The organism is Pseudoruminococcus massiliensis (assembly GCF_900291955.1).
GTDB classification, from domain to species: Bacteria; Bacillota; Clostridia; order Oscillospirales; family Acutalibacteraceae; genus Pseudoruminococcus; species Pseudoruminococcus massiliensis.
In genome coordinates this window covers 1-115,343 of record NZ_OLMR01000004.1, presented here as the reverse complement: position 1 = coordinate 115,343, position 115,343 = coordinate 1, and the positions used below count along the sequence as shown (strand labels likewise).

At 38.1% G+C, this 115,343-nt stretch carries 96 protein-coding genes, 2 tRNA genes, 1 rRNA gene, 1 pseudogene and 1 riboswitch (1 of these 101 running past the window's edge); of the genes and pseudogenes, 25 read left to right on the top strand and 75 right to left on the bottom strand.

Going from position 1 to position 115,343, the window contains the following annotated elements:
- The 7 genes from C9914_RS07280 to zapA all read right to left on the bottom strand — a co-directional run.
- Positions 1–1,594 carry the 5' portion of a penicillin-binding transpeptidase domain-containing protein gene (locus C9914_RS07280; RefSeq protein WP_106764452.1) on the bottom strand. It extends 467 nt beyond the left edge of the window, so the window shows 1,594 of its 2,061 coding nt (coding positions 1–1,594); its start codon is at positions 1,592–1,594; its stop codon lies beyond the left edge, outside the window.
- A 127-nt stretch (positions 1,595–1,721) separates the two neighbouring features.
- Positions 1,722–2,228, bottom strand: a complete 507-nt coding sequence (gene mreD, locus C9914_RS07275; protein WP_022264426.1) for a rod shape-determining protein MreD — start codon at positions 2,226–2,228, stop codon at positions 1,722–1,724.
- Positions 2,229–2,242: 14 nt separating this feature from the next.
- Positions 2,243–3,127 (bottom strand): rod shape-determining protein MreC, encoded by an 885-nt coding sequence (gene mreC / locus C9914_RS07270; RefSeq protein ID WP_106764449.1) that lies wholly within the window; start codon positions 3,125–3,127, stop codon positions 2,243–2,245.
- A gap of 33 nt (positions 3,128–3,160) precedes the next feature.
- Positions 3,161–4,171, bottom strand: a complete 1,011-nt coding sequence (locus C9914_RS07265; protein WP_022264428.1) for a rod shape-determining protein — start codon at positions 4,169–4,171, stop codon at positions 3,161–3,163.
- A gap of 312 nt (positions 4,172–4,483) precedes the next feature.
- Positions 4,484–4,930, bottom strand: a complete 447-nt coding sequence (dut, locus tag C9914_RS07260) for a dUTP diphosphatase (RefSeq protein ID WP_106764447.1) — start codon at positions 4,928–4,930, stop codon at positions 4,484–4,486.
- A gap of 42 nt (positions 4,931–4,972) precedes the next feature.
- Positions 4,973–7,090 carry a U32 family peptidase gene (locus tag C9914_RS07255; protein WP_242972077.1) on the bottom strand — a complete coding sequence of 706 codons (2,118 nt, stop codon included), beginning with the start codon at positions 7,088–7,090 and terminating at the stop codon, positions 4,973–4,975.
- Positions 7,038–7,565 carry a cell division protein ZapA gene (gene zapA, locus C9914_RS07250; RefSeq protein ID WP_158707363.1) on the bottom strand — a complete coding sequence of 176 codons (528 nt, stop codon included), beginning with the start codon at positions 7,563–7,565 and terminating at the stop codon, positions 7,038–7,040. Before zapA ends, C9914_RS07255 begins: the two co-directional genes overlap by 53 nt.
- Positions 7,566–7,991: 426 nt before the next feature.
- Here zapA and C9914_RS07245 point away from each other — a divergent pair, with 426 nt between their 5' ends.
- The 5 genes from C9914_RS07245 to pdxR all read left to right on the top strand — a co-directional run bounded on the left by C9914_RS07245 (position 7,992) and on the right by pdxR (position 16,378).
- On the top strand, positions 7,992–10,397 hold the full coding sequence (locus C9914_RS07245) for a glycogen/starch/alpha-glucan phosphorylase (RefSeq protein ID WP_106764509.1): 2,406 nt from the start codon (positions 7,992–7,994) through the stop codon (positions 10,395–10,397).
- A 518-nt stretch (positions 10,398–10,915) separates the two neighbouring features.
- Positions 10,916–11,503 (top strand): sugar O-acetyltransferase, encoded by a 588-nt coding sequence (locus C9914_RS07240; protein ID WP_022264436.1) that lies wholly within the window; start codon positions 10,916–10,918, stop codon positions 11,501–11,503.
- Between the two features lie 137 nt (positions 11,504–11,640).
- Positions 11,641–13,038 (top strand): MATE family efflux transporter, encoded by a 1,398-nt coding sequence (locus C9914_RS07235; RefSeq protein WP_106764444.1) that lies wholly within the window; start codon positions 11,641–11,643, stop codon positions 13,036–13,038.
- A gap of 227 nt (positions 13,039–13,265) precedes the next feature.
- The gene (locus C9914_RS07230; protein WP_106764442.1) at positions 13,266–14,960 is read left to right on the top strand and encodes a MutS-related protein; all 1,695 of its coding nucleotides are present in this window, start codon (positions 13,266–13,268) and stop codon (positions 14,958–14,960) included.
- Between the two features lie 32 nt (positions 14,961–14,992).
- Positions 14,993–16,378 (top strand): MocR-like pyridoxine biosynthesis transcription factor PdxR, encoded by a 1,386-nt coding sequence (pdxR, locus tag C9914_RS07225; RefSeq protein ID WP_106764440.1) that lies wholly within the window; start codon positions 14,993–14,995, stop codon positions 16,376–16,378.
- Positions 16,379–16,478: 100 nt separating this feature from the next.
- Here the strand turns inward: pdxR and C9914_RS11510 are convergent, their stop codons facing one another.
- The 17 genes from C9914_RS11510 to C9914_RS07150 form a co-directional block, all read right to left on the bottom strand.
- Positions 16,479–16,622: a hypothetical protein gene (locus C9914_RS11510; protein WP_158707362.1), complete on the bottom strand. Its 144-nt coding sequence runs from the start codon at positions 16,620–16,622 to the stop codon at positions 16,479–16,481.
- 25 nt (positions 16,623–16,647) lie between these two features.
- A complete protein-coding gene (locus C9914_RS07220) occupies positions 16,648–17,130 on the bottom strand; it encodes a putative phage tail protein (RefSeq protein ID WP_158707361.1) in 483 nt (160 codons plus the stop codon).
- An 11-nt stretch (positions 17,131–17,141) separates the two neighbouring features.
- On the bottom strand, positions 17,142–18,203 hold the full coding sequence (locus C9914_RS07215) for a baseplate J/gp47 family protein (protein ID WP_158707360.1): 1,062 nt from the start codon (positions 18,201–18,203) through the stop codon (positions 17,142–17,144).
- A 1-nt stretch (position 18,204) separates the two neighbouring features.
- Positions 18,205–18,534, bottom strand: a complete 330-nt coding sequence (locus tag C9914_RS07210) for a GPW/gp25 family protein (protein WP_106764436.1) — start codon at positions 18,532–18,534, stop codon at positions 18,205–18,207.
- Between the two features lie 14 nt (positions 18,535–18,548).
- Positions 18,549–18,914, bottom strand: coding sequence for a hypothetical protein (locus C9914_RS07205; protein WP_022264443.1), 366 nt, complete (start codon positions 18,912–18,914; stop codon positions 18,549–18,551).
- Between the two features lie 18 nt (positions 18,915–18,932).
- On the bottom strand, positions 18,933–19,853 hold the full coding sequence (locus tag C9914_RS07200) for a hypothetical protein (protein ID WP_158707359.1): 921 nt from the start codon (positions 19,851–19,853) through the stop codon (positions 18,933–18,935).
- Positions 19,850–20,374, bottom strand: coding sequence for a LysM peptidoglycan-binding domain-containing protein (locus C9914_RS07195; protein ID WP_106764432.1), 525 nt, complete (start codon positions 20,372–20,374; stop codon positions 19,850–19,852). The genes C9914_RS07200 and C9914_RS07195 overlap by 4 nt, the downstream gene beginning before the upstream one ends.
- Positions 20,367–20,510 (bottom strand): hypothetical protein, encoded by a 144-nt coding sequence (locus C9914_RS11505; protein WP_158707358.1) that lies wholly within the window; start codon positions 20,508–20,510, stop codon positions 20,367–20,369. The genes C9914_RS07195 and C9914_RS11505 overlap by 8 nt, the downstream gene beginning before the upstream one ends.
- Complete coding sequence (locus C9914_RS07190; protein ID WP_106764431.1) at positions 20,510–20,887, bottom strand: hypothetical protein; 378 nt, start codon at positions 20,885–20,887, stop codon at positions 20,510–20,512. Before C9914_RS07190 ends, C9914_RS11505 begins: the two co-directional genes overlap by 1 nt.
- Positions 20,888–21,331, bottom strand: a complete 444-nt coding sequence (locus C9914_RS07185; protein WP_106764429.1) for a hypothetical protein — start codon at positions 21,329–21,331, stop codon at positions 20,888–20,890.
- 12 nt (positions 21,332–21,343) lie between these two features.
- The gene (locus tag C9914_RS07180; RefSeq protein WP_106764428.1) at positions 21,344–21,658 is read right to left on the bottom strand and encodes a hypothetical protein; all 315 of its coding nucleotides are present in this window, start codon (positions 21,656–21,658) and stop codon (positions 21,344–21,346) included.
- A complete protein-coding gene (locus C9914_RS07175) occupies positions 21,655–22,020 on the bottom strand; it encodes a hypothetical protein (protein ID WP_106764426.1) in 366 nt (121 codons plus the stop codon). The genes C9914_RS07180 and C9914_RS07175 overlap by 4 nt, the downstream gene beginning before the upstream one ends.
- Positions 22,021–22,044: 24 nt before the next feature.
- The gene (locus C9914_RS07170; protein ID WP_106764424.1) at positions 22,045–23,052 is read right to left on the bottom strand and encodes a phage major capsid protein; all 1,008 of its coding nucleotides are present in this window, start codon (positions 23,050–23,052) and stop codon (positions 22,045–22,047) included.
- 107 nt (positions 23,053–23,159) lie between these two features.
- Positions 23,160–24,095 (bottom strand): hypothetical protein, encoded by a 936-nt coding sequence (locus tag C9914_RS07165; RefSeq protein WP_106764422.1) that lies wholly within the window; start codon positions 24,093–24,095, stop codon positions 23,160–23,162.
- Complete coding sequence (locus C9914_RS07160) at positions 24,088–25,245, bottom strand: phage portal protein (protein WP_106764420.1); 1,158 nt, start codon at positions 25,243–25,245, stop codon at positions 24,088–24,090. Before C9914_RS07160 ends, C9914_RS07165 begins: the two co-directional genes overlap by 8 nt.
- A gap of 10 nt (positions 25,246–25,255) precedes the next feature.
- Complete coding sequence (locus tag C9914_RS07155; RefSeq protein ID WP_106764418.1) at positions 25,256–26,506, bottom strand: PBSX family phage terminase large subunit; 1,251 nt, start codon at positions 26,504–26,506, stop codon at positions 25,256–25,258.
- Positions 26,493–26,969, bottom strand: a complete 477-nt coding sequence (locus C9914_RS07150) for a terminase small subunit (protein WP_106764416.1) — start codon at positions 26,967–26,969, stop codon at positions 26,493–26,495. Before C9914_RS07150 ends, C9914_RS07155 begins: the two co-directional genes overlap by 14 nt.
- Positions 26,970–27,290: 321 nt before the next feature.
- A riboswitch (FMN riboswitch) is annotated at positions 27,291–27,411 on the top strand.
- Positions 27,412–27,507: 96 nt separating this feature from the next.
- Between C9914_RS07150 and ribD the strand changes: the two genes are divergently transcribed.
- The 4 genes from ribD (at position 27,508) to ribH (ending at position 31,368) form a co-directional block, all read left to right on the top strand.
- Positions 27,508–28,602 carry a bifunctional diaminohydroxyphosphoribosylaminopyrimidine deaminase/5-amino-6-(5-phosphoribosylamino)uracil reductase RibD gene (ribD, locus tag C9914_RS07145; protein ID WP_106764414.1) on the top strand — a complete coding sequence of 365 codons (1,095 nt, stop codon included), beginning with the start codon at positions 27,508–27,510 and terminating at the stop codon, positions 28,600–28,602.
- Complete coding sequence (locus tag C9914_RS07140; protein WP_106764412.1) at positions 28,602–29,225, top strand: riboflavin synthase; 624 nt, start codon at positions 28,602–28,604, stop codon at positions 29,223–29,225. Before ribD ends, C9914_RS07140 begins: the two co-directional genes overlap by 1 nt.
- A 463-nt stretch (positions 29,226–29,688) precedes the next feature.
- Complete coding sequence (locus tag C9914_RS07135; protein ID WP_106764410.1) at positions 29,689–30,903, top strand: bifunctional 3,4-dihydroxy-2-butanone-4-phosphate synthase/GTP cyclohydrolase II; 1,215 nt, start codon at positions 29,689–29,691, stop codon at positions 30,901–30,903.
- Between the two features lie 3 nt (positions 30,904–30,906).
- Complete coding sequence (gene ribH / locus C9914_RS07130; RefSeq protein ID WP_022264459.1) at positions 30,907–31,368, top strand: 6,7-dimethyl-8-ribityllumazine synthase; 462 nt, start codon at positions 30,907–30,909, stop codon at positions 31,366–31,368.
- Positions 31,369–31,417: 49 nt separating this feature from the next.
- Here the strand turns inward: ribH and uvrC are convergent, their stop codons facing one another.
- From uvrC to C9914_RS07060, 14 genes are all read right to left on the bottom strand, one after another.
- A complete protein-coding gene (uvrC, locus tag C9914_RS07125; RefSeq protein WP_106764408.1) occupies positions 31,418–33,253 on the bottom strand; it encodes an excinuclease ABC subunit UvrC in 1,836 nt (611 codons plus the stop codon).
- Positions 33,254–33,525: 272 nt separating this feature from the next.
- Entirely contained in the window at positions 33,526–33,789 is a 264-nt protein-coding gene (locus C9914_RS07120) for an HPr family phosphocarrier protein (RefSeq protein ID WP_106764406.1), read from the bottom strand.
- Between the two features lie 553 nt (positions 33,790–34,342).
- Complete coding sequence (gene trmD / locus C9914_RS07115) at positions 34,343–35,116, bottom strand: tRNA (guanosine(37)-N1)-methyltransferase TrmD (protein WP_022264531.1); 774 nt, start codon at positions 35,114–35,116, stop codon at positions 34,343–34,345.
- A complete protein-coding gene (gene rimM, locus C9914_RS07110; protein ID WP_106764404.1) occupies positions 35,106–35,615 on the bottom strand; it encodes a ribosome maturation factor RimM in 510 nt (169 codons plus the stop codon). Before rimM ends, trmD begins: the two co-directional genes overlap by 11 nt.
- A 28-nt stretch (positions 35,616–35,643) precedes the next feature.
- A complete protein-coding gene (locus tag C9914_RS07105; protein WP_106764402.1) occupies positions 35,644–36,606 on the bottom strand; it encodes a DUF6270 domain-containing protein in 963 nt (320 codons plus the stop codon).
- A gap of 218 nt (positions 36,607–36,824) precedes the next feature.
- Complete coding sequence (locus tag C9914_RS07100) at positions 36,825–38,039, bottom strand: LL-diaminopimelate aminotransferase (protein WP_106764401.1); 1,215 nt, start codon at positions 38,037–38,039, stop codon at positions 36,825–36,827.
- 266 nt (positions 38,040–38,305) lie between these two features.
- Positions 38,306–38,866, bottom strand: coding sequence for a heavy metal-binding domain-containing protein (locus tag C9914_RS07095; protein ID WP_106764399.1), 561 nt, complete (start codon positions 38,864–38,866; stop codon positions 38,306–38,308).
- A complete protein-coding gene (locus tag C9914_RS07090) occupies positions 38,863–40,473 on the bottom strand; it encodes a CTP synthase (protein WP_106764397.1) in 1,611 nt (536 codons plus the stop codon). The genes C9914_RS07095 and C9914_RS07090 overlap by 4 nt, the downstream gene beginning before the upstream one ends.
- Entirely contained in the window at positions 40,470–44,519 is a 4,050-nt protein-coding gene (gene carB, locus C9914_RS07085; protein WP_106764396.1) for a carbamoyl-phosphate synthase large subunit, read from the bottom strand. Before carB ends, C9914_RS07090 begins: the two co-directional genes overlap by 4 nt.
- Before the next feature lies 1 nt (position 44,520).
- Entirely contained in the window at positions 44,521–45,600 is a 1,080-nt protein-coding gene (locus C9914_RS07080) for a carbamoyl phosphate synthase small subunit (RefSeq protein ID WP_022264525.1), read from the bottom strand.
- 111 nt (positions 45,601–45,711) lie between these two features.
- Positions 45,712–46,281 (bottom strand): ANTAR domain-containing response regulator, encoded by a 570-nt coding sequence (locus C9914_RS07075; protein WP_022264524.1) that lies wholly within the window; start codon positions 46,279–46,281, stop codon positions 45,712–45,714.
- 69 nt (positions 46,282–46,350) lie between these two features.
- Positions 46,351–47,637: a glutamine synthetase family protein gene (locus C9914_RS07070; RefSeq protein ID WP_242972076.1), complete on the bottom strand. Its 1,287-nt coding sequence runs from the start codon at positions 47,635–47,637 to the stop codon at positions 46,351–46,353.
- A 632-nt stretch (positions 47,638–48,269) separates the two neighbouring features.
- Positions 48,270–48,620 (bottom strand): hypothetical protein, encoded by a 351-nt coding sequence (locus tag C9914_RS07065; RefSeq protein ID WP_106764392.1) that lies wholly within the window; start codon positions 48,618–48,620, stop codon positions 48,270–48,272.
- 15 nt (positions 48,621–48,635) lie between these two features.
- A complete protein-coding gene (locus C9914_RS07060) occupies positions 48,636–49,136 on the bottom strand; it encodes a GNAT family N-acetyltransferase (RefSeq protein ID WP_158707357.1) in 501 nt (166 codons plus the stop codon).
- Positions 49,137–49,449: 313 nt separating this feature from the next.
- Here C9914_RS07060 and C9914_RS07055 point away from each other — a divergent pair, with 313 nt between their 5' ends.
- A complete protein-coding gene (locus C9914_RS07055; protein ID WP_106764389.1) occupies positions 49,450–50,610 on the top strand; it encodes a cation diffusion facilitator family transporter in 1,161 nt (386 codons plus the stop codon).
- Between the two features lie 881 nt (positions 50,611–51,491).
- On the opposite strand, the gene dnaJ is transcribed toward C9914_RS07055, so the two are convergent.
- From dnaJ to hrcA, 4 genes are all read right to left on the bottom strand, one after another.
- Positions 51,492–52,640, bottom strand: coding sequence for a molecular chaperone DnaJ (dnaJ, locus tag C9914_RS07050; RefSeq protein WP_106764388.1), 1,149 nt, complete (start codon positions 52,638–52,640; stop codon positions 51,492–51,494).
- Between the two features lie 317 nt (positions 52,641–52,957).
- The gene (dnaK, locus tag C9914_RS07045) at positions 52,958–54,805 is read right to left on the bottom strand and encodes a molecular chaperone DnaK (RefSeq protein ID WP_022264518.1); all 1,848 of its coding nucleotides are present in this window, start codon (positions 54,803–54,805) and stop codon (positions 52,958–52,960) included.
- Between the two features lie 194 nt (positions 54,806–54,999).
- Positions 55,000–55,581 (bottom strand): nucleotide exchange factor GrpE, encoded by a 582-nt coding sequence (grpE, locus tag C9914_RS07040; protein WP_158707356.1) that lies wholly within the window; start codon positions 55,579–55,581, stop codon positions 55,000–55,002.
- 14 nt (positions 55,582–55,595) lie between these two features.
- Positions 55,596–56,624: a heat-inducible transcriptional repressor HrcA gene (gene hrcA, locus C9914_RS07035; RefSeq protein WP_022264516.1), complete on the bottom strand. Its 1,029-nt coding sequence runs from the start codon at positions 56,622–56,624 to the stop codon at positions 55,596–55,598.
- Positions 56,625–56,991: 367 nt separating this feature from the next.
- Here hrcA and C9914_RS07030 point away from each other — a divergent pair, with 367 nt between their 5' ends.
- A complete protein-coding gene (locus C9914_RS07030) occupies positions 56,992–58,602 on the top strand; it encodes an ABC-F family ATP-binding cassette domain-containing protein (protein ID WP_022264515.1) in 1,611 nt (536 codons plus the stop codon).
- A 377-nt stretch (positions 58,603–58,979) separates the two neighbouring features.
- Here the strand turns inward: C9914_RS07030 and C9914_RS07025 are convergent, their stop codons facing one another.
- The 4 genes from C9914_RS07025 to C9914_RS07010 form a co-directional block, all read right to left on the bottom strand.
- Entirely contained in the window at positions 58,980–59,225 is a 246-nt protein-coding gene (locus C9914_RS07025) for an acyl carrier protein (RefSeq protein WP_106764385.1), read from the bottom strand.
- Positions 59,226–59,257: 32 nt separating this feature from the next.
- Positions 59,258–61,042, bottom strand: coding sequence for an HAD-IIIC family phosphatase (locus tag C9914_RS07020; protein WP_106764383.1), 1,785 nt, complete (start codon positions 61,040–61,042; stop codon positions 59,258–59,260).
- A gap of 109 nt (positions 61,043–61,151) precedes the next feature.
- Positions 61,152–62,597, bottom strand: coding sequence for a DHHW family protein (locus C9914_RS07015; protein ID WP_106764381.1), 1,446 nt, complete (start codon positions 62,595–62,597; stop codon positions 61,152–61,154).
- Between the two features lie 40 nt (positions 62,598–62,637).
- Positions 62,638–64,059 carry an MBOAT family O-acyltransferase gene (locus C9914_RS07010; RefSeq protein WP_022264511.1) on the bottom strand — a complete coding sequence of 474 codons (1,422 nt, stop codon included), beginning with the start codon at positions 64,057–64,059 and terminating at the stop codon, positions 62,638–62,640.
- A 328-nt stretch (positions 64,060–64,387) separates the two neighbouring features.
- Between C9914_RS07010 and C9914_RS07005 the strand changes: the two genes are divergently transcribed.
- Positions 64,388–66,193, top strand: a complete 1,806-nt coding sequence (locus C9914_RS07005; protein WP_242972080.1) for an NPCBM/NEW2 domain-containing protein — start codon at positions 64,388–64,390, stop codon at positions 66,191–66,193.
- Positions 66,194–66,290: 97 nt separating this feature from the next.
- Here the strand turns inward: C9914_RS07005 and C9914_RS07000 are convergent, their stop codons facing one another.
- Positions 66,291–68,009, bottom strand: a complete 1,719-nt coding sequence (locus tag C9914_RS07000) for a leucine-rich repeat protein (protein ID WP_106764377.1) — start codon at positions 68,007–68,009, stop codon at positions 66,291–66,293.
- A gap of 200 nt (positions 68,010–68,209) precedes the next feature.
- Between C9914_RS07000 and C9914_RS06995 the strand changes: the two genes are divergently transcribed.
- From C9914_RS06995 to pdxT, 3 genes are all read left to right on the top strand, one after another.
- On the top strand, positions 68,210–68,494 hold the full coding sequence (locus tag C9914_RS06995) for a helix-turn-helix domain-containing protein (RefSeq protein WP_022264508.1): 285 nt from the start codon (positions 68,210–68,212) through the stop codon (positions 68,492–68,494).
- 179 nt (positions 68,495–68,673) lie between these two features.
- Positions 68,674–69,543 carry a pyridoxal 5'-phosphate synthase lyase subunit PdxS gene (gene pdxS, locus C9914_RS06990; protein ID WP_022264507.1) on the top strand — a complete coding sequence of 290 codons (870 nt, stop codon included), beginning with the start codon at positions 68,674–68,676 and terminating at the stop codon, positions 69,541–69,543.
- Entirely contained in the window at positions 69,543–70,106 is a 564-nt protein-coding gene (pdxT, locus tag C9914_RS06985) for a pyridoxal 5'-phosphate synthase glutaminase subunit PdxT (protein ID WP_106764374.1), read from the top strand. Before pdxS ends, pdxT begins: the two co-directional genes overlap by 1 nt.
- A 39-nt stretch (positions 70,107–70,145) precedes the next feature.
- On the opposite strand, the gene C9914_RS06980 is transcribed toward pdxT, so the two are convergent.
- Both C9914_RS06980 and C9914_RS06975 read right to left on the bottom strand, forming a co-directional pair.
- Complete coding sequence (locus C9914_RS06980) at positions 70,146–70,640, bottom strand: hypothetical protein (RefSeq protein ID WP_106764372.1); 495 nt, start codon at positions 70,638–70,640, stop codon at positions 70,146–70,148.
- A gap of 16 nt (positions 70,641–70,656) precedes the next feature.
- Positions 70,657–71,238, bottom strand: a complete 582-nt coding sequence (locus C9914_RS06975) for a hypothetical protein (RefSeq protein ID WP_106764371.1) — start codon at positions 71,236–71,238, stop codon at positions 70,657–70,659.
- 236 nt (positions 71,239–71,474) lie between these two features.
- Here C9914_RS06975 and C9914_RS06970 point away from each other — a divergent pair, with 236 nt between their 5' ends.
- A complete protein-coding gene (locus tag C9914_RS06970; protein WP_158707354.1) occupies positions 71,475–71,741 on the top strand; it encodes a hypothetical protein in 267 nt (88 codons plus the stop codon).
- A 48-nt stretch (positions 71,742–71,789) separates the two neighbouring features.
- On the opposite strand, the gene C9914_RS06965 is transcribed toward C9914_RS06970, so the two are convergent.
- From C9914_RS06965 to C9914_RS06955, 3 genes are all read right to left on the bottom strand, one after another.
- Positions 71,790–72,488: a CBS domain-containing protein gene (locus C9914_RS06965; RefSeq protein ID WP_106764367.1), complete on the bottom strand. Its 699-nt coding sequence runs from the start codon at positions 72,486–72,488 to the stop codon at positions 71,790–71,792.
- A 189-nt stretch (positions 72,489–72,677) separates the two neighbouring features.
- Positions 72,678–73,163 carry a deoxycytidylate deaminase gene (locus C9914_RS06960; RefSeq protein WP_106764366.1) on the bottom strand — a complete coding sequence of 162 codons (486 nt, stop codon included), beginning with the start codon at positions 73,161–73,163 and terminating at the stop codon, positions 72,678–72,680.
- A gap of 47 nt (positions 73,164–73,210) precedes the next feature.
- On the bottom strand, positions 73,211–73,903 hold the full coding sequence (locus tag C9914_RS06955; protein WP_022264501.1) for a metallophosphoesterase family protein: 693 nt from the start codon (positions 73,901–73,903) through the stop codon (positions 73,211–73,213).
- A gap of 133 nt (positions 73,904–74,036) precedes the next feature.
- On the opposite strand from C9914_RS06955, the gene C9914_RS06950 reads away from it, so the two are divergent.
- Positions 74,037–75,368, top strand: coding sequence for a D-alanyl-D-alanine carboxypeptidase family protein (locus C9914_RS06950; RefSeq protein WP_106764364.1), 1,332 nt, complete (start codon positions 74,037–74,039; stop codon positions 75,366–75,368).
- Between the two features lie 562 nt (positions 75,369–75,930).
- Here the strand turns inward: C9914_RS06950 and C9914_RS06945 are convergent.
- Together C9914_RS06945 and C9914_RS11500 are read right to left on the bottom strand one after the other, a co-directional pair.
- Entirely contained in the window at positions 75,931–78,303 is a 2,373-nt protein-coding gene (locus tag C9914_RS06945; RefSeq protein ID WP_106764362.1) for a starch-binding protein, read from the bottom strand.
- A gap of 162 nt (positions 78,304–78,465) precedes the next feature.
- Positions 78,466–78,627, bottom strand: a complete 162-nt coding sequence (locus C9914_RS11500; protein WP_181013445.1) for a hypothetical protein — start codon at positions 78,625–78,627, stop codon at positions 78,466–78,468.
- Between the two features lie 275 nt (positions 78,628–78,902).
- Here C9914_RS11500 and C9914_RS06940 point away from each other — a divergent pair, with 275 nt between their 5' ends.
- A complete protein-coding gene (locus C9914_RS06940) occupies positions 78,903–79,097 on the top strand; it encodes a ribbon-helix-helix protein, CopG family (RefSeq protein ID WP_106764360.1) in 195 nt (64 codons plus the stop codon).
- 31 nt (positions 79,098–79,128) lie between these two features.
- Here C9914_RS06940 and C9914_RS06935 read toward each other — a convergent pair whose 3' ends face one another.
- From C9914_RS06935 to C9914_RS06920, 4 genes are all read right to left on the bottom strand, one after another.
- Positions 79,129–79,935 carry a prolipoprotein diacylglyceryl transferase gene (locus tag C9914_RS06935; RefSeq protein ID WP_106764359.1) on the bottom strand — a complete coding sequence of 269 codons (807 nt, stop codon included), beginning with the start codon at positions 79,933–79,935 and terminating at the stop codon, positions 79,129–79,131.
- Between the two features lie 118 nt (positions 79,936–80,053).
- The gene (locus C9914_RS11495) at positions 80,054–80,494 is read right to left on the bottom strand and encodes a DUF4190 domain-containing protein (protein WP_022264495.1); all 441 of its coding nucleotides are present in this window, start codon (positions 80,492–80,494) and stop codon (positions 80,054–80,056) included.
- A 136-nt stretch (positions 80,495–80,630) separates the two neighbouring features.
- A complete protein-coding gene (locus tag C9914_RS06925; RefSeq protein WP_106764356.1) occupies positions 80,631–81,926 on the bottom strand; it encodes a hypothetical protein in 1,296 nt (431 codons plus the stop codon).
- A 142-nt stretch (positions 81,927–82,068) separates the two neighbouring features.
- On the bottom strand, positions 82,069–83,439 hold the full coding sequence (locus tag C9914_RS06920) for a citrate/2-methylcitrate synthase (RefSeq protein ID WP_106764354.1): 1,371 nt from the start codon (positions 83,437–83,439) through the stop codon (positions 82,069–82,071).
- Between the two features lie 305 nt (positions 83,440–83,744).
- Here C9914_RS06920 and spoIID point away from each other — a divergent pair, with 305 nt between their 5' ends.
- Together spoIID and C9914_RS06910 are read left to right on the top strand one after the other, a co-directional pair.
- On the top strand, positions 83,745–84,857 hold the full coding sequence (gene spoIID, locus C9914_RS06915; RefSeq protein WP_106764352.1) for a stage II sporulation protein D: 1,113 nt from the start codon (positions 83,745–83,747) through the stop codon (positions 84,855–84,857).
- 175 nt (positions 84,858–85,032) lie between these two features.
- Positions 85,033–87,057: an elongation factor G gene (locus C9914_RS06910; RefSeq protein ID WP_022264491.1), complete on the top strand. Its 2,025-nt coding sequence runs from the start codon at positions 85,033–85,035 to the stop codon at positions 87,055–87,057.
- A 661-nt stretch (positions 87,058–87,718) separates the two neighbouring features.
- Here the strand turns inward: C9914_RS06910 and C9914_RS06905 are convergent.
- The 11 genes from C9914_RS06905 to murD all read right to left on the bottom strand — a co-directional run bounded on the left by C9914_RS06905 (position 87,719) and on the right by murD (position 99,746).
- Positions 87,719–89,398 (bottom strand): glutamine--tRNA ligase/YqeY domain fusion protein, encoded by a 1,680-nt coding sequence (locus C9914_RS06905; RefSeq protein WP_106764351.1) that lies wholly within the window; start codon positions 89,396–89,398, stop codon positions 87,719–87,721.
- Between the two features lie 272 nt (positions 89,399–89,670).
- Positions 89,671–91,119, bottom strand: a complete 1,449-nt coding sequence (gltX, locus tag C9914_RS06900; RefSeq protein WP_106764349.1) for a glutamate--tRNA ligase — start codon at positions 91,117–91,119, stop codon at positions 89,671–89,673.
- A gap of 437 nt (positions 91,120–91,556) precedes the next feature.
- The gene (locus tag C9914_RS06895) at positions 91,557–91,871 is read right to left on the bottom strand and encodes a hypothetical protein (RefSeq protein ID WP_106764347.1); all 315 of its coding nucleotides are present in this window, start codon (positions 91,869–91,871) and stop codon (positions 91,557–91,559) included.
- Positions 91,872–91,890: 19 nt separating this feature from the next.
- Positions 91,891–92,364: a tRNA adenosine(34) deaminase TadA gene (gene tadA, locus C9914_RS06890; RefSeq protein WP_242972075.1), complete on the bottom strand. Its 474-nt coding sequence runs from the start codon at positions 92,362–92,364 to the stop codon at positions 91,891–91,893.
- A gap of 18 nt (positions 92,365–92,382) precedes the next feature.
- Entirely contained in the window at positions 92,383–93,204 is an 822-nt protein-coding gene (locus tag C9914_RS06885) for a CPBP family intramembrane glutamic endopeptidase (RefSeq protein WP_106764345.1), read from the bottom strand.
- Positions 93,201–94,484 (bottom strand): methionine gamma-lyase family protein, encoded by a 1,284-nt coding sequence (locus C9914_RS06880; RefSeq protein ID WP_106764343.1) that lies wholly within the window; start codon positions 94,482–94,484, stop codon positions 93,201–93,203. The genes C9914_RS06885 and C9914_RS06880 overlap by 4 nt, the downstream gene beginning before the upstream one ends.
- Before the next feature lie 94 nt (positions 94,485–94,578).
- Entirely contained in the window at positions 94,579–95,292 is a 714-nt protein-coding gene (locus C9914_RS06875; protein WP_106764341.1) for a GNAT family N-acetyltransferase, read from the bottom strand.
- Positions 95,276–96,307, bottom strand: coding sequence for a M42 family metallopeptidase (locus tag C9914_RS06870; protein ID WP_022264484.1), 1,032 nt, complete (start codon positions 96,305–96,307; stop codon positions 95,276–95,278). Before C9914_RS06870 ends, C9914_RS06875 begins: the two co-directional genes overlap by 17 nt.
- The gene (locus tag C9914_RS06865; RefSeq protein ID WP_106764339.1) at positions 96,307–97,329 is read right to left on the bottom strand and encodes a M20/M25/M40 family metallo-hydrolase; all 1,023 of its coding nucleotides are present in this window, start codon (positions 97,327–97,329) and stop codon (positions 96,307–96,309) included. Before C9914_RS06865 ends, C9914_RS06870 begins: the two co-directional genes overlap by 1 nt.
- A 47-nt stretch (positions 97,330–97,376) precedes the next feature.
- Positions 97,377–98,339: an alpha/beta fold hydrolase gene (locus C9914_RS06860; RefSeq protein WP_106764337.1), complete on the bottom strand. Its 963-nt coding sequence runs from the start codon at positions 98,337–98,339 to the stop codon at positions 97,377–97,379.
- 15 nt (positions 98,340–98,354) lie between these two features.
- Positions 98,355–99,746 (bottom strand): UDP-N-acetylmuramoyl-L-alanine--D-glutamate ligase, encoded by a 1,392-nt coding sequence (gene murD / locus C9914_RS06855; protein ID WP_106764336.1) that lies wholly within the window; start codon positions 99,744–99,746, stop codon positions 98,355–98,357.
- A 670-nt stretch (positions 99,747–100,416) separates the two neighbouring features.
- Between murD and C9914_RS12025 the strand changes: the two are divergent.
- From C9914_RS12025 to C9914_RS06840, 4 genes and pseudogenes are all read left to right on the top strand, one after another.
- A pseudogene (locus tag C9914_RS12025) lies at positions 100,417–100,908 on the top strand (hypothetical protein); the annotation flags it as partial.
- Positions 100,900–101,970, top strand: coding sequence for an ABC transporter substrate-binding protein/permease (locus C9914_RS06850; RefSeq protein WP_408003191.1), 1,071 nt, complete (start codon positions 100,900–100,902; stop codon positions 101,968–101,970). The pseudogene C9914_RS12025 and the gene C9914_RS06850, both read left to right, overlap by 9 nt.
- Positions 101,954–102,709 (top strand): amino acid ABC transporter ATP-binding protein, encoded by a 756-nt coding sequence (locus tag C9914_RS06845; RefSeq protein WP_408003190.1) that lies wholly within the window; start codon positions 101,954–101,956, stop codon positions 102,707–102,709. Before C9914_RS06850 ends, C9914_RS06845 begins: the two co-directional genes overlap by 17 nt.
- Positions 102,710–103,474: 765 nt before the next feature.
- Positions 103,475–103,562, top strand: a tRNA-Leu gene (locus C9914_RS06840).
- Positions 103,563–103,787: 225 nt separating this feature from the next.
- Here the strand turns inward: C9914_RS06840 and gap are convergent.
- A complete protein-coding gene (gene gap, locus C9914_RS06835; protein ID WP_106764334.1) occupies positions 103,788–104,825 on the bottom strand; it encodes a type I glyceraldehyde-3-phosphate dehydrogenase in 1,038 nt (345 codons plus the stop codon).
- A 345-nt stretch (positions 104,826–105,170) separates the two neighbouring features.
- Between gap and C9914_RS06830 the strand changes: the two genes are divergently transcribed.
- Positions 105,171–105,247: transfer RNA gene (locus tag C9914_RS06830), tRNA-Met, on the top strand.
- A 252-nt stretch (positions 105,248–105,499) separates the two neighbouring features.
- Here C9914_RS06830 and C9914_RS06825 read toward each other — a convergent pair.
- The 5 genes from C9914_RS06825 to C9914_RS06805 form a co-directional block, all read right to left on the bottom strand.
- On the bottom strand, positions 105,500–106,732 hold the full coding sequence (locus C9914_RS06825; protein WP_106764332.1) for an HlyD family efflux transporter periplasmic adaptor subunit: 1,233 nt from the start codon (positions 106,730–106,732) through the stop codon (positions 105,500–105,502).
- A 3-nt stretch (positions 106,733–106,735) separates the two neighbouring features.
- Positions 106,736–108,853: a type I secretion system permease/ATPase gene (locus C9914_RS06820; RefSeq protein WP_106764331.1), complete on the bottom strand. Its 2,118-nt coding sequence runs from the start codon at positions 108,851–108,853 to the stop codon at positions 106,736–106,738.
- 89 nt (positions 108,854–108,942) lie between these two features.
- A complete protein-coding gene (locus C9914_RS11910; RefSeq protein WP_456238921.1) occupies positions 108,943–113,946 on the bottom strand; it encodes a calcium-binding protein in 5,004 nt (1,667 codons plus the stop codon).
- Positions 113,947–114,121: 175 nt separating this feature from the next.
- Positions 114,122–114,880, bottom strand: coding sequence for a hypothetical protein (locus C9914_RS06810; protein ID WP_106764327.1), 759 nt, complete (start codon positions 114,878–114,880; stop codon positions 114,122–114,124).
- Positions 114,881–115,264: 384 nt separating this feature from the next.
- Positions 115,265–115,343 (bottom strand): 23S ribosomal RNA (locus C9914_RS06805); the annotation flags it as partial.

The window sequence follows — 115,343 nt, the reverse complement described above, 5'->3', positions numbered from 1 at the left end:
TAAGCGTATCCGATTGACCTATTGCCGCCTGAACTGTATTTCCTGGATACCATTCACTGCCCCAGCTTTTGCTATTTTCAGGACCAGCTATTGCACCACTTGTTTCTTCGCCCTCTCCAAGCTCTACACCTGTCGGACTTCCAAAGCCAACACGCTTAGCATAGCTTTCTATGCTTTCAATTCCGAGCCTTCTGCCTAAATCATTAAAGAAGTAGTTGCACGAAACTGCAATAGCCTTTGTAACATTGATTGAGCCATGAACACCCATACAATTAATTCTTAAACCATCGTAATAGTCATATGTGCCTGTGCAGGTAATATCTGTACCTTTATTTATAGCTTTTTCTTCAAGAGCCGCAGAGGCAACAAGTGGCTTAAATGTAGAACCCGGTGTAAATGCACTCTGAAAAGCACGATTTATAAGCGGGTCGCCTTTTGTTGTGGCAATTTTAGAATAATCCTCCCAATATTTTGAAAGGTCATATGTTGGATATGTTGCCGCACATATAACGGAAAAATCCTTCACATCAAGCATAACAACTGAGCCAGAAATACAGTCCTCGCCAGAATGTTTTGTTCCTGCCTGTTTTGCAAGGTCCTGCGCCTCTTTGGTAGCTTCTTTAAGAGCTTTTTGTGCAAGTAATTGATACTTAGTATCTATTGTAAGATAAACAGTATTACCTGGCTCAGCATTTTTAGTTTCAACAACATCAAGAACATTGCCATTTGAGGAGGCACGAATCATTTTACTTCCCGATTTGCCACGAAGCTGGTTTTCATACGATTTTTCTATTCCGAATTTTCCGATTTTATCATTGAGAGAATAGCCATCATCTGATTTTTCCTTATATTCCTCGCTTGAAATAGCACCATAAGCACCAACTATCTGTGCGGCGGCTGTACCATTCGGATTTGTTCTGATAGTTGAGCTTCTGACATCAACACCTGCTATATCCTGAAAATTTTCCGAAACAATCGCCATAGTATCAGCACTTATTTTTTCTGCAAAAGTATAAGGAGTAGATTTGCTGTAACCCATTTTTTTCATATTATAGCGAACGCTTATAATATTTCTCTGTTCCTTTTTGGAATACCCATCACACTTATAGCTTTCATTAAGCTTACTCATACATTCCTCAGCAGTGGAATAGGTATTCATATTAAGGTTATCCTTGCTTTTGAGTTCAGCAATTTCGTCCTCCATATCATCTGCAAACTTGTAACTATCACCCTCCATAATAATCGGCAAAGCATCAACCCATTTCTCACCGCATTTTTCCATAAGAAGAATCAATGCAAGAATTGTGTCATTAAGCTTGTCATCTTCCATATAGAGCTTATCTATAACCACCTGATAGCCTGTACTATTGATAGCTAAGCCCACTCCATTAACATCAAGAATTTCTCCTCTAAGAGCCTCGGTTTCAACCGTATAGCTTGTAGATGTTTTTGAAATCTCGTCATACCTGTCACCATTTATAAGCTGCCAATCTGCAAGCCTTGCAGTAAACATTCCAAAGATAATAAGTAAAACAATTAAAAGAAACGCAGTACGCCCATGCTGGTGCTTTTTTTCTGTTTTTTGTTCTTCCATAATAACTGCATTCCCCCTTTTAAACTATCTGTCGATTAACTGTGTTTAGTTATGAAAATTTATTGTTATTTAGTTAGCAAATATTGAACGGACGAACGCAGTTTGCCCATTCAATTAACATATAAATTTACAAGCTCACTCTCAAAGCAAGAACCCTATTGACATAATAAGCTATTGGAGTAAGAGCTACTGTATAGAGTATTCTTGAAAGATAATGACTTACGAAAAAATATCCATTGTTGCCATATCCACACATAACATAGAAAAATAGGAAATGCAGTGATAATGCCATTGCTACCACTATAAACGAAATTGCCATTGCAACGGATAGTCTTGTGCGAATAAGCTCACTTGTAAGATAGCTTATAAAATAACAGCACAATGTCATAATTATCGCAAAAAAGCCGATAACTCCACCATTGCTTATGTCGGTAAGAAGTCCACCAGCAAGTCCAAACCAAAGAGCAGTCAATTTTGGTTCAAACATAGATATAGTCAAAACTACAGGAATTATAAGGCTTGGTTTTCCACCGAAAAGCTCAGGAATAAAATTTGGTATTCCCTGAATAACAAAAAGCACCAAAAGCTCTGTTGAATATATGATATATCTAAATATTCTGAATCTTCTTTCCACGAAAATTCCCCCGATTATTGTTTTGATGCTGTACTTTCTTGTTTACTGCTTTCTTTTGAGCTTTCAGACTTAGAAATAGTACCTTTTCCGAGATAATTGGTTATAATCGCAACTAAACTTACTTCTTGTATATTCTCATATGGCTTGATTATTGCCATAGGTTGACTATCATATTCGTCAAGCTTGATTTCCTTAATTTCTCCGATACGAATTTTTTCTGGAAAAATTCCACCAAGCCCCGAGGTGACAATAATATCCCCCTCCTGCATTGTATGTTGTGCAGGAATTTTAGTCATAAGAGAGAGGTTATCGTCTGAATATTTCGATGAGCCTGTAACAATTCCACTATCACTTGTGCGTGAATTAAGCACTCCCACCTGAATATCTGGTGAAAGTATGGTTCTTACCTTACAGGTAGTCGCATCAACCTCACAAACCATTCCAACAAGACCGTTTTCGGTTACAACAGGGTCGTGAAGCTCCACACCATCAATAGTCCCCTTATCTATATAAAAGCCATAAAAATTCTCATTAGGGTCACGCCTTATAACTGTTGCAGGAAGTATATCGTAATCGGGATTTTCTTCCTTTAAATTATAATATTTTTTAAGCTGTTCATTTTGTCCTTTAATGTCATAATAATCAACAAGCATATCACGAAGCTTACGATTTTCAGCTTCAAGAGAATTGACCTCCTCTTGAAGCTCATCAGCGGATTTTTGTGTATCTTTGGCAGAATCCACCGCATTTACCGTAGCTTTCTGCATAGGCATTGTAAAAAGATTTACAATATATGTTCCGAAAGAACTATTTCCTGCTGTAACTATGACAAGTATAAGTAAAACAGAAATAGCCCCAAGCAAAATCTTGAAGCTTTTCCCTGAAAATAAATTTTTCATAAAATGGTCACCCAATTAAGCTTAGTAAGCCATTTATTTCTTTTTCATAAAGAAGTTGCCGTCAATATTCATCTCAAGTCTTTTGCCTGTACCCTCGGCAACACAATCAAGCGGTCTTTCTGCAACATGAACGGGCATATTTGTTTCCTGAGCGACAAGAAAATCCAAACCACGAAGTAAAGCTCCACCACCAGTAAGCATAATTCCATGGTCGATAATATCTGCTGAAAGCTCTGGCGGAGTTTTCTCTAATGTACTTCTTATAGCCTCTACTATAACAGAAAGTGGGTCTGCAAGGGCATCTCTTACTTCTGCTGCACTGATTACAACATTTTTCGGCAAGCCGTCAACAAGGTTTCTGCCCTTAATCTGCATATCTCCCTCGCCCTCATAAGGATAAGCCGAACCAATTTTTATTTTTATCTCCTCAGCAGTTCTTTCGCCGATAAGAAGATTATATTTCTTTTTAACATACTGAATTATTGATTCATCAAATTTATCTCCAGCAACTCTTACAGAGCAGGCTGTAACAATATCTCCAAGTGAAATCATAGCGACTTCAGATGTACCGCCACCAATATCAACCACAAGACTTCCTGTTGGTTCAAATACTGGTAAGCCTGCACCAATAGCAGCCGCCATAGGTTCTTCTATAAGCTTTACATCTCCGGCACCAGCCTGTCTTGCAGTATCCTCAACAGCTCTGCGTTCTACATCAGTAACACCTGACGGAATACAAACAATAACCTTTGGCTTGCTAAAAATAGAGGGCTTTACAGTTTGTCTGATAAAATGCTTAAGCATAGTCGCTGTAATATCAAAATCCGCAATAACGCCATCTTTAAGCGGACGAACAGCAACGATAGAGCCTGGTGTACGACCAATCATTTCTTTTGCAGCAGCTCCGACAGCTAAGACTGTATCGGTCCTTACATCAACCGCAACAACGCTCGGTTCACGCATAACAATTCCCTTGCCCTTCATAAAAACAAGAGTATTAGCAGTACCGAGGTCAATTCCAATATCCTTAGAAAATAATCCCATATATATTCTCCTTCTCCCTTTGTCCAATTACTGTCTATATGCCAACAAAATATAAATATTTAAAGTAAATTTCAATGAGCGAATATAGTTAGCTCACTTTGTCGTTTTTACATAGGGTTTGACAGTGGAGGCATTCCGTCAGGGAACCCCCTGCGAGGGTTCCCTACGAAAAACATTCCACTGGAATGTTTTTCTACCCTCCTGCGCTTTGTAAAGTATAAAGTATTTCGCTCTCTGCGGAGAGCGACCAAAGGCTCTGCCTTTGGAAACTGCGAGCCTTTGAAAAGGCTCGAGCGAAACTTTTAACTTTTCTCAATGCTTTCCTGTTGAGCCGAAACCGCCTTCACCTCTTGATGTATCGGAAAGTTCATCAGCTACAACAAATTCAGCTGGCTTTACAGGCATAATTACCATCTGTGCTATGCGTTCGCCTGCGGAAATAGTGTAGCTTTCGTTTGAAACATTGCAAAGTCCAACGCAAACCTCTCCACGATAATCGCTATCAACCACACCGACACCGTTTGAGAGTGTTATTCCATGCTTTACACCAAGACCACTTCTCGCAAAAAGAAACGCTGCACAATCTGAGCTTTCAAGCTCTATTGCAAGTCCGGTAGGAATCATTGCAAGACTGCCTGGCTCAATGGTCACAGGCTCATCAATGCAAGCATAAAGGTCGGCTCCTGCTGAACCGATTGTTGCACGCTTAGGCACAACAGCATTTTCTTTTAACTTTTTCACTTTAACAGTATAGCTCATTTTTATTTCTCCAAATCATTTAATTTCATTTCAAAAAAGTTTTCAACTTAAACCCCTATAATATAAACCTCTGGTAAATTCTGCTTTAGGGGCATTTTTTTCAACATAATCCTTAAACTTTCCACTGCTTTCAACAGAGTTTTCAACATTAAAATGCAGAATCTCAAAGTCAACATTCTTTATTTCGCTTTGTCTGTCTGAAAGTATAAGCGGAACGCAATTCAGAATTTCACAGCTTTTCTTATCGCAGATTATCGGAAATTCCTTTCCCTTACGGTCACGGATTATTGGTGGAGTTTTGCAATTTTTACAACCTTTTCCGTCATTCTTCGCAGGGCAATTTCTTGTAAGCATAAGCGGAAGTCTGCCATATGAAATTATTCCTCTTGGAATATTTCCGCCAAGCTTTGCTATTTGTGCAAGAGTTAATTCAAATGAAGCCTCCACATCAAGCATACCAAAGGATTCTGCCCATTCAAGTGCGGCAGTATTCGCAAGATTCAAGCCAAAACCACCGTGAATATCCATTCCCAATTTTTTAGCAAGAGCAACTGCCCCGAGATTTGATGCCAAAACCTCATAAACACCAAGTTTCTGCAAATCTTTCAAGCGATTTTCTATTTCATCTTCTCTGCCAAACATTGCTCTCGGAATCTCAGCCGCAATAGCAAATCCTCTATCCATAAGAGAAATTATTTCGCTATCCGCAAGAAACATTGGAACATAAATAAGTTCACAATCGAGAAATTCATCGGGAATATTTCCATTGCGGAATTTTGCACGAAAAACCATACCCTTTGTATTATGTGTAGCTGACTTTGGAAGATTCGGCATTTCAAATGCAATCGGATTAACTTTCTCACGAATTGCAAGCAAAGCTTGTAGCGTATCTCTACGCATAGCGTTAATAGATTTTGCTGACAAAGTCAAGTCACTATCTATTATACATTCTATCTTATCAATATAGAACGGTGTACCGCCCGTTTTATTCAAATAGCCCTCACAGCGTTCAGCTGAAAGCGGAGTATTTATTGCTGTTTCTGGAATATCACCCACTGTCTCAGCAGAGTTTCCGTCATTATCGCATACAATAAGCTTTGCTGCTTTGCTGTTTTTAACTTCAAGCTTAAACGAAACAGGCACAAGTGGCATTTCATTTTTGTAGCTTGTACGAATTTGTGTAAGCAATTTATTTGTAGCAGAAGTCACATCATCTTTAGAGCGTGTTCCAAACATATCCGGGCCAAGCTTTTCGGTATAATAACCGTCAGTAAAGCCTGAACGAGAAAATACAGCACGAAGTTTTTCAAGAATTTCTTCATCAACAAAGCCTTTGTCTAAGCTTTGTCTGCAAGCCGATACCGCCGCCGCAACATATTCAGGACGCTTCATTCTACCCTCAATCTTAAATGAAGTAACACCAATTTCGTGAAGTTCTCTAAGATTGCTTATCAAAGAAAGGTCTTTCAGGCTTAAATCGTGACCGTTGCCACCTGCATTAAAAGGAAGTCGGCATGGTTGCGCACACAAACCACGATTTCCACTTCTGCCACCCAACATCGCACTCATATAGCATTGCCCTGAAACGCTCATACATAACGCACCATGAACAAAAACTTCTAACTCTATCGGGCAATTCATACTTTTCAGTTTATCAGCAATTTCTTTAATCTCAGTCTTAGATAATTCTCTTGCAAGAACAACACGCTCAAAGCCCATATCATAGAGCATTTTTGCCGCCTCTGCGGTATGTACAGACATCTGTGTTGAGGCGTGGAGAGTCATATTCGGTGCAGCTTTTCTTATAAGTGAAACCAATCCCATATCCTGAATAATTATAGCGTCAATGCCTATTTCGCAGGCGTATTTTATAAGATTAAGAGCTGATTCTATTTCATCATCGTGAATAAGTGTATTGCAAGCAAGATGAACTGCAACATTTCTTGCGTGACAATACTTTACTGCCTCAAGCAGCTGTTCACGGTTGAAGTTTCCAGCATTACCTCTTGCACTAAAAATATCCGCTCCAAGATAAACCGCATTTGCTCCCATTCTTACAGCAGGATATATAACCTCAAGACTTCCAGCGGGAGCAAGAAGCTCTGTTTTAAGCATTGTCATCTGAGGAATTTTCTGCTGTATCGTCAGCAGAATTGCCAAAGAAGCTCATAATATCCTCTGCGGCTTCCTCTCGGCTTTCTGTTGTTATAAGTCTTTTTCCTCGGCGAGATGAACGCCTTACAGGAGCGGAAAGTGGTTCTGATGTTTCGTGCGATTTTTTAGAATCCTTATCAGCCAAACGCTGTCTTAAAGTTTCAATTTCCGAGCGAAGCTTTTCTGTTTCTTTTCGGGCATCATCAGCCTCTTCACGAGCCTTTTGTGCCTCCTCAAGATATTCATTGAGTTGATTTTTCATATTTTCTGTTTGGTCAGCAAGCTTTTTAGAGAGGTCGCAAAACTCCAATGCTGTTAAAATAGCAATATTAGAAATTGACACTCTCGGATTTGTTTCCAATGTTTGTTTCATTTTTCTATCTACAACAGAAGCAATCTTCTGAGTATATTCCTCATTATCTTCACTTAAAATATTAAACTCTGTACCACAAACTTTTACTTTAATTTTATTTTTTGACATTTCAAATTCCTCCATTTCAATTTATTATTTTGGGGAAAGTCTTACTAAATTATATAATTCTTATGGCGAAATTTTTCAACCGCCTAATCAAATCTATTATAATACATTTTTGTCGAATTATAAAGCTTATAATTAAGAAAATGTCAGAAATTTTTCTTCAATTTTAAAAATCTTTAATTTATAAATTTTCCCGATATAATTAGTATTTTTTATATTTAAATTATCTCATAATATAGCCAATATTTTCATTAAAATTCAAATTCATATATTCACAAATTCATCTCATAAGTATAGCAATTATTAACTAAAAATAATTTTTAAGTAAATTTGACAAATTTTATTGAAATTATACCGAAAATAGTATATAATTATACCTAAGTTATTTTCCACATCATACGCATTATTTTTTGGAGGGATATTATTATGATGAAAAAAACTCTTACACCAAGTGAAGCTCGTGATATGATTGTTTCTAAGCTTTCACACAACTTCGGAGTAATTCCTACCGAAGCTACTGACGAGCATTACTACAAAGCAATTGCTCTCATTCTTAGAGATATGATGAGCCACGAATATGCAACATTTACAAATGCCGCTGAAGCTCAAAATAAAAAGACTGTTTACTATCTCTGTATGGAGTTCCTTATGGGTCGTTCTCTCAAAAATACTCTCTATAACCTTGGTCTTACTGATGTTATGACAAAGGCTTTGCAGGGACTCAATATCAAGATTGAGAATATATATGAGCAAGAGCCTGATGCAGGTCTTGGCAATGGTGGTCTCGGTCGTCTTGCAGCTTGCTTTCTTGATGGTCTTGCAACACAGGATTATCCTGCTATGGGATATTCACTTCGCTATGAATTTGGTATTTTCCGTCAAAAACTCGTTGATGGCTGGCAGACAGAGCTTCCTGACCGTTGGCTTCCAGGCGGACAAGTATGGCTTCAATCTCATCCTGAAAAGAGCGTAAAGGTTCTCTTTGATGGCAGAATCGAAGAAAACTGGGCAGATGGCTACCACAGTGTTAATCATGTTGACGCAACAGCTATTGAGGCTGTTCCTTATGATATGATGGTTGCAGGCTATGGCGGAAAGGGTGTTTCCCGACTAAGACTTTGGGCTGCTAAGTCCAACGATTTCGATATGAAGCTTTTCAATGGTGGCGAATATATTCGTGCTATGGAACAAAACGCTATGGCAGAAGTTATCACAAAGGTTCTTTATCCTGAAGATAACCACGCAGAAGGCAAGAGTCTCAGACTTAATCAGCAGTATTTTCTTGTTTCTGCTACAATTCAGGATATTGTCAGAAGACATCTAAGAATATATGGCACTCTTGATAACTTTCCAGAGCTTGTTGCTATTCACCTTAATGATACACACCCTGTTCTTGCTATTCCTGAACTTATGCGTATACTCCTTGATGAGTGTGGATATTCATGGGATAGTGCATGGGATATTGTTACACGCTCTATTGCATATACAAACCATACAGTTATGGCAGAGGCTCTTGAGTGCTGGCAGGTCGATATGTTTGCAAGAAAGCTCCCAAGAATATATCAGATTATTGAAGAAATCAACAAACGCTTCTGTGCTGAAATGCATGAAAAAGGCATTGATGGCTCACAAATTGCAAGAATGGCTGTTATCAATGACGGCATAGTTAAGATGGCTAACCTTGCTGTTATCGCAGGTCATTCTGTAAATGGTGTTTCTAAGCTCCACAGTGAAATCCTCAAAGAGTCTGTATTCTCAGATTTCTATAAGGTTACACCAGAGAAATTCAAAAATGTTACTAACGGTATTGCTCATAGACGCTGGCTCAATCAGTCTAACCCTGGGCTTTCTAACCTTATCCTTGACCTTATCGGAGATAAGTTTATCACAGACGCTTCCGCTCTTCAGGGACTTATGAAGTATAAGGACGATGAAAGCGTTCTAAAACAACTTGCAAAAATCAAGAAAGCAAATAAGGTAAAAATGGCTGAGTATATACAGACTAATAACGGAATTATTGTTGACCCTGATTCTATCTTTGATGTACAGGTTAAGCGTTTGCACGAGTATAAGCGTCAGCATCTTAATGCTATTCATATTCTTAGCACATACCTTTGGCTCAAAGCAAATCCAAATGCAGAATTTACACCTAAGACTTATATTTTCGGTGCTAAGGCTGCTCCTGGTTACTACTTTGCAAAGCAGATTATTCAGTTTATTGTAGAGCTTGGCAACCGAATCAACAATGACCCTGATGTCAATAAAAAGCTCAAGGTTGTTTATCTTGAAGATTATCGTGTATCTGTTGCAGAAAAGCTCATTCCATCAGCAGAAATCAGTGAACAGATTTCCCTTGCAGGCACAGAGGCCTCTGGCACAAGTAATATGAAGTTTATGATTAACGGTGCTGTTACACTTGGCACACTTGATGGTGCTAATGTAGAAATTCACGAATCTGTCGGCGATGATAACATTATTCTCTTTGGTATGACAACATCTGAAGTTAATGCTCTCAAGCATCGTGGTTATAATCCTCAGGAGTATTATAATAATAGCCGTGAGATTATGGATATTATCAATTACATTGAAAGAGAGTTCAGTGGAAAGTTCCACGATATTGCAGAATCTCTCAGAAATAAGGACCCATATATGGTTCTTGCAGATTTCTCAGATTATTCTATTGCACAGCAAAACGCATCTGCTCTCTATGCTGACCCAATGCACTGGAACCATATGTCGCTTGTCAATATAGCTCAGGCAGGACGCTTTGCAGCTGACCGTTCAATCAGAGATTACGCTAATACAATTTGGAAAGCTACACCAGTTGAGCTTTAATTGATTAAAAAACAAATCATTTTCATTCCTTAAAATAAAACGAGAGGACACTCCGAAAACGAGGTGTCCTCTTTGCTTTTTTAAAATTTATAATTGACGAAAATTATCTAAAATTGTACAATGTAAAAACAGAGTATATCAACACAGATGACGGTCAATCCTGCTCCCAGAAATGGGGGTGTTGCTATGGAAAACTATGTGACATAGTCTGAGCTAATTCAGCTTATCATAGCATTTGCAAATGTTGGAACATTTATTGTTGCAATCATAGCACTTTTTAGCAATAAAAGGAAATAACCGTCCTGCTCCACCAGAACGGTTATTGATTATTATATAAAGCTGTCTAGGAGCGACCGTGTGTTGGTATACTCTCATTGCTTATATTATACATTTATTCATTAAATATGTCAACTAAATCAAAAATTTTATAATTGACTAATTGACGAAAACTACATAAAAAGATATAATAAGCACTAAATTAATACTATAAGATTTTCAATAACGGAGGTTGATTTATTATGACAGAAAAAGAAAAGGCTCAAGCTGGTCTGCTCTATAAAAGTACTGAAGAAGAATTGAAATCTGAACTTATGCGTTGCAAAAACTTATGTGCTGAATATAACAGACTTATGCCATCACAATCAGAAGAAAGAAAAGCTCTCCTTAAAAAAATTCTTGGCAAGACAGGCGAAAATTTCTGGATAGAGCAATCGTTTTGGTGCGATTATGGCTATAATATCGAGATTGGTGAAAATTTCTATTCGAACCATAATCTCGTCATTCTTGACCCAGGCAAGGTCACATTTGGCGATAACTGCTTTGTTGCACCAAACTGTGGCTTTTATACAGCCGGACACGCTCTTGATGCAGAACAAAGAAATGAAGGCTTTGAAATTGCTCTGCCAATTACTGTAGGCAATAATGTATGGATTGGTGGAAGCGTCTGCGTTATGCCTGGTGTTACTATAGGAGATAATACCATTATTGGCGGAGGAAGTGTTGTAACTAAGGATATTCCTTCGGGTGTTATTGCTGCTGGAAATCCTTGTCGTGTAATAAGAAAAATTACCGAAGCTGATAGGAATAAATATAAAAGAAGTTTGTGAAAATTTCGCCTTGACATTCTCAAAAAAATTCTGATATAATTATAGTCGCCGAGTAGCAAGAGCGTAAATCCAGGAATTGGATTTACGCTCTTTTTTTGCAAAAAATTACAAGTTCTGAGAAAGGAAGATTTTAACCTATGGAAAAAACAAAAATGAACAAAATGGAAATTGTTCCAGTCAATAAACTACTCATAACTATGGGTGTACCTATGATTTTATCTATGGTTCTTCAAGCAGTTTATAACATTGTTGATAGTGCTTTCGTATCTAATATGTCACACGATGGTGAGGCGACCCTGAATGCCTTAACCCTTGCATTCCCTGTACAAATGCTTATGGTGGCAATAAGTATTGGTACAGGTGTAGGCACTAATGCACTCTTATCAAAGGCACTTGGTCAGCGTGATAGTGAAAAAGTCAACCGTGTTGCAGGAAATTCATTTTTCCTTGCTATAATAATTTGTGTCGCCTATATAATCTTTGGCTTAACAGGTGTTCGTGCATACATCTGCTCACAAACATCTAATAAACTAATTCAAAATATGGCGATTGACTATCTGAACATTTGTTGTATAATCTCATTTGGCATCGTATTTTTCTCAATTTTCGAGAAACTTCTTCAAGCAACAGGTCGCTCAATGTTTTCAACCATTGCACAGATTTCAGGTGCTATTGTAAATATTGTTCTCGACCCAATAATGATATATGGTTTACTTAGTTTTCCAGAAATGGGTGTAAAGGGTGCTGCATACGCAACTGTTATAGGTCAGTGCGTTTCGTGCATAGTTGCCTTGATTTTCCACATCAAAGTAAATAAGGAAATCTCAAATAAAGCTAAGTATATCAAACCATCGTGGCAGATTATCAAAGAAATTTATGCTATCGGTTTGCCAGCAATAATAGCACAGGCACTTATGTCTGTTATGACCTATGGACTTAATATTATACTTGGCATACTCAGTGAAGCTGCCGTAACTGCATATGGACTTTTCTACAAAATTCAACAATTTATGCTCTTTGCCGCATTCGGATTAAGAGATGCAATCACACCAATTATATCCTTTAATCATGGTATGAAAAGTAAAGAAAGAATACAAGACGGCATCAAATTCGGTATGATTTATACAATTTCAATTATGCTTATCGGAACACTTTTACTTGAGCTTTTCGCAGAACCATTTGCGGAAATATTTGGTCTTTCAGGCGACACAAAATCTCTTTGTTTAAGTGCTATGAGAATAATTTCTGTAAGCTTTGTTTTTGCCGGTGCAAATATTGCCTTTCAAGGAATCTTTCAAGCTCTCGAAAGCGGTACAGAATCCTTAGTTGTATCAATTTTCCGTCAGCTTATATTAGTCTTGCCTGTTGCATGGATATTCGTAGAAATTATCAAAAATTCAAATACAAGCACAGACCTTGTCTGGTATACATTTTTAATCGCTGAGGCAGTCTCAACTGGAATAGCTTGTATATTTATGAAACGAACCTATAATAAAAAGATAAAAGTCTTAACTCCATGTCCTGTACATATTTAAGCTAAAACAAAAATCACAGCTAAGAGCCATAGATAAAGCTAATATCCAAAAGCAATTTTTAAACCTCCTTGTGTTAATTATTACTCATTATAAATCAAAGCATCTTTATTTATATAATTAAACTATTTTTTCCGTCAAATATACCAACTATATTAGCATATTTGACAATTTTTCTTTAAAGTAGTAGAATATTTTATATATAATAAAGTGAAGCGAGTTTGTTAATTATGAAAAAATTTAGCCTTTTATATCCAAATAGCAGTAACTATGAAGCCAAGGTTCTTGACGAAGCCGCTTGCAATGACCTATCATTTGACTTTCTCTTAGATGCTTTAACAAAAGAAAAATCCGAAAAGCAAATCATCAAAAGAATTTTATCACAAATGGTATCTGACGAAAAGGTTATAAAATATCGCATAGATATTTTTGATGACTTGCTACACCACCCCAAAATGTGTGAAACATTAGAAAATCTTTTAACACAGCTAAGCGACCTATGGGAACTAAAGCGTATGCAAAAAGATACGGAGGTTTCAGCAATATGGGGACTTATTAACCGACTTCGTGAAGTAAACGACTATATTCAGTGTATAACTCAAATGAAGCTTGCTATGGACGAAGCCGACCTCAAATCAGATGGTTTAAAAGAGCTTTATGCTATGGTAACAGAAATATATAATGGCAGTGGTTTTCCACAGCTGAAAAAGGATATTGATGAAACCTTTGCAAAGGCACAAAAGCTAAAGAGTGTGACTGTTGGTGTAAATCTTGATAATCTTCTTCGCCCAAAGGAGGCTGGTGTTGTATCATTAAATGATGCCGAATTTACCCATACAGGATTGCTCAAAAATTTTATGAATTTTGCTGCAAAGAAAACCTCTGAAATTCACGAAGGTGTAGAAGTTGAAAGTATGAATTTTCACCCTGCCGCAACAAATAAAAAGACTTCACTAACAGGTATGAGCATAAATAATGTGGCTGAACTTTCTACACTTCAAATTGAATCATCGCTCACAGGCGGCGACCCATTTTCAGCGGCTATGGAAAAATCGGTATCAAATATTCTCAAGAAAATAGTCAAGGATATTCGAGATGTTCTCCGCAAGTATGTCGATATAAGCGGTTATTCTCTGACATCAATTTCGCCTGAGCTTATTTTCTATATTCGCTGGGCATCACTGATACGCAAAATACAAAATCTCAATCTTCCAATCTGCAAGCCACAGGTTCTGCCAACCTCACAGCGTGTTCTGCAAACCGATGGTTTATACAATCTCAAACTTGCCATAAAAGCTGTCAATGGTGAAGATATCGACATAGTAACAAACTCTCTCGATTTTAATGAGGAACACCGTATCTACATTATGACTGGTCCTAATCGTGGCGGAAAAACTACTTTCACACAGGCTATCGGTCTTATGTATCTTCTGGCACAGCACGGAATATTTGTTCCAGCATCAGAATTTTGGTTCAGTCCTTGCGATACGATTTATACACATTTTCCAGCCGATGAAAATAAGACCGTAGACCTTGGCAGACTTGGTGAAGAATCTGTCCGACTTTCTGAGATTATGCAAAATTCAACTGAAAATACACTTGTGCTTATGAACGAAACCCTTGCCACAACCAATGTTGAGGAAGGTGTATATCTTGCGAGAGATATAGTTCGCTTTATGTGTTATATCGGAGTTCGTGCAATCTACAATACACATATGCACGACCTTGCAAGAAATTTAGAGGCTTTTAATTCCGACCCCGAAATACATAGTCGTGTCGAAAGCATTGTTACAGGCATAGAAAACGGACGCAGGTCATTTCATGTACAGGTGCTTCCACCGCAAAATGCCAGCTATGCAAGAGATATTGCAATAAAATATGGCATAACCTTTGAACAGCTAAAGCAGAGCCGAGAATTAAAATAATTTATTAAAACTTATAAAACGGAGATTTCAATATGACCTATGATTTCATTGAACTTGACCGAAACGGAACTATTCCGCTCTATCAACAGCTATATGACAAAATATCCTCCGCAGTTGAAAACGGTAGCCTTACTATCGGTGCAAAGCTCCCTTCAATTCGTAAATTATCAGAAGATTTACATCTCAGCCGTACAACAATAGAATCAGCCTATCAACAGCTATGTATTGAGGGCTATATAAAGAGCCTTCCACAGAGAGGATACTATGTCCAATCTGCCCCTCAGAAAAACACGATAAAAAATACAAGCTCCGTTTTACCAATAAATCGTGAGAGTAAAGACAACATTCTTTATGACCTCGGAAGTGACCTTGCTGACCGAAACGAAACTGATATAAAGCTTTGGCGTTCACATATAAAAGATGTTCTGAAAAAGGAGAATGTCATAGCCTCCTATGGTGACCCACAGGGAGAGCTTGCACTAAGAAATGCCCTTGCACTTTATAGTCATGGAATCAGGGGTGCTGTTACAGACGGAAGTCGTATTCTAATTGGTTCAGGCACGCAATCACTTTTATACATAATTTGCGGACTTATCTCCGAAATAAAGCCACGCACAGCAGCTATGGAGGAGGACGGTTTTCCACTCGCCGAAAGAGTTTTTGCCGATTGTGGATTTTCCATTCATAAGCTTAAAAGCGATAATGACGGAATCATTCCCGAAGAACTTTATAAAAACGGCTCAAGCATATTATTTATAAATCCATCTTGCAATAAAAACGGACAGCCTGTTCGTATGAGCCGTAGAAAAGAACTCCTCAAATGGGCGGAAGAAACCGATTCAATCATCATAGAAGATGACTACAACGGCGAACTAAGATATAGCTCCCGACCATTTCCTGCACTGCAAAGTGCCAATAGTGAGAGAGTAATTTATATAGGTTCATTCTCGAAAATGCTCTTGCCGTCCGTAAGAATAGGCTATGCGGTTTTAACTCCTGAATTGCTCAAAATTTATGAATCAAGAAACGGCTTTTATAATCAGACCTCATCAAAAATTGAACAGCTTGCACTTGCCGAATATATCAAAACAGGCGAACTTGAACGCAGACTTCGCCGTTTGCGTAAGCTATATCGTGAAAAAAGCTCTTTGATTATGCAAGCTCTCGAAACTACTTTTGCAGATTCTGACCTTAAGTTAAAAGCCACACTTCAAGAAACTGCTCTATGTTTTATACTTTCGCTCAATACAAACCGCTCTATGGCGGAAATGCTTTCACTTGCAAAAAATCAAGGTGTCCGACTTTCCGCTCTAAAATCTGACAAAAAAAATACCACCGAGCTTAAATTAGGCTTCGGTGGTATTCCCACAACGGATATTATCAATGCAATAAATGCTTTAAAAAAGGCTTGGTGCTAAAGTAGTGTATTAGAGAAGTTTATTGACGCGGTCGAAGAAACTACCGAGCGGGCGAACACAGTTCGCCCCTACGATTAGCTAACACACCCCCAAAAGACACTTAAAAGTTTTGCTCAAGCTTTTTCAAAAGCTTGCAGATTCCAAAGGCAGAGCCTTTGGTGGGTTTTAAGGGCAACTCCCTTAACATCTCTTTCTCCTCAAGCGGTGGACGAAGTCCGCCACTTATTTCTTCTATCGTTAGCAATTAGCTAACGCTTTGAGAACTCACCCTAAATTGCCACCCCATTAAAAGTCACATACATAATGAGATGTAATGGTGCAAACCTAAGCAATTCAGCCTTCAGAAATTCTTTTTTATCATCAGCAACCTCTGTTAGTATATCAACATAAATCTTACTATCAGCAATATTCTCAGTAATATTACACTCTAAGCCCAAGGATGCAACTTGTTTTTTAAGTGCGTCCTTTCCTATTATGCTCGGATTTATCTGAAGCCTGTTAATAAGCTTATTTCGTCTGATTTCAAGCGTGTCACCATTCATATAGGTTCTTGCCATAGATTCAAGCTGTTCAAGTCCGTAACTCTCTGCTGTCTGCACGAAACATTCACGCAAAAGCACATCAACCTTATCATAAGCAACTTGCAAAGCAACAGCATAAGCCCTTATCTCTGCATCAATAAGACCGCCTTGTTTAATATCATAAATTTCTGTTGCAGAAAGCTTATTCTTTATGGATTCATATGCAGTCACCACAAAACCCCCTATACAACAGTAATGCTGACCGCTCCAAGCGTATAAAGCTTAGTGCAATCGCCATCATATTCTTTAGTCACGCTTGTATCAAAAATATAATTTTTAACACCATCAATATGATAAATAAGCTCTCCAAGCTCGCAGTATTTAACCCCATCGCCAACACAAAGCTTTCTGAAATATTCAGCTATTTCATTCTGAACCTGACTTTTAACATCATCAGCATAATATCCGTCCTTAACAGAAATCGACAGCTTTATTACCACGCCTGTCAAAGTGGCATTTTCAACTGAAACACTAATATTTATACCCTTTTTATCATTCATTTCTTGCTGTAAAGCAGAAACCACCTCATCACTACACTTTGACGCACGACCTGCAATATAAACTCCAACAGTTCCCGTACCTTGAGCAAGTGGCTTTATACCAACAGAATATACACCGTCTACACCTAAGGCAATTCGTCTGTAATATTCCTCGTTATCACCATTTGACGGATTATAATAGCTTTCAGTAATTCTTTCACGCAAAGACTCATCACTTTCTGCTGATGCACCACCGCTGAATATACTTGAGTTATTTACACTGATAGCCTCTGAAAAGTAAGTTACAATAGAAGTAACACGATTCACAGGAATATTATATTCCGAACCGCCATTTTCTGCGTGTGCCTTAACCATAACAAAGCTTTCATTCACAGGCAGAACGGTATCCTCATCAGTAACATATCTCAAACCTCCGTCACTCACCGCACAAACCGTTCCTTTCGGAACAGTAAAAGAATACGAAAGCGGTCTTTCTACATAGAACATTAGCTTTCCGCTTGCCTTTATAGCAGGCTTTCTTTTAAGACCTCGCATTTCTGCGTGTTTGTCGAGATATTCGCCCGTCGCGGTTGTAGGAAACATCTGTCTTTTAAGAAAATCAATACTACTTTCAAGCGAAAAGATTTCCCCTGCAAGAGTTTTCATTCTTATACCTATATCTGATGCATCATCAGGCACATAGCCAGCATTTTTTTCAAATTCAGTTTGCATTCTCTCAAGAATTTCACTATAAGTTTCGCTCATTTTATCCCTCCTCATCTTCAAATGGAATTTCTATCATAAAAGCCCCAAACTCAGAATTAAATTTAGCTTTTAAAGCTCCTTCTTCGATATAAGCTGAAATCAAATCCACATCAAAAAGCTGTGGCAAAGCTTTTCGGATAAGCCTGATAAGCTCGCTATTTTCCGTCTTAGCTGTTATTTCACTTCCAAGCTTTCGGTCATATATAAAACCTCCAAGCTTTGCTTTTAATCTTATATAAATTTGCTGTTTAAGCTCATCAAAACCGCTTATAGGTATCGGCTTTCCAGCGGAATCCTTTTTCAAATCTCCATTTTCAAGCAATAAATCCAAGCATTCCACCTCCACTAAACAGACTTGCCATTTATGGTAACATCTCCACAAATTTCAATCTTTCCATCAGCCATAAGCTTTATAGTAGCCGTACCATTTTTATTTGAGAGAAAAAGCTCACCGGGCAAAGGGCAATCGTTCGGATTAACTCTATCCATAATAGTACCCACGCATACATCACCGCTCTCGGTTTTAAGAACAACCGCATTTTCATCAATCTTCGGCGAAAAGCTTATTCCACTCGGAGCCGCAATAGTCAGATGAGAAACACCGTCCCTGCCAACAGCCGTAATTTCCGAATTATTCGCCGAGGAAATAGCCGCATTTATGCAGTTACTTTTAGCTTGATTTCTCTTTGTAATGTTCTTAGCTATCCACATTCAATATCAAACCTCCATTCAATTACACAATAAATTCAAGATTGTAAGCTCATTGTCGCCGTCAGCCTCATATCTCAGCTTATTTACTCTAAGATTTCCGAGCTTGTAATCGGGCAGGACAATCCAATCCCCGATATTAACAAGCACCCTGCCAGAAATAGTAAGATTCAGCGTATCATAAAGTTCATTAGATTCCTCGATATTCTCGTAACAAGATGCAATTCCAACACCGCCATTATCAACAGCATTGAGATAACGCACCGAATCAACACCAAGTCTTTCGGCATTTTCATTGTTTATAATCATCTCATAACCGTTGCCACGCAAGGTTCTGACACGATATTCCGAAATAAGCTCACAACGCTTTCTAACTCGGCTCAACGAAATAATTTTATGCTCACCCTCATTAGTAAGCACCGTAGTTTCGCCCTCGTTTTCGGAAATATCAATCACACCGTCCTCATTAACTCTCGGATATGTACCAAGAAACTTTCTGCAATATTTTTCAAGAACACTCCATTCGCTCTCACCTTTGGCAATGCTCATACTTCCGCTTTTAGGCTTGTCGTTGCCGATATACTCCTTAAATCCTAAGCGTGAGAAATTTCTCTCCATAAAAAGCTGCATATCAGGCAAGCAACAGCTTTGGGGCATAGCCTCATTATCAAGCAGCAGAGCCGCAAGACTTCTTGCATTGATTTCAAGTATAATTCCACTCTCTGAAATAGTTTCAACCTGCTCATCAACAATTCCACGAAACACGCATTTAGAGCCGTCAAAAACAGCAATTTCAGCATATTCTATTCCATTTATACCAGAAAGAAAAAGCACATCAAGACTATCAGCCGGAACATTCTTTTCACGAATGAGTGTAACACTTTTCGGATTAAAAAAGATATATTCATTCTTCAAAGCGTCTTTCAAAATATATTTCATCAAAGCCTTATCACCTCTCCCGCATCAAAAGCCAAATCAGGACGCATAACATTCGGATTTTTTTCAAGAAGTTCCTCAACCACAATATTGTTATCGTATGAAATATCCCAAAGAGTTTCGCCACCCTTTGCTATATAGCTTTTAGGTGTCTGCACCTCAAAGTGTTTCGCTGAAGTATCCTCGCAAAAAGAAAAGCTGTATTTAATCAAACTATCCGAGGGTTCTTCCAAAAGTTCAAAATTTTGAAAAAACGCATAAAAAGGTTCAATCCCCGGAAGTAAAAGCAAACCCGAACCTCCGCTCAGAAAAAGCTTGCGAATCTCCGCAAACTGCTTTTCGCAATCATAGCCGACAAGCTCACCCTCTCCACTGATTTCACACGCTTTTCTTCCAAAGCTCACAGTATTTTCTGCCTGAAAAGGCACAGAATTTTTAGTAACCCTTGCCCTATGCCTAATCTTAATAACACTTGGATTTGTTGCAAAGCTATATCCCTTATATGACATCTTTTCCAGCTTATTCATCTTGACCTCCATCTAATTGCCTTGGATAGCGTCTTGCTTCTCTCTCAACATTATCCGAAACAGCCTGTGAAAGTACAACTGCTTCTCTCAGCCTGTTCATTTCACTTTCAAGCATTTCATTTATATCACCTTTCATTACGCCATAGCACTCTCCGTTCTTTTCTTAGCAAGAATTTCAACTTTCTCAATAACATTGTTTTTGTCGAGTTTTTCGCTGTGAATATTAAAGTAACAGCCATCAAAAGCAAATGCCTTATTTCCGATAAATATTTCTATTGAAACGCCATCAGAATTAAACAGATTAACATCGAAAGCTTCAAAAACAACACTTTCAAGAATAAGCCTATACTGCTCTCTGCCCTTGATAATTGCAGTTGGTTCAGTCATAAAACACTCGTAAACCTCGTGTAGCTTTCTTTCGGTGATAATCTCACAGCTTTTTGCTGTACAAAGCAATTTTCCACCAAAATTGATTACAGCATTACTACCCTTAAACGCTGAATAAACTGCCATTTAGATTTCCTCCTTAAAGACTTCGGCTAAAGCGTCTTTTCCACCATAACAGCCGCAAATATCAATTTCAGCCTCCGCACAATAAGCATAAGGCTTAGTTGTATATTCACAAGCAAGAAATCTCATATCTCCTATTTCATCAGGAAAAATACTTTTCAGCTTTTTGCATATCCTGCTAAGAACTTCGATAACCTCTCCACTATCACCATTTTCGCAACTATATGCCTTGATATGTATTTTTCGCTTTATGCCTCGACAAAGCTTTTCAGAAAGCAAGCCGTCCTCGTCATCACATTCCGAGAAACCAATCACCGCATAATTATCCCTTACAGGATTTTGTATTTTATTCTGCGAAAAAGCCCCCAAAATTTTGATATTCCAAAGCTCAGTATCTTCTTTCAAAGCATTTTCATACTTTTTGCAATCAACAAAAATACCTCTCACCCCCCGATAAATCTATCTAACAAATTTTTTCAGATAGCATTGTGCATAAAGTCCTATCTTACCAATAGATACCATATGCTTGCTCAAAATCACATAGCTTTCATTACGACACTCTACTTTATCTCCACGCTTTGCGTCAATGACAAGTTCCGTTCCGCATAACATAACAAAACATTCCTCATCAATGCAACCGACTTCCTGACGAATTTTATCCGAGAAATCGCTTTTATCAATAAGTGGATAAATCACCGCAAAATCAACCTTATCATTGATTTTGGTTTCAGCACCTATTCGGCGAAAAATTCTTTCTATCCTGCTTTTTTTCATACAATCCTCCCGAAGATAAAGCCATCATCACGCAGAAAGTCCTTAACTTCAAGCAACACATCTTCCCATACCGCATCAGCATATTTCATACTGTTTTCATTCGTGGAATTAACGCTAATTTCACCGACTTTAAAACCACTACCTTCACCATTTGCAATATTTCGCTGTATATATCTTATAAAGGCAAGAGCAGCGGCAGCCCTGTTAAGGCTGTCACCGCATTCCTCCTCATTTATATCAGATTTAAGTCTTGCCCTTAAAGAACGCACCGCATCTTCGCAAAGGTTTTGATAGTTTCCTCTTTCAGACTCAGAAAGCTCTGCCAGCTTCAAAAATATCGCAATAACCTCATCAATACTCATACAGCACGCACCTCAAAGATAAAATTAAGAAAGCTTCATTGCCTTAGAAGCACTTGCACAAATCTTTCCAAAGCCTGTTGTAATACTTATTGCGGCTCTCTCAAGCTGTCTGTCGATAAGCTTGTCATAGTCAGTAATAACACCACCAGATTCAACAAGTTCAAGTGAGCAGTTCTTGTCAAGACCGATAATAGTATTAGCGTCCATAGACGGAACATGAATAAGCTTTGCACCAAGTGGAGTAATCATACTGCCAGTACCGTGGAAAGTAAGTCCTGCGGAGGCATCTCTCATTTCAGGAAGTGCGAGAAGCTTTTGCATTAAAGCGGTAGGAGCAAGAATAGTATTAAGTTCATACGGAGCAAGTCCTGCCCAAAGGCTTACAAGGTCTGTATAGTTGATGTCACCCGTTGCACTAATAACTGTTGCCGGATTTTTATTTCCGTCACCATTAAGAATAACGCTCACAGCATCCTTGAGCTGTTCTCTTGCAATCTGCATACCAATCTGACTAAGCATAACAGTAAACAAATCAAGACGCTGAAATCTCAAAGCCTCATAAGATGCAGAAAGAATTCTGCCACGCTTATTAAGCGAAATAAGACTGCCCTGTGTCTTAATAACAGTTTCAGGAATAGTCGCAGTTTCCTTAACAATATCAAAAGTAGTCTTGTCATCAGAAGGGTCAGAAGTAATAGAGCGATAGTCCATACCATCAATTCTTGTAGTTGCTGCTACAATATCCGGAATTACATCAGAGCGTTCCATACCGACAGCAACCGCTCTTGAAACATATTCAGGGAATAAAGCCGCAGAATCGGAATTTTCAAAAAACTTTTCAACTCTGTCAGATGACTTGCCGCTGACCTTAATATCAAAACGCTTCAACTGTCGCTGAAAAGCGTCCAAGCCCTCAAGAGCAGTTCCCTTATAATTTTCAGACGGGTCAAGCTCCTCAAGAATATCAGTAAGGCTCTTGCCCTTGTTAGCATACATACCCTTTTCGATTTTAATAGTTTCAAACTTTGCCATAAAAAATTTCCTCCTAAAATTAAAATAAATTTTTTGTTTTATAAGCTTTTAAATCAAATCACTACTTGTAAGGTTTAGTATATTCAACTTAAATTGCGTGTCTGTCCTTAAATGCCTTTATAGGCATTATTCTTTTTGCTTGTAACCTCGTCTTTAACCTTGCCAAGCTGTGGAACACCCTTGCCAAGTCTTGCCGATTTCTTTTCATATACCTGCTTAAATGCTTTAAGTTCAGCAAGCGTCATTTTTTCAGTAACGCTCTTAACAGCCTCCATAGGCAATTCCGGCTCAACAATTGCATAAAGCCTTGTCACATCTGCTTGAAGTTCATTTCGATAAGCCTCACCGTCACGAGCCTTTGCCTTGAGTATATCAAGTTCTTTTACAAGCTCCGCAACCTCGCTTTTACTTAAAACAACATCACCACTTGAACCAAGCTTTTTAAAAATGTCCTCCACTTCGTTTTCCCCTCTCATAAATTCATTAAATGCTTTTATAACACCAGCTGACCTCTGAGCGGGAACAGCCACAAACGACCATTCATAAGCGTCCTTAGGCTTGCTCAAAACCGCATAGCACAGCTTTCCGCCGTAGCTCTTACCCTTAATATGTGAACAGTTCTTAAAGTCCGAACCACATATTGAACAAACACTCTTGCCCATAGAGCAACCAACACTTACTTCCTTTTTGATACCGCTGTCAAGCTCAAGGATAATGTCCTTATTCTTTTCACTAATCGGCATATAAGCTTTGGCAATAAGCCTTTTATACTGCTCTCCATAACTTGTCAACTTTCCGTCAACAGTTTCAACCTTGCAGTCATAAATTCTTGCGGTCTGATTTTCAGCCGTAGGATTGTGGTCAAGAATACCGCTCTTGCCGATATACATTTCTGCTAATTTTTCAAGAGATGTGCTGTCAAAGCACTCAAAATCTCTGTCAATTTCGTTATCGCAAAGCACAACAGAAAATGTATAAACTTCATCAGCCGAAAACCTTCTTTTTGTATATTGATTGATTAAATCAAGTTCCTTGCTATCCATTGATTTCCACCTCGTTTCTCAATTTTATATTTTGAATTTCAACAGCCTCCGCATTAGCGTTGTTAAGTCGAGCCTGTGCAAGCTCGGTTTCGTCTTGAAGATTGATGTTATCCCATTCAATTGTAAAATTGCAGTCGAAACCAATCGTTCTAAGATAAACCCCACAGATTTTTCTGATAGTCGGCTCAAGCAAACGCCTGTAATATTCAAGCTCACTTGTAAGAATATCCGCCTGCTGAGATGCCATTCTTTCCGTTGAACTCCATTGAAGTCCGAGTAAAAACGGCGGAATTGAAAGCTTTGAAACTATCTGCTCCAAAAGCTGTCTTACAGGAATTTCGCTATCGAGAATCTGATTATCCGCACCGATAACCTTTATGCTGACATCGCCTACCGAAACGAAATCCGAGGCTCTGCTGTCACGCATAGTTTCGCTCCAAGCCTTGGCAATCTGTTCGGTTCTTTCCTTTGCAAAGGCTCTGTCATTACTGTCAGTTGGTTTATACGAAACCGCAAATCTCACATTTCCGACTCTCTCCCAGTTTGTACCGACTGTATTAAAAATCGTCAGCAAAATTCCACTTATAAACGGCAAGCCTTTTAAAAGAGAAGTTCCATAAACATTTCCCGGCTTTGGCGAAAGTGTGCAAATAGAAATAAGCTCATCCATATCAATTGGAACATTCCCCTCGATTTCCTTTCTATAAATTCTCACATCAAGAGGATTGTTTCCTCTTTTCAACACAATGTCATCAAGGCTCGCATTATATAAAGCACTTACCTCACAATTTTCAGAAAGCACAACCTCGCCGACAGCCGTACCATAGGTCAAAAGCTGTTCCAAAAAGCACGAAACAAAAATATCAATTCCGACACCCGTACCATTGACATTAACTCTTCTGAGAAACTCCGCAAGCTTAATCTGAGCGTTTTCGTCCTCGCATATAGCCTTAAACCCACCAACAAGACGAACCGTCTTTTTTATTGCAGCGTCAATTACAGGAATAGCCTCTTTCAGCGAATCATAAAGCTTAAATTCACAGCTTGTAAACGGCGAATAACCGCTTAAATCGCTGAATGGGTGTACATTTCTTATTCCGCTTGCCGTCTGAACGGGTGAAAAATTTTCTTTTCGTTTAAAAAGCTTCATACCTCATCACCTACCTTTCTGCGGAAACGGCAAAGAAACCGCCTCCGCTCTTATTCAAGAGCGTTGTCACAAAATACCTCATATCGTCCATAGCGTGGTCATTTTCTTTTATAGGAGCATCACGACCATTGCTATCCCAGCGGTAAAGTCCAAATTCTCGGATTATATCAGTACACGCTCTGCAAATCTTAATTTCGCCCTGTTTTAAAGCTGTCGAAACTCTTCTTATACCGTCAAGGACATTGTTTTCCGCAGGATATACTGCGAATTTTCCCTTTCTTCTGATAAGCTCTATAAAGCTTGCCGCTGATGGGTCAACCGTAATTCTTTCAACATTCCTATCGCCCACTAATTTCAGTAAGCCCTCGTAATGTTCTTCGTCTGTTTTTTGATTACCCTCTCTGCGTGAATCGAAGTAATATTCATCAATTCTGTACCATACAGCACCCTGTCTGCCCCAAAGTCCGAATGAAGCAGGATTCACCGTACCGTAATCACACGAAACGACATATTCATCAAATCCACCCTTAGGTTCATCATAAAAGGCTGTAATATCGCTCATAAAAGGATAAACAAGACCTTCTGCGGCAACCCATTTTCCAAGCACAAAGCGTTCATAAAAAGTTCCCGAATAAAGGCTCTCATAACGCTTAATCATCTCTTTAGAAAGTGACGGATTATCCTGCATAGTAAAATGCAGATATAGGGCATTTTTCTCCTTGCGTTTCTGAATCCATTCTGTATAGAACCAGTGCTTAGGAAATTCAGGATTGCAGTTGAACCAGAATTTCGAGCCTTCAACGGAACATCTCGCAAGAGCCTGTTCAACAAAGGAACGAACCAACAATGCCGCCTCATCAAACATAACCCCCGAAAGTGTCATACCTTGAATCAACGAAGCCGAACCCTCATCACGGCCTCCGAAAAGATAGAAACGATTTTTCTTATCGTGATAGCTTATGTCAACATAATTTGCCGAAACTTTTTCCTCACAGATAAACCCTTGATTTTTAAGCAATGACATCAACGGAACTAAAACATTTCTGCGGACAGAGCGAATAGTTTTTCCGCAGATTGCAAAATCACCGCCGTTAAACCTCGCAAAAGCCCACAATACAAATGAAAGACTCATACAAACTGTTTTTCCACTTCTGACCGCACCATCGCAAATAATAGCGTCATAACCGCTATCCTTGCTCTCTGGATACCACCATGTCAGAAGTTTAAGCTGTTTTTTAGAAAAGCTTTCAATCTTCGCCATAGTCATCAGCCTTTTCTAAAGCCTTCGCACCATTCTTGATTGCATCGAAAAGTGAGCCTTGCTTTTTACTGCTTTCCTTATCGAAATCACCCATTTTTTCAAGTGCTTTAAGCCTGTCAAAAAACTTAATTTCCATTGCACCGTCCTTAGGCTTTTTAATCTCTGCAATATTTGTGAGGTCGAGCTTTTCAATCTCATCATCAGATAGATTTTCGCAATAGAGAAGCTTTATTGCGTCAGTCACCTTCCCTAAAGCAAGCCTTTCATAACCAAGACACGCCCTTGCCTGACTACTTTTAATCATAGTTTCGCAGATAGCGTTAATTTTTTTGCGAATATCCGCTCTGCAAAGAAGATGCGGACCATCTTTCTTTGGATTTTCATATCCCGCAGAATCTGCGGCTCTGACTGCATCACCCCACAGGGCAAAATATTCGCAAAATGTCTTTTCCTTTTCAGACATTCTGTTTCTTATACCCGTTTTTACATCATTCCTTTCATTGAATGTAGAGATATTTTTTATCTGTCAGCACTCCGTCAAATTTACTGTCTTAAAAAAGTACCTCTCACTATACCCGACGAAATCAAAAAAATTTGACCTCAAAAGGTCAAATTTCATAATTTATTTACCATTTATTAACAAAATATTTAATATTAAATAATCGCAATTGATTTATAGTAATGTAATTTTAATATTTTCAAATACCTGCTAAAAACAATTTTTCATTCGCTTTTTTATTACTCTTGCATTTTCTCAACCACTGTGCTATACTTTATCCACAATATAATTCTTCGGGGCGAGGCGAAATTCCTCACCGGCAGTTATAGTCTGCGAAAAGTGCTTGCACTTCCGATTCGGTGAAATTCCGAAACCGACGGTATAGTCCGGATACGAGAAGATTTATCTTTGACAGCATATAGGCTGTCTTAATATCATTGCATAAAAATTGCCCCGTATGATTTTATTTCATACGGGGCTTTTCTGTTTGGTGGGATTTATTATGAATGATGAATTTTATATGCAGCGAGCCATAGAGCTTGCTAAGAGAGGCGAAGGCTTTGTTTCGCCAAATCCTCTTGTCGGAGCAGTTATTGTCAAGGACGGCAAAATCATCGGTGAAGGCTGGCACGAAAGATGCGGTGAACTTCACGCCGAAAGAAACGCCCTTAAAAACTGCAAAGAACCAACTCAAGGCTCTACAATTTATGTCACTCTTGAGCCTTGCTGTCATTATGGCAGAACGCCTCCTTGCACAAAAGCAATTATTGAGGCAAAAATCAGCCGAGTAGTTATCGGTTCTCGTGACCCAAATCCGCTTGTTTCTGGCAAGGGTGCAGAAATTCTGCGTAAGGCTGGAATTGAAGTTATTGAAGACTTTATGCGTGATGAATGTGATAAACTCAATCCGATTTTCTTTAGATATATAACAACCAAATTGCCCTATGTTTCGCTCAAATACGCAATGACAGCCGACGGCAAAATCGCAACATATTCCGGAAAATCGAAATGGATTACAAATGAATTTTCGAGAAATGATGTTCACCGCCTGCGTAAAAAGCATAGAGCCATTATGGTTGGCATAGGTACAGTTCTTGCAGATAATCCTATACTTAATTGCCGAATTGAAAACGGCAGAAACCCAATAAGAATAGTTTGCGATAGCAAGCTAAGAATACCGCTTGATTGCAATATCTGCAAAACCGCAAACGAAATAAGCACACTTGTAGTTTCTGCGATAGAAGATTCAGAAAAGCAAGCCGAGCTTGAAAAAATGGGTGTAAAAACTCTCATACTTCCTGATAAAAATGGAAAAGTCGATTTAAAAAAGCTTATGCAATATCTCGGCGAAAAATCCATTGACAGTGTACTTATCGAAGGTGGCGGAACACTTGCATATAGTGCCTTACAATCGAAAATAGTCAACCACATTTATTCCTATATTGCACCGAAAATTTTCGGTGGAGAAAATGCAAAAACACCAGTTGAAAGCGTTGGTGTAGAAGCTCCTGATGATTGCTTCAAGCTAAAAAGAACCAATGTTCGTGAAATGGGCAGTGATATTCTTATCGAATATGATGTTCTGGAGGTACAGTAATGTTTACAGGAATTATCGAAGAAATTGGCACTATAAGAGAGGTTCGTTCTGGCAAGCTTAAAATTTCCGCATCAACTGTCCTTGAAGGAACAAAGGTCGGCGACAGCATAGCTGTAAACGGTGTCTGCCTAACTGCGACAAGCATTGACGGCAATTCATTCACTGCTGATGTTATGCCCGAAACACTCAGACGCTCAAATCTCGGCGAACTCCACCCAGGCTCTAAGGTCAATCTTGAAAGAGCCGCCGCAGTAGGTTCAAGACTTGGCGGACATATCGTTTCTGGACACATTGACGGCACAGGCAAAATCATCTCTATAAAGCGTGAACAAAATGCCGTATGGGTAACAATCTCTGCAAAAAGCGAAATTCTTGAACTTATTGTCGAAAAAGGTTCTATTGCCATTGACGGCATAAGTCTGACTGTTGCAGAAGTCACAGACGAAAATTTTTCCGTTTCATTGATTCCGCATACAAGTGAGGTTACAACCTTGCTTTCAAAAAGAGTTGGTGAGGTCGTAAACTTAGAAAATGATGTCATAGGAAAATATGTCAAAAAACTTATGGGCAAGAGTGAAAAAAAAGGCATAACACTTGAGTTTCTCGCCGAAAACGGCTTTTAGCGGCGAGCCGCCGCTCCCAAGACGCGTTCAACTTTTTCGTTAAATTATTGTTTGCTATTCGCGTCTAAGCTTTTTTAATTAAAAGTTTTGCTCAAGATGGCGAGCCGCCGCTCCCAAGACGCGTTCAACTTTTTCGTTAAATTATGAATTGCTATTCGCGTCTAAGCTTTTTTAATTAAAAGTTTTGCTCAAGATGGCGAGCCGCCGCTCCCAAGACGCGTTCAACTTTTTCGTTAAATTATTGTTTGCTATTCGCGTCTAAGCTTTTTTAATTAAAAGTTTTGCTCAAGATGGCGAGCCGCCGCTCCCAAGACGCGTTCTACTTTTTCGTTAAATTATGATTTGCTATTCGCATCTAAGCTTTTTAATTAAAAGTTTCGTTTAAGGCGACGAACCGTTGCCCACAAGTCATTACTCGCCAAAAATCGCATAAATAAATATATTTAGTCAAGGAGGTTAATATATGTATAAATTTAATACTATTGAAGAAGCTCTTGAAGACCTTAGAGCAGGCAAAATTATTCTTGTCACAGATGACCCCGATAGAGAAAACGAGGGTGACTTAATCTGTGCCGCAGAATTTGCCACACAAGCAAATGTAAATACTATGGCTACATATGCCAAAGGTTTAATTTGTATGCCTATGAGCAAAGAATATGGCAAAAAGCTCAATCTTCCGCAGATGGTCAGTGAAAACACCGATAACCATTGTACTGCTTTCACCGTTTCTATCGACCACATAGACACAACAACTGGTATTTCTGCCGCAGAGCGTTCATATACAGCTATGAAGTGCGTTGAAGACGGTTCAAAGCCTGAAGATTTCCGCCGTCCAGGACATATGTTTCCGCTTATAGCAAGAGATGGCGGTGTACTCGTCAGAAACGGACACACCGAAGCCACCGTTGACCTTATGCGTCTTGCTGGCTTAAAACAAGTTGGTCTTTGCTGTGAGGTTATGGAAGATGACGGCACAATGATGAGGACAACTAATCTCAAAAAGCTTGCCGAAAAACTCGATATAAAATTCATCACTATCCACGACTTGCAAGATTACTGCCGCCGTCACGAAAAGCATATCATTCGTGAGGCTGTCGCAAAATTACCGACAGAATACGGCGAATTTAAAATTTATGGCTATGTAAATGACATTACAGGCGAACACCATGTAGCACTTGTTAAGGGAGAAATCGGCGATGGCAAAAATCTTCTTTGCCGAGTACATTCCGAGTGTTTAACAGGAGATGTTTTCGGTTCACGCAGATGTGATTGTGGAAAACAGCTCGCAAAAGCTATGGAAGTAATCAACAATGAAGGCAGAGGCATTATACTCTATATGCGACAAGAAGGTCGTGGCATAGGCTTGATTAACAAGCTCAAAGCCTATGAGCTTCAAGAAAATGGCTTTGATACTGTTGAAGCAAATATCAAGCTTGGCTTTGCACCAGACCTCAGAGAATATTGGATAGGTGCTCAGATTCTTGCTGATTTAGGTGCTAAGGAGCTTAGACTTCTCACCAATAATCCGGAAAAGGTTTACGGTCTTGACGGTTTTGGCGTAGAGATAGTCGAAAGAGTTCCAATAGAAATTGCTCCACAAAAGGACGATATTTTCTATCTCAGAACTAAAAAAGAAAAAATGGGACATATTTTCAATGAAAATTTAGAGGAGGAATAAATAATGAAAATTATTGAAGGAAATGTAGTAGCAGAGGGCATTAAGATTGGTATAGTAGCATCAAGATTTAACGAGTTCATCGTTTCTAAGCTTCTCGGCGGAGCAAGAGATGCTCTTGTTCGTCACGGTGTCAACGATGATGATATTACAGCAGCATGGGTTCCAGGTGCATTTGAGATTCCGCTTGCCGCACAAAAAATGGCTGATTCAGGCAAATATGATGCAGTTATTTGCGTAGGTGCAGTTATAAGAGGTTCAACATCTCACTATGATTATGTTTGCAACGAAGTTTCTAAGGGTATTGCTACTGTTGGACTTAACAGCAAAATTCCTGTTCTTTTTGGTATTCTCACAACAGATACAATCGAGCAGGCTATTGAAAGAGCTGGCACAAAGGCTGGCAATAAGGGTTACGATGCCGCAACATCTGCAATCGAAATGGTCAACCTTATGAAACAATTATAATCCTAAAAAGCCAAAACAGGTACTTGCATTAAAGCGAGTACCTGTTTTTTTAATTATCTCTTTTATGAAAATGCTTATAAACCGCCTCAGCGGCAGGTCTTGTCATCGTTGGAACATTCATCAGTTCGTCTATATCAGCATCACTAATACGCTGAATAGTCTTAAAAAATTTCAAAAGAGCCTTAGCACGAGTTTCTCCAATACCATCTATTGAAGTAAGCGAGGAAGTAAAGGATTTTTTCTTACTTGTAGTCCTCATATAGCCAATCGCAAAACGATGCACCTCATCTTGAATAGTGGAAACAAGTGTAAACGCACTTCTTTTTGAGCTTATCGAAATTTCTCCGCCGTCGCCTGTAATGGCTCTTGTACGGTGCTTATCGTCCTTAACCATACCAAAAAGTGGAATGTTACCATAACCAAGCCTTTCAAGAATTGGACGAACTGCACTGACCTGACCTTTACCGCCATCAAGCAATATCAAATCCGGAAGTGTACCAAAGCCTTCCTCACCCTTATGAAGCTCATATTCCTTAAATCTTCTTTCGAGAACCTCCGCCATAGATGCGTAATCATCTTGACCAACAAAGCTTTTTATCTGAAAGCGTCTGTAAGAACTTTTATATGGTTTGCCATTTCTGAAAACAATCATTCCAGCAACATTAAAACTGCCCGAAAGATTAGATATATCGTAAGATTCAATAAATTCAGGAACTTTTTTCAAGCCCAAGAGTTCAGCAAGTTCTCCGAGGGCTGAAGTATCACTGCCCTTGTGACCTCGACTTTGAGCAAGCTTTTCAGCAGCGTTTTTCTTTGCAAGCTCAATAAGTCGCATCTGTTCTCCCTTTTGCGGGATATGAATATGCACCTTGCGACCTGCCAAATCACTTAACCACATTTCTACAAGCTCAACAGATTCAACTTCACCATCAATCATTATCATAGGCGGTATCTTATCACGCATAGAATAATATCTGTTTATAAATTCCGAACGAGCCGTTTCTGGAGAACCAATATCGCTAAGCAAGAAATCTTCCTTGTCAAAAAGCCTGTTTTCGTCAAATCTCAACACAGAAAAACAGGCGTCATTTCCCTCCTGCATAAGTGCGATTATATCCTGTTCAGCAAGCCTTGTAGCCATAACATTCTGTTTATCTGCCATACGCTTGATAGCAGCAATTCTATCCCTAAGCTTTGCTGCAAGTTCAAATTCAAGATTTTCAGAAGCAATTTCCATACGCTTTTCAAGTTCGGAAATAGAGCCAACATTACCATTTTTCAAAAAATTTATTGCACTATCAACCCGTTCACGATAATCGCTTAGAGAAATATTCCCTCTGCAAGGTGCACAACACTGCTTAATATAATAATTCAGACAAGGTCTGCTTTTTCTAAAATCCCTCGGAAAGCATTTATTACAGCTCGGAAGCTTAAAAATCTTTCTCGCCTCATCAACAGCATTTTTAACAAACCACGAACTCGTATAAGGACCTATATAAGTTGCACCATCATCATTTTTCTGCATAACATGAGATATTTTACACCAATCCTCATTGCTTATTCTGATATAACTATAGCCCTTATCGTCCTTTAAAAGAATATTATATTTCGGTTGATGTTGTTTTATAAGGCTACATTCAAGCACAAGAGCCTCAAATTCGCTCGAAGTCAGAATATAATCAAAATCATCAACATTAGAAACCATTCTGCGAACCTTTTCCTGATGATTTCTGTCCGAGCCGAAATACTGACTAACACGATTTTTAAGAGCCTTAGCCTTACCGATATATATTATTTCTCCCGATTTATTTTTCATTATATATACGCCTGGTGAAAGTGGCAGATTCATAGCCTTTTCACGAAGCTGTCTTAATTTTGGATTCATACTATCTCACCAACTTTCAAGGCGGAGTGCCTCCGCCGTCAAGACGCGTTCTACTTTTCTGATAAATTAACTTTTGTTATTCGCGTCTAAGCTTTTTAATTAAAAGCTTTCTTTAAACAAATTAAAAAATTTTTTCAACTAATAGTTTTTATCAAATCCACTTATTTAAATCATACCACAAACCACTGAAAAATAAAATAGTCCAAATTTCACCTCAAAACAAAAAGCACCGCCTAAAAGCGATGCTTTAAAAATCAATAATTTATTTAGAATTATTCAGAGAAACCTGACTGTACGAGTTTCACAAGACTTTCAACAGCAGCTTCTTCATCAGCACCATCAGCCATAACTCTGATAGTTGTTCCACCAACGATACCAAGTGAAAGAACACCAAGAAGGCTCTTAGCATTTACGCGTCTTTCTTCTTTTTCTACCCAAATTGATGACTTAAATTCATTAGCTCTTTGAATGAAGAAAGTGGCAGGTCTTGCGTGAAGTCCAACTTGGTTTTGTACCATAACATCTTTTACGTACATTATAATCTCTCCTTTAACGGTTTTGAGTATGTCCCCTCGTTGTAATTATATTTTTTCTACAACTACAATTATCCATATCCGTATTATAGCACAATTTGGAATATCGTCAACCATTTTTGAGAAATTTGTACTAACATACGATAACGATTAAAAACAAACTGTATTTTATTGTGCAAATTGCAATAAATCGTGGAAAAATTTGCTATATTTTAACATTAAGAATTAACATTTTATGGATTTTTTGCAAATAAATACAATTTTTTGATAACTATATACTATATTTTTTATTTAAAAATCCCCTTGCATATAACTGAATGTAAAATTTCGTATATTTCTTACATATGTCAGTCAACACACATATTGAAATTCATATATTTTGTCAATAGTAATTTTTTAAAAAACTAATCAAAAAATATAAAAATGCAATTATATTCATTTTTAAGAATTTTTCATTAATTATCTTTCTTTTAAGGAATTAAATTTTGCTCTATTTTAGTATTTTACCTTGCTAAAAGAACAAGCATCTATTTGATTTTTGACACAAAAGTGTAACTCATAAACTTGACAGATTTTCATTATCTGTCATAATCTCATTTTTGCTTTTTAGATATTCCTCAAGAAATTTTTTCTCTTTATCTGTCAAATCTGCTTTTTCAATCATATCAGGTCGCTTATCTGCTGTACGAATTATCATTTGTTCTCTACGCCATTTTTCAACATTAGCGTGATGACCACTTAATAGCACATCTGGAACGGCTCTATCTCTCCAAACAGCAGGCTTTGTATATTGTGGATACTCCAAGAGTCCATTATAATGGCTTTCCTCCTCAAAGCATTCATCATCAGAAAGCACACCAGGAGCTAATCTTGAGAGCGAATCCGCAAGAACCAATGCAGGAAGCTCACCGCCAGTAAGAACATAATCTCCAATAGAAATCTGTTCATCAACATATTCATCGAGAACTCTCTCGTCAACACCTTCGTAATGTCCGCAAAGTATACATATATTCTCATACTGCGAAAGCTCAACCAGCTTTTTTTGTGTTAGTGTTTCGCCCTGAGGTGACATATAAATCAAATGCGGACGACTTTCAGTCTTTTTACAAATATCCTCAAAGCAAAGTGCTATTGGTTCTGCCATAAGCAGCATACCCATACCGCCACCATAGGTCGTATCGTCTACACGCTTATGCTTATCAAAGGCATAATCTCTAAGCTGATGACACTCAACATCAATAGCACCTTTTTTTCTTGCTCTGCCGATAATACTTTCCCCCATAACAGTTTCGCACATTTCCGGAAAAAGTGTTATAATATCAATCCTCATCATCAAAAATTCCCTTCATCGGACGAATTGTAAGTATGCCGTCCTCGATATTTCTTTCAACAATAACATCAGGAATAGCTGGAATCAGATACTCTTTTCCGTCCTTAGTAATCTGATATACATCGTTAGCCCCCGTTTTCATTACATCGGTAACCTCGCCATATTCCTCGCCCGTATCGCAATCAATAGTTCTCATACCTATTATATCCTGAACAAAATAAACACCCTTAGGAAGTTTAACATCATCACGATTTATATAAAGAACTCTGCCACGCAATCCATCAGCCTCATTAACATCATTGACACCCTCAAGATGAATAATTGTTATATTCTTATGCGGTCTTGATGAAATAACCTTCAACTCTGTACCATCTTTATAATAAAGCCTCTTAAATTTTGCCAAAAACTCTGCACTATCGCACCAAGGGTCAACTCTTACTTCACCCTTAAGTCCGTGTGTACCAACAATTTTTCCCGCCTCTAAAAACTGATTTTTCATAATCTCTCACACTCCCTGATATTTAAATTTATCTTCCTATTAACTTTTTACACTTTTTATATATCTTTTTCAATTCGCTTTGATTTTTTTGCTTACTTAGATTTATATATGAATCTGCTAAAGCTGAAAAATATTTTCCTGCATAATCCATATTACATTTATCAAATAGTTTTTGAATATGACTTTGTTCTTTTTCAATAGGTAATTTTTTCTGAATACAATCAAAGACTGACAAAGCATAATCATAATATCCCATAGTATAATGCAACGGTGATAATCCCAGCCTATGCCCTGCGTCTGCTACAACATTTTCTGGCATAGGAATTATATGACACCCTTGGAGCATATTTTTCATAAGCTTATAGCATCTTGACATTCTATTATTCTCAATAATATGATAATCAACATCATCAAAGCCAGAAATGCTCCCGCCCTTATCAGCTTTAATCAATGAATTTTTTGCTTCTATTAAAACAATATTTTCCACAGGATACATTGAAAGGATTTTATCAATAAAAAATCTCATTCTTTTTTCTAAGTCCTCATCAGAAATATCCTCAATACTTATCTCACCAACTATCTCAGGAATAATTTTCTGCTTACTAAGATACTTCAAAAAATCTTCTTTTTCAGCAAAACAAGTTTGTTTTTTATCTCCAAGCAGACAAAGATTTCTACGAAACAAGCCCGTATCCAATATTAACCAATCTGTCTTTTTTTGTGCGATATAATCTATACTCTGTTTAGTCAAATCGTGCATAACACATCTTTTTCTGAAACTTGTCGCATACTCAGAAAAATCCAAACTATTATATCTCTCTAAATCTATAGATACGGGACCTTCACACAATGAAATTGGCGAAAAGAAATTAACATACTGAAAAATTCTGTAACCACCATCATTATCATGCGTAAAAAAAATATCTCTTGTAACACAACTCCCCAAAATATTGATTGATGCCTTATAAATATCACTGGTGTTTCTGCTCATAAAACTAAAATCCTTTCATAGAAAGTTCAGAAAGCATAATACGATTATATCTGTAATCCGTATAAAAATCAATATAAAAAAAACTATATTAATGCGAGTTCGATAGAAAAAAGAAAATATACCCAAGATTTAGTATAATGAAAATAAATACCAAATAGTTAAATTAAAAAATCCCGACAGAGCATTTTCAACCTGTCGGGAATAATTTCTTTATCTAATTATAGGCTCTTGATAAGCTCTTTAACTCTTGCCATAGCCTCTATTGTCTTATCTCTGTCGCCGAATGATGTAAGACGGAAATAGCCTTCACCATTTTTGCCAAAGCCTGCACCTGGTGTGCCGACAACATTAGCCTTCTCGAGGAGCAAATCGAAGAAATCCCAAGACTTCATACCATTCGGGCAACGGAGCCAGATATATGGGGAGTTCTTACCACCCGAATACCAAATGCCAAGTTCATCGAGAGTTTCTGCAATGATACGGGCATTTTCTTTGTAGTATTCGAGGTTGATTTTGCACTGCTTCTGACCTTCCTCGGAGAATACAGCAGCAGCACCGCACTGAACAGGGTATGAAACACCGTTGAACTTACTGCCCTCTCGTCTGCCCCAAACCTGTGAAATCTTAACTACTTCGCCATTAGAAGCCTTGAACTCAAGCTCATTCGGGATAACTGTATATCCGCAGCGCATACCTGTGAAGCCTGCTGTCTTAGAGAGTGAGCATATCTCAATAGCACACTTTCTTGCACCCTCTACAGCAAAGATACTTCTCGGAACATCGTCCTCTGTGATGAATGCCTCGTAAGCTGCGTCATAGATGATAACAGCGTCATTTGCGATAGCATAATCAATCCAAGCCTTAAGCTCGCTAGTCTTGAAAGCCGCACCTGTTGGGTTATTCGGAGAGCAGAGGTAGATAATATCAGCGTGAACTGATGGGTCAGGAACTGCGGAGAAACCGTTTTCCTCAGTAGAATCAGCATAGATAACCTTTCTGCCGTTCATAAGGTTAGAATCGACATAAACAGGATATGCTGGATCTGTGATAAGTACAATATTATCATCGCCGAAAATATCGACAATATTTCCGCAATCAGACTTTGCACCGTCGCTTATTCTGATTTCGTCAGTGGCAATATCAACGCCGAAACTTTTATAATAACCAGCAACAGCCTCTTTCAAGAAGTCATAGCCTGTACCGCTGTCTTCATAGCCCTTAAAGGTTTCCTTAACGCCCATTTCGTCAGCACCCTTTTTAACTGCTTCAACAACACAAGGTGCGATAGGCAGGGTAACATCACCGATACCCATACGGATGATTCTATCCTTTTTATCGGGGTTGTTTTTTATGTACTCGTTAATCTTCTTAGCAATATTGATAAAAAGATAATTCTTTTCGAGTTTAAGATAATTTTCATTTAACTTTGGCATTTTACTAACCACCTTTATAATAATTTGTTGTTAAGGGCTTTGCCCTTAAAACCCACCAAAGGCTCCGCCTTTGGAAACCGCAAGCCTTTAAAAAGGCTTGACCTAAACTTTTAATTGTCTTAGAAAAAACTATCAGCTAATCGTAGGGGCGAACTATGTTCGCCCGTTTGGCAGTTTCTTCGACCGCGTCAATTATCTTTTCACGCTCACCACGAGCAAGGTAAATCCAAGCAAGACTTTTAAATGTTGAGGAATTCAACAGCTAATTATTTGATTTCTTTTCTCATTACTGCCGTTCCGTCAACAGAAACAACTATCATATTTGCATCAAGAGTCATTATATTAAATTTGACACCTATAATTGAGTTTGCCCCTGCCTTAACTGCCCTTTTGCACAATGTACTCATAGCCTCCATTTTTGCAGTAGCTATTTTATTTTCCATTTTTTTAGAGTGTGTTCCCCAAGAATCACTTACAGAAGCACTCAATTCTGAAATAAAGCCTGTACCAAGAACATATTCAGATGATACAATCCCGATATAACGATATATGGTACATCCATCAAAATTATAACCTGTTGTAGATAAAAAAGGGAGTTTACTTAAATCAGATATTTCTTGCTCTAATTTATTTTGGTTTTCTTTTCTTTCAACTATAATTTCTTCTATCCTCTGTTTTTCTTCTTCTCTCTTCTTTTTTTCTTCATCTGCACGCTGTTTTTTTTCTTCTTTTGTAACAACACGACCGAGTTCAAAATCGTATTTACATTTAAAACAAGTATTAACATCGTTGCCGAGAAGTTCGTTACAATTCGGGCAAGTTTTCATTTTGCTTCCCTATTCTCTAAAGAAGCCTTGATGAACTCTCTGAATATCGGGTGAGCCTTGTTTGGACGGCTTTTGAACTCTGGGTGATACTGAACACCGATATAGAATTTATTTTCAGGAATCTCAACAGCCTCTACAAGCAAGCCATTAGGAGATGTGCCTGTGAAGACCATACCATTTTCTTCAAATATATCACGATATTTATTGTTGAATTCATAGCGATGTCTGTGTCGCTCTGCAACCTCTGGCTTGCCGTAGGCTCTCTCCATAATGGAATTAGGGTGAACCTTGCAAGGATATGCTCCAAGACGCATTGTTCCGCCGAGTGGGATATTTCCCTGCTGGTCTGGCATAAGGTCGATTACTGGATACTCTGTATCCTTATCAAACTCGCTTGAGTTTGCGTGCTTAAAGCCAAGCTTATGGCGGGCAAACTCTATAACAGCGGTCTGCATACCAAGACAAATGCCGAAATACGGAACATTGTTTTCACGAGCATATTTTGCGGCATTGATTTTGCCCTGAACGCCTCTGTCACCAAAGCCACCGGGAACAAGTATGCCGTCACAATCGCCGAGAAGCTCCTCGACTGTATATTCTGTGACAAGCTCTGCGTCAACCCATTTAATATCTACAACAGCACTATTCTCATAGCCTGCGTGTCTTAATGCCTCAGCAACAGACAAATAAGCGTCGTGAAGCTGAACATACTTACCAACAAGAGCGATTCTGACAGTCTTTGTGCTATTCTTGATTCTTTCGAGCATACTTTCCCACTCGGACATATCGCCGGCTGGAAGACTTATTCCAAGCTCACGGCAGACAATATCGGAGAAATTATTCTTTTCGAGCATCATAGGTGCTTCATAAAGAACAGGGAGAGTTATATTTTCGATAACGCAATCTGGCTTAACATTGCAGAACATTGCTATCTTCTTGAAAATGCTCTCCTCGAGTGGTTCATCGCAACGGAGAACGAGAATATCAGGATTTATTCCAAGTGAACGAAGCTCCTTTGCGGAATGCTGTGCCGGCTTGGACTTATGCTCCTCGCTGCCCTTGATATAAGGTACAAGGCAAACATGAATGAACAAGCTATTCTCAAGACCAACCTCGAGAGAAACCTGTCTAATAGCCTCAAGAAAAGGCTGGCTCTCTATATCGCCGACTGTACCACCGATTTCGGTGATAACAACATCAGCGTCAGAGTGCTTACCGACAGCATAGATAAATTCCTTAATTTCGTTTGTAATATGAGGAATAACCTGAACAGTTTCGCCGAGATATTCGCCGTTACGCTCTTTCTCGAGAACATTTGAATAGACCTTACCTGTGGTAAGATTTGAGAATCTATTTAGGTTTTCATCTATAAAACGCTCATAGTGACCGAGGTCGAGGTCGGTTTCTGCACCGTCCTCTGTAACATAAACCTCGCCGTGCTGATATGGACTCATTGTGCCTGGGTCAACATTTATATACGGGTCGAGCTTCTGTGCGGCAATTTTAAGTCCCCTTGCCTTGAGAAGTCGTCCGAGAGAAGCTGCTGTTATACCCTTGCCAAGTCCCGAAACAACTCCGCCTGTAACGAAAATATACTTTGTCGTCATAGCTCTACTTCTCCTTCAAATACTGTTTCTGCATTACCTGTGAGGAAAACTGTGTCATCTGTATACTTAATAACGAGGTCGCCACCCTTTAGCTTAACTGTGATGTCCTCATTCTTCTTGCAATAGCCATTCTCAACCGCTGCAACTGCAACAGCACAAGCACCTGTACCGCAAGCCCAAGTTTCGCCACTGCCACGCTCCCATACTCTCATACGGATTGTGTTGCTGTCAACTACCTTGACAAACTCTGCGTTTACTCTCTCTGGGAAGAGTGGGCTGTTCTCGAATGCAGGGCCTACCTTTTCTATATCAAGGCTGTCGATATTATCGCAGAATACTACGCAGTGTGGATTACCCATAGAAACGCAGGTGATTTTATATTCAACGCCATCTATAAAGGCTGGCTCATTGATAATCTTTGTTTTAGCCATAGCAACAGGGATATTCTTAGGGTTAAGTTCTGCCTTACCCATATCAACTCTTACTCTGCTCACAAGACCATCTTGCTTATATACTTTAAGCTTCTTGATACCGCTGAGAGTTTCAACTGTTGCAGTATCGCCCTGAACCATACCGTTATCAAAGAGGAACTTTGCAACGCAGCGGATACCGTTTCCGCACATTTTGCCCTCACTGCCATCGAGGTTGAACATACTCATTTTAGCGTCTGCAACATCAGATGGTCCTATAAGAATAACACCGTCACCGCCAATTCCGAAATGTCTGTCGGAAAGTCTTATGCTAAGTCCTTCTGGATTGTTAATCTTCTGGCTGAATGTATCGAAATAGATATAGTCATTACCTATGCCCTGCATCTTTGTGAAATGGAGCTTAACCTTTTCACTTCTCATATCGTTGAGGTTGACAAGCTCTGTGCTTTCTTCAGAATACTTACTCTTGAGGCATTCTGCGAGTGCATTTGCTGTGTCGATAGAAGTAAGGCAAGGAATATTTCTTTCAACTGTCTTACGGCGAATCTTAACGCTATCTCTTGTAGGTATTCTGCCCTTAGAAGATGTAGAGATAACATAGTTAATGATACCACTCTCAATAAGTGTGAGGGTATTTTCCTTAGCGTTCTCGTGAATCTTCGGAACAACAATAGCATCTATGCCGTAATCCTTGATAACTCTTGCAGTACCAACTGTTGAGTAGATTGTAAAGCCGAGGTCTGCATACTTTCTTGCAAGCTGACCGACTTCGTTCTTATCAGCATCTCTTACCGTGATAAATATACCGCCGTGCTTCTTCATCTTGTAGCCTGCTGCGATAAGACCCTTATAAAGAGCCTCCTCAAGCGTATTAGCAACACCGAGAACCTCACCTGTAGATTTCATCTCAGGACCTAAGTGGTTATCAACATTTATAAGCTTCTCGAATGAGAATACAGGCACCTTAACTGCAAAGTAAGGAGCTTTCTTATAAAGACCTGTTCCCCAGCCCATATCTGCAAGCTTTTCGCCGAGCATAGCACGAGTTGCGAGGTCTACCATAGGCACACCTGTAACCTTGCTGATATATGGGATAGTTCTTGAAGAACGAGGGTTGACCTCAATAACATAAAGTCTATCGTGATAGATAAGATACTGAATATTGACAAGTCCCTTTGTTCTGAGAGAAACTGCAAGATTCTTAGAAGTTTCAATGATTGTCTGAGTCATCTCATCGCCAATATTCCAAGCTGGATATACAGCAATAGAGTCACCTGAGTGGATACCTGTTCTCTCAACGTGTTCCATAATACCGGGAATAAGAATATCCTCACCATCGCAGATAGCGTCAATCTCAAGTTCGATACCCATAAGGTATTTATCTATGAGGATAGGGTTCTCGATATTCTGTGCGAGAATAATAGCCATATATTCCTTAATATCGTCATCATTAAAGGCAATAATCATATTCTGACCGCCAAGAACATATGACGGACGCATAAGTACAGGATAGCCGATTTTATTTGCAACCTCAAGAGCCTCGTCTGTTGTCATAACAGTATAGCCCTGAGGACGAGCGACATGGTGCATTTCGAGAAGCTCATCAAAGCGTTCTCTGTCCTCTGCCATATCAATGCTGTCAGCAGATGTTCCGAGGATATTTACGCCGTGGTCGCTGAGATATTTTGTAAGCTTAATAGCTGTCTGACCACCGAAGGCAACAACAACGCCATATGGCTTTTCTGTGTTGATAATGCCCATAACATCTTCATTTGTGAGTGGCTCAAAATAAAGTCTGTCGGCTGTATCGAAGTCAGTAGAAACTGTTTCAGGGTTGTTATTTACGATAACAACATCAAAGCCAGCCTCTTTCAATGCCCATACGCAGTGAACGGAGGCATAGTCAAATTCGATGCCCTGACCGATTCTGATAGGGCCTGAACCAAAAACGATAACTGTTCTTCTGTCGCTGTTCTGCTCCTCGATAAATGCTTCTGCCTCGTTATCCTTATCGAAGGTAGAGTAGAAGTAAGGAGTTTCAGCCTTAAATTCAGCAGCACAGGTATCAACCATCTTATAGACAGGAACGAGTGGGTTTTCAACCTTTTTGCCTGTAATTTTCTCAATAGTTCTGTCGAGGAAGCCGAGATTCTTAGCCTTTACATAAAGCTCTCTGCTCATATTGCCCTTTTCAAGCTCCATTTCACGCTCGCAGTTGATGATATTGAGGAGCTTAGACAAGAACCATTCGTCAATGAGGGTTATCTCGTGGATTTCATCAACAGTAATTCCACGCTTCAATGCCTCATATACGCAGAAAGAACGCTCATCATCGCAAACATGAAGTCTTTCTCTGAGTTCTTCTGTTGTGAGAGCGGCAAACTTAGGGCTATCCATTGTATCGTGACCGATTTCAGCGCCACGAACAGCCTTCATAATAGCCTGCTCAAATGTAGGAGCAATAGCCATAACCTCGCCTGTTGCTTTCATCTGTGTGCCGAGTGTACGCTTTGCATAAACGAATTTATCGAAAGGCCACTTAGGGAACTTAACAACAACATAGTCGAGTGCAGGCTCAAAGCAAGCGTATGTTGTGCCTGTAACGGCATTCTTGATTTCATCAAGAGTATAGCCGATAGCAAGCTTTGCAGCAACCTTAGCAATAGGATAACCTGTTGCCTTAGACGCAAGAGCAGATGAACGGGAAACTCTTGGGTTAACCTCGATAACAGCATATTCAAAGGTTTCAGGGTTAAGAGCGAACTGGCAGTTACAGCCACCCTCTACGCCAAGAGCAGAAATTATATTAAGAGCTGCTGAACGGAGCATCTGATATTCCTTATCAGCAAGAGTTACTGTTGGAGCGATAACGATACTATCGCCTGTATGAACGCCGACAGGGTCGAAGTTTTCCATAGAGCAGACGGTAATTACATTGCCCTTCTTATCACGCATTACCTCATACTCGATTTCCTTCCAGCCTGCGATACACTTTTCAACAAGAACCTGAGTGATAGGAGAAAGCTCAAGTCCATTTGCAGTGATTTCACGAAGTTCGTCCTCGTTATTAACGATACCGCCGCCTGTACCGCCGAGTGTAAATGCAGGACGAATGATAACAGGGTAGCCGATTTCGTTTGCGAAATCGACAGCAGATTCAACATCGTTTACAACTATTGATGGGATAACTGGCTGACCGATTTCCTCCATAGTATCCTTGAACATCTGTCTGTCTTCTGCTTTATCAATAGTTACAGGGTTAGCACCGAGGAGCTTAACACCGTTTTTCTCAAGGAAGCCCTCTTTTGCAAGCTGCATAGAGAGTGTAAGACCTGTCTGTCCGCCGAGAGTGGAAAGAAGGCTGTCTGGCTTTTCTTTCTTGATAATTCTCTTTACTGTCTTGAGGGTAAGAGGCTCGATATAGATTTTATCAGCCATAGCCTTATCCGTCATAATAGTAGCTGGGTTTGAGTTAATGAGGATAACCTCAAGACCTTCCTCTTTAAGAGCACGGCAAGCCTGTGTACCCGCATAGTCAAACTCGGCAGCCTGTCCGATAACGATAGGGCCTGAACCGATAACCATAACTCTCTTTATACTTTTATCCTTTGGCATCTCATTTACCCTCCTTCATCATGTTTATAAATCTATCAAAAAGGAATGATGTATCCTGTGGACCACCGCAAGCCTCTGGGTGGAACTGTACTGAAAATGCTGGCATATCTGTATAGGTTACGCCCTCGCAAGTACCGTCATTTGCGTTAATAAAGCTTTCCTTTGCGTTTGCTGGCAAAGATGAAGCGATAACTGCATAGCCATGGTTCTGGCTTGTGATATAAACTCTGCCTGTGCCGACTTCTACAGCTGGCTGATTTGCACCACGATGACCATACTTTAGCTTTTCAGTCTTAGCACCCTGTGAAAGTGCGAGAACCTGATGTCCGAGGCAGATTCCGAAAGTAGGAATCTTAGCGTCACAAAGCTTTTTAAGCTCGGCAATCATCTCAACATTTTCCTCTGGGTCGCCAGGACCATTAGAGAGCATAATGCCATCAGGATTGAGTGCCTTAATCTGCTCTGCTGTTGTGCTTGCAGGCACGACTGTAACTGTGCAGCCACGCTTTACAAGCTCTCTTCTGATATTATACTTAGCACCGATATCCCAAAGAACGACCTTGAATTTCTCGTCCTCTGCCTGATATGTTTCAAAATCAGAGCAGGTTACAGACTTTACGGCATCAACTATCTTATAAGGCTTGATTTCGTTCTCGATAACATCTTCTGAAACCTTCTCGAAGGATATACGAGCATTCATAACACCATATTCACGAACGATTTTCGTAAGATGTCTGGTATCAATTCCATAAATAGCAGGAATGCCTGCCTCCTTTAAAAAAGTGTCAAGCTGTCCCTCACACCTAAAGTTTGAGGGTTGCTGACACCATTCTCTTACGATATAAGCCTTCAAAGCTGGCTTTTTGCTTTCAAAGTCAGGTTTAATAACCCCATAGTTACCAATAAGTGGGAAAGTCTGGCAGACAATTTGTCCATAGTAGCTTGGGTCGGTAAGTGTTTCAAGATAGCCAGTCATAGCAGTAGTAAAGACAAGCTCTCCTGTGGTTTCGGTTTGGGCTCCGAAAGAATAACCCTCAAAAACATCACCGTTCTCTAAGGTAAGGTATGCCTTTTGTTCCATTCTTTGACCATTCCTTTCGTGTATATATTTAAGCAAAGCAGTTACCCAATTTGCATTAAAAGCATATTTTCTACAATTTTCGAGCCTTTTGGCTCATCTATAAGCTCTCAATCAGTTCTCATAGGTGCTAAGGATTCTCTTTGCGACCTCGACCTTTGTTATTCGCTGGTCCATAGCCTGTCGTTCAAGATACCTGTGCGATTGCGGTTCGCTCATAGAGAGATACTCCATAAGCACATATTTTGCCCTATTGATGGTTCTTATATCCTCAATCTTCTTCTGAAGCTTGATATTTTCTTTGCGAACTCCCTCAAGACGGCGTTTCGTCGCCTCAAGAAGCTTAATTGATTTAAACATCAGATGTTTGCTCAGTGGCTTTGACAAAACGAAAACGCCATAATCCTCTGTTTTAGCCTCTGCCTGTTCCTCAATCTCCGCCTTGACAAGCAAAACAACACTTGCGTGAGTATTTTCGGAAACATATATCGACAGACCGTCGCCGAACTCGTCAGTCAGCGGTGTATTGATAAAGACGAAATCATATTCCTTTTCGAGTAATATTCGCCGAGCCTCCGAACCGCTCCTTACAATGTCGATAGTGGGACTTGAGATTTCACGAAGCAGTCCCGACAAAGAATCGGTACTTTTCTCTGATTTGGACACAAGAAGAACATTGTCCAAGTGCCGACACCCTTTCTATCTATTGTACATAATCCTGATAATTCTATCAAGTATTAAATGAAATATTTCTTATAGAATTTCAAAATACTTGTGGTCTGTTGCAAGCTTTATCTCATCACTTCTCTTAGAAAGCTCAAGCTCTTGTCGCTTATGGCATATATAGCTCTCAAAAAGCTTTTCTGGAATAATTGATTTAATAAATTCGCTTTTCTCTGCAAGATTTATTGCTGATTCGAGCGATGACGGCAAAGCAAGCTTGCTCATTCCGACAGAAGGGGCAGGAAGCTCCTCACGAGCCTCTACACCATCAAGACCTGCGTTAATTATCAACGCAAAGGCAAGATATGGGTTGCAGGCAGGGTCTGGCGAAATAACCTGTAGCTTGGCATTATCACGCTCAGAGGAAATAACTCTTATTATATCCATATTACTTCCGTAAGCCCAGCCAACACTGCCACCTTTGAGGTCGGTATTGAAACGCTTATATGAGTTTTCGATAGGATTAAGGAAAGCAGTAATCTCAGAAATTCTTTTAAGCACACCTGCGATAAAGTAACCAGCTGTTGTATTTAGCTCGCCGTCCTTCTTTTTGAATATGTTATAGCCATATCTTTCAATCATAACATTGATGTGCATACTATTTCCGTTTTTATCATCAAGCGGTTTTGGCATAAATGATGCAAAAAGTCCGTTTGAATTTGCGATGGTCTTAACCATAGCCTTAAACATAGAGAAGTTATCAGCTGCAGTTAGCGAATCAGAATACATAAAATCGATTTCGTTCTGTCCAGGGCCTCTCTCATGATGAGATGAAAGCGGAGTCATCTCCATTTGCTCAAGCGTGAAGCAAATCTGACGGCGGATATTCTCACCCTTATCAAGCGGTGCAATATCGAGATAGCCTGCGTTATCATATGGCAATTTTGTAGGGTTGCCGTCATCATCAGTCTTGAATAAATAGAATTCACATTCAAGGTCGATATTACAGGTCAGACCGACAGATGCTGCTCTTTTCATAGCATTTTTCAGTACCATACGGACATCTGCATCAAAAGGCACACCATTCTGATAAGTTATCGTGCAGAAAAGTCTTACAACCCTGCCGTGCTGTGGTCGCCATGGCAAGACAGCGAGTGTTGCAGGGTCTGGCACAAGTACAAGGTCTGCATCAAAGTTTTCGAAGCCCCCAATAGCAGAAGCATTAAAGGTAACGCCCTTTTTAAAAGCAACGGGAAGCTCATCTGCCATTATCGAAATATTTTTAGTTGTACCAAAAATATCGAAAAACATAAGCCTTACAAACTTAACATCATTTTCCTCGATAAATTGCAGAACTTCTTTTTCAGTATATTTCAAACAAGCCCCTCCTTTTCTCAGAGATTCCGCCATATAAGATAAAGTCCTTATCTCAGCAGAAACCCGAATGAAATCAATGTGTGCATATCCTATTTATTGTATACGCTATCGGTTTATTTGTCAAGATGCGTGTTGCTAACACACTTATCTAATAAACTGCCAATGACCTACCGATTAGTTAGTAATCTTTCCCAAGACACTTAAAGTTTAGGTCAAGCCTTTTTAAAGGATTGCGGTTTCCAAAGGTAGTCACCTACGGCGGAGCCTTTGGTAACTCATTGGTAATTACTTTATTCGCAGCAATAAACTTCCCTTGCAGATGTCGAGTGAGGCTTGCCGAACGATTATGCGTCTTGGGGGCGACGGCTCGCCGCTTAAGGGCGTTGCCCTTAAAACCCATGAGGGACTCCGTCCCTCAACCCTGCAAGCTTTTGAAAAAGCTTGAGCAAAACTTTTATCTGTCTTAGGGAAGTTTATTAGCTAAACGTAGGAGCGGACTTTGTCCTCCCGTCCTTAACCTCAACAACACGCCAGTCGTCACCCATATTATAACATATTTGAGCCTGAATAGCTATTATTTTATTTTCTAAAAACAAAAAAGCCAAACCATCTAAGGTTCGGCTTTGAATAAATTATTTTTCGTCACAGCCACCGACCTCGGCAAACTGCTCATAAATACGATATAACTTTTGAGTATTATTTTCTAATATATAATAGTGACGAATATATGGAATCTCTAAGCACAAAAGCAATAAGGTCAGTGCAAGCGATTGAATAGTCGCATAGAAAAAGCTTACTATTATCATCGACATAAGTAAAAGCGAAAATAATATCGTTATAAGAAGATGTATAAGCCTTTCGTGTTGCCAAAAGCCAATCTCTAACAAAATATCGTGCTTTAATTTTTCTATATCCTCTATCTTAGACCTATCCGCAAGAAGTGCTTCTAAATAAAGCACATAGTTTTTTAACTTCTTGCCCATATAATCACCTTATTTTTATTTTATTTTCTTTTCCATTTCAGCATATTCTGTCTGAAAACCGTTTCCGAGAGTCATAACGCCCTCTTTAAGCTTAACAAAGCCTAAGTGTTTATATGCTATACAAGCAGCCTCATTCTTAACAAGAATATCTACAATAATCTTATTCGCATTAACCGACCGACAAAGCTTTTCAATATGTGCAACAACATATCTTGCTATGCCCTTTTTTCTATATTCCTTGCTAACATAGATTTTATCAAGAATAATTCGTCTGCCTTCATACATTATATCGAAATATCCGCAAAATTCCCCATCACAGAAAATTTCGTAATAATTATGCTTGCGAGTTCTAATTTGCTCAATAACAGAATTAGCTGTTTGATATTCTGCGAGCATATATTTAATATTTTCTTCTCCGATAAGACCTGCATAATAATCATAATAAATTTTCTCTGCAACCTTTGCAAGCTCCGATGCTTGTTTTTGTGTTACAATAGGTGTGAATTGAATCTCCATCTTAACTTTCCTCTCTTTGATTTGAAGCATTAAATTAAGTGATAATTACATTTTTATAGCTACCAACAGAGAAAGCTTAAATAATTATCCCAATGTACTATTTTAAATCATAATCATACCATAATACACTATACTTCCCTAATTATATTATAAATTGGGCAATTTGTCTATATACAATTTTAAAAATAAGACTAATTTCTCTCGAATTTATATATTTAAACCTAAAAACAAAATATCTTCGATGTGATTGTTGATTCTATCCCCTTAATATGATATAATATAAAATTATACAATTAACAAGGTGCGAATGATTATGACAGATTTTTTGATTCGGACTTTTATCAAAGACAGCGAAAATATAAACAATCGTGTAGTTCGGCGTTCATATGGAGCTATGGCAGGAATTGTCGGAATAATATGTAATATAATTCTCTGCATTTCAAAGCTTATTACAGGTATCTTAACAGGTGCTATATCTATAACCGCTGATGCTATAAATAACCTCACAGATGCAGCCTCATCAGTTATAACCCTTGTTGGCTTTAAAATGGCTGGAAAATCCGCCGACCAGGAGCACCCCTATGGTCACGGCAGAATCGAATATATCACAGGTCTGCTTATCTCGCTTGTTATTATGCTTGTCGGAGTTGAACTTTTCCGCTCATCTATTGACACTGCAATAAATCCATCAGAAATCGACTTTAACATTATATCAATCATTGTCTTGATATTCTCTATTTTGGTTAAGCTGTGGATGTCTCTATTCAACAGAAAGCTCAGCAAAAAGCTCAATTCTTCTGCCTTGCACGCAACATCAATAGATTCCCTCAGCGATTGCATAGCAACCTCCTCCGTCATAATCGGAGTTGTTATTGGTATGCTTACAGGTATAAACCTTGATGCCTACATTGGAATAATTGTTGCTTGCTTTGTCATTGTGACTGGCTTTAAGAGTGCTGCAGAATCCCTCAATCCACTTATCGGTGAAGCTCCTGATAGCGAATTTGTTGCTGAAATTGAAAAGACTGTCCTCAATGATGAAAGAGTTCTTGGTTTGCACGATGTTCTCGTGCATAGCTATGGTGCAACACATATAGTTGCTTCACTCCACGCTGAACTTCCTGCTAACATAGACCTTATGACTGCACACAATATTGTTGATGAGCTTGAAGATAAAATTCATACAAAATTCGGCTGTGAAATTACAATTCATGCAGACCCGATTGAAGTTGACCGAAAGATAACCACACCGATATATACAGATGTACTGAAATCCGTAAAAGCTATTGACCAGCTAATTTCCGTCAAGCATTTCCGCGTAACAAAGGGTTATGCGAAAACTTATATTCTTTTTGACTTGAGCTTTCATAATGAAATAGACCCAATATCTCATGCAAAAGCTAAGGAAACTGTTATAAAAACGCTTAAAGAAATGCACCCCGAAATAGAATTTATAGTTGGCGAAAAAGCGTAATCAACGAAAGTTCACTCAAGACAGCGAGCCACAGTTGAAGAAACTACCGCTTAGCTAACCAGCTTCTCTTAGACAATTAAAAGTTTTGCTCAAGGCGGCGAGCCGCCGCTCCCAAGACGCGGTGGCGTGCCGCCACTGTCAAGACGCGGAATCGCTCGACAAGTCTCGCTCGGTGTGAATAAGGGAAGATAGTTGCCGCGATTGAAGAAACTACCGATGAACTACCGCTTAGCTAACCAGCTTCTCTTAGACAATTAAAAGTTTTGCTCAAGCTTTTTCAAAAGCTTGCAGTTTCCAAAGGCGGTGCCTTTGGTGGGTTTTAAGGGCGAAGCCCTTAACCTTTCTTACCCCCTTAGGGGCGAACTAAGTTCGCCCCTAAATTTCTTTTGTCAGCAATATTAGTCAATATCTGCGAACTTTATTCGCCCATTCAGCAGTTTATTACTGATAAAAACAAAACACACAGCTCAGAAAAATAGAGCTGTGTGTTTTTATGTTTAAACTATTAAAATTTCTTTTGATAGCAACATCGGTCAATAAGGGCGGACTTTGTCCGCCCTTTAGGGGCAAAGAATGTTAAGGGCGTTGCCCTTAAAACCCACCAAAGGCTCCGCCTTTGGAAACCGCAAGCTTTTGAAAAAGCTTGAGCAAAACTTTTAATTATCTTAGAAAAGCCTTGTTAGCTAATCGGTAACTCATTGGTAATTACTTCGACCGCGTCAACTATCTTCCCTTATCCACACCGAGCAAGGCAAAGCCGAGCGATTCCGCGTCTTGTCCTGTGCGGTCACGCACCGCGTCAACTATCTTCCCTTATCCACACCGAGCGAGACTTGTCGAGCGATTCCGCGTCTTGGGAGTGGCGGCTCGCCACCGCACACTTAGTCCTCAAAAAGTTCTTTTAGCTTTTCAAAGAAGCCTTTGCGTTTTTGATAATTCTTTTCATCTGCCGCCGCATCAAATTCCTTGATAAGGTCTTTCTGCTTTTGGTTTAGATTCTTAGGAACTTCAATAGTAACCCTTACATATTGGTCACCTCTGCCCCTTGTGTTAAGATGTGGTATACCCTTACCCTTTAGCTTGAAAATATCGCCTGGCTGTGTTCCTTCGTGAACTGAATAAGTAACTTTGCCATCAAGAGTAGGAACTGTAACCTCGTGTCCAAGGGCAGCCTGTGCAAATGTAAGCGGAATTTCGCACCAGACATCGTCACCCTTGCGTTCGTAAATCGGGTGAGGACGAACATTGATATAAACATGAAGGTCACCTGATGGACCACCATTTATACCGCTATTGCCGTGACCACCAACATTAAGAACCTGGTCGTTATTGATACCAGCCGGAATATTAACCGAAACTGTACGCTTTGTACGAACTCTGCCTGTACCAGAACAAGTTCTGCAAGGAGTTTCGATAATCTTTCCTCGTCCCTTACATCTATCACAGCTTCTTGAGGTCTGAATTACGCCAAACGGAGTACGCTGGCTAATCTTAACCTGACCAGAGCCACCACAAGCTGGGCAAGATTTAGGAGAAGTACCCTTTTGAGCACCTGTACCCGAACAATCCTTACAAACCTCTATATTCTGATAAGAAACCTCTTTCTTACAGCCCTTAGCTGCCTCCTCAAAGGAGATAGTAACAGAAACCTCTGTATCTGCTCCTCGCCTTGGAGCATTAGCGGAGCTTTGCGACCTTCCACCGCCAAAACCGCCAAAGAAGCTATTGAATATATCGCCGAGGTCTATATCCTGACCAAACGGACTTCCACCACCTGATGCTGCACCTGCTCCATAGCTTGAGTCAACACCTGCAAAGCCAAAGCGGTCATAGCGAGCACGCTTTTCCTTATCGGAAAGAACCTCATAGGCCTCATTTACTTCCTTAAACTTCATCTCGGCTTCCTTATTATCAGGATTAAGGTCGGGATGATATTTTTTTGCAAGCTTTCTATAAGCTTTTTTTATTTCATCATCAGAAGCACCCTTTTGAATTTCGAGAACTTCGTAATAATCTCTCTTATCTGCCAACGATTATCACCTCAGTAAAAATTAAAGCACAAAACACTGCATATCATTATATAATAATTAAAACTATTTTTCAATCAGTTTCATGGAATATAGTGAACTTTTTGCAGTGGGCGGAGTGCTTCTGTCATAGGATTTATCCGCAGTAATGAACTTTTAACTGGAATATATTAAATCAAATAATCCGATTCAGATATAATTCTTTTACTGCAAATACGGATAAGTATTTCCCCTCATTCAGCACAAGGCGAGCAGAGCATAAAACCGCCCTGCCCGCTCTGCACTAAAATATATTTAAGAGAGGATTTCGTGTAATTGAATTACTTATTGTTATTGTCGTCAACATCTTGATAATCAGCATTGTAAACATTGCCGTTACCGCCGTTGTTGCCAGCAGCGTTGTTGTCGCCTTGTGGAGGAACTGCACCGCTTGCCTCAGCAGCCTTATAAATCTTCTCAGAAACAGCATACATAGCTGTCTTGAGTTCTTCTGATGTAGACTTAATCATATCACCGTTATTCTGTGAGAGAGCTTCCTTAGTTGCAGCAAGCTTCTGATTAAGAGTATCCTTATCAGCCTGCTCGAGCTTATCGCCATTCTCATTGAGGAGCTTTTCTACTGAATATACGAGGTTTTCTGCATCGTTCTTAACATCAATTTCTTCACGACGCTTCTTATCCTCAGCGGCATACTTCTCAGCATCCTTAACAGCTCTGTCGATGTCTTCCTTGCTCATATTTGTGTTAGATGTGATAGTGATATGCTGTTCTCTGCCTGTACCAAGGTCCTTAGCAGAAACATTAACAATACCGTTAGCATCAATATCAAAGCTAACTTCGATTTGTGGAACACCTCTCATAGCAGGTGCGATACCATCGAGCTTGAAAAGACCAAGCTGCTTGTTATCTCTTGCGAACTCACGCTCACCTTGGAGAACATTTACCTCAACCTGTGTCTGGTTATCAGCAGCAGTTGAGAAAATCTGGCTCTTCTTTATAGGAATAGTTGTATTTCTGTCGATAATCTTTGTCATAATTCCGCCTTGTGTTTCAACACCAAGTGAAAGAGGTGTAACATCGAGGAGGAGAAGACCTTCAACATCACCGCCGAGAACACCAGCCTGAAGTGCAGCACCGATAGCAACGCACTCATCAGGGTTAATGCCCTTAAATGGCTCTTTGCCGATAAGTCCCTTAACAGCGTCCTGAACAGCAGGGATTCTTGAAGAACCACCAACCATAAGAACCTTGTCGATTTCGCCAATAGAAAGACCTGAATCAGAGAGTGCTTGACGAACAGGACCCATTGTGCTTTCTACGAGGTCAGCAGTAAGCTCGTTGAACTTTGCTCTTGTAAGAGTGAGGTCAAGGTGCTTAGGTCCTGTTGCATCAGCTGTGATATATGGAAGGTTGATAGCTGTTGAAGTAACGCCAGAAAGCTCAATCTTAGCCTTTTCAGCTGCTTCCTTCAATCTCTGCATAGCCATTTTATCGCTTGAAAGGTCAACGCCTGATTCGCTCTTGAAGCTTGAGATAAGCCAATCAATGACTCTCTTATCGAAGTCATCACCGCCAAGACGGTTGTTACCAGCTGTTGCGAGAACCTCTTGAACGCCGTCGCCCATCTCGATGATAGATACATCGAATGTACCACCGCCGAGGTCATAAACCATAACCTTTTGGTCTGTTTCCTTATCAATGCCATATGAAAGAGCAGCAGCAGTAGGCTCATTGATGATACGCTTAACTTCAAGGCCAGCAATCTTACCTGCGTCCTTAGTTGCCTGACGCTGTGCATCTGTAAAGTAAGCAGGAACTGTAATAACAGCCTGTGTTACTGTATCGCCAAGATATGCTTCTGCATCAGCCTTAAGCTTTTGAAGAATCATAGCTGAAATTTCTTGTGGAGTAAAGCTCTTGCCGTCAATGTTTACTTTATAAGCAGTACCCATTTCTCTCTTGATAGATGAGATTGTTCTGTCTGGGTTTGTGATAGCCTGACGCTTAGCAACCTGACCTACCATTCTTTCACCGTTCTTAGCGAAAGCTACGACAGATGGAGTAGTTCTTGCACCCTCAGCATTAGCGATAACGACTGGTTCGCCGCCTTCGATAACAGCTACACAAGAGTTTGTAGTACCTAAGTCTATACCGATTGTCTTTGCCATAATAAAAAACCCCTTTATGATTTATTTTTTAAATTTTAGTTTGGCGAACTTTGTTCGCCCTTGAAGAAACAAGTGTTGGGCTTCGCCCAAAGGTATTTCGCTCTCTGCGGAGAGCGACCAAAGGCTTTGCCTTTGGAAACTACAAGCTTTTGAAAAAGCTTGAGCAAAACTTTTAACTGTCAATTTGCTACTGACTAACAAACAACTTGAACCATTGCGTGGCGAATGATTTTATCGCCAATTTTATAGCCCTTTTGGAATACTACTGCAATCTGATTTTCTTCAAGCTCTGAATCCTCAACCTGTGCAACAGCATTATGAATTTCAGGATTGAATTCGTCACCTCTTGCACCATATTCCTCAACATTCAGCTTCTTGAGTGAATCCTGCATCTGAGCCATAATCATTGTCATACCCTTAGTATGCTCATCATCAGCACCATTTAATGCTTCAATAGCTCTTTCAAGGCTATCAAGAACAGGAAGTATAGTCTTTATTGCGGCTGCTGTCGCATCATTATAGATGTTTGATTTCTCACGCTCAGTACGCTTTCTGTAATTATCATACTCAGCGGCAGTTCTCATAAAGATTTCCTTCTGCTTATCAAGCTCTTCCTTTAAGCCGTTGATTTCCTCCTCATATTTAGTCTTCTGAGATTTTGAGCCTTTGGAGGATTTCTTCTTTGTTTTTTCATCTTTCTTTTCTGTTTCGGAGGCTTCAGCCTCGTTTACAGTTTCGGAAGTTGTATCTTCCGCAGTCGTATCTTTCTTTGGCAAGATAATTCTCCTCTCTATCCATTAAGAATTCCGCTCAACATTGTTCCCACAGTGTCAGCAAGATATTCTGTATTCGCTATAGTTTTTGAATAATTCATTCTTGTAGGACCTATTACCGCTATCGCACCCGAGCATACATCTGAAACATTATATTTCGATATAATCACGCTCGCCTCCGAAAGCTCAGGTATCTTAGTTTCTTCGCCGATAAGAACCCTTGTAGGCTCATCGCCTTCATTCAACAGCTTTGTAATATCGTTTGTTCGGTTAAGAAAATCGACCGTCTGTCTTGCACTTTCAAAGCTGAACTCTGGCAGGAAAAGCAATTTGCTTTGTCCCTCAAGAGCTATATTCGTAGTTGCGGCATCTTTCGCCGCATCATGAATAGCAATCAGTGCATTCGGAACAATCATAGAAAGCTCACCAAGCGAAATTGCAGCCGACTGTATAAATGCAGGTGTAACATCTACAAGCATTGTACCCTGAAGCTTATCATTCAAGGCATTATCGAAAAGGCTTAGAACCTCGTCATTAACAACAAAATCACATCTGAAAAGCCTTGTTCTTACCATACCTGTTGAGGTTATCAACACAGCCATAGCTGTGTGATTGCCTGTCTGAACGAATTTAATCCGTTTGACATACGCTCTGTCAGCAGGTGGAGATGTTACAACGGCGGCATATCTTGTAATATCCGAAAGAATCTGTGCCGCCTCGCTGAGGAGGTGTTCAGGAGCATCCGAGTGGAGTAAAAGTGAAGCTTTGATAGCTCCTTGTTCTTTCGGGCTTACAGGCTTAACGCTCATAAGCTTATCTACATAAATTCTATAACCAAGATTTGTTGGCACTCTGCCCGAAGATGTATGAGGCTGTGTGAGCAAGCCAAGCTCAGAAAGCTCTGACATATCATTTCGGATTGTTGCGGACGAAACATTGAAATCAAGTCCGTCACAAAGTGTTTTTGAACCAACTGGCTCGCCAGTGCCGATATACGAATCTACAATAGCCTCAAGAATTTTCAGCTTTCTGATTGCAGGCTGCATATCAATCACCTCTTGCACAATTAAGAATTATTTACTTCATTAGCACTCTTGTGCCTTGAGTGCTAATCTATATATAAATTTACCACCATTCCCCTCAAATGTCAACACCTAAATTGTAAACGATTTATAAACGAGGGAATTTTTTGAAAAAAGTTGACAAATCTCTCCAAGACACTTAAAGCTTAGTTCATTCGTTCCTTTAATTAATTTCTACATTCATTACTATTCAGAATAAATAGGTCATAGCATTACACTTATATCTATTTTTGCAAGTGATTTTTCAGTTTTATGCTTTCAATTTATTATGTTTACTGTTATAATAACGAGGTAAATATAGAAAGAATCAAAAATAGGGGGATAATTAAAAATGATAACAGTAAGTAATGTAGCACTCAATTTCAGTGGTACAAATCTTTTTTCTGATGTAAATCTTAAATTTACACCTGGCAACTGCTATGGAATAATCGGTGCTAATGGTGCAGGAAAATCAACCTTTCTAAAAATTCTTTCGGGAGAACTTGAACCGTCTAAAGGCGAAGTAATTATTCCCGAAAATACCCGTATGTCAGTTTTAAAGCAGGACCACTTTGCATTTGATGAGTATACAGTCCTTGACACTGTAATATATGGCAACAAAAAACTATATGATATAATGAAAGAAAAAGATGCTATCTATGCAAAGGCTGATTTCACAGACGAGGACGGTATTCGTGCATCTGAGCTTGAAGCAGAATTTGCCGAGCTTAACGGTTGGGAGGCAGAAAGTGACGCTTCAAAGCTCATTCAGGGCTTAGGACTTTCCGAAGACATTCTTTATGCACAGATGAGCACACTCACAGGTAATGAAAAGGTTAAGACACTTCTTGCACAGGCACTTTTCGGCAATCCTGATATTATACTTCTCGATGAGCCTACAAATAACCTTGATGTTCTTGCGATAAGCTGGCTTGAGGATTTTCTCCTTGATTACGAGGGAACTGTTATAGTTGTATCTCATGACAGACATTTCTTGAATACAGTTTGTACTCATATTGTCGATATAGATTACACAAAGATTAAAATGTATGTTGGCAACTATGAATTTTGGTACGATTCAAGCCAACTCATTCAGCAGATGATTAAACAGCAAAATAAAAAAGCCGAGGAGAAAATCAAGGAATTACAAAGCTTTATCGCACGATTCTCAGCAAATAAATCCAAATCCAAGCAAGCAACCTCTCGTAAGAAGTTGCTCGATAAGCTTACAGTTGAAGAACTTCCTGCATCAAGCCGCCGTTATCCTTATGTAGGCTTTACTCCTGACAGAGAGGTCGGCAAGGAAATCCTCACAGTAGAGGGACTTTCAAAAACACTTGACGGCGAGGTTATGTTTGAAGACATCAGCTTCAGAGTTGAACGCACAGATAAAATCGCATTTATTTCAGAAAATGAGCTTGCTGTAACCGCTCTCTTTGAAATTCTTATGGGCAATTCTGAGCCTGACAGCGGAGCCTTCAAGTGGGGCATCAGCACAAGTCAATCATATTTTCCAAAGGATAACAGCTCATATTTTGACGGCTGTGAACTTTCTATTCTCGATTGGATTCGTCAATATGCAAAGGATAACGAACGCACCGAAACTTATTTAAGAGGTTTTCTTGGCAGAATGTTATTCTCAGGCGAAGATGTATTCAAGCCTGTTAATGTTCTTTCTGGTGGCGAAAAGGTTCGTTGTATGCTTTCAAGAATGATGATGTTTGGCTCTAATGTTCTTGTCCTTGACCAGCCGACAAACCATCTTGACCTTGAGTCTATTACCGCCGTAAACAAAGGCTTAACCAATTTTAATGGAGTAGTTCTGTTCACATCACACGACCACGAATTTATATCAACTGTTGCGAATAGAATTATTGTTATCGAAAAAGACGGTATTAAAGACATAACATCAAGCTATGATGAATACCTCGAAAAGAATAAACTAACCCGTACAGATAAATAAATTATTATTAAAACCCTTAACATCTCTTACTCCCTAAAGGGGCGGACAATGTCCGCCCCCTTTTTTGACTAATGTTGCTAACAAAAGAAAAAGCGGCGGATAAAATCCGCCGCTCAAAAGGCAAAGAATGTTAAGGGCTTCGCCCTTAAAACCCACCAAAGGCTCTGCCTTTGGAAACCGCAAGCCTTTAAAAAGGCTTGACCTAAATTTTAATTGTCTAAGGGTAGTTTGTTAGTCAAACGGTAGTTTATTCGACCGCGTCAACAAACTTCTTTTGAAAGTGTCGAGCGAGGCTTGCCGAGCGATTCCGCGTCTTGGGAGCGGCGGCTCGCCGCCTTGAGCAAAACTTTTGAGTATCTTGGGGAAGTTTTTTGCTATTATCTGGTTGCTCTTGCTGCGATAATATGTGCCATTTCGCCGACATTCTTCATTGAAGAAATTTCGCCCATCTTGAACTTCATACCAAATTCCTTCTCAACTGCTGAGATAAGTGTGATATGCTCAAGGCTATCCCAATCTTCAATATCGTCTGCTGTTGTTGCAGGCTTTACAACAATACTGTCATCATCAAATACATCTCTGAAAACCTCATTAAGTCTTGCGAAAATTTCATTTCCTGTCATAGCTATTATCTCCTTTGTTAGTTCAAATATATTTACTTGTTATCGGAAACCTCAATATAACGGTTCTGATTTTCATAGCCCTCTATTGGAAGTTCCCAAACGGTATTACCATTTTCATCTTCGCTTATCTTTGCAAAGCCAAATGTTCCGTAAAGCTCACGAACCATTCCGTTTTTCTTTGTTGGATAATAATATCCTCTGATTTTAGAAATGCCATTCTGACGGCATTTTTCTACGAGAGTATCGAGCATAGCCTGTTCCATATCTCTCTTTAATACTCGACAGCTCATCAGCCAAAGGTCGATATGAAGTGTATCTTCACGCTTTTCGCCAATAACTACCGAAACAACGCCATTATCACCGAATTTATCAATAAGCTTTCCGTAAAGTCTGATATAATTCGGGCTGTGCCAGACTTCTTCCATTTCAGTCTGTGTATAACGCTTTGTAGTAAGATTGAACTGGTTGCTCTTATTAGTAAGCTGTGTAATTCTTGCGATATATACAGGAATAAAATCGCCGATAGTTGCCTTCATATCAAGGCTCTTGAGATATTCGCCGTAATCAGCGAAAGAGGCTTGCTGTGCATTTCGCATAGCATTTTCCTTGTACATTTCATTACGCTTGAGGTCGTCCTCGTTGAATGTAGTAACCTCGAAAAATCCGCTTCTGTCTATTGTAGTGATGTAGTTTTCGACAGAATCCATCACAGGAGCTTGTACACCCTTTAACTGTGATTTGACAATTTCTCTTTCGGCTGGGTTATCATCAACAAAAACAATAGCTTCAGGCAGAATATTAAGCTCTGCGGCGGTTTCTGCAATGTTTCTGTCTTTGTTTTCCCAGTTTGCCTTGATGATTATAAAGTCATCTGGCTTGAGTACGCCCTCAGGGTGATTAAGTCCTGCGATAGCGTTTTCGTGGTCATTCTTTGAGCATACAGTGAGGATTATTCCGAGAGATTTAAGCTGTTTGATGTAGCTTTGGAATTCATAATAAGATTGTGAAACGCCATTTTCTTGACCGATTTCTATTCCGTCTACGCCGTCATCACCGACAACTCCGCCCCAAAGGGTGTTATCGAGGTCGAGGGCAAGAGCCTTTTTATTCTTGCCAAAAATAGACTTAATGATATTAGACACAGAGAAAGCCAAGTATGGAATAGCCTCAAAGCACATAGCGTACTTATACATATTCCAGAAGCTTGGATTCGACCATTCTTTCAAACCATAATCGGCAGAAAGATAGTTAATATCATTGATATAAAAGCCCTCGGTCTTTTCTGCGAAATCGTAGAAAGCTTGATTAAGACGGCTTATGAAGTTTGTTCTGCCACGATAATCTGAGCAATCCTTGTTGCCCATAAGGCGATAGAATGGCATTTCAAAGTTATTTTGAATGATAGGACAATGAAACTTATCTCTTATGCTGTTCCAGATATTCTCGAAACGGGCAAATTCAGCCTTTAGCTTTTCATCAACAATTTCTTTGCTGTCTGTAACCTCAGGAAGATTGCGGATATTACGGTTTGTTGTATGAACAAAGACAATATCGGGCTTAAAGCAGATAAGCTCTTCACTTGGAAAAACAGCGTCCTGTTCATATTGTGCATATTCCGACTCATAAAATTCAGCTTCTATGCCAGCATTTAGCAGAAAAAGCTCAAGAGTATTTATAATTTCGTTTGTTGTAGAACCACCAAAAACGGCGATTTTCTTTTTGATTCTTGCCGAGCCATCTGCAAGTAATTCACGCTTAATAGACTTGCGTTTCTTAATGATATATGACGGGTCGAATGGATAATTCAATTCCTGCATTTTATTTACCTCCTTATATTGCGATGAACACCTATCTAAATAAATAGTTTTTGATAGTCTTATGCACCCACAGCTAAGTACTTGAGCTATGGGTGCATAAACTTTGTAATTAGTCGGTGCCTTCCTCTTTTTTAGCGACCTGTTCATCAACTATTGTGCTTGATGAATCCTGAGTTATAAGATTTGCAATATTGTCTGCATTATCACCGACAACTGAATATGCCGACATTGTGAAGAGAACATCTGTTGCTCCAACTGTCTTAATAAAGTTTACAAGATTTCTCTCGAAGTATCTTACATCAACTACATAAATTTCCTCAAAGGAGCTTGTGTAGAATGGAATTTCAGCGTTGCCGTAGCTATCCTTAACGACAACCAGCTTTCTGCCATTGTTTACAGCAGTTTTAACCTTGACAACATAGCTGTCACCGCCCATATATCTGAGGTAAGAGTTTGCAACATCAACCTCATTGAGCAATGCCCAACTGCCTTGGTAATTAAAGCTTTGGTCGTAATAGTAGGTTGTATACTTAGCTGATGGCTCATAGTAGGTGAAGGTTTCAGGGTCGTTGAGAAGTCTTGAATCGCCTGAGAACGCATAAAGAGTACCAACATAGCCCTCAGTATCGACCTTTTTATACTTGCTTATATCAGCGAAATCTACACCAGCAGCCTTTGCAAAAGCCTCTGAAGCATAGTATGCACCAAGTGCCTGCCAGTGATGGTCTGTACGGCAGTAAATCGGCTCTTCTGTATGCTTTCTGAGAACACTTGAAATATTAACCGAAGTTATGCCTTCATCAAGCTTAGAGGCGATATTATTAAAGCAATCCTCTTGGCTTGCAGAATAGTCTGCAAAGTTAGCAGGAGTATAGAATTCACTTGCAAGAGGTGCTGGCATAGAATAAACCTTAACCTTGCCACCAAGCTGTTTATTAAGCTCATTAAGGCTTGAGGCATAATTGTTTCCAGAACCATTGCCGAAAAGCTCAAGTCCACGCCAATGACCGTCTTGGTTTATAATGAGCATACCGTTTTCGTAACCGCCCTCAGCCTCTTCTTGGCGGAAGTCCTTTTGGTCTTTTTCAGAAGTTTCCTCACTCTGGCTTGCTGTAGAGGTATCACTCTTGCTTGCTGTGTCTGATTTTGAGGCTTCAGGCTCGCTTGAGCTGCTGTTATTCTTAACAGGCTTAACGGGTTTACCTATAATAATAGCAGTATCATTGGTTGTAACGCCAAAAAGTCCCTTGATATTGTTGCCCATATTTTTGAAGTCATCACGATATGGAACAGTGTCATCATACCATTTTGTTACGCCAGCAGTAAACTCCCCACTAAAGTAGCTGGCAAAGGAGAAATTCGGGAAAGTTGTCAATTCACGCTTTTCAATAACAGATTGCTTAGAGCGTGGAAAGAATATTAAAAAACCTACACCAATAGCCATAAGAAGCATCAGAATAAGTACGGATATGGTCGAAAAGCCATTTTCTAAGGCTCGTCTGCTCATACCGTTCTGTCTTCGTGCAGGCTGTGGTCTTTGTCTGTCATCTTGCATATTAACAGTCCTTTCAGTATGTCACAAATCGAGGTTTAAATCAGAATCTCCAGTAGAGGAATGGGTTATTTGTAGAATCAACAAGCAAAATACTTGATATTACAAGGAGTACGCCACAGCATACAGTTGAACCCATTCTGCCAAGAGCATAGATTGTGTTGTTTCTGTTCTCGAAGAAGAATTTCTTGATAGCAGGGAGAACAGGCATACAAGCAACCATTGCAAAGATAATAAGGAAGCAGTTATTTACAAAGGAGTTCCAAGTGAGCTGGTCTGCAAATGGACTTCCGTTTGAAATCATGCTTATACCAGTGATATTGAGGAAGAACTGTCCAAGCTGTCCCATATCCTCAAAGTAGAATATGCCGAAGCCGATTATAATAACAAGCTTGCTATAAATGTGCTTCCACCATAGTGGCCACTTCTTTATTCGTTTTTTGCCGAGCTTTTGCTCAAAGAAAATGAAGAAGCCGAAGTAAAGTCCCCATAGAATGAAGTTCCATGCAGCACCATGCCACATACCTGTGCAGAACCATACAAGGAAAAGGCTGAAATATTTTCTATTCTTGCCGAAAATAGGAACATAGAGGAGATAATCCCTAAAGAATGAACCAAGGGAAATATGCCATCTCTGCCAGAATTCTGCGATAGTCTTGCAGGCAAATGGATACTTGAAGTTTTCGTCAAAATGGAAGCCGAACATTCTGCCAAGACCGATAGCCATATCTGAATATCCACTAAAATCAAAATATACATACATTGAATATACTATAACAGTATACCATGTTCCAAGAGTGGAAAGTGTAGAAATATCTTGACCAAAGAATTGTGTTACGATAGCATAGAGGTTATTTGCAATAATAACTTTCTTTGCTAAACCAACAATAATTCTCAATGCACCTTCGCTGAGGTCGGTTGCAGTAACTCTACGCTTAGAAACCTCTTGCTCAACAACACTATATCGAACAATAGGACCAGCGATAAGCTGTGGGAAAAGTGACAGATAAAGTAGGAATTTACTGAATTGTCTTTGAGGCTTAACATTCTCCCAATAACAATCGAGAACATATGAGATTGCCTGGAAGGTATAGAAGCTTATACCTATCGGTAAGGCAATCTGTGGAACAGGAATTGATGCGTGGAAAATACCGTTAAAGGTTTCTGCGAAGAAGCCAGTATACTTGAATATCAAAAGAAGAAGTATATCGACAGATATAGCTGTAGCTATAAATATCTTACCTCTTGGTTTATTTCGGTTAGCACCTATGTGCATACCCATTATCCAGTTGAACGCCGCGCTAAATAAGAGAAGAATTATCCAGATAGGCTCTCCCCATGCATAGAAGATGAGAGAAAATACTATTAGCACCTTGTTTCTTGTTTCGAGCTTTTTAGCCGCGAAATAACAAATAAGGCACAAGGGCAGAAAAAAGTAGATAAAGAACAAATCTGCAAATACCATTTGTGCAACTCCTTAAAAATTTTTTATTCCTGAACATTATATATCCATCACTAAGTATTGTAGATTAATTATAATCATACGATTTTAGTATAACATACCCAATGCGATTTTGGAATATATTTTTCAAAAAATTAACTTTGCTTTTCTGATGAATTTTTCTTTTTATTTTCAATATTTTTTGTAGTAGATTTTTGCATAAAAGCTATGTTAAAAATCGGCAAAATCACTAACGCTCTTTGCTTGACAAATATTATTGAGAAAATTATAATTAGAATCGTAGTATTATATAAAAAATACTATGATTATATATTTAGGAGTTGATTTTTTGATGTTTTGCGAAAATTGTGGAGCAAAAATAGCAGATAACGATATGTTTTGCCAAAACTGTGGCAAAAGAGTTGAGTTCCCTGCTACACAGCCTATACCTGAACAAAATGTAAGCCAAGCAGAGCCAGAAGCTTCTGCACAAAATTCAGAGCAAGCTGCTCAGGCAGAAACGGTTGCTGCACAACAAACAGCAGCTGCAGTTGCTGAGCCTCAGCAGCCACAGGCAAATCCATACACTCAGCAAGCCCAACAGCCTCAAGTGAACCCATACTCACAACAGCCTCAGCAGAATCCATATGCACAGCAGATTCAACAGCCTCAGCAGAATCCATATGCACAGCAGTCACAGACAAATCAATATTTACAGCAAAATCCTTATGCTATGCCAAATGGACAGCAGATGGCACAACAGCCTAAGAAATCCAATTTTAAAATTAACAAAAAGATGATTATAATTGGCTCTGTCGTTTTAGCAGTAATTATTGCGGCTGTAATAGTTATAGGGATATTGGTTTCTAATGCAAATAACCCAGTTAATAAGATGATTAATGCTATTAATAATGGTGAATATAAGACGGCAAATGAACTTTATTACGATAACTATAAAGCACTTTCTGATAATAAAGCTGTCATAGATGCTATTCAGGCTCAGGTTGACGCTGTTAAAAAAGCTTATGATGATGGTTCTATGGACTATGATACTGCAATGGATAAGCTTGATGATATTTCTGATTTACCGATGTCTTATGAAACATCACTTAGCGAAGTAAGGTCAGAAATAAGAGAACTCGAGTCATCAGCAGATTACCTCAAACAAGGTGACGAGTATCTTAAAAAGAAGGAATATAGTAATGCAATCTATTACTATGACGAAGTATTAGAAAAGGATACAGCTAACTATAAAAAGGCTCAGGAGCAAAGGGCAAAGGCTATTGATGGTATTCGTCAGGAATATCTTGATGAGGCAAAAGAAGAATTTGATAATGGCGAGTATAAATATGCAATTTCAGACCTTCAAAATGCTTTAGATGATAATTATCTCACAAATGACGAGAAAATCAATGCACAAATAGCTACATATGTAGATGAGATTATCAAGAAATCAGATGAGTATTTCAATAATAAAGATTATGAAAATGCAGTTAATCTAATTGATAATATCAAGAGTATGTTTGATGAGGGCAGTGATAACTACACTAAACTCAATGCTCAGCTTGAAAAGCTGAATAAAGAAATTCCTGTTAAGCTTCAGGATATTAGTTTCAGTAGCTCAAATTCAGATTATTTCTATAGATACCAGAGTGGTTCTAAGGATATTTCAGGCAATGAGTATAATAGCGATAATGTCTGCACAATGTCTGTTTCTAAATATCACGAAAATGCGTATGCAGAGATGTATGTTAATAAGGGCTATAAGAAGATTAAAGGCATAATAGCAGTTAAGGATAATAATTATAGCAGTATTTCGAGCGACACAAGAGCATATTTTGAAGTTGTAGGCGATAAGAAGACACTTTATAAGAGTGAAGTTCTTACAAATAAATCTGAGCCTATTAACTTTGCGGTTAATATAAAAGATGTAGACACACTTACAATTAAGCTTGTTTATTCTAAGGGTAGCGGAAGTTCAGGTATGGATGTCATTCTTTCAGATGTAGAGATTTATTCAGTAGATTCAAGCGAGCCTGACGCACCTGCAAATGAAACAAGCGAAGTTTCAAAGGTAGAATCAAGTAAGGAAGAAAGCTCAAAGGCAGAGTCAAGTAAGCCAGAGAGTTCAAAAGCTGAATCAAGCAAAGCGGCCTAAGAGAAATTAGAACAATTAAATATTCATAAAGAAATCCCACAGCTCCATATGATTGAAGCTGTGGGATTTTTGTAGCTGAAAATATTTGATTTATATATTAGGTACGCTTTTTCTTGAATGTAATTGTTGCGATAGCAGTAACTGCACCAGCAAGCATTGCTGCCATAGCAAATAAGTTATTGCTGTCACCAGTTTCTACACCATTTTTGCCTGTTTCGCTTGGGATTTTACTACTATCTGTATTATTTGTATCACTATTTGATTTGCTTGAATCACTTATAGTATTGCTTTGTTCATTACTTGGCTCATTACTTGGCTCATTGCTTGGCTCATTACTTGGCTCATTACTTGGCTCATTGCTTGGCTCACTTGTATCAGCAATCAAAGCATAGATAGAAAGATGGTCAGTAGTAAATTCATAGTTACCATTATTATAGGTTGCATTCATATCAACTTTTGTGCCGTCTTCCTTTATCAAATATACCTTGCAGTTTGCTTTATCGCTTGGAATTGAAACTGTTATTGTTCCGTTTGGCTGAATAGTGTTGCCGTTCTCATCTTTTAGAGTTATGTTATAAGCTTTTACAGCATTTTCAACGGTGGCTTTTTCTACATTAAGTATTACGCCGTCATCAAAAGTACCCTTAACGGATATGTTATCAACCTTGCTTGTTAATGTTGTAATTTTTTTGTTAATATCTACAAATGGTATAACATTTATATTAGCATAGCTCTCAGCGTAGCTTCCGATATTGCCATATATGGTAAGATTTCCACATCCCAACAATGCATAAACGCCTATACCTATTACACTGCTTGGAATCTCTATAGCTGTAAGATTTGGACAACTAAAAAAAGCCCATGCTCCGATGATTGTTACACTGTCTGGAATTTTTATGTTTGTAAGATTGGTACAATAACTAAATGCATTATCAGCAATTCCAGAAGTATCATTTTTTAAAGTGATTTTTGTATTTTCAGGCATTTCACCTTTGTATAAATATAAAACTTTTCCAGCATATAACAATCCATCAGGTTGATTGTTATACCACAGTGTGTCATTAAACGCTCCAAGCTCAATGGTTGTTACACTATCTGGTATTTTTATATTTTTCAAATTTTTGCAATGAGCAAATGCATCCATTCCTATACTTATAAGACTATTTGAGATATCTATATTTGAAAGGCTTTGACAGTTATAAAATGTTTCACTTTCTATACTTGTTACGCCGTCGGGTATTGTTATATTTGTTAAGCTACTACAATTATAAAAGGCTTCACATTCTATGCTTGTTACGCTGTCAGGTATTGTTATATTTGTTAAGCTACTACAATCGTAAAATGTTCCATATTCTATGCTTGTTACACCGTCAGGTATTGTTATATTTGTTAAACTACTACAATTATAAAAGGCTTCACATCCTATGCTTGTTACACTGTCAGGTATTGTTATATCTGTTAAGCTTCTGCAATCAGAAAAGGCGCTATCTCCTATGCTTGTTACGCCGTCAGGTATTGTTATACTTTTAAGATAGTCATTGATTGAAAAAGCAAATCTTTGTATACCTGTAACCTTTCTACCATCAATCTCACTTGGAATAATAATTACCTCATCACAACCATAATAATATATAATTTCAATTGTGCCATCATCAAGGATTTGATAGTCATACTCACTCCAGCTTTCGGTGTCTGAAGAAGAATATGCAACCGCAGTGCCTTCCTCCGCCGAAACCGTAACAGCCATTGCTGCTGAACTGCTTACCGCAAGCATAGTTGCTAAAATAAGTGCTGCCATTTTTTTACTTTTTTCCATAAATAATACCTCCTAAAAAATTTTTTGTTTTGGACTGAAAACAGCCTATATTATTACCGTATGATTAACGGATAATATCCTTTGGCCTGCTTTATGAGATTGTATCATAAAAAATTAACTATTTCAATTATTAGTTGATAAAATGTACCAAATGAATACTATATAAAAATATAATTTCAGTGAAAGGCGGTGTCAGATTGGTGAATTTTGGAAACAGATTGAAAACACTCAGAATAAAGAAAAAGCTTACTCAACAACAGCTCGCAGACCTTTTAGGGCTTACAAAATCTGTAATAAGTGCCTATGAAAACGGACTGCGTTATCCTGCATATGATGTTTTAATAAAAATCGCAAGAATATTTAAAGTTTCAACAGACTTTCTCTTAGGTGTTGAGATAAAAAGAGAAATAGATACATCAGGACTGACAGATGAACAGGTTGAAGCGTTAATCGTATTAATTGATACTATAAGAAACAATAATTAAAATTTGCCGAAATTTAATGATTTTACTTGATAATTATTAAACTGTACCCCTTAAAAATATAAAATCTGTGCATTGTAATAGTGACAGTTTCAGTTATAATGAGCTTATGTAAACGTTTCGTAGGTCGTGTGCACAGGCTTGAGATGTTATTTTATAAAATATAAGGGAGTTTTAATATTATGTCAGAAAACAGATACGGTCTTAATAAAAATCTTGCTCAAATGCTCAAGGGTGGCGTTATTATGGACGTTACTACCCCTGAACAGGCTAAAATCGCAGAGGCAGCAGGTGCTTGTGCAGTTATGGCTCTCGAAAGAATCCCAGCTGACATCAGAGCAGCAGGTGGCGTTTCAAGAATGAGCGACCCTAAGATGATTAAGGGTATTCAAAAAGCAGTTTCTATTCCTGTTATGGCTAAGGCAAGAATTGGTCACTTCGTTGAGGCTCAGATTCTCGAGGCTCTCGAAATCGACTATATAGATGAAAGTGAAGTTCTTTCTCCAGCTGATGACACATATCATATTGACAAAACAAAGTTCAAGGTTCCTTTCGTTTGCGGTGCAAGAAATCTTGGCGAGGCTCTCAGAAGAATTGCTGAGGGTGCATCTATGATTCGTACAAAGGGTGAAGCTGGTACAGGTGATGTTATTCAAGCTGTTCGTCATATGAGAACTATCCAGAGCGAGATGAGAAAGATTCAGTCTATGCGTGAGGACGAGCTTTTCAATACAGCTAAAGAGCTTGCTGTTCCTTATGACCTCGTTAAGTTTGTACACGAAAATGGCAAGCTTCCAGTTGTTAATTTCTCTGCTGGTGGTGTTGCAACTCCTGCTGACGCTGCACTTATGATGCAGCTTGGTGCAGAGGGCGTATTCGTTGGTTCAGGTATCTTTAAGTCAGGCAACCCTGAGAAGCGTGCAGCAGCTATCGTAAAAGCTGTTACAAACTACAACAATCCTGCTGTTCTTGCAGAGCTTTCTGAGGACCTCGGCGAAGCTATGGTTGGTATCAATCCTGATGAAATCAAGGTAATAATGGAGAGCAGATAATGGTTATTGCAGTTCTTGCAGTTCAAGGCTCTTTCTTTGAGCATGAGCAGATACTGGAAAAGCTTGGTGTCGAATATTTTGAGATTCGCCGAAAAGCTGATTTAGATAAGCATTTTGATGGTCTTATTCTTCCGGGTGGAGAAAGCACAACTATGGGCAAGCTTTTGAAAGAGCTTGATATATTTGATACTCTCCAAAAGAAAATTGCTGACGGGCTTCCTGTCTATGGAACCTGCGCAGGTATGATTCTTCTTGCGAATAATCTTTCTAACGATAAGAATGTATACTTTGGCACTATGGATATTACTGTTAAGCGAAATGCCTATGGCAGACAGCTTGGAAGCTTTGAAACAGTTTCTGATGTTAAGGGTATCGGTGAAGTACCTATGGTATTCATTCGTGCTCCATATATCGAAAGCGTTGGAGAAGGTGTTGATGTTCTCGCAACAGTAAACGGAAATATAGTTGCGGCTCGTCAAGACAATCAGCTTGCTACATCTTTCCACCCAGAGCTTACTGATGACACAAGCGTTCACCAGTATTTCTTAGATATGATTAAATAAAGTAAAACCTCGGTCAATCAATCTGACCGAGGTGTTTTGTTATATTGCTTCTGTTATTTTAGTGACTTTCCATTCGTTGTTTTCTTTCTTTATTTCCCATCTTGATACTACATCATAACTTCCCTTAAATCCTTCACCATAACCATCAAGATATTCCGCAGTATATTTAACCCAAATATATCCACTGTCACCGTCTTGCTTTGTGTTCAAATACTCGATAGAAACATTAGTTGTACTTGCATTATCTAGCACTGTTTTATCCGGACAATATGCTGAACACGCTCCTAAGTCACGATCAGAAGCCTCTTGAAGACTTATTTTGAAAGCCTTTTCAGAGTCTTTGATTATCTTTTTTGCAATTTCAATCTGTTCCTTGTCTTCACATTTTGTTTGAAGCTCCTTATGGTTCGGGTCATTTATATATTGATATGCTGTAGTTTCATAAATATACTTCTCTGTATTTTCATTTTTAGAGCAAGCTGATAAAATACAAGCTGATAGTATTAAAAGAGCGGGAATTATAACTTTTTTCATATTATTTACCCCATTATTATCCAAGCATCCACTTCTCAAATTCTTTGGCTGTATTTTCATCTGTTATCCAATATGCTCTTCTTGAAACATATCTATGAAGAACATCGGCCTCGTCCTTAGGAAGAGTGTTGCTTTCGATAAGAGTTACCATTTCTCTCATATATGTCAAGTCAAGCTCATAATCTGTGATGAACGTTGTTCTTGCATATTTCGAGCCTTTGTATTTGCTCAAAATTTCATAAGCCTTGAGGTCGTTTTTATTGCTTTCTTCTTCCTCGGCTTCATACTTAGCATCTATTTCATCTAAGCTAAGATCTATATCGGATATATTTGCAACATTTAAGGATTTTAGATCTCCCTTTTTGTATTTTTGGACAACTTCCTCTTTAAGTTTATCTTCCTCGGGATTTGGTTCAAAATTTTCGAAAGCCGATATATCATTTACTTGATACGTCTTTTCACCGTCTTTTGTTGGCACAGTATAAAAAGCTTGATTTTCATTTCCGTTTGGAGAAGTTATTGCAGAGGTAACAATACCAGTACTGAGCAAAGTTAATGCAGTAAAAGATAAAGTTAAAATAAATTTTGTTTTTTTCATAACAAGCACCCCTAAGAATTTTTATTCATTATATCATGTGTACTTATATATGTCTATGATTATAGAAAGTAATTGACAACTTTCTTACAAAACTTTTGCATTTTTTGCTTACACAGGTTTTACTAATGTTTTATATTTCTCCGATAGTATGAATATATTTATTTTGGTAATATAAGTAATAAAAGGAGGTGAGATTTACGAAAAAGATAACACCTAAAAAATGGCATAAATTTCTTATGCCTTGGATAGCTATTGGTATGGGAATAGCCTTTGTTCTTGCTTTGCTATGCCAACAATACAGTGTATTGGGCATAATCTCCATAATAGTAACATCTGTAACTATGGCGGTTGCTATTATAGGGACAGCTATATTTTATCGTTGCCCGAGATGTGGAGCTCCGCTTGAAGTTGTTATATTTTTTAATGACTTAAAAGCTTGCTCATTTTGTGGGGCAAAAATGAAAGACGGAGAATTTATTGATGAGCATAAACATAAAAAATAGATATAAAAATCTCGTTCTAAGCTAAAGAAATTAGAACGAGATTTTTTGTTATGACCTAAGTATATCCCAAGGGGTTATCATTCCGAGAAGTCTTCCGCCTTGACTGCCGTTATCCGTTATGAAAAGGGCAACAAGTCTGCGTGAACGCTGTTGTGGTTGCTCAAAGGCGGTTTTTGCTTCGATTACGGTTGTAGATTCGGAAATAAATCTGAAACGCTCAGTAGTATGAGCCTCGAACGGAAGATATTTTCTAAAATCACCAATTTCCATTTTTTCTATATTTTCGATTGCGTTGCCACCTAAGATATACATAAATATCGTACCTACACTAAATACCCCGATAAATTTTCCACCGTTGAGGACTGGAACATGGGAGAATCCTCTGCGCTCCATTTTTTTCATAATAGTAAGAGCATTGTTGTTTAAAGATGCTTTTAAGAGATTCTCAAAAGGTGTTGCATAGCTTATTGCGAGTGGCGGACGCTTTACATAGTTTATAACCTCGTTGAGAATATCCAGCATAGCTTGTGAGGGTTCAATTATTTTTTCGCCATTCACCTCTGGGTGATGGGAAAGAAGATTGCGGATTTCTCGACAAAGATTAAGCTTATCCTTGAATTGTCTGCCTTCGACATCATTCATAAATTGTACAACAACACTGCCATAGTTGCGTGTTCTGTCACTGTATTTCTCACTAAGGACTTCTTCGAGAGTTCTGTATAAGTTCAAAAATTCATCTGATTTCATAATTTCACCCCATAGACTTGCTTATGGATTCCAAAGGCAGAGCCTTTGGCGGGCTTTAAGTACGGACTTTGTCCGCACTTATTGACTAATGTTGCCGATAAACTATCGAGTTTAAACAAAATTCGCCAAACCGTGAACCCTCTTGCACTTAGCTTGTAATTGGGCTATGGCGATTTCTATTAGAATAATTCATACATTAAAATCTAAGCTTATTTCTTTTATGCTTGTTTCTATTCTGCGAATAGTAACACCAGCTGATGCCAACATTCTCTTTGATGCAAGAGTTGCCGGAGATTCAGCATATTTATCAGAGAGGTAGACAACCTCCTTTATCCCCGATTGAATGATAGCCTTTGCACACTCATTGCAAGGGAATAATGCTACATATATTGTCGCACCCTTTAGCGATTTACCTTGAGAATTGAGAATCGCATTAAGCTCAGCGTGTACAACGAAAGGATACTTTGTATTATTCTGAAAATCGCCCTCTCTTTCCCAAGGATATTCATCATCGGAGCAACCATAAGGAAAGCCATTATATCCTGTTGAGAGTATTACATTATTATGTACTATACACGCTCCAACCTGTGTATTTGGGTCTTTACTACGCTTTGCTGCAAGTAAAGCTACTCCCATAAAATATTCATCCCAACTAATATAACCTTTTCTTTTCATAATATTCCTCCTGAATTTTATTAATAGTAAATTAAGCCTTGCCCTTCTTACATAAATAATCTTCGCTTTTTAGCCTTCATATGTATAGGCAAAATCTCTGTAAATACTGCATAATTCCTGCCCGAAATTCTTCTATCAAAATGCACACTGCCAAAATACCAACATTTATACTTAACATTCTTGGCAATTTCATCGAAAAACGAACCAATTGCACTGATTTCCGACCTTGAATCTATCAGACCTCTTGCATTTCCTGATGGCTCATGAGTTATAAGATAATCAACATTATAATCATATCTATTCAGATTTTCGACCGCATAGGTCATCTCATCAACTGTCGGCATTTCTTGCTTATACCATGTTCCCGCCGCAATACGAATTTCACGGTCAGGACTATCTCCACCACCAAAGGCGAAATAGGTTTCGCCGTCTATTGTGAATATCTCTCCCCTAATCATATGATAGAGATTTCCCGAAATATGATGAGCTCTTCCACCAAAAAGCTCCTCAATCGGATATTTCTCTAAAAGCTCGAAATTCTCGTGCGTTCCGTCTACAAACATCGTCTTATATGGCTTTTCTCCTATTTCCTCAAGAAATTTCTTTTCTTGCTCTGAACCATTCCATATAAAGCCAAAATCTCCGCATATCATTAGCACATCTTCCTCCGAAAGTCGTTTCAGCTTTCGGTCGGAAAAGCGTTTAAGCTCTCCATGCATATCTCCCGTAATATATACCATAAAATCCCCCGACAAAGTCTGAAAAATTATAAATAATTTGGTTTGTAATAAGCCAAAAAATAATGTAAAATAATTGTTGAATACATAGCTATTTTCATTAAAATAATTATAACACAGGAGATTGATTTTTTCTATGAAATTAAAAAGCTTTTTTATTTTCTCGTTGGTTTTTTGTATATTATTTTCATCAATTCCTATGAATAAGGCAAGTGCTATTTCTTATAGCATTGATTTTGATATAAACTCAAAATCAGTCTATCTTGTAAATCTTGATACTGGCATTTCTGTCTATGAAAAAGATAAGGATAAAAAGTGCTATCCGGCATCTACTACTAAAATTATGACCTATATCATTGTTACTGAGAATATCAAGGATTTGGACAACACTAAAGTTACCGTAAAGCAGAGCATACTCAATAGGCTTAATGGTACAGGAAGCTCTACCGCCGGACTTATTGGTGGAGAAACTCTTACTGTCACCCAGCTCTTGAACTGCCTTATGATTCCATCTGGCAATGATGCGGCTTTGGTTCTTGCGGACTATGTCGGCGGAGGAAGCATAACTAATTTCGTCAAGATGATGAATAAAAAAGCAAAGGAGCTTGGCTGCGAAAATACGCATTTTATGAACCCTCACGGACTTCACGACCCAGACCACTATACCACAGCATCTGACCTTGCAAAAATCACAGAGTATGCAATGACCTTGCCGAAATTTACTGAAATCACAAGCACAACAGTTTCTGATTGTCTTGGTGAGGATAGACCGCTTATTACAACAAACTCCCTCATTGACGAGGTTCGTGGAGGAGATTACTTTTATAAGTATGCAACAGGCACAAAAACAGGCTGTACAGGTGATGATTCAGGCTATTGCCTTGTTTCAACAGCAGTTTATGAGGGCTATTCATATTTATGCGTTACGCTCGGTGCAGACTATTCAAAAAATGGTGAACAGCTCGAAAACGGTGCTATGAAAGATGCAAAAAATCTTTTCCGCTGGGCGTTTACAAGCTTACAGCTTACAACTGTAATTGACGAAAAAACGATAGTTGATGAAGTAAACATCAATTTTGCTTGGGGCAAGGATAGATTAAAGCTTTCTCCTGCAACAAGCTACTCAACAATTCTTCCGTCAGATATTAAGGCATCAAGCATAGATAAAGTTTATCACCTACCTGAAAGTGTAAATGCACCAGTCAAGGCTGGTGATAAAATCGGCACAGTCACGCTAAAATACGCAAATAATGAGCTTGCGACCGTAGATTTAGTAGCCGCAGAAACAATCGACCAAAGTGATTTGCTTGTTGCTATGGACGGTATCGGCAAAGTAGTATCTAACCCTTGGTTTATTGTATGTGCGTCATTGCTTGTATTATTAGTAATTATTTACATAATCATTTTAACAATTTACAGCAAACGCTGTCGCAACAGACGCAAGGTCAAAACCTACCGCCGTATGTAGTGTGGGTGCCGACCCACGGCGAAGACGCGGAATCGCTCGGCTTTGCCTCGCTCGTGGTGAATAACGGAAGTTTGTTGCCGCGATTGAAGTAACTACCGTAGCTGAACTGGCTACGCCGTTCAGCTCTACCGATTAGCTAATAAACCTTCCCAAGACACTCAAAAGTTTTGCTCAAGCTTTTTCAAAAGCTTGCGGTTTCCAAAGGCAGAGCCTTTGGTGGGTTTTAAGGGCGAAGCCCTTAACATCTCGTACTCCCTAAGGGGGCGGACTTTGTCCGCCCCCTTTTTAACTAATGTTGCTAACAAAAGAAAAAGCGGCGGATAAAATCCGCCGCTCAAAAGGCAAAGAATGTTGGGCTTTGCCCAAAGGTATTTCGCTCTCTGCGGAGAGCGACCAAAGGCTCTGCCTTTGTAAACTGCAAGCCTTTAAAAAGGCTTGACCTAAACTTTAATTGTCTTGGGAAAGAAATGTATGGGCAAAATAATTAAACTCTCAAAACTCATACTAAGCAAAAAGCTGACAGTTTTTCGCTGTCAGCTTTTTCTATGGCATTTATTAGATTTTAGTTTGCTGTATAGGTCTTGCCTGATTCAAGAGGTAAGCCTGCTTCGTTTTGGGCTGGATACTGATTTTTTCCGTCTGTGAATATAATCAGCGGATTCTTCCAATTCTTAGTAAAGGTATAGCTATACTTTGAATTGCCCTCGTCCTTGCAAGCTGTTCCAGGCCATGAGGCTACTTGGTCGCCACCGTCATAGACATAAGCATAGACTGTATTGCCCCAGCTTGATGGCTTTGTGAAATAAACTGTTACGCCCTCTGCATTTGTATCTGTATCAGCAGTTCCTGCTGTTCCTGTATCTGTTTTAGTTGATGCGGAATCTATTGTATAGGTCTTTTCAGGCTCTACCAACATACCAGGCTCATTTGCCGCTGGAACTTGGTTTGTACCGTCTGAGAATATAATAAGTGCATTATCCCAAGCCTCAGTAAATGTATAGCTGTATTTAGAATTGCCCTCGTCCTTTAATTCAACGCCAGGCCATGCAGCAGCTTCCTTAACCTTACTTCCGCTCTCGTCATAGATGTAGGCATAAACCTTGTTGCCCCAGTTTGATGGCTTTGTGAAGTAAACCTTTGTGCCATTCTTAACGCTTCTATCCTCTTGAACTGTAAAGTAGTAGGACATAACTGTTGCACCGTTGCCAGCTGATGTATTAGCTTTAAGTGTAACCTTAACGGCTGTACCTGCCTTAGCGTCCTTGCCGATTTCGAGCTTATCACCGTTATTGTAGCTTGTTTCTGTTCCGCCATCAATAGAATATGTTGCTGATGCGGCATTTTCTGATTTAAGTGTTACAGTTTCAGTCGAACCTGCTGTGAAAACGAAATTATCTGCATCGAGTGATACCGATGCAATGCTTGGAACTTCAATATAGCCATCATTATAGAGAACGATTACTGCACCGGCCTTGAGTGTACCTGTAAGAACTCCGCCAGAAACTGTATATTGTGTTGTTCCGTCTGCTCTGTCTATATATGTACCATCTGCAAGAGAGGTTTTGACATTAAGCTTATAATCCTCATCACTGCCGTTTATAACAACTGCACCCTTTGTGCCTCTTTCAATAAGGAGAACCTTCTTTGTATCGTCAGGATTGAGAAGCTTTTCGTCCTGACCGACCATAGCATTTCTAAATCTGTTTACAGCAACAACGGCTGCATCTTTATAGAAAGGATTTCCAGCTGCACCGATTCTATTCATTGTACCCCACATATTGTCTGCTGTCGCACCGTAAGGTCTGTCATAGAAAAGTGGTGTACCGCTCTTTCTTGCACAAATAATTGCCCACGCCCTGATAACTTCGTTATCATCTACTGTCTTATAAGAGCTGTCGCTGCAGTAGTTATCGTGAGATTCTACCCATGTTACAGCAGTAGGATTATCTACATCAATTTGCAAATCTTCCATTTTTGAAGCAAGAAGATTACCAGAATTTATAGATGAACGAATTGTCGCACCATATGCACTTGCTGTTGTAGCACCAATTACCTTTTGGTATTCGTCTATTCTTTCGTTATCTCCTTGAAGAACTTCGCCATAGTTAAAGATTTTATCTGCGTTAGTAATCTCTGAGATAACACGGGGCCAGAAATTATTTTCTGTTGCCTTGCTGTCCTTAGGGTCATCAGGAAGTCCGATATGCTTTGCTGTATCATATCTGAAACCGTCTGCACCACAAGCAATGCAATCATTAAGATACTTTATAAAGTAATCCTGAAAATTCTTGTTTTCAGTATTTACATCAGGAAGTCCACCCATCTGACCTGTTGTACACTCAAAGCGGTCGCCCCACTTTGTAATTTCCTTAAAGCCATTTGCGTGATAAAGATTTTCCTTGCCACCAACAGCATCAAGAAGATTTTTATTTACTTGGTCGACTTGAGTTGTTGTGTGGTTAGGCACTACATCGACGATAACCTTAATGCCATACTTATGAGCCTCATCACACATAGCCTTAAATTCATCTTTTGTGCCAAGCTGATAGTTACCGATTGTCCAGTCTGTTGGCTGATAATGATAATACCATTTGCCATCACCGCTTATCTGCATACCACCATCTGCACCTACAAAACACTCATTAATTGGTGAGGTTTGAATTGTAGAATAGCCTGCATAAGCTATATCCTGCATACTTTCTTTTACAGTATTAAAAGACCAGCACCAAGCGTGGAGAATAGCACCATCTTTTATGCTATCTGTCAAGCCATAATTAACGCTTACTTTTTCTGTACTACTTTCTGTTACTGATTGTGTTGTGCCTGTGTTAGACTCATTATTATCAGTATTACCTTTACAGCCAACCGCTGAGCCTACAAGCATTGCCACAAGAATTAACGCAATACTCGATTTTAAAAAGCTTTTCTTTTTCATATTAACCTCCTATAAACTTTGGAAATAGTTTTATAGTAATTATGGCATATTTTTAAGTGAAATTCAATACCATACAACTTTGCAGTTTAAAAAATATAGCAGAATTAACAGTAAAAATATATAAATAAGGAGTAGTCATATTTCTGACTACTCCTATTAAGCTTATTTTTCTACAAAATCAGAGATAGTTGCTTCACTATTTTCAATATCCTTCTCAATCAAACCAAGAATATACTGCTTAATAGTAATATCTTCCATTACAGTTTTAATCTTAATCTTTTTATACAGCTCACTATCAATTTTAAAATTTATAGCTTTCTCCATAATCAACCATCCTTTAATAAGTATATTTAAAATAATATATAACCAATAATCTAATAAGTTACATATGTAATTTTCTACAATTCAATGTAACTACATTTCTCAAAATGAGTTTTAAACATAGTTAAAAAGTGTTTGTTTTACTACAAATTGTAATACATTTTTACGATTTTGTCAACTGTATTTTTTACATTTTTAATGCTTTAAGTATACTAAGCTTTTTGTAACATATATTATTTAATCTAAAAATCTTACAATTTGTATTGGAGGTGATAGTAATGGCAGAAAGCAAGCTGACAATTAAAAAACGCAATCCATTAAATGGTGAGGACGGAAGCAAGGTTATTTCAGTTCGCATAAAAGATGAAACCATACATCGTCTTGACGAGCTTGCAAAAGAAACAAATCGCTCCAGAAATGAAATCATTGGAATTTTGCTTGAGTTTGGGCTTGATAATGTCGAGGTTGAATAATATAACCATATATTATAAAAAAGGAACGGTTCTAATCCGTTCCTTTTTGTTTGAAGTTTATGTGTCTATAAATCAATATAGCTAAAGAACATATAATCAAAATTATGCTTATCCATTGAGATGTAGATATTCCAAAGAGAAAACCTCTTATTTCATCGCCTCGGAAAAATTCCGTCGTCATTCTTAATGCTCCATACATAAGAAGATATAGCAGAAAAAGAGTTCCCTTTCTAAGGTTTTTATATGAAAGAAATAGCAATATCGCAAATATTATTAAATCTCCTGCACTTTCAACAAGCTGTATAGGCAATCTTGTTACACCGTTAGCCTCTGGGATATTCGGATTATTATAAACAACGCCCCAGCTGCTCTCTATTCCATAGCAACAGCCACCCAAAAAGCAGCCCACTCTGCCAAATGCGTGAAATAGTGGTATCGCAGGGGCATATATATCTGCATAAAACATTGTATCGAGCTTTTGCTTTTTGCAATAAATAGTGCCAAGAATAATTCCGCCTATAAGTCCGCCATAAAATACCATTCCGCCCCAAATATCGGTAGTATAAAACCAAAAATTTTCCCATGAGCTGAAAACTTTGTCAAGGTGCATTATACACCACCACAGCTTGTCTAAATGCGTTATTCCATAGAGAATATGAGCTCCTATAAACGCACCTATAAAAGCTACTGCTGGTATATTTATAAGCTGTGTGCGGTCTATATCTTTTCTCCGCCTTACACTCAGCCATATATATATAACAGCTAATGCTATTCCAAAAATAGCTGATATGCCATAGCTTGGAATATTCATTCCAAAAATGTTTATTGTAGGAAGCATAACTTAAAAACCTCTTAAAAAAGAAGCGAAGCGTTCATGAATAAGAACGCTTCACTTTGATTTTAATTTAGATTAATATAAATCCTTGTGTCATTTACAAACGAATATCCGCTTATCCTTACCATTTATAGTTATAAGAAACATAAGGAGCAGAATTTACTGCACTAAAAGCTGATATTGTGCATATAAGGCAACCAGCACCGCAAACAACTGCGATAATAGAGCATACAAGACCTGTTATTGCAAGGCCATTTTGCTTTAGGCCTACTTGTTTACTCTTATTGCCTGACATAATGGCAAGAACTATACCTACAATACCAAGAACCGCACCAACGCCCCAGCACCAGCCTGTGCAAAGTCCAATAATACCAAGAACCATAGAAGCTATACCCATACCCCTACCTGGGTCTTCTGGAGCTGGATATTGTGGCTGTGGCTGATACTGTGGCTGTTGATATGGTGGCTGCTGATAAGACTGCTGTGGATACTGTTGGTACTGTGGTTGCTGATATTGCTGAGGGTTTTGCTGATTTTGTGGGTCTTGTGGATAATTATTCATAATAATAACTCCTCAATATTATATTTATATATATAACAATAGCACAATTTATCTATTTTTGTCAACTCTATTTTTAAATTTATTATTTTTTATATGATACATAAAAAGAACGGCTTCAAGCCGTCCCTTTGATTGATTATTTATCTTTTTCAAGCTCTAATAGCAAACGATTTATTCTATCCATATCAACACCATCTGTTGTTGGTGTATATGAAGACTTACTTGGCTCTGGAATGGTTTCACTTGTTATATCAGGATTGCTGTCTGTTAATGTAATATCATCTGCTATATGATTTCCTGTAACAATAGGCTCAGGCTCTGGTTGTATCTCCTCAACTTCTTGCTGCGGTTCTACCTCTGCCGGAGTTTGTTTTTCTTCCTGTTCAAAATTACTTTGAAGTATGCTGTGAAGTGCATCTGCATGAGATGCAACCTCTGGTTCTTCTTGCTTAGGCTCTATACTTGCAGCAGGCTCAGAAAGAATTGTTTCTCTGCGAATATGTGGTGCAGACTTTCCGAAAGAAGCTATATCCTCAAAGGAGCTATAAGCTGGCTCTTCCTGGGCATCAGATTTTTCATCAAGTTCTGCCTTTTCTGCTTCTTCAAGCTCCTCGGCTTGCTTATGAAGGTACTGCTTACCAGCCTTGCTTGTAATCTCTGCAAGAAGTGAAATTGTATAAAAGCAAAGCAGTATGTCTGAAATCTCCATAATCAGCTTATCATTTATCTTAAACTCACCCGAAAGAACAGCAGAAACTATAATGTCAGCTCCATATGCAAGGCAAGCACAAATCATTGGTACACCAAAGAAAAACAGAGATTTTATACAGCTTTTCTTCAAGCCTGCAAACATAACTGCGTGATAATATATAAATAATGCTGCAAGAGCAACTGCAACTATATCAAACATCTCTGAGCTTTGAACAGAAACCTTTGTATAATCAAAGAAAAGATTTATAAGTCTTAGTGCGAACATTACTGGAACTATAACTGTAAGTAACGGTTTGGTCTTTAAGAAATTTTTGCCAACAAGTGATGAAACTGATTCCATAAGGAACACTCCACCAGCCAAAATCTCAAAAAGATTTGTTATGATATAGAAAAGTGCATTAGTATCTTCTGGAATATTTGAGATTGACATAAATCCAAGTATGCCATTAGTAATAAAGCAAATTGAAATCAGCAAGCCAAAAAAACCCGCAAAGAAATTCTTGCCAATATCATAATTTTGCGGAGTTTCTCTATCGAGAAGGGTAAGAATTGCTCCTATGATAAAGCCTGAAGCTATCAAGCCAAAAATAACTATCGAATACATAGACTTATCAAGAAAAAACTCTCCACCAGTATTAATAACAACAGAACGCCATACACCTAAACCAAGAGATGCGACCGCCGTTATTATAAGGACAATCCAATTATATTTAATTTTCATTCAATTAGCACTCCTTTTTAAATTTGTACGGTAAATGCACCAGTGATATTCTTATATTTTATACCAAACCGCCGATAATTGCAATGTTACACACAACAAAAAAAGGATTTTTTACTAATTGTTTAAATTTAATATCATAATATTAGTCTGCTGTACGCTCATCAAGAGGAACATAGCCTGTAGGTTTAACCATAGAACGATATGCCGGACGAATAATTCTTCCACCATATGTAATCTCCTCAATTCTATGAGCGCACCAGCCCGCAATCCTCGAAACAGCAAAGAGTGGAGTAAAGAGGTCGCTTTCAATCCCCAGCATATCATATACAAAGCCGGAATAGAAATCGACATTTGCACAGATAACCTTCTTACTGCCCTTTACATTTTCAAAAACACTTGGAACGAGCTTTTCTACTCTCTTATAGAACTCATAAATATCAGTCATACCCTTTTCTGCAGAAAGCTTTTTAGCATTTTTCTTGAGGATTTTTGCTCTTGGGTCAGAAAGTGTATAAATTGCGTGACCAAAACCATAGATAAGGCCCGAACCGTCACCAGCGTCCTTAGTAATAATCTTTCCGAGATAATCTGCAATTTCTTCCTCGTCTGTCAAATCCTTGATGTTAGCAAGAAGTTCGTCCATCATATGCTTAACCTTGATGTTAGCTCCACCATGACGAGGACCTTTAAGCGAACCGATAGCCGCTGAAATAGCAGAATAGGTATCTGTGCCTGAAGATGAAAGAACTCTTGTTGTAAAGGTAGAGTTATTGCCACCGCCATGCTCTGCGTGAAGTATCATACATAGGTCAAGGAGCTTTGCCTCAGAGTCTGTAAAATGACAATCAGGGCGCAAGGCGTGAAGAATAGACTCGCTTGTAGAAAGGCTCTTATCAATCGGGTGGAAATACATACTCTTATTCTCAAAATGTCTGCGTTTAACCTGATAAGCATAGGTCATAATTGTAGGCAGACAAGCTATGAGAGAAATAGATTGACGAACTATATTTTCAAGGGAGTTATCATCTGGGTTATCATCAAATGAATACATAGCAAGCACAGAGCGGGCAAGCTTATTCATAATATCCCTTGATGGTGCTTTAAGAATCATATCCTCAGCAAAATTTTCTGGCAAATCTCTTGCCTCCGCAAGGAAGTATTTGAGCATTTCAAGCTGTTCCCTTGTTGGCAATTTACCAAACATTAAAAGCCAAGCTGTTTCCTCATAGCCAAATCTGTTTTCTGATATGCAGGCATCTATAATATCATTAACATCTATCCCACGATATGTGAGCTTTCCCTCATCAGGAATCTTAACACCATCATCGACAAGAAAGCCATGAACATTACAAATTCTCGTAAGACCTGCCATAACGCCTGTGCCATCGGGATTTCTAAGACCTCTCTTAACATTATAGGTAGTATAATCTTCATGAGTAAACCCGTTATTCTGACGATATTCTTCGCATAATTGTGATAATCTATTAGTGAAGTCAGTGCTTGCAAGTGTCATAAGACAACGCCTCCGATTTATATTCTTAAAAAGTACTGTCGATACTTTGTCGGCAATATGCCATAAATTATATTTTATTCTAATTACTTTATGCTGTCAAGAAAGTAAGAGCATACGAAAAAATATTCATTACTTTACATAATTAGCCATAGCGGAATTTATAATTTATTGTCAGTTTTTTGCAAGAAATCGTTAATTAAAATTCAAAATAAAATCTTTATAAACGATTTATTCGGAATATACCCTGTTGTTATTGAAACTATTATAGTAAATTCTTTCATTTATATGTCAAAAGGGAGGAAATTATGAAAATTAAGCGTGAATTTTTAATCTGCACAGCTATTTTTGTTTTAATGGCAAGCTTGCCACTTTTTGCGATTGGTGCTTCATACGGATTAGAAGAACCTGTAAACACTGATACATCTGGTGTTTTATCAAAGGTTGAAAGCTCCAAGTCTGAAAGTAAAACAGAAAAAGCCCCTTCTAAAACCGAAAGCAAGGCTGCATCATCAGAAACCAAGGCTTCCGAAAGCTCGCAAGAAAGCCTTATTGAAGTAAGCAATAGCGATAAAATATCCGCCGACGGAAGGTTTAAAATTCTCGACACCTCTACAAATGAAGTTCTCACCCTTACAGACGAGGAATTTTTAATCGGGGCAGTCGCCGCAGAAATGCCTCCAAGCTATGAACCTGAGGCTTTAAAAGCTCAATGCATTGCTACATACACTTGTTATGCTAAAAAAAGAGCTGATGAGAGAGCCAATCCTCACCAAGAATTGAACGGTGCGGATTTTTCGGCGGATTTATCAAAAAAACAAATTTATCTCACGCCAGACCGAATGAAAGAGGATTGCGGAGAAAGCTATGATGAAATTTATTCAAAATATAAAAGCATTGTTGAAGCTGTAAAGGATGAGGTTTTAACCTATAAAGGCGAGCTTATCACCTGCACATATTTTGCGATTTCCAGCGGAAAAACTGACAGCTTTAAGGATATTTTCGGCAAGAATTTACCTTATCTCACGGCGGTTTCAAGCCCCTATGATGCCTTTGCTCCAAATTATAAATCCGAAAAAGCTATTTCTGCGGAGGATTTCAAAAAAGCTTTTGAGGAAAATTCAGATACTGTCAATTTTTCAGAAAGTGCTGATAAATGGATTAGCGATATTAAATTAACCGCTTCAGGAAGTGTTAAGTGCATTAAAATCGGAGGTGTTGAATTTAGCGGTAGCAAAGTGAGGGAAATTTTGGGATTAAGGAGTGCTTGCTTTAGTGTTAAGTACAACAAGAAATTTCAGTTTGAAGTCAAAGGCTATGGGCATAATGTGGGAATGAGCCAATATGGAGCAAATGAGATGGCTAAAGAGGGCATCGGATATAAAGGCATATTAGAGCATTATTATAATGTAAAAATATAATCTTAAAGCTCTTTCTTTCGCTTTACAATATTTAATTACTATCCTACAAAAAATTTCAATTTTCCTCTTGTATTTTTTGCATAAATAATTTATAATATGTTATAAATTATTATGCAACAATCTTTGTGAAATCTCTTAGATTTTTGCCCACTTACGAAAGGAGAATTAAACTCGTATGAAACAATATAATGCAAAAAATATCCTTAACATCGCTATTGCTGGTCATAGCGGTTCTGGTAAAACCTCTCTCGCTGAAGCTATTATCTATACCTGTGGTGGTTCGGAACGCCTCGGCAAGGTATCTGAGGGTAATACCATACTTGACTGCGACCCTGAAGAAATTAAGAGAAAAAGCTCTGTTGTAGCGGCTACTGCTCCAGTAGAGTGGAAAAATCATAAAATAAATCTTATAGATACCCCAGGATTATTCGACTTTGAGGGAGGTCTTTATGAGGGCGTTCGTGCCGCTGATTCAGTTCTTATTACTGTTTCTGGCAAAAGCGGTGTTTGTGTCGGCACTGAAAAGGCTGTTGCCGCCGCTGATAAGCGTGGTTTGACAAAGATTTTCTTTGTAAACGGTCTTTGCGATGAGAGTGCAAGATTCTATCGTGTATTTGAAAATCTTAAAGCCTCATTCGGTCCGTCCGTCTGCCCTGTTGTCGTTCCTTATATAGTTGACGGTCAGGCAGATTGCTATGTCAATCTTCTTGAGTATAAAGCATATAAATATGAGAATGGAAAAATCACAACTGTTCCACTTCCTGATATGGGAAATCGTCTTGAAGGTCTTAGAACCGCTATTTGTGAGGCTGTCGCTGAAACAAGTGACGAAATGTTCGAGAAATATTTTTCAGGCGAGGACTTCACCCCTGAAGAAATCATTGTCGGCGTAAGTAAGGGCGTTAAAGAGGGAAAAATCAGTCCTGTATTCTGCGGTGACGCACTTCTTACATACGGTATTGAACAGCTCTTGAACGGTCTTATCTGGCTTGCTCCATCTGCTGAGGATAAATCAGAAGAGCTTGCACTTGATACCGAGGGCAATCCTGTTGAGCTTTCTGTAAATGAAAATGCTCTGCCCGCTGCAATCGTTTTCAAAACTGTTGCAGACCCATTTGTCGGCAAGCTGTCTTACTTTAAGGTTATTTCAGGCAAAATCTCCCCTGAAACTCCGATTATGAATATGCGTACAGGTACGATTGAGCGTTTAACCAAGGTTATGACTATCTGTGGCAAAAAGCTCATAGATACTCCATATATTACCGCTGGCGATATAGGTGCGGCGGCAAAATTACAATCTACCAATACAGGCGATACTCTTTGCGCTCCTGCGAGAAAGGTTATCCTTGAGGGCATTGAATATCCTCAACCTTCCTATTCTAAGGCAGTTTATCCCAAGAATAAGGGTGATGAGGAAAAGGTCGCTCAAGGCTTATTAAGACTTTCTGAGGAAGACCCAACAATTCGCTTTAAAACAAATAACGAAACTCACGAAATGATTCTTACTGCTCTCGGCGAACAGCATATTGATGTTATCGTATCCAAGCTAAAGAGTAAATTTGGTGTTGAGGTAACACTCAGCACACCTAAGGTAGCTTATCGTGAAACTATCCGCAAAAAGGTTAAGGCACAAGGCAAGCACAAGAAACAAACTGGCGGTCACGGACAATTTGGAGATGTCTGGATAGAATTTGAGCCATTTGACGGCGATTTTGAGTTTGATGAACGAGTTGTCGGCGGTGCTGTACCTAAGGGCTTCTTCCCTGCTGTTGAAAAAGGCTTGCGTGAGTGTATGCAGAAAGGTCCTATTGCTGGCTATCCTGTTGTTGGTGTTAAGGCTACTCTTTACGACGGCTCTTATCACCCTGTTGATTCCTCCGAAATGTCCTTTAAAATGGCTGCGGCTATTGCATTCAAGACGGCTATGGAAAGTGCAGACCCAATTCTCCTTGAACCAATCGGCACATTAAAGGCTACTGTGCCTGATTCCGCAATGGGCGATGTTATGGGCGAAATAAATAAACGCCGAGGTCGTGTTTACGGTATGAATCCTGCTGGAAACGGCTATCAGACAATCGAAGCAGAAATTCCTATGGCAGAAACAAGCGACTTCTCAACCTTTATCCGACAGGCAACTCAAGGCAGAGGTCATCATACAATAGAATTTCTCCGCTATGACCCAGCAGTCAATCAAAAATAATTTATAGAGTGTAAGAATATATTTATATTCCTCCCATACAAAAACCGCACGAGGTATTTAGCTTTCGTGCGGTTTTGTTTTTGAAAAATCAAGTTTTTATAGATTGACATATATTTTTTTATGTTATATAATATAAATAAGGATAGAGCGTATCACAAAACGGTCGCTCCCAAAGATGTTTAGTTATGAAATAACCGCCTTATTGGGAAGTGGGGCGGTTATTTCCTTTTGTTTTTATGAAAAAGTTGGATAATACCAATTATCAATATACCAAGCTGAATTAAATCAGACCAAGTAACATAACTTTCCATATGTAACACCCCCATTTCTGGGAGCAGGATTGACCGCCTATCGTTGTGATACGCTCTATTTATAATTATATTAATATGAGTTTGACAAAAATTAAAAGTTTCGCTCAAGCCTTTTCAAAGGCTTGCGGTTTCCAAAGGTAGTCACCTACGGCAGAGCCTTTGGTGGGTTTTAAGGGCAAAGCCCTTAACATTCTTTGCCCAACGGGCGAACGCAGTTCGCCCCTACTTTTATAACTTATTATTAACTAAGAATATTCATCGAACTCACATTATATTATGATATGTATTATCTTGTCAATAAAAATACCGCCTTGCTCAAAGCATAGGCGGTATTTTTATATCATAAAATATTACTTTTTCTTAAAGCTATCCTTTAAAGATACTGAGCGGTTAAATACTGGCTTTTCTGGTGTACTGTCTTTATCAACGCAGAAATAGCCAAGTCGCATAAACTGATATGATTTCGGTGCTTCTGCACTTGCCATAGCTGGCTCAACCTTACAGTTTGTGAGAATTTCAAGAGAATTTGGATTGAGATAATCAAGGAAATTCTTATCGCCGACATCTGGGTCAGGAACAGTAAAGAGATTATCATAAAGACGAACTTCTGCCGTAGCGGCAGTCTTTGCGTCAACCCAATGAATAGTACCCTTGATTTTTCTGCCGTCAGGAGCGTTTCCTCCTCTTGTTTCAGGGTCGTATTCTGCATAAACCTCTATAACATTGCCGTTTTCGTCTTTCTTACAGCCTGTACATTTTACAATATAGGTTGTTTTAAGGCGAACTTCATTTCCTGGGAACATTCTGAAATAGCCCTTTACAGGTTCTTCCATAAAATCATCTTGCTCTATAAAGAGTTCACGAGAAAATGTTACTGTTCTTGTGCCGTCTTCTGGACGATTTGGGTTATTTTCAACCTCAAAGATTTCTGTCTTATCCTCTGGATAGTTTGTAATAATAAGCTTTACAGGGCGAAGAACTGCCATTGTACGCTGTGCAGTTTCGTTCAAGTCCTCACGCAGGCAATGCTCAAGAAAGCTATATTCAACTGTGCTTGTAGCCTTTGCAACACCGATTCTTTCGCAGAAATTACGGATAGATGCAGGTGTATAGCCTCTTCTTCTCAAACCGCAGAGAGTAGGCATTCTTGGGTCGTCCCAACCATTTACATAATTTTCCTCAACAAGCTTACGGAGCTTTCTCTTACTCATAACAGTATTGTTGATACCAAGTCTTGCAAACTCAATCTGTCTTGGCTTTGCAGGTACAGAAATATTATTTATAACCCAGTCATAGAGTGGGCGGTGGTCCTCAAATTCAAGTGAGCAAAGAGAATGAGTAATACCCTCAAGTGCGTCCTCAATAGGGTGTGCAAAATCATACATAGGATAAATGCACCATTTATCGCCTGTGCGGTGGTGCTTAATTCTATTTATACGATAAAGAACAGGGTCACGCATATTGAAGTTACCTGATGTGAGGTCGATTTTTGCACGAAGAGTCATTTTTCCGTCAGGAAATTCTCCGTTTTTCATACGCTCAAAGAGGTCAAGGCTTTCTTCAATAGGTCTGTCACGATAAGGGCTTTTTGCAGGGTGGGATAAATCGCCACGATTTTCACGCATTTCCTCTGGTGAAAGCTCGCAGACATAAGCCAAGCCCTTTTTAATAAGCTCAATAGCAAATTCATACATCTTATCGAAATACTGTGATGCAAAGTAGAATCTATCGCCCCAGCTAAAGCCAAGCCATGCAATATCCTCTTTTATTGCATCAACATATTCAACATCTTCTTTGGTTGGGTTTGTATCGTCCATTCTAAGGTTACATTTTCCGCCAAAGCGTTCTGCTGTTCCGAAGTCTATGCAAATAGCCTTTGCGTGGCCTATATGCAAATATCCGTTAGGTTCAGGCGGAAATCTTGTGTGAACTTCCTTACCTTCAAATCTGCCGCCCTCAGCTATATCTTCCTTAATAAAATCGTGGATAAAGTTACCAGCGACTTCATTTTCTAAAATTTCATCTGCCATAATTCTGTACTCCTTTTTATACTCCAAACTCAAATTTATTTTTCTCTAAAGTCAAGACTTTTAATTATTCTATACGAATTAATTGTTCACATTGATAGTTGATATATTCGGGCGAACACAGTTCGCCCCTACTTCTCGAATTATATTAATTTATTTTACAAACGGTAGTTCATTGGGAAATTCTCCGACCGCGTCAACAAACTTCTTTTACAAGTGTCGAGCGAGACTTGTCGAGCGATTACGCGTCTTGGGAGCGGCGGCTCGCCGCTTTATTATAACTTTGCAAGACCTGCATTAAGTCTTTTTAGAGATTCCTCTCTGCCAAGAATATCAAGAATTTCAACTGCTCCACCTGGTGTAACAGTCATTCCGGAAGCGGCAATTCTTACAGGCCACATTGCTGTACCGTTCTTAATACCCTGCTTTTCAGCAAAAGCTATAAGGCAATCGTGAATTGAATCAAAATTCCATTCGCTAAGAGCCTCAAGCTCCTCAATAGCTGCTTTTAAGATTACAGGTGAATTTTCGAGATTAGTCTTGCTCTTTTTGTTGACAAAAAGCTCCTTGTCATATTTAGGCTGTTCCTCAAAGAAGGCTACTTTTTCTGGAATATCTGTAAGCTTTGTTGTACGCTTTTGAAGTATAGAAGCGATTTTTACGAAATCAAGCGGTTTTTTGATAACCTGCTCGAAATATGGCTTTGCTACTTCTGCGAACTGCTCTACTGTCATAGCCTTGATATATTCGCCGTTGAACCATTCCAACTTATCATAATCAAATACAGCAGGAGATTTGCTTATACCGCTTATCTTGAAAACCTTTGTAAGCTCATCAAGAGTGAATACTTCTGTATTATCTTCAGGACACCAGCCGAGAAGTGCAATATAGTTAATGATTGCCTCTGGCAAATATCCTTCATTTGTCAAATCCTCAAAGCTTGTTGCACCGTGACGCTTAGAAAGCTTTGATACAGAGCCGTCCTCGTTTTTGCCCATAATGAGTGGAAGATGAATATAAGTAGGAATTTCCCAGCCAAAATCCTCATAGAGAAGATTATATTTTGGTGTAGAAGACAGATACTCACAACCTCTTACAACATGAGTAATATTCATAGTATGGTCATCAATAACATTAGCGAAGTTGTATGTCGGGAAACCATCTGCTTTTATAAGAATCTGGTCTTGAAGCTCAGAATTTTCAACTGTAATAGTTCCGAAAACAGCGTCCTCAAAGGTAGTGCTGCCCTCAAGTGGCATTTTCTGACGAATAACATACTCTGCACCACTTGCAAGAAGTCTTTCAACCTCTTCCTTTGGCAAATCACGGCAATGTCTGTCATAACCAGTGCCGAATTTATCGTTATCCTTGAGTGATTGAAGTCTTTCCTTAGAGCAGAAGCAATAATAAGCCTTCCCCTCTTTTACAAGCTGTTCAGCATAAGGAAGATACATTCCAAGTCTTTCACTCTGAACATATGGTCCGAAATCTCCGCCTACATCAGGGCCTTCATCGTGTTTAAGTCCGGCTCTTTCGAGTGTTCTGTAAATCAGGTCAACTGCTCCCTCAACCTTGCGTTCTTGGTCTGTATCCTCAATTCTAAGAATAAACTTACCACCCTGAGATTTTGAAACAAGGTATTCATAAAGGGCCGTTCTAAGGTTTCCTACGTGCATAAAGCCTGTTGGGCTTGGTGCATATCGTGTTCTTACTGTATCAGACATAATTTTCCGTCCTCCGCTATATAAAATTTAATCTATTTTTTATTATACCAAATTATTCAATATAATCAAGTATTGGTGGGTGCCGACCCACGGCGAAGACGCGTAATCGCTCGACAAGTCTCGCTCGCAGTTAATTAGGGAAATCTGTTGTCGCGGTCGAAGAAACTACCGATGAACTACCGCTTAGCTAACGCACTTATCTTAGACAATTAAAAGTTTTGCTCAAGCTTTTTCAAAAGCTTGCAGGGTTGAGGGACGGAGTCCCTCATAGGTTTTAAGGGCAACGCCCTTAACATCTCTTTACCCCCAAAGGGCGGAGAAGATTCGCCCTTGTTGACTAATGTTGCTAACAAAAGAATTTTTAAGGTGCAAGACAGGTTAAAGACTTCGCCCCTTAAAACCCGCCAAAGGCTCGATTAAAGCCTTTATTTGTCTTATTAAGGGTTGGTTTCCTCTATCTCTAATATTACTCCCGAATTTTCGAGGTAAGTTACTGTGAAAGGTTCTCCTCTTGCAGCAATATCGTGCATTTCGCCAAATACAGACAAATTTGCCGCTCTGCCATAAAGCTCCTTGCCGTTAGGAAGTTTAAATTTATAATACACGCTCATCTGAAAGCAATTTCCCCATATTTCAAAGCTTGGAACGATTTCAATTGTCTTATACGCTCTGAGGTCTATATCCTTTTTTGCGGCATCTCGCATATCAAGCGGAAGCCCTTTTAATTGCTTTAATGCGTATTCTTTCGTCATATATTGTCACCTCTAAAAATCAAAAGGTTTTCTTCTTGCTTTTGTGTTCTCTTAATTCTTTAAAAAATCTGCTCAAAAGCTCCGCACATTCATTTTCCATAACTCCAGAAATAAGCTCTGGCTTGTGATTATAAGGCAATTCAAAGAGATTTACAACTGATGCACAAGAACCAGCTTTTTTGTCGAATGCTCCGAATACAACACGCTTAATCCTCGAATTTATAATTGCACCCGTACACATAGGGCAAGGCTCAAGCGTGACATATAAATCACACTGCCAAAGCCTCCAACCGCCTAATTTCGTACAAGCCTCATCTATCGCAATAAGTTCTGCGTGACGCAAGGCATTTTTATCGGTTTCACGAAGATTATGACCTCGCCCAACAATCTCGCCATCTTTGACGACAACTGCACCAACAGGTACTTCCCCTATTTCATAGGATTTCTGTGCCTCTGTTAAGGCCTCAAGCATAAATTCTTCATCAATGCTCACCTGCCGTCATCTCCTTGCTTAAAAATACATCATAATTATATTTATAATTTCTATTGCGAATAAAATTATTATCATCGGGTTTGTAAGAGCCGTTTTAAATGATAATATATCCGATTTTTGCTGTTCTTGCGGAAACATTGGCTTTCGTTTCAGCTTTATGGCTGCAAAAATTATCACCGAAAACAAAATACAAATCACGATTGCTATATTATATAAGCCTTGAAAAAATCCACAAGTTATGGTAAGAGCATTGCACAAAAAATGCACTATCATACACGCAACAAGTGAATCAGTTCTAAGATATAAACAGCCTAAAATTATTCCGCAAAGGAACGAATATATAACCGCCGTCAAACTTGTATGTGACATCGCAAAAATCATAGCCGAAATAATCACCGCAAATTTTGCCCCATATTCGCAAAATCCGCCTAAAATAAACCCACGAAAAGCCGTTTCCTCGATTATTGCGGGGATAAGTGCCATTGCAATATAATCCAGTAGATTGAATACATAGCTTGAACCTATGTCAATTCCAGTCGCATATGAAATTAAATTCGGCACGATATTGCACGAAAAGCACAGTGTAAAAGCAAATACTGTAAATAAAACCAAAGCCGACAAAGATGTTTTTTGCTTAGTATGCTTTTTAAGCTTCAACGGCTGTTTGAAAAAATACGCAAGCACAATAAACGGCAATAAATTTTTTGCAAAGGACAATAACGCAAGCCTTGCAATATACATTTCCTTCGAAATAAGCGACACTAAACCTGAAACTGAAATAACAGTTCCGATGATAAGTGACAGACTGACAAAATTCAGCCTGTTTTTCAGGGCTTTCACTGTTTAAGAACGCCTTTTTCAAGCATTTTCTGTGCGGCAAGAAGTACGCCAAGCTTACCGCTGTGATAATTCAACGCACCTTGCATCCAAGCGGCATATGGCTCTCTAAGTGGAGCGTCAGCCGAAAGCTCTATTGACGCACCAAGTGTAAATGCACCAGCCGCCATAATAACCTGACTGTCATAGCCAGGCATATCCCAAGGCTCTGGAACCACAAACGAATCAACAGGTGCTCCTTGCTGTATGCCTTGACAAAATGCGACAAGCTCTTTTTCTCCGCCAAGCATAATTGACTCGATAATATCCGCACGAGGCTCATCATATCTTGGAGTAACACCATAGCCGAAAAGCTCGAAAAAAGCTGATGCAAATATCGCTGTTTTGAGTGCCTCACCTGTTACATGAGGAGCGTTAAATGCTCCCATAAATAATTCTCGATTATGTCCGAGAGTACAGCCGATTTCCTTGCCAGTACCAGGAGTTGTAAGACGATATGAGCAAAGCTCTATTAAATCGTGTCTGCCTGCTATATAACCGCCTGTCGGAGCAATTCCTCCGCCTGGATTCTTTATAAGTGAACCAGCCATAAGGTCAACATTTCCAATAGTTGGCTCGTATTCCTGTACAAATTCGCCATAGCAGTTATCGAGCATAACTATGCAGTTCGGTGCAAGCTCGTGTGCAAGCTTTGCGATTTTCTCGATTTCCTCACATCTGAGTGACGGGCGGAGTGAATATCCCCTTGAACGCTGAATATATACCATTTTAATATCAGGTGTGATTCTCTGTTTCATACCCTCATAGTCAACTGTTCCGTCGGGTAAAAGGTCGAGCTGTTCGTAATTTATGCCGAAGTCAATAAGTGTACCTGTATTGCCCGAAATAGTTTTGCCATCACTTGCAATTCCGATTACGCCTTGAAGTGTATCGTATGGTATTCCAGTAACCGAAAGCATAGTATCATTCGGACGAAGAACGCCGAAAAGTGCGGTAGTAATTGTATGTGTACCGCTCACGAAATTATATCTGACAAGAGCGTCCTCCGCATTAAGTGCGAATGCGAATACCTCATCAAGAGCCTCTCGACCTCTGTCGCCGTAGCCATAGCCTGTACTTGCTGTGAAATGGCTTTCGCTGACTCTTGCATTCTGAAAAGCCTTCAGCATTTTTCGCTGATTAAGCTCTGTTATGTAGTTAGTTTTCTGAAATGCCTCATTAGCCATTTCTTCCGCCTTTTCAGATGCGGAAATTATCTTTTTATCAAAATCAAAATAATTCATATAATACCTCAAAAATTTAAAATTGCTTTCAGAGATTTAGAGGCGAACTGCGTTCTACCTCTTGGTAGGAAATGTTCAAATCCTAAGTTCAAATTCATTCAGACATAAAGCCCAAACTATTATAAAAGCCAACTAATTCCTCTCTGCAAAAAACAAAAATATCTCTATCACCCAAAGTTTCTGAAATTTTCGCAACAAGCTTGCTTGCGTATCCCTTGCCCCTACATTCGGGCAAGCACGCAACTCCACTTATAATTGCACAATTATCCGTTTCAGCCGAGGTCATACAGCAGGCAATAGCCTGTCCCTCAAGCCTATACGCAAGAACTCTTGACAAGTTATGCCTTACCCTATGCGACATATCGGGATAAAAGCTATCAAAATTGGGAATTTCAAAGCCCTCTCCCCGACATCTTTCAAGAACGGAATAAATTTCCCTTATAGTAGGGTTAAAATCTATATTATCAGAAATTTCAGTTTCAGGCTTTCTGACAAACTTCATCAAGACTTCTCCGCTCCAGTATTGAGGAAAAAGCTCCTTATCCGCAAAAACTGTGTTATATCCCACTGCTTCGATAAACTCTAAAAGCTCATCATTTACATTTTCGCAGAAAATTGTAATGTTTCCGTCCATTCGGGAGATTACCGCTCTCGGCTTATTATCCTCAAGCTGAACCCAATGTTCTAAAAAGCGTTCACCTGTTCCATAGGCTAAAAGCTGTGAAAGTATTCGGCAAGCAAAGGGATTCGGCTTAGCAAGATATTTTTCAGCTATGGAACGATTGCTTTCATCAACAAGTAAAATCATTTCCAGCCGCCAATTCTGCCGCAAGTCTTAGAGTATCACAAACGGCTTGTAAGTCATCTCGACTTATAAGAGAGGTTGAGCTGTGCAAATATCTGCAAGGAACTGAAATTGCCGCTGTACGCACTCCGCCTCTTGATTGATGGATTGCACCAGCATCGTTTCCGCCTGCAATTTTCGTTTTAGTCTGAACAGGGATTTCAGCTTGCTTTGCATTATCCATTATAAGCTTGTAAAGTGTTCGGTCATACATAGTTGCACCGTCCATAAACGAAACAACCGCACCCGAACCGACCGAGCATACCTTATCAGCACCCGAAACATCAGGAATATCCGATGCTGTTGTAGCCTCAACTACAATCGCAGTATCAGGATTAAGCGTAAATGCCGCACCCTTTGCCCCACGCAGACCTATTTCCTCTTGTACTACAAAGCTAAAGTATGTGTCATACTCAAGTTCGCTTTGTAGCAATTCTATAAGAGCCATACAGCCTGCTCTGTCATCAATCGCCTTTCCGATTATGCGTTCATCAGCCTCAAAAACCGAATCAAAATAAACGCAGTCACCAAGAGAAACACACTTCTCGGCTTGTTCCTTGGTATCTGCACCAATATCTATATAAAGTGAGTCTATTGACGGATTTTTTGCTCTTTCATCAGCTTTAAGCACATGAACAGGAACTGCACCAATGACACCAGGCAATTTATTTTTGCCGATAAGAACCGCCTTTCCGCAAGCGGCTTTTTTATCAATTCCGCCCACCTCGGCAAATTTCAGTGTACCGTTGCTTTCAATATTAGTAACAATAAAGCCTACCTCATCCATATGTGCCGAGATAAGAAGTTTAGATTTTGCTCTCTGCTTGCCCTTTTTGAAAGCAAGAATATTTCCGAGAGAATCAACCTTTAGTTCGTCTGCATATGGCTTAATTTCTTCAAGGATAATATCTCTTATATCGTCCTCATCTCCAGAAACTCCGCAAGCTGTGCATAATCTTTCTAAAAGCTCAATGTTCATTAAAATGCACCTCCGTCCTCAATATACTTTGCAAGAATCTTTGCAACACTTTCTATATCCTCAAGTGAAACAACCTCAACCTGTGTGTGCATATATCTTTCAGGAATAGAAAGAACTCCACAAGGAACTCCTCCTCTGCTTCCTGCGATTACATCTGCATTTGTGCCTGTCGTTCTGCCGTCAACCTCATATTCACACTCTAAACCAAAGCTCTTTGAAATCTCAATCAGCTTATTTGTAACCTTTCTTGAAAGTACAGGTGCTATACTAATAATTCCACCACAACCGAATTTTCCGCTTGATTCTTCAGGAACTCCAGACTGCTTTGCAAAGCCAACATCAACTACAATCGCTTCTGTCGGGTCAAGTGCAAATGCGGCTGTTCTCGCACCAAGCTCGCTTGTTTCTTCCTGTGAGCTTAGAACGATTGAAAGCTTGCAAGGCAGTTTTTTATCCTTAAGAAGTCTTGCTGTTTCAACAAGAGCCGTACAGCCTGCACGATTATCCAAAGCCGCCGAGGCAATTCTGTTATTAAGCAATTCCTTAGGCTCACTTCTGACAATAATTCTATCACCAAGCTCAACAAGATTCTTTACCTTTTCAGCAGGAAGTCCAGTATCAATCCAGATTTTATCCTTAGTAATGGCATCTCCGCTGTCATTCTTGATTAAATGCGGAGGGAATGTACATACTACACCTGTAATATTCTCCTTGCCAAGAACAGTTACTGCACTTGATGGAAGCGTTCTCATATCCATACCACCGCAAGGTGTTGCTTTAATAAAGCCTCTGTCGTCAATATATGTGACGATAAGACCTATTCTGTCTATATGTGCATCAAGCATAATATGCTTATCGCTTGATTTATCGCCCATTGTGAGAATAACACTTCCGTTTTCTCTATATGTCACCTCACCAAATTCTCTTAAAATTGTTGCGGCGATAGAACAAGCGAAATCTTCATCGCCAGAAACGCCGTCAGCAAGCAAAAGCTTAGTGAGTACTTCTTTTATGTTTTCCATATAATCCTCCTATCAATGCCATATAAAAATGCCCGATAAAATTTATTTTAAAAAAGCTCAAAAATATTATCAATAATAATATTCATTCCCTCTGCACTTGGAATATGACTACTGTTATTTACAGGTATATAATGTAAATTATTATTTTCAGATTTCTTAATAAATTCAGAAATTATTTTAGTAGGAGTAACAAGGTCTGTATATCCCTGTAAAATATAGTACGGAATAGTTATTTTTTGCAGTGTTTCCGAAAGGTCAATCTTAATCAGTTCTTTCATCAATGATATATTTTTTATATAACCGTTTATTACCATCGCTTTAAAATCCTTAAACGAATAATCAGGACTAGTCAGCAAGCCGCCTATTATTTTTCCCATCGGAGTTTTTCCACCGCTTTTTGATTGATAACCATCTGTATACTTATTGACCCATTTCATAATTGTCTTGCCATCTTCCGATGTATGTTCTGAGGCTTGATTCATAGCTGAAAGTTTGTCTTTGTTTTTCTTAGGCATATTAGAATTAAATAATGCTTTGAAAATTTCATCATTAAATATCAGTTGCTTTAACACCTGTCCATATACAATTACATTATGTATCATTTCAGGTATTTCCTTAGCAGTTCTTGCCGCAAGAATGCTTCCCCATGAAACTCCAAATAAATTTATTTCATTTTGTTTAAACTCGTCTTTTATCTGTTTGACAAGGTCTATCGTCATGTTTACGAATGAATCTATAGAAAAAGTATCATCTATTATACGGTTGTTTATTCCGCAGCCGAGCTGATCCCAATATACCATTATAAACCGCTCTGTAAGTTCGGGAAACATTCCGCGGCAGCCTTCACAAAATGGAATAGGACTTCCCGGCCCGCCATGAAGAAAAATTACTATTGGATTTGTTTTTTTTCTGCCCTCTATCAAGACCTTTTGTTCAAAACCATTCAAAGTATATGTTCTCAGTTCAGATATTTCATTCAAGCCAATAATATTTTTTCTTTTCCTATTCATATTCTTTTACCTTTCTTAAAGCTCCATTACTAATCTTTTATAATGTAAGCCCTTTTCGGCGAAGTTCTTATACATATCAAAGCTTGCACTTGCGGGTGACATAGAAACTATATCTCCGCTCTCGGCTCTCTCTCTTGCAATTTTAACAGCTTCTTCCATGCTGTTAACTCTGATTATCTCAGGATTTCCCTCACTATATGTTGATGCTTTTCTTGTAGCCTCCTCAATCTTATCTGCCGTAGCTCCCATAAGAATTAAAAGCTTAACTGTCTTAGGCACAACCTCGCCCATCTCGTCATATGGGATTTTCTTGTCATATCCGCCGGCAATAAGGATAATCTTGCGGTCATAAAGTGAAAGTGTACCCTTGACGGTTCTTGTAGGACTTGTACCGATAGCGTCATTATACCAACGAACGCCGTCTAATTCTCTGACTAATTCCGCACGATGCTCAACTCCCGCAAATTCCATAGCAACCTTGCGGATAGTTTCAACATCAACCAAGCCCCATACTGCACTTATTGCGGCAAGGTAGTTTTCTATATTATGCAAGCCAGGAATTTTAATCTCCTCAGATTTCATTATGTGCGTTTCTTCTCCATTTATGCTCATAACTATTTCGCCGTTAGACTTCATATAAGCACCACTTCTTACAGAATTTCTGCGTGAGAATTTATAGAGCGTGCCACGAACATATTCGCTAAAGCTATTTGAAATTTCGTTATCAAGATTTAAAACAGTGCGTGAAAAAGCGTTCTGGTGGAGAACAATATTTTTCTTAGCGTCAATATATTCCTGCATATCCTTGTGAATATCAAGGTGATTAGGTGCGAGATTTGTTACAACTGCTATATCAGGGCTTTTTCTCATAGAAATAAGTTGAAAGCTTGAAAGCTCTACAACAGCATAATCCTCAGGAGAAATTGATTCTATATCAGGCAAGAGCGGGTGTCCGATGTTTCCACCGAGGTGAACAGTCTTTCCACTTGCCTTTAAAAGCTCGGAAATAATTGTAGTTGTAGTTGTTTTACCGTCACTTCCTGTAACTGCAATTATTTTGCAAGGGCATATATCAAAGAATACTTCCATTTCGCTTGTAACAGCAACACCATTGTTTCTTGCCTCTACAAGTTCGTCCATATAATATTTCATACCTGGGGTTCTGAATATAATATCCGCTCCAAGATTTTTTAAATAATTTTCACCAAGATGAAGTTCTGCACCATATTCTTCGGCTTTATCGGCATTTTCACCGAGAGCAGTTCTTTCTCTCTTATCACAAGCGAGAACCTTTGCACCGTATTTTGCAAACATCTTTATAAGAGGCAAATTACTTCCACCGATACCACAGAGAGCAACTGTTTTGCCATTAAGAGATTCAAAAAAATCAGAAGCCTTTCTTTCCATAAATAATCTATCCTTTCAGCAATAATTCGTTAATTCTATTGCTATTATAAAACAATATTACCTTTAAGGCAAGAAATTCCTTAATATTCGTAAGTTTAATACGGCGAGACGGCGTTATCAAAACACAAAAAAAGAAACTACCGCTTAGCTAACGCACTAATCTTAGACAATTAAAAGTTTCGCTCGAGGCGGCGAGCCGCCGCTCCCAAGACGCGGTGCGTGACCGCACAGGACAAGACGCGGAATCGCTCGGCTTTGCCTCGCTCGTAGTGAAGTTAAAGAAGATAGTTAACACGGTCGAAGAAACTACCGATTAACTAATTCACTTTTCTAAAACACTTAAAAGTTTTGCTCAAGCTTTTTCAAAAGCTTGCGGTTTCCAAAGGCAGAGCCTTTGGTGGGTTTTAAGGGCAACGCCCTTAACATTTCTTGCCTTTAAAGGGCGGACTTTGTCCGCCCTTAGGAACTAATGTTGCTAACAAGAGAATTTTATGTTAGGCTTCGCCCAAAGGTATTTCGCCCTCTGCGGAGAGCGACAAGGGCGTTGCCCTTGTCCTACGAGCCTTTTTACTGTCTTAAGGAAGTTATTTTGCTTAATTTTCGGCTTATTCATTGTAAAAAGCAAAAATATGTGATATAGTTTTTTTATATATTGAAGGAGGAAGTTATTATGTTAAAAAGTAGAAACAAAAATCAGACGGCTTGGCGGTTTATCTGCATTTTACTTGCCGTCACAGCACTTTTGAGCTGTTTTATGCTCAGCACAGCAAATGCGGCAGATACCACAAGTCAAAACGATAACACTATTACAAGTGCTAAGGACATTCCAGGAAAAAAAGTTGGTGTTCAGCTTGGTACAACTGGTGATGACTATGTCACCGAATATGAGGGTGACGAAAAAGGCACTACGATTGAACGCTATAATAAAGCCGCTGATGCTATTCAATCACTTAAACAGCAAAAAATCGATTGTGTTGTAATTGATGAACAGACAGCAAAATCCTTTACAGAGAAAAATTCTGATATTAAGATTCTCGATGAGGAATTTGCAAAGGAACAATATGCTCTTTGCATAAAAAAAGGCAACAAGGAGCTTCTCGATAAGCTCAATAACGCCATAGATGAATTACAGGCAGACGGAACTTTATCAGATATAGTTACAAATTATATTGGCTCTGCAAAAGAAATCGGTACTAAGCCTTATAATGAAAAAAATGTTGACCGCAAAAACGGTACTTTAGTTGTTGCAACAAATGCTCAGTTCAAGCCATATGAATACTATGAGGACGGAAAAATCGTCGGTATTGATATGGATATGATGAGAGCTATATGCGATAAGCTTGGAATGGAACTAAAAATTGAGGATATAGAATTTGATTCCATTATAACCTCCGTGCAATCTGGTAAGGCAGATGTTGGTGCCGCTGGTATGTCTGTTACTGAGGATAGAAAAAAGAATGTCGATTTCTCAAATTTCTATGCTGAAACAAGACAGGTTATTGTTGTAAGAAATACAGAATCAGGTGCAGCCGGCATATCATTCTTCGAGAAACTTCAACAGAATTTTGTCGATAGCAGCCGTTGGAGCTATATCGTCACAGGTCTTGGCAACACACTTCTTATTACACTCTTTGCAATTATAATCGGTATTGTGCTTGGTGCACTTATCGCAATCGTAAGAACCATACATGACCAAAACCACAAGCTTAAAATTTTGAATTTCATCTGTAAGCTATACCTCACCATTATAAGAGGTACTCCTGCAATGATTCAGCTCCTTATAATCTATTATGTAATCTTTGCGTCGGTCAATATTGATAAGATTCTCGTTGCTGTTGTCGCTTTCGGTCTTAATTCAGCCGCTTATGTTGCCGAGGTTATCCGTTCAGGCATAAACTCAGTAGATAAGGGACAATTTGAGGCAGGTCGCAGTCTTGGTCTTACATATAAGCAGACTATGCTTTCAATTATTCTTCCACAGGCTTTCAAAAATATTCTTCCTGCACTCTGCAATGAGTGTATCAGCCTTCTCAAGGAAACAGCTATCAGTGGTTATATCGGACTTACAGACCTCACAAAGGCTGGCGATATTATCAGAAGTCAGACCTTCGAGGCATTCATACCACTTATCGCTGTTGCACTTATCTACCTCGTAATAGTAATGATCTTAACCGTAGGTGTAAATAAACTCGAAAGGAAGCTTAAAAATGACAATGCAAGATAAAAGCACAAATCAAGTTCTTATAGAAGTAAAGGACCTTTGCAAAAGCTTCGGTGAACACGATGTTCTCAAAGGCATAAACACCACTATCTCAAGGGGCGATGTTATCGCTATTATAGGACCCTCCGGCTGTGGAAAATCTACTTTTCTCCGCTCTCTTAATCTACTTGAAACACCTACAAGCGGTGTCATAAAATTTGAGGGCACAGATATAACCGATAAGTCCGTAGATATAAATAAAATGCGTGAAAAAATTGGTATGGTATTCCAGCAGTTCAACCTTTTCCCTAATATGACAATCAAGCAAAATATTATGCTTGCACCTGTCAAGCTTGGCAAGATGACAAAGGACGAGGCTTCAGCAAAAGCTGATGAGCTTCTCGCAAGAATCGGTCTTTCTGAAAAGGCAGATTTATATTCACCACAGCTTTCTGGCGGTCAGAAACAGAGAATCGCTATTATAAGAGCTTTAGCAATGAATCCTGATGTAATGCTCTTTGATGAGCCTACATCAGCACTCGACCCTGAAATGGTCGGAGAAGTTCTTGCTCTTATGAAAGACCTTGCAGAATCAGGTATGACAATGGTTATAGTTACTCACGAAATGGGTTTTGCAAGAGAGGTTGCAAATAGAGTTATGTTCATCAATGATGGAATAATTCAAGAAGAAAACAATCCTAAGGAACTATTCGGAAATCCGCAGAACCAAAGACTTAAAGATTTCTTATCTAAGGTTCTATAAATCTAAATATTCAACCTATCATAAACGGTGATTGCAATAGCAGTCGCCGTTTTTTTGTTGACAAGCTCACCTAAGGCGGCGAGCCGCCGCTCTCAAGACGCAGAATCGCTCGACAAGTCTCGCTCGGTGTTGATAAATGAAGATTATTGCTGCGGTCGAAGAAATTTCCAATGAACTACCGAACGGGCGAACACAGTTCGCCCCTACGCTCAGCTAATGTACTTATTTTAGATAGTTAAAAGTTTCGCTTGAGCCTTTTCAAAGGCTCACAGTTTCCAAAGGCAGAGCCTTTGGTGGGTTTTAAGGGCGAAGCCCTTAACATCTCTTACCTTAAAAGGGCGGACAAAGTCCGCCCTTAGGTACTAATGTTGCTAACAAAAGAAAATTAAGCGGTGGACAAAGTCCACCGCTTTTAGAAGTAAAGAATGTTGGGCTTCGCCCAAAGGTATTTCGCTCTCTGCGGAGAGCGACAAGGGCGTTGCCCTTGACCTACGAGCCTTTAAAAAGGCTCGACCTAAACTTTGAGCATCTTAGAGAAGCTTTATCGTAGGGGCGAATAAAGTCCGCCCATTGGCAATTTCTTCGACCGTGGCAATATATTTCTCTAATCAACTGCGAGCGAGGCTTGCCGAGCGATTCCGCGTCTTGGCAGTGGCGGCTCGCCACCGAATAAATTTTATAACAATAATAATTTTTTTCTTACAACGCTTGAAAATTGAAAAAAGTTATGTTATAATTTAAAAGTTAAATCTTACATATATTTTTGCGGGTATGGCGAAATTGGCAGACGCAAGGGACTTAAAATCCCTCGGACTAATACTCCGTACCGGTTCAAGTCCGGTTACCCGCACCAAAAAACGAGCAACTCAATTAATGTGGGTTGCTCGTTTTTGTTATTAATGCCAAACATCTCAAAATATGAAGTGCGTTCTGCTAATGCACAAATTCCTTTCGATAATAAAGATTAATAAATAAAGGAGTGGTTTCAGCCACTCCCTTTTTTATAAACAAAAAGAAGCACCTCGCCATAGTGACGAAGTGCTTCCTATAAATCAGTTTAGTTTAAACAGTTTTAAGATTAAGCAAGCTCTGCGAAATACTTAATTGTTCTTACCATCTGGCTTGTGTAGCTGTTCTCGTTATCATACCAAGAAACAACCTGTACCTCATAGAGGTCATCAGCAATCTTAGATACCATTGTTTGTGTAGCATCGAAGAGTGAACCATATCTCATACCGATAACATCAGAAGATACGATTGGGTCTGTGTTGTAGCCGAAAGACTCAGAAGTAGCAGCCTTCATAGCAGCATTGATGCCATCAACTGTAACATCAGCGCCCTTAACAACAGCTGTAAGGATAGTTGTAGAACCTGTTGGTACAGGAACACGCTGTGCAGAACCGATGAGCTTGCCGTTGAGCTCAGGGATAACAAGACCGATAGCCTTAGCAGCACCTGTTGAGTTAGGAACGATATTAGCAGCACCTGCTCTTGCTCTTCTGAGGTCGCCCTTTCTATGTGGACCGTCAAGAATCATCTGGTCGCCTGTATAAGCGTGGATTGTTGACATAATACCGCTCTGAATTGGAGCATAGTCATTAAGAGCCTTAGCCATAGGAGCGAGGCAGTTTGTTGTGCAAGAAGCAGCAGAAATGATTGTATCATCAGCTGTAAGAGTATTCTCGTTTACGCTATAAACGATTGTCTTAAGGTCACTGCCTGCAGGAGCAGAGATAACAACCTTCTTAGCACCAGCATCGATATGAGCCTGTGACTTTGCCTTAGAGCAATAGAAGCCTGTGCACTCGAGAACAACATCTACACCGATTTCGCCCCATGGGAGCTCAGCAGCGTTAGCCTTAGCATAGATTGTAAGAGTCTTGCCGTCAACTGTGATTGTGTTAGCCTCGTCATCAGCCTCTACTGTGTGGAGATTTTGACCAATCTTACCGCAGTAGCCACCTTGTGCTGTATCATACTTGAGAAGATCTGCAAGCATAGAAGGCTTTGTGAGGTCGTTGATAGCAACAACTTCATAACCCTCTGCACCAAACATCTGGCGGAAAGCAAGACGACCGATACGGCCGAAACCATTAATAGCAACTTTAACTGACATTGTAATTATACCTCCTAAGTTTTTACTGCTTTTATTTTATAGCATTTTGAGAAAAAATACAAGTGTTTGTTTAAAATTTAACAAAATTTTCTTAAATTTATTTTCTACTTTTCGAGAATTTTATATTTTGCAGTAATTTTTTTATATATTATTCTAAAAAAGCGTCTTTGCCCTTATATTCTGTTCAACTTTTTAAAAATTATTCAGAATAGTTCTAGTTTTTACGCATATACTGTTATTAAGTACGCTAAAGCAAGATTTAATATTTTCTAAAAAATCTTTTAAAAACTATTGACATTTCATTGTTAATGAGTTATAATAATAAAGCTCTCAAAAATAGTATATCGCGGGATGGAGCAGTTTGGTAGCTCGTCGGGCTCATAACCCGAAGGTCGTTGGTTCAAATCCGGCTCCCGCAACCAACAAAAGCCATTAATCATCACGATTAATGGTCTTTTCATTTTCTGAGAATAATTGAAATACTGAATTTTTTCTACTATTGCTTAAAAAATTGTCCGTAACACCTCAAAAGTGCTACGGACTTTATCTCTATACATACCGCTATATGTTTTTAGGTGAAAATGTTTTTTCGGCATTTAAAAGTTTAATATTTTACTTAGCTTGATATTAAGAGCGAGGTATATGTTCTTAATTGTTTTTTAATTATTGATATATTATTTTTCCTTTAAACTTCCATTAAATCCATTCAAAATAGGCTCTAAAAAATATGAAATAATACTTCTCTGCCCAGTTTTAATTTCTAAATTACCAGATAATCCAGAAATAATTTTTATATTCTTATTATCATTTTCTATGTCAGTTATAACACGATATACATTACCTATGTTATCTACAACATCTGAATTTGGACTTATATATATAATCTTTCCAGATACAGTTCCATAATCAGAATATGAATATGCATCAAGTTTTATTTGAACTGTATCACCAATATTTATATCTGCTATATCTTTATTTTGTATATAACATTCCATTTGTAATGGTACATCATTTGGAACAATCGACATCAATTCTTGATATGAATTAACTATATCCCCTATAGAATTTACAGCTAAATTACTTATATAACCATCGGCTGGTGCGGTAATATGGGTATATTTTTCTGATTTCTGATATTGTTTAAGCTTTGTATTTAAATTTGATAATTCACTCTTTTTTTCAGAATAAATATTATTTATTTCTTGTTTATGCTCTATATCCAGATTCTGGATTTTTAATTCAGCATTTTCTAATTGAAGTTTTTTCTGTTGTACTATCTGTTCTTGGGCTTTAAGAAGTTCTGAACTATTTTTATAACTTTCCTTTGTTGCCACTGCGTTATCATATTCCAATTTAGCGGATTCTTTTGACAATTCAAGTGATTTTTTAGATAAAGAATAACTATTTTCTTTTTCTATAATAATTTCGAGATTACTTTTACAATTTTCATTATAATTTTTTAAAGAAATATTGGATATATCTATTTTATCAATTAGTTTTGAATAAACATCTATTTCAGCTTCAATGACACTTATTTGCTCTTTTATAAAAGTAATATCTGTTTCAGATTCAGTATCAAGCTCAATCAAAATATCTCCCTTTTTCACACTTTGACCATTTTTTACATATATCTTTTTAATATTTCCAGAAAGATAAGATTTAACTATTACTATGTTTCCTTCTGGAATCACCTGACCTTTTGCAGTAACAACAACATCTGTTTTCGCTATGCAAGACCAAATAATTGTAACAATAAGCAATGAAAAGATTGAGTATATAATAATCTTACCGGCTTTATGTGCGGGTCGTTCAATTATTTCAAGAATATTAGGCATAAAATCATATTTTAACTCACTGTTTTTATGTTGGCTATATTTTAAAATATAATCCGAGATTTTATCTTTCATTTACTATTCTCCCATCTGTTGTTTATGATATAAATATGAATATAAACCATCTTTTGCAAGTAAATTTTCATGTGTATCATACTCAACCAATTCGCCTTTATCTATAACCATAATTTTTTGAGCAATTTTCAAGGTTGAAAGCCTATGTGCAATAATTAAAACTGTTCTTCCTTTACAAATATCTTTTAAATTTTTTTGGATAATACTTTCGGATTCATAATCAAGTGCAGAAGTTGCCTCGTCAAAAATCAAAATACGAGGATTAGCTATAATAGCTCTGGCAATAGCAATCCTTTGTTTTTGACCACCTGATAATCCTATGCCTTTTTCTCCAATTACAGTATCATATCCATTAGGAAGTTCTGTAATAAATTCATGTGCACCCGCTGTTATAGCTGCTTGTATAATTTGTTCCGCTGAAGCTGACGGCATATGTATAGCAATATTTTCACTTACAGTTCCAGAAAACATATAATTTTCCTGCAATACTACACCTATCTGTGTTCTCAACCACAATGGATTTACCAATGAAATATCAATATTATCTATACTGATTTTTCCACTTTCTGGAATATATAATCTTTGTATTAACTTAGAAATTGTACTTTTTCCTGACCCACTTCGACCAACTATACCTATTATACTTCCCTCAACTATATTAAATGTAACTCCCTTTATAACTTCTGGATTATCCATTTTATATCTGAATCTTACTTTATCAAATGATATTTTTCCTTTAATTGATGGAAGATTAGAAAGATTATTATTAGAAATCGGTTCTGTAGGAGAATTAAATATATCACCTATACGCTTTACAGACATTGAGGCTTGCTGATATTCCTGCCAAAGCTGAACCAATCTTAGAACAGGTCCGGTTACTCTTCCCGAAAGCATTCTAAATGCTACCAATGCACCAACAGTTAATGCTCCATTCATCACAGCTACAGCCCCGAAAACAAGAATAAGTAACTCAAACATTTTTTGTATAAATTGGGCTATACTATTAGAATTAGCAGAAACCATGGATGTTTTATATCCTGCCTTAACATATTCTGATTGTATATCTCCCCACTTTTTTTCAAAATTTTCTTCTAATGCAAAAGATTTAACGGTTTGAACACCATTAATAGATTCAACTAAGAATGATTGAGATTCAGCACCTGCATTAAATTTTTCATCTAATCTTTTTTTAAATATTGGTGTAATAATTGCAGAAAGAATTGCAAAAACAGGAATCGAAGCTACTACAATAAGTGCAAGAGATACATTATATATAAAAAGGATAACTATATATACAATAATAAAAAGAAAATCTATTATTGAAGATAATGGTGTACCTGTTAAAAAATTTCTAATATTATCTAATTCTCTAACTCTTGCCACTGTTTCACCCACACGCCTGGATTCAAAGTATTTTAAAGGAAGTGCAAACAAATGTTTAAATAACTTATAATTTAGAATTACATCAATTCTATTTGTTGTATGAGTAAAAACATAATTTTTTGCTATTCCAAGTACCAATTCATAAATATAAACTATTATAATTCCAATAGCAATAGACCACAATGTAGACATACTATTATTGACTAAGACTTTATCAATAACAACTTGTGTCATTATCGGAGTAAGAATTCCTAAAATTTGTATTGTAAAAACTGCAATAAACACTTGAATAAATTGCTTTTTAAACTTAAGGATTGTTGGAATAAACCATTTAAAGCCAAATTTTGTTTCAGAATCTATAAATTCTCTTTTTTTCAGTAATATGGTTGTTCCACTCCAAAATTCTTTGAATATATTCAAATCCATCATTTCAGGATTTTGTTTATCAGGATATAAAATCATAACTTTATCATTTAAAATTTTTGCAACAATAAAATAATTATCATTTTTATCCTTAACCATTACAGGTACTTTTAATTTTGCTAAATCTTCTATGCTCATTTTGCGAAGTTTTGCTTTTAATTTAAATGACTTCGCTATGCTTATAATATCAAGGTCACTTAATTGAGATTTTTGATTAAGCATTATGTGCTCTATCTCTTGTTGAGATATCTTTAAATTCAAAAATCTCATCAATATTATTAAACAACCTAATCCACTATCTAATTTATCATTCATTATATAATAATTTTCCTCTCTACTATAAAATAAAGACCAAATATAAAGAGCTAAAATACACCTTATATTTGGTCTAATCTCAAATATTATTAATTTGCTTTAACCCATATCTGTTCTAATACATTTCTTGTTCCTATAGAATCTTTCTCTATAGATTCACTCCAAGAAATATTATTTTCTGATGTATAAACTGACATATTTTCAATAAGGAGTTGAACTTGGTTATTTCTAAGTGCATATCCATCATTACTAATGATATTTTCTATTTGATTATTTTCGCCCTTAAACCAATCATTTATTGTAAATACATCATTAGTTTCATTCATAATTATATCAAGATTATCCTCATTTCTTGAAAATACAAGATTCAAGATATCAGTATTTATCTGCAAGGTATCATTTCCAGCAGAATCAGAAATATTAACAATACCATCTCCAGAAGAAAATGTATAGTTATTATCTATTTCCAAACTATCAAACGAAAAATTAGATTTATTAATTTTTGCAACTGTTCCATCAGCAAAAATATATTTGAAATTAGAATAATCATCTCTATAGAAGTAATCCTGAATAATCAATTTATCTTCTGTTCCATTTATACTTATTTCAAGGTTATAGCTATTCTTTTTCAAAGATAGGTCTTTGGGATTTACATTATCTGTGAACTTGATTACATTCAATCCACTGTTATCATAGATTGTATCTATACCATAACCCTTGCCAAAGATATATGTATCATCTCCACTTCCACCACGGAGATAATCGTTTCCTGCTCCACCATCTAATATATCATTGCCACTTGAACCATCGATAGTGTCATTACCACCATATCCATATAACTCTGAACTTTCATATACTGTTCCAAGATTATCGTTTGCATCAGTGCCACGAACTACTTTTAATATAGCTGTAATATCATCTTTTATCCATTTTGTTCCNGAACCATCGATAGTGTCATTACCACCATATCCATATAACTCTGAACTTTCATATACTGTTCCAAGATTATCGTTTGCATCAGTGCCACGAACTACTTTTAATATAGCTGTAATATCATCTTTTATCCATTTTGTTCCATCAGCAAAGACATATTTGAAATTAGAATAATCATCTCTATAGAAGTAATTCTTAATAATCAATTTATCTTCTGTTCCATTTATGCTTATCTCAAGGTTATAGCTATTCTTTTTCAAAGATAGGTCTTTGGGATTTACATTATCTGTGAACTTGATTACATTCAATCCACTGTTATCATAGATTGTATCTATACCATAACCCTTGCCAAAGATATATGTATCATCTCCACTTTCACCACGGAGATAATCGTTTCCTGCTCCACCATCTAATATATCGTTGCCACTTGAACCATTGATAGTGTCATTACCACCATATCCATATAACTCTGAACTTTCATATACTGTTCCAAGATTATCGTTTGCATCAGTGCCACGAACTACTTTTAGCATAGCTGTGATATCATCTTTAACCCAGTTTGTTCCATCAGCAAAGACATATTTGAAATTAGAATAATCATCTCTATAGAAGTAATTCTGAATAATCAGCTTATCTTCTGTTCCATTTATGCTTATTTCAAGGTTATAGCTATTCTTTTTCAAAGATAGGTCTTTAGGATTTACATTATCTGAGAACTTGATTACATTCAATCCACTGTTATCATAGATTGTATCTATACCATAACCCTTGCCAAAGATATATGTATCATCTCCACTTTCACCACGGAGAGAATCGTTTCCTGCTCCACCATCTAATATATCTTTGCCACTTGAACCATTGATAGTGTCATTACCACCATATCCATATAACTCTGAACTTTCATATACTGTTCCAAGATTATCGTTTGCATCAGTGCCACGAACTACTTTTAATATAGCTGTGATATCATCTTTAACCCAGTTTGTTCCATCAGCAAAGACATATTTGAAATTAGAATAATCATCTCTATAGAAGTAATTCTGAATAATCAGCTTATCTTCTGTTCCATTTATACTTATTTCAAGGTTATAGCTATTCTTTTTCAAAGATAGATCTTTGGGATTTACATTATCTATGAACTTGATTACATTCAATCCACTGTTATCATAGATTGTATCTATACCATAACCCTTGCCGAAGATATATGTATCATCTCCACTTCCACCACCGAGATAATCATTTCCCTCTCCACCATCTAATATATCGTTGCCGCCATTTCCAGATAAGCTATCATCTCCTAAGCCACCAAGAAGCATATCATCTTCAGAAGAACCATTTAATGTATCTTTTCCTGCGCCACCAACCAAAACTCCTTCAGTAGAAAGAGAGAGACTATCATTTGAATTTGTACCAACTATACCACCACAATATTTTTCTATAGTTTGAGCATATTGCATATTTAAAGAATATATATATGATTTAAAGTCTATAAACATATTTTTATCTTCAATAAGAAGAACTCGTCCTAAATCAGCAAGAGTTACAACAGAGGCAGAACCACTTTTAAGTTTGAAATATACATATGAATTAAACAAACTCAAATCATAATGCTTTTTACCATCAGGAAGATTTTCTATAGATATAAATTCTAAATAATTTTTAATCTCGCCATAAATCATTTCAGAATAATATGATGATGCAAGATTTTTATATGTTTTTTGAAGTATAGGACCTGCAAGTTGGTTTGGATTTGCACCAAATTGACCTGAAAAGTTTCTATCTATCATCTTTTCAATAACATTAAGCTGTCTTGCATCAATATATTGACCTCTACTTGTAGGGTCAAGCTCTGATACTCCACAAAGATTATAAAGTATATCATCTATAAGTGAAACTCGTTCGTCTAAATTTTTAGATTTTAAAAATTTCTTAACAAGGGTTGTAAGCTTACCTGTTGAATCCATAGCCATAGCATAATGCAGAGAATGAACACTTCCGACTGAACGCACATTTGGCAGAGCAAGAATATCATCGCTTATCTTAAATTCAATGTTATCCTTAGTATCAATACGGTCTGAAGAAAATTTAAATTCCCCCACAGTTGTTTCAGTTCCATCTTCAAAAGTAACACTCGAAATATTTGCAAGAACCGAATCATTAAATTTATCAGAAATTTTTTCTGTATAGTTTAGGTTTATTGAAGTAATTCCCGCCTCTTTTAATGTCATAAGTTCATCAGGGGTTGAAATACCATCTTTATTTTTATCCTGCCAAATAAGAAGTCTATTATATATCTCATCATGAGCATCAATCAGTCCATCAAGATTATAATCATATTGTGCCAGTGCCTCAAAACCAGATTTTGCATATGTACCATCTGAAAGAAGGGTTCTATCACCAAAAAGTTCTCCGCTATTGTTAATCTTACCATCTCCATTTAAGTCCAATGCAAGAAAAGCGTCATCACCTGTTATCCAGCCTGTCTTTTCAGCAAAGCCGTTTAAATCCATATCGAAATGTACGCCGTCTTCTATACCGGTAAGCTCAAAGCCTGATTTACCAAGGTCTATTACCAGTGGGTCATATACAATATTCTCAGCAGTTGTTATGCTTTTATCAGCATTATTAGCAGAACCTTTTATATCACCTGAAACTAATTTTTCCTGTTTAAGGTATAATATATAAGCAAGTTTATCTTTAAATAAATCAACTCTATCTTTTTGTGAAGTAGAATAAAGTATATTTAATGTATTTAAATAAGTTTCCTTTCTAAATAAATCAATTTTAAGTAGATTCTCTGCTCTCTTATTAAATGAAATAAGTTTATCATTTTGTGACATAACTTCCGAAATAAGTTTATTTAATGATTCCAGACATGTTCTTTCTCCAAAGGATAAACTGTTCACAAAATCTATATCATCAATCAAACTCCTATACTGCGAAAGAAATTCATAATAAAAATCAGCTAATTTTGATATTTCACCATTATTTTTATATAATTGTGCATTTCGTACCTTTTGCATAAATTCCTTATCAATTCCAGGAATCATTAAAGAATTTGCTCGTTCATCTTTGAGAAAACCTTCTAAATCAACATCTTCATCAAATATTTTTGTAATAAATAATGCCTTATTAAAAAATTCTTCTTTCGTTTTATTTAATAAATTATTGTCATTAATATTAGCATTATGTTCAATAATGTTATATATAGTGTTAAATTTAGGAGAAACTACTATATCAGCTAAAAATATAATAAGAAATTGGGAATTTGTTGCTGAAACAGCTAACTCAATTCCTTGGGTTGTCATACCAAACTCTTGAACACAAAATTGATCTAATGCTCCTCGCAAGCTTGGTATAAGGTAAGCAATAGCTAATATTACTTCTTGATTAAAATCAGGTTTTGTATTGGCAAAAGTCGGAACAACCACACACTCTGAAATAATCTCTAAAATAGCGTTTAAAGTAGAATCAGATATTGTTGCTGATGAATATTTTGTTAAATAAGAAATTAATCTTGAAAGAAAAGCTGGCTGTTCGACTTCTTCATTAAGCTCTCCATTTGAATTAAAGACTTTATTAGGGCAATGGTTTAAACCAAACTCCTTATCAAAATCAGCTTTTATATACTTTATGTCTCCAGCTATAGGAAATAGCAAAGAATTAACAAAATCATGTTCTGCCGAAATAGATGTTATTATTGATTTCCTCTCTTCTATTCTTGCGGAATAAAATTCAAGAAATTCTTTTGAAAAACCCTGTCCATCGAAGGATACACATCTTCCTATTCTAGCTGTAACAATAGTAACATATTGTGCCTTATTGCCACCTTTAGAATGTCCTGTTACTGTAATATTATTGCCATATTTTTTGGGAAGATTTTTTATGTAAATTGCTGCATCATCCATTATTTCTGATGAAACAGCATTTGCCATCATTAAATCATCTTTCCACTCATTACCGCCTGAAGTTCCACGAAATACTGCAACAACATCTTCGATTTCTTCATTATTTTCCTTTACAAAACAACAAGCACGCAAACCATTTTCATTAGAATCATTAGTTTCGTAATTCTGGGCTATATAATCATCTAAAAAATTCTTATTTACCTCATTATTTAAAAAAGATTCCAATAATTCTTTCCATTGCAATTTAGTCATATTGCAAGGATTGTTTGCAGTACAATTATCCAAATCGTCCAAGGCCTTTTTTATGATTTCATAAATAGACAAATTATTCATATCTATATTGTTTAAATAAATTAAATTGTCTAAAAATAATAATTGTGTTTCTGAAATTTTTTGATTTTCCATAATTATACTCCTTTTATAATTTTTAAGATATTGTTCCATCGCCACTTAAAATATATGATTTTTCTTTTTTATAAATCTCTGAAGCATTTTTATTTATCTCATATAAATAATTTGATTTTATGTAATTATTTTTTTTATTTATAATTCTTCCAAAACAAAAATAAATTTTAAAATTATCTTTTATTGAACTTATGAATTTATCAATATTTTGCAAGTTTATTTCATCATAAAAATAATAAACATCTACAAAACTAATCTTTGAAGATAAATATTCAGAAAATTTCATATTATGGGTTACTTTTTTCGTAGTTCCTATTCCATTTGGAAAGCCTACTTTTACTATAATTTCATCGCCTAGTAATTTTTTAGCAATATCATAAAAATACTTTTCTGCATCATCCTTCATATAATATTTATAATAATCATCGGAATAAGTATATATTGTGAAGCCATCTTCATCTTTTTTATCACTTGAGCTACCATAAACCATAACTTGTTGGTTATTATACTTTTCAGTTTTAAAACCAACTTTGTAGTAATTATCAGCCCAGTTAGGCGATGCTGCCGAAATAAAAGTAAAATTATCATCAGGGTAATTTTTCTTTAAGTACTCCGTTGCTTGGTTTATAACTCTTTCCTTAACATCTTCAGGAGTTATTCTTTTACTGCTTGTTGTGTCTGATGAACTTTGATTTTGTTGTGCAAATTTACTGCAACCAGCCGTACTAACAGAAAGTATTAATACCAGTAGTATGGCTAATAACCTCTTTCCTCTTTTCATTCTTCTACCTCTCTTATAATGAATTTTTATACACTAACCTCATATTTTCAGTTAGATGTTAATTATAACATAATTTATTTTAAATTTGTTATATCTGGTATAAAAAGGGCTTTTTCTGGTAAACTTTGTACTTGATATACAATTTATGTAAGTAATCAGCCTTAAGTATTAAAATTAATGTGATTTCAATAATATAAAATAATAAAAATGCACCACAAATAGTATTTCACATTCGTGGTGCATTTTACGCAGATAATTTAATGTTTTATTTTTTATGTATTATTCATACAAAAAAACAGCCTACCCTATTGGGTAAGCTGTATATAAAAGGGATTTGCACCCTCAAAACTGAATAAAGAAGCAGATTTGCTTGAACCAAAGTTCATGGTCAAGCCCTCGACCTATTAGTACTGCCAAGCTGAATACCTCACGGTACTTACACACGCAGCCTATCAACCTTGTA

Bases quoted from the DNA above. Each gene is read 5' to 3' on its own strand.
- C9914_RS06945 (WP_106764362.1), bottom strand. From the start codon at position 78,303: ATGAAAAAGAAAAGCTTTTTAAAATCGAGTATTGCGTTAATTCTTGTG.
- C9914_RS07090 (WP_106764397.1), bottom strand. From the start codon at position 40,473: ATGACGACAAAGTATATTTTCGTTACAGGCGGAGTTGTTTCGGGACTT.
- C9914_RS06955 (WP_022264501.1), bottom strand. From the start codon at position 73,903: ATGGTATATATTACGGGAGATATGCATGGAGAGCTTAAACGCTTTTCC.
- C9914_RS07265 (WP_022264428.1), bottom strand. From the start codon at position 4,171: ATGGGATTATTTTCTAAGGATATTGGAATTGACCTCGGTACTGCTAAT.
- C9914_RS07095 (WP_106764399.1), bottom strand. From the start codon at position 38,866: ATGAAAACTTGCCCGAATTGTAACGAACTTCTCGGCAACGATGTTAAT.
- C9914_RS07235 (WP_106764444.1), top strand. From the start codon at position 11,641: ATGGAAAAAACAAAAATGAACAAAATGGAAATTGTTCCAGTCAATAAA.
- C9914_RS06980 (WP_106764372.1), bottom strand. From the start codon at position 70,640: ATGAAAAAAGTTATAATTCCCGCTCTTTTAATACTATCAGCTTGTATT.
- C9914_RS07240 (WP_022264436.1), top strand. From the start codon at position 10,916: ATGACAGAAAAAGAAAAGGCTCAAGCTGGTCTGCTCTATAAAAGTACT.
- C9914_RS06845 (WP_408003190.1), top strand. From the start codon at position 101,954: ATGACAATGCAAGATAAAAGCACAAATCAAGTTCTTATAGAAGTAAAG.
- pdxS (WP_022264507.1), top strand. From the start codon at position 68,674: ATGTCAGAAAACAGATACGGTCTTAATAAAAATCTTGCTCAAATGCTC.
- zapA (WP_158707363.1), bottom strand. From the start codon at position 7,565: ATGTCAAAAAATAAAATTAAAGTAAAAGTTTGTGGTACAGAGTTTAAT.
- C9914_RS07025 (WP_106764385.1), bottom strand. From the start codon at position 59,225: ATGACAGGAAATGAAATTTTCGCAAGACTTAATGAGGTTTTCAGAGAT.
- C9914_RS07160 (WP_106764420.1), bottom strand. From the start codon at position 25,245: ATGAAGCTTTTTAAACGAAAAGAAAATTTTTCACCCGTTCAGACGGCA.
- C9914_RS11495 (WP_022264495.1), bottom strand. From the start codon at position 80,494: ATGAATAATTATCCACAAGACCCACAAAATCAGCAAAACCCTCAGCAA.
- pdxT (WP_106764374.1), top strand. From the start codon at position 69,543: ATGGTTATTGCAGTTCTTGCAGTTCAAGGCTCTTTCTTTGAGCATGAG.
- gltX (WP_106764349.1), bottom strand. From the start codon at position 91,119: ATGTCTGATACAGTAAGAACACGATATGCACCAAGCCCAACAGGCTTT.
- C9914_RS07120 (WP_106764406.1), bottom strand. From the start codon at position 33,789: ATGTACGTAAAAGATGTTATGGTACAAAACCAAGTTGGACTTCACGCA.
- spoIID (WP_106764352.1), top strand. From the start codon at position 83,745: ATGAAAATTAAGCGTGAATTTTTAATCTGCACAGCTATTTTTGTTTTA.
- C9914_RS06940 (WP_106764360.1), top strand. From the start codon at position 78,903: ATGGCAGAAAGCAAGCTGACAATTAAAAAACGCAATCCATTAAATGGT.
- hrcA (WP_022264516.1), bottom strand. From the start codon at position 56,624: ATGCAGCCTGCAATCAGAAAGCTGAAAATTCTTGAGGCTATTGTAGAT.
- C9914_RS07105 (WP_106764402.1), bottom strand. From the start codon at position 36,606: ATGAGCAGAAACACCAGTGATATTTATAAGGCATCAATCAATATTTTG.
- C9914_RS07245 (WP_106764509.1), top strand. From the start codon at position 7,992: ATGAAAAAAACTCTTACACCAAGTGAAGCTCGTGATATGATTGTTTCT.
- C9914_RS06960 (WP_106764366.1), bottom strand. From the start codon at position 73,163: ATGAAAAGAAAAGGTTATATTAGTTGGGATGAATATTTTATGGGAGTA.
- C9914_RS06860 (WP_106764337.1), bottom strand. From the start codon at position 98,339: ATGAATAGGAAAAGAAAAAATATTATTGGCTTGAATGAAATATCTGAA.
- C9914_RS07000 (WP_106764377.1), bottom strand. From the start codon at position 68,009: ATGGAAAAAAGTAAAAAAATGGCAGCACTTATTTTAGCAACTATGCTT.
- uvrC (WP_106764408.1), bottom strand. From the start codon at position 33,253: ATGAATCCAAAATTAAGACAGCTTCGTGAAAAGGCTATGAATCTGCCA.
- C9914_RS07155 (WP_106764418.1), bottom strand. From the start codon at position 26,506: ATGGCGAAGATTGAAAGCTTTTCTAAAAAACAGCTTAAACTTCTGACA.
- C9914_RS07015 (WP_106764381.1), bottom strand. From the start codon at position 62,597: ATGCAAGATGACAGACAAAGACCACAGCCTGCACGAAGACAGAACGGT.
- pdxR (WP_106764440.1), top strand. From the start codon at position 14,993: ATGACCTATGATTTCATTGAACTTGACCGAAACGGAACTATTCCGCTC.
- carB (WP_106764396.1), bottom strand. From the start codon at position 44,519: ATGCCAAAGGATAAAAGTATAAAGAGAGTTATGGTTATCGGTTCAGGC.
- C9914_RS07065 (WP_106764392.1), bottom strand. From the start codon at position 48,620: ATGGGCAAGAAGTTAAAAAACTATGTGCTTTATTTAGAAGCACTTCTT.
- C9914_RS07150 (WP_106764416.1), bottom strand. From the start codon at position 26,969: ATGTCTGAAAAGGAAAAGACATTTTGCGAATATTTTGCCCTGTGGGGT.
- C9914_RS07060 (WP_158707357.1), bottom strand. From the start codon at position 49,136: ATGGAGATTCAATTCACACCTATTGTAACACAAAAACAAGCATCGGAG.
- C9914_RS06910 (WP_022264491.1), top strand. From the start codon at position 85,033: ATGAAACAATATAATGCAAAAAATATCCTTAACATCGCTATTGCTGGT.
- C9914_RS06935 (WP_106764359.1), bottom strand. From the start codon at position 79,935: ATGCTTCCTACAATAAACATTTTTGGAATGAATATTCCAAGCTATGGC.
- dut (WP_106764447.1), bottom strand. From the start codon at position 4,930: ATGAGCTATACTGTTAAAGTGAAAAAGTTAAAAGAAAATGCTGTTGTG.
- C9914_RS06950 (WP_106764364.1), top strand. From the start codon at position 74,037: ATGAAATTAAAAAGCTTTTTTATTTTCTCGTTGGTTTTTTGTATATTA.
- C9914_RS07190 (WP_106764431.1), bottom strand. From the start codon at position 20,887: ATGGCAGTTTATTCAGCGTTTAAGGGTAGTAATGCTGTAATCAATTTT.
- C9914_RS11500 (WP_181013445.1), bottom strand. From the start codon at position 78,627: ATGGAGAAAGCTATAAATTTTAAAATTGATAGTGAGCTGTATAAAAAG.
- C9914_RS06895 (WP_106764347.1), bottom strand. From the start codon at position 91,871: ATGACGAAAGAATACGCATTAAAGCAATTAAAAGGGCTTCCGCTTGAT.
- C9914_RS06810 (WP_106764327.1), bottom strand. From the start codon at position 114,880: ATGAAAAGAGGAAAGAGGTTATTAGCCATACTACTGGTATTAATACTT.
- C9914_RS07165 (WP_106764422.1), bottom strand. From the start codon at position 24,095: ATGGATAGCAAGGAACTTGATTTAATCAATCAATATACAAAAAGAAGG.
- C9914_RS06825 (WP_106764332.1), bottom strand. From the start codon at position 106,732: ATGAAAGATAAAATCTCGGATTATATTTTAAAATATAGCCAACATAAA.
- ribD (WP_106764414.1), top strand. From the start codon at position 27,508: ATGAATGATGAATTTTATATGCAGCGAGCCATAGAGCTTGCTAAGAGA.
- C9914_RS07005 (WP_242972080.1), top strand. From the start codon at position 64,388: ATGTTTTGCGAAAATTGTGGAGCAAAAATAGCAGATAACGATATGTTT.
- C9914_RS07230 (WP_106764442.1), top strand. From the start codon at position 13,266: ATGAAAAAATTTAGCCTTTTATATCCAAATAGCAGTAACTATGAAGCC.
- C9914_RS07175 (WP_106764426.1), bottom strand. From the start codon at position 22,020: ATGAGTATTGATGAGGTTATTGCGATATTTTTGAAGCTGGCAGAGCTT.
- C9914_RS07135 (WP_106764410.1), top strand. From the start codon at position 29,689: ATGTATAAATTTAATACTATTGAAGAAGCTCTTGAAGACCTTAGAGCA.
- C9914_RS06820 (WP_106764331.1), bottom strand. From the start codon at position 108,853: ATGAATGATAAATTAGATAGTGGATTAGGTTGTTTAATAATATTGATG.
- C9914_RS06965 (WP_106764367.1), bottom strand. From the start codon at position 72,488: ATGAAATCAGATGAATTTTTGAACTTATACAGAACTCTCGAAGAAGTC.
- C9914_RS06975 (WP_106764371.1), bottom strand. From the start codon at position 71,238: ATGAAAAAAACAAAATTTATTTTAACTTTATCTTTTACTGCATTAACT.
- C9914_RS06970 (WP_158707354.1), top strand. From the start codon at position 71,475: ATGCCTTGGATAGCTATTGGTATGGGAATAGCCTTTGTTCTTGCTTTG.
- C9914_RS06920 (WP_106764354.1), bottom strand. From the start codon at position 83,439: ATGACACTTGCAAGCACTGACTTCACTAATAGATTATCACAATTATGC.
- C9914_RS06880 (WP_106764343.1), bottom strand. From the start codon at position 94,484: ATGAATTATTTTGATTTTGATAAAAAGATAATTTCCGCATCTGAAAAG.
- C9914_RS07215 (WP_158707360.1), bottom strand. From the start codon at position 18,203: ATGAGCGAAACTTATAGTGAAATTCTTGAGAGAATGCAAACTGAATTT.
- C9914_RS07010 (WP_022264511.1), bottom strand. From the start codon at position 64,059: ATGGTATTTGCAGATTTGTTCTTTATCTACTTTTTTCTGCCCTTGTGC.
- murD (WP_106764336.1), bottom strand. From the start codon at position 99,746: ATGGAAAGAAAGGCTTCTGATTTTTTTGAATCTCTTAATGGCAAAACA.
- C9914_RS07170 (WP_106764424.1), bottom strand. From the start codon at position 23,052: ATGGCAAAGTTTGAAACTATTAAAATCGAAAAGGGTATGTATGCTAAC.
- C9914_RS07055 (WP_106764389.1), top strand. From the start codon at position 49,450: ATGACAGATTTTTTGATTCGGACTTTTATCAAAGACAGCGAAAATATA.
- C9914_RS06875 (WP_106764341.1), bottom strand. From the start codon at position 95,292: ATGATTTTACTTGTTGATGAAAGCAATCGTTCCATAGCTGAAAAATAT.
- dnaK (WP_022264518.1), bottom strand. From the start codon at position 54,805: ATGGCAAAGACAATCGGTATAGACTTAGGTACTACAAACTCTTGTGTA.
- trmD (WP_022264531.1), bottom strand. From the start codon at position 35,116: ATGAGGATTGATATTATAACACTTTTTCCGGAAATGTGCGAAACTGTT.
- C9914_RS11505 (WP_158707358.1), bottom strand. From the start codon at position 20,510: ATGAAAGGTGATATAAATGAAATGCTTGAAAGTGAAATGAACAGGCTG.
- ribH (WP_022264459.1), top strand. From the start codon at position 30,907: ATGAAAATTATTGAAGGAAATGTAGTAGCAGAGGGCATTAAGATTGGT.
- C9914_RS07020 (WP_106764383.1), bottom strand. From the start codon at position 61,042: ATGCAGGAATTGAATTATCCATTCGACCCGTCATATATCATTAAGAAA.
- C9914_RS06870 (WP_022264484.1), bottom strand. From the start codon at position 96,307: ATGAACATTGAGCTTTTAGAAAGATTATGCACAGCTTGCGGAGTTTCT.
- C9914_RS07205 (WP_022264443.1), bottom strand. From the start codon at position 18,914: ATGTGGATAGCTAAGAACATTACAAAGAGAAATCAAGCTAAAAGTAAC.
- C9914_RS06905 (WP_106764351.1), bottom strand. From the start codon at position 89,398: ATGGCAGATGAAATTTTAGAAAATGAAGTCGCTGGTAACTTTATCCAC.
- gap (WP_106764334.1), bottom strand. From the start codon at position 104,825: ATGTCAGTTAAAGTTGCTATTAATGGTTTCGGCCGTATCGGTCGTCTT.
- C9914_RS07080 (WP_022264525.1), bottom strand. From the start codon at position 45,600: ATGGAACAAAAGGCATACCTTACCTTAGAGAACGGTGATGTTTTTGAG.
- C9914_RS06925 (WP_106764356.1), bottom strand. From the start codon at position 81,926: ATGAAAATTAAATATAATTGGATTGTCCTTATAATAACGGCGGTCGCA.
- C9914_RS07100 (WP_106764401.1), bottom strand. From the start codon at position 38,039: ATGCCAAAGTTAAATGAAAATTATCTTAAACTCGAAAAGAATTATCTT.
- mreC (WP_106764449.1), bottom strand. From the start codon at position 3,127: ATGAAAAATTTATTTTCAGGGAAAAGCTTCAAGATTTTGCTTGGGGCT.
- C9914_RS07030 (WP_022264515.1), top strand. From the start codon at position 56,992: ATGATAACAGTAAGTAATGTAGCACTCAATTTCAGTGGTACAAATCTT.
- rimM (WP_106764404.1), bottom strand. From the start codon at position 35,615: ATGAAAAATCAGTTTTTAGAGGCGGGAAAAATTGTTGGTACACACGGA.
- C9914_RS07140 (WP_106764412.1), top strand. From the start codon at position 28,602: ATGTTTACAGGAATTATCGAAGAAATTGGCACTATAAGAGAGGTTCGT.
- C9914_RS06865 (WP_106764339.1), bottom strand. From the start codon at position 97,329: ATGGAAAACATAAAAGAAGTACTCACTAAGCTTTTGCTTGCTGACGGC.
- C9914_RS07180 (WP_106764428.1), bottom strand. From the start codon at position 21,658: ATGAAAAAAAGCAGGATAGAAAGAATTTTTCGCCGAATAGGTGCTGAA.
- C9914_RS07195 (WP_106764432.1), bottom strand. From the start codon at position 20,374: ATGAATAAGCTGGAAAAGATGTCATATAAGGGATATAGCTTTGCAACA.